Genomic DNA, 106467 nt, shown 5'->3' with positions numbered 1-106467 from the left:
CCGCCGCGCCCCCCCGCGCCCCCCCCCCCCGCCCCCCCCCCCCCCGCCCCCCCCCCCCCCCCCCCCCCCCCCCCCCCCCCCCCCCCACGCCGGGGTCAGGACCGGCCCCACCCCGGCGGGAGCGGCGGGATGATCACCTCGCGGGTCATGTCGGCGGGGTCAGGCTGGGCCTTCGACGGCTGCGGCGGCGGCTGCTGCGGCTGCGGCTGCGGCCGGCCGGCGGGCTCCTGCGGCGGCCGGCCCGCCTGCGGGACCGGGGGCAGCGGCGTCGGGCCGCTGGTGACCGCGCCCCACGACAGGGACGGCGGCGGGGTGGGCTCGGGGCCACCGGTCGACCACTGCGCCTGCGGCTGACCGGGCGGTGGGGACCCCTCCGCCCCGTGCTGCGCGGGCGCGGCGTACTGCGGCGGCGCGGCGTGCTGCAGGGGTGCGGCGTACTGCTGGGTCGCGGAGCCGGGCCGGGCGGCGGGCTGGTCCGCCGGGCGCTGCGGGTCCGGTGCGTGTTGCGGCGCCGACGCCGCCCCGCTCGCCCGCACCCGGCGGACGGCGTAGAGGGCGAGCAGCGCGACCCCGACGAGGGCGAGGGCGCGGCCGAGCCAGATCATCCCGCTGGAGGCGTTGTCCTCCTGGCCGAGCAGGGCGAGCAGGCCGTGCCAGACCGTCTCCAGCCCCCGCCCGCGGCCGCTGGAGGACTCCGTGTCGTAGTCCCAGGCGGCGACCGTCGCCCCGGCGACCAGGGCGAGCACGCCCAGGACCCCGATCAGCTTGGTCAGGCTCTTCGGGTTCACCGGGGCCTCCTGTCGGGCGCGCGGACGTCGGCGCGCACAACGTAGCCGCGGCGGTTCCCTCGCGGTCCGGACGGCGACGTGGGCCCGGTGCCCTCGCCCCGGGTGCACCGCCCGGCTCAGCCCATCGTCTTCTGACCGTCGATGGACTCCCGGAGGATGTCGGCGTGGCCGGCGTGCTGCGCGGTCTCGGCGATGACGTGCAGGAACACCCGCCGGGCCGACCACCGGGCGTCGCGCTCGAACCAGGGGGCCTCGGGCAGCGCATGGTCGGCGTCCAGGTCGGGCAGGGTGGCGATGACGTCGTCGGTGTGCCGGGCGATCGCCTCGTAGTCGGCCAGCACGCTCGCCAGCGTCTCCCCGGGCTCCAGGTGCCAGTGCCGGGTCGAGGCATCGGGGCCCCAGTTGCGGCGCATCGCCTCGGCCCCGCCCTCGGCGAACCGGACCCATCCCGCCTCCTGGGCCGCCACGTGCTTGACCAGCCCGGCCAGGTTGAGCGCGCTGGCGGTCGGCCGCCGCAGCGCCTGCTCGTCGGTCAGGTCGCGGACGGTGAACCGCAGGAAGGACCGGTGTCGGCGCAGCGACTCGATCAGGTCGGCCCGCTCGCGGGTGAGGGTGGTCGAAGCGGCCATGGGAGCGCCTCCGTCGTCCTCCGGTGGGGTCCGTGCCGACGCTAGGGCCATGGGGCGCCGGATGTAACGGATCGGCATCCGCCGATGACCACGGTGCGGGAGAACCGTCATACCCGTGACCCGGCGTGCAGGGCACAGACACAGTCCCGGAGGTCGTCATGACTTCGACCCTTCCCAGCCTCGACCAGCTCGACCACGAGATCGCGGTGGCCTACATCGCGCTCGGCGTCGCTCGCAGCTCGTGGAACCGGTGCCCCAGCGGGGAGAACGCCCTCGCGGTCGACGAGGCCGAGGGCTGCGTGAACCGTCTGCTCGACGAGCGGTTTGCGGCGCAGCAGTGATCGCGCGTGGGGGAGAGGCGCCGGCGTAGCGGCCGCCGGCAGCGGCGTCGGCGGCCGCTGTGGAGTGACCGCGGCAGCCGGGTGGGTGTCACCTGTTCCGGTGGTCGTCGCGGTCCGTGAGCGTGAGCTGTCCACAGGTCCGCCCAGCTCACCCCCGCGGGGCAGGCCTGCGTGCCTACAGTCCCGGCGTTCCGAGAACGGGGAGTGCCGACGGGGGTGGGCGTGCCGACTGCGACCAGCGCGCTGGAGGTCGTCGACGGCGAGGTGCGCGAGCTCATCCGCCGGCGCGGGCTGGACCCGCTGGTCGACCCGGTGCCGGTGCGCACGCTGGTGCGCGACGTGGTCGCCGACTACTCCGAGCGGTCGCTGACCTCGGCGCTGCCGCCGATCGGCGACGCGGAGTCCGTCGTCCGCGACGTGCTGGACCGGGTGGCCGGCTTCGGCCCGCTGCAGCGCTACCTCGACGACCCGGAGGTCGAGGAGATCTGGGTCAACGAGCCGGGCCGGGTGTTCGTCGCCCGCCGCGGCCGCAGCGAGCTGACCACGACGATCCTCGGCGCCGGCGAGCTGGCCGACCTGGTCGAGCGGATGCTGCGCACCTCGGGGCGCCGGCTGGACATGTCGACCCCGTTCGTCGACGCGATGCTGCCCGACGGCTCGCGGCTGCACGTCGTCATCCCGGACATCACCCGCCGACACATGGCGGTGAACATCCGCAAGTTCGTGCTGCAGGCGCACTCGCTCGACGAGCTGGTGGCGCTGGGCACCCTCACCGCGCACGCCGCGCGGTTCCTGGAGGCCGCGGTCGCCGCCGGGCTCAACGTGCTCGTCTCCGGCGGCACCCAGGCCGGGAAGACGACGCTGCTGAACTGCCTGTGCGCGGCCATCCCGGCCCGGGAGCGGGTGATCACCTGCGAGGAGGTCTTCGAGCTCCGGGTGCCGCTGCCCGACGTCGTCTCCATGCAGACCCGGCAGCCCAACCTGGAGGGCGCGGGGGAGATCCCGCTGCGCCGGCTGGTCAAGGAGGCGCTGCGGATGCGGCCCTCGCGGATCGTCGTCGGCGAGGTCCGGCAGGAGGAGTGCCTCGACCTGCTGATCGCGCTCAACTCCGGCCTGCCCGGCATGTGCACGCTGCACGCCAACGGGGCCCGCGAGGCCGTGACGAAGATGTGCACCCTCCCGCTGCTGGCGGGCGAGAACATCAGCTCCGGCTTCGTGGTGCCGACCGTGGCCGCCAGCGTGGACCTGGTGGTGCACGTCGGCACGGACGCCGACGGCCGGCGGCGGGTGCGGGAGGTCGTCGCGCTGCCCGGCCGCACCGAGGACGGCGTCGTCGAGCTGGCCGACGTCTTCACGTCCCGGGACGGCCGGCTGGTGCGGGCCGGCGGCCACCCGCCGCACGCCGAGCGCTTCGCCGCCGCCGGGTTCGACCTCGCCGCCCTGCTCGACGACTCCGGGCGGCGGGAGCGGTGACCGGCGCGCTCCTGGGACTGCTGCTCGGCGTGGGTCTGCTGCTGATCTGGCGCAGCGGCCCGCGGGCGCCGCAGCGCCGGACCGGCCCCCGGCCCGCGGGCCGCCGCCGACAGCAGCTCGCCGCGGCCGGGCTGACCGGCATCAACCCCGCGCAGCTGGCCGCCCTGCAGGTCGGGCTGGGGCTGGCGGCGCTCGTGCTCGTCCTGCTGACCACCGGCACGGTCACGGTGAGCCTGGCCTTCGGGGTCTTCGGCGCCGCGCTGCCCGCGGTGCAGGTCCGCCGGCTGGCCCAGCGCCGCCGGGCCGACCTGCGCGAGGTCTGGCCGGAGGTCGTGGACAACCTCGCCTCCGCCGTGCGCGCCGGGCTGTCGCTGCCCGAGGCGCTGGCGGCGCTGGCGGTCCGCGGCCCCGAGGTGGTGCGCCCGCCGTTCGCCCGGTTCGCCGCCGAGTACCGCGGCAGCGGCCGGTTCGGCGAGGGCCTGGACCGCCTCAAGGACGACCTCGCCGACCCCGTCGGCGACCGGATCGTGGAGACTCTGCGGGTCGCGCGCGAGGTGGGCGGCAGCGACCTCGGGCGGGTCCTGCGCACGCTGGCCACCTTCCTGCGCGAGGACGCCCGCGCCCGGGCGGAGCTGGAGACCCGGCAGGGCTGGGTGGTCCAGGCCGCGCGGCTGGCGGTCGCCGCGCCGTGGGTGGTGCTGCTGCTCCTGGCCACCCAGTCCACGACGCTGTCGGCCTACGACTCGGCGGCCGGCACGGCGCTGCTCGTCGGCGGCGGCGTGGTCTGCCTGGTCGCCTACCGGCTGATGCTGCGGATCGGGCGCCTGCCGCAGGACGTGCGGGTGCTGCAGTGAGCGGCCCGCTCGTCGGCATGCTTCTCGGGCTGGCCGCGGCCGGCGGCGTGCTGCTCGTCGTCACGTACGCGCCGCCGTTCCGCTCCGTGCGGCTGGTCGACCGGCTGGCGCCGTACCTGCACGACACGCCGCCGCCGTCCCGGCTGCTCGGGACGGCGACCGAGCCGGGCCTGCTCGGCGCCGCCCGCCGGCTGTTCGGCCCGGCGGTCACCGACGGCGCCCGCGTCGTCGACCGGGTGCTCGGCGGGCGGGCCGCCGTCCGCCGCCGGCTGGACGCCCTGGGCTCGGACGGCACGGTCGAGGACTTCCGCGTCGAGCAGGTCGTCTGGGGCGGGCTCGGCCTGCTCGCGGCGGCGGCTGTCGGCGGCCTGGGCACGCTGGCCGCCGGCGGGGTCGACGTGCTGTCGGTCGTGCTGCTCTGCGTGGCCGGCCTGGTCGGCGGCCTGCTGGGCCGCGACTGGTGGCTGACCCGGCAGGTGCACCGCCGCGAGGAGCTGCTGCTGGCCGAGTTCCCGGTCGTCGCCGAGCTGCTGGCGCTGGCGGTCACGGCGGGGGAGGGGCCGGCGGCGGCGATCGACCGCGTCACCCGCTTGTCGGGCGGCGAGCTGGCGCGCGAGCTCGGTGGCGCCCTCGGCCGGGCCCGCGCCGGCGTCCCGCTGACGGAGGCGCTGCAGCAGCTCGCCGACCGCACGTCGCTGGACCCGCTGGCCCGGTTCGTCGACGGCCTCCTCGTCGCGATCGAGCGCGGCACCCCGCTGGCCGAGGTGCTGCGCGCCCAGGCCGCCGACGTCCGGGAGGCGGGCAAGCGCCGGCTGCTCGAGGCCGGCGGGCGCAAGGAGATCGCGATGATGGTCCCGGTCGTGTTCCTCGTGCTGCCGGTGACGGTCCTCTTCGCCCTCTTCCCCGGCCTGATCAGCATCGTCTCGCTGGCCTCGTGAGCGCCGCGACCGACCGAGAGGACCGCGCATGCGCCTCGTGACCCTGTTGCTCGCCGCGTGGGCGGCCCTCGCCGCCCGCGTCCGTGGCGACGATCCCGAGCGGGGCGACGTCCCCGGCTGGGTGATGATCACCGTGATGACGGCGGCGCTCGTGCTGGCCATCCTCGTGCCGTTCCGGGACGCGATCGTGACCGCGGTGCAGAACGCGCTGGACTCCGTCACGAGCGGTGGCTGAGCCGCCGGTCCGGGAGGACGACGAGCGCGGCGGCGCCGTCGTCGAGTTCGTGCTCGTCTCGGTGCTGGTCGTCGTGCTGCTGCTGGCGGTGCTGCAGGTCGCGGTCTACGTGCACGTGCGCAACGTCGTGACCGCCGGCGCCCAGGAGGGCGCGCGGTACGCGGCGAATGCCGACGTCGTGGTGGCCGACGGCGGCGGGCGGACGGCGGAGATCGTCGCGGCGGCGACGTCGGAGCGGACGGCCGCCGGGCTGTCCTGCACCGCCGCCGAGGAGGTCGACCCCACCGGCCTAACCCTCGTGGTCGTGCGCTGCACGGGCGCGGTGCCCACGCTGCTGGCCGGGCTGGGCGACCTGCTGCCGCTGGACGTCACCGGGCGCGCCGTCCGGGAGGGCGCGTGAGGTGGGTCCGCGCCCGGCTGGGCGACGGCGAGCGGGGGGCGGCGCTGGTCGAGTTCGTCTTCATCGCGATCGTCGTGTTCGTGCCGCTGGTCTACCTGGTGGCCGGGTTCTCCTCGGTGCAGCGCGGGGTGTTCGCCGCGACGGCGGCGGCGCGGGAGGCCGGCCGGGCGCTGGGCACGGCGCCGGACGTCGTCACCGGCCTGGCACGGGCGGAGCGGGCCGTCGAGCTCGCCGTGCAGGACCAGGCGGTGGAGACCACCGACGTCCGGCTGGCCTACGCGCCCGCCGGCTCGGGCTGCGACGCGGCCGGCAGCTACACGCCGACGCTGGCCCCGGGCGAGGAGTTCAGCGTGTGCGTGACGGTGACCGTGCGGATCCCGCTGCTGCCGGAGTTCATCGACGCCAACACGGCCACCGGCCAGTTCGTCGTCGAGCGCGACCGCTACGTCGACGGCTGACCCGGCCGAGCGTGTGCGCTCACGCCGCGGGATCGGCCGCGGAACGCCGCGTGGGCGCACACGCTCGAGGCAGCGGTCAGCTGTCGGCGGCGGGGTCCTCGAACTCGACGGTCACCTCGTCGACGCCCAGGGACTGCGCCAGCGCGGTGAGCATGTCCCGGGTGCCGTCCTCGGCGCGCTCGAGCAGGTCGCTGTCGTCGGCCGCCGACTCCAGCCGGTCCTCGGCCAGCGAGAACAGGGCGCTCTCGTCGGTCGGGTCGTCGCCGAGGGCGTCCCCGACCCGGTCGACCAGGCCGCGGTCGCGGTCGAGCACCCGGCTCTCGTCCGGGTCGATCCGGGCCTCGCCCAGCTCCGGCGCGGGCAGCGTGATCGTCGCCGCCGTCCCGTCCTCCGACAGCTCCACCGACTCCGGGCCCAGGCCGGCGAAGTCCACGTAGGCGTCCACCGTCCCGGTGGCCAGGAACTGCACCCGCTCGCCGCTGATCACCGAGGGCACCCACGGGGTGTCGGACTCGACGTCCACGACGACCTGGAAGGTGCCGGTCGCCGCGTGGTACTCGTCGAGGTCGGCGAGCTGCACCAGCAGCGGGGTCGTGCTGCGGTCCACGGTCTCCTGGGCGAACGGGTTGCCCCAGTCGGCGAGCTCGCCGACGGCGAGGACGCCCAGGCCCACGATGCCGACCGCTGCGCCGGCCTTGACCAGCCCGCGGCGGCTGCGGCGGCGCCGGCGGAGCGGCGCGGCGGTGGTGTCGTTCTCCCGGTGCTCGAGCAGGACGGCCATGCGCAAGGACTCCTCGCGTCGCGGGGGGGATCCCCCGGGCCTCGGCCTCGCGGGAGTGCCCCGTACAGCGCGGTGCGCGCGGACCTCATTCCGCCGCTACGAGAAATCTTCGGGGTGTCAGGGCACGTAGACGCCCGCGACCTCGACGACCTGGCCGCCGGAGACGGTCAGCCGCACGTAGGCGTGCTCGCCGGGGGCGTCGGACACGGCGTCGGTGCCGGCCAGCGCCGCCACCGAGGGGACGGCGACGTGCTCGGCGGTCCACGGGTCGACGTAGGACGCCGCGGCGCCGGGCCGCACGGGCAGCGCGCTGACCTCGTCGTCGACGTCGCGGGCGTAGTAGGCGCTGCACTGCTCCCAGCCGTTGTCGTGCACGCCGTCGGCGGCGCAGGCCGCCGACGCCTCGGCGCCCTCGAACCACTCGACGAGGTCGACGTAGACGCGGTCGGCGGTGACGGCGCGCAGCACGCCGACGTGCTCGCCGTCGGCGAGGTCGGCGTCCACCACCGGGCGGCTGGTCAGCACGCCCAGCCGGTCGGCCAGCACGAACGCCGAGCCGGTCCAGGTGTAGGTGACGCTGGCCCAGTGGCCGGGGCAGCAGGTCGGGTCGGCGCCGGCGGCGGCCGGGCCGGCCAGGGTGAGGGTGCGGTCGCCGGGGGAGACCTTCGCGCCCTGGAAGGCGATGCCCTCGCCGAGCACGCCCAGCGCCGCCGGCTCGCCGCGCGAGACGTCGAAGACGACCAGGCCCTGGCCGGGCTCGGAGGCGGCGCTCGGGCAGGCCACCAGGGCCAGCACGTCGGCGGTGCCGTCGCCGGTGACGTCGGCGGTGGAGGTGGGGACGGCGGCGTCGTCCCAGCCCGCGGCCGGCAGGCCGTCGGCCACCCACTCCGCGCGGGTGGCGCAGCCGGCCGCGGCGTAGGAGAGCGCCTTCCAGTCCGGCGAGACGTCGGGGGCGGCGTGCCCGGGGGCCTCGGTCGCCGTGCCGCCCGTCGCGCAGCCGGCGAGCGCGGCGCCGCCGGCCAGCAGGAGCGCGGGGAGACGCGAGGCGCGGCGGCTGGGCATCGGGCTGCTCCGGGAGTCGGGCGGGCACGTGCCCGCACTCCCTGGATCGGCCTGCGACGGGCGGGGCTTGAGTGGTGGATGTGACGGATGTGACGACCGGTCGTCGTCAGGACTGCACGAGCCGGGGCGGCTGACGCGACACGCAGACGATCCCGTCCGACACGCCGGGGTGCGGGCATGGCCCGCGAGGGGAGCCGGTAAGGCCCGGCGGCATGACGACGGTTCCCGAGAACTGGCGGGTCGCCCTCGACGGCCTGCCGCTGGAGTCCCGGCTCAAGGCGCTGCTCTCCTACGAGCTGGCCTCCGACCGCGTGGCCGGCGAACCGGTCGAGGTCGCCTCGGCGACGCTGCGGGCGGTCGCGGCGGCCGAGGGCCTCGACGACCACCAGCCGTGGATCGACGCCGCGGCCCGCCGGATCAGCGCGGGCGTGCGGAGCTGGTGAGCGCGGCGGGGCGGCCGGCCCGCCACCGCCGCGGCAGCACCGGCCGCAGCACCTCCACGACCGCCCAGGTCAGCACCGTGGTCGCCCCCGTCGCCAGGACGACGCCGCCCATCTCCCCGGTCGCGCCGGCGGCCACCTGCACGGTCGTGTAGGCCACCGCGCCCACGAGGTTCGACGCCACCAGCGCCGCCCGCCAGCCCAGCCCCGGCCGCAGCAGCCGCCAGACGACGAGGTCGGCGACCTGCGCCGCCGCGAACGCCGCCGGCCCGGCCAGCGAGGCCCCCGCCCCCTGCTCGGCCAGCACCACCGTGCCGACGGCGACCACGCCCAGCACCCACAGCAGCCCGCCCGCCCGGTCGACGCCGTCGCGCACGCCCAGCGCCAGCCCGAGCAGCACCTCGCTGGCGAGGGCGGTGAGCCCGAAGCCGACCGCGATGCCGGCCGGGTGGTCGGCATCGGCCCGGTCCATGGTGGCGACCAGCGCGAGGAAGACCGCGGTCAGCAGGACGGCGAGCAGCGGCCGCCGCCGGGCGGCCGCCGGCGGGGGCGCGTACCCGGCGGGTGCCGCCCCGGACGGCGGGGCGTACGGGCCCGGCGCGGGGGCGGGGGGACCGGAGCGGGGCGGGCCGTACCGTCCCGCGGCCGGCTGCGGCGGGCCGTACCGCGCCGGGGCCGGCTGCGGCGGGCCGTACCGCGCCGCGGGCTGCTGCGGCGGGCCGAACCGGGCGGGGCCGGCCGGCACGGGCGCGGGACCCGGGACCGGCGCCGGAGCGGGACGCAGCAGCGGCGTGGGGGAGCGCGGCGGCGGGGCCGGGACGGCCGGCGGCGGGGCCGGGACGGCCGGCGGCGGGGCCGGGACGGCCGGCGGCGGGGCCGGGACGGCCGGTGGGGCGCCGTGCGCGGCGGGGGAGCCCGCGGCCCGCCGCGCCTCGGCGGCGAGCTGCCCGGCGGTCGGCGTGCGCCGGGCCGGGTCCCGGGCCAGCGCCCGCCGCAGCGCGGCATCCAGCGCCGGCGGCACGTCGGACCGCCGCGCCCACAGCGGCGGCGGCTCGGTGTGCAGGTGCGCGTGGTAGGCGGCGGGCAGGCCGGTGCTGGGGAAGGCCCGCATGCCGGTGAGGCACTCGTAGAGCACGCAGGCCAGCGCGTAGACGTCCACCCGCGGGTCGACGTCGCGGCCGGTGACGAACCGCTCGGGGGCCATGTACTCGTAGGAGCCGATCGCCGTCCCGGTCTGGGTGATCCCCGCGCCGTCCCGGGCCGACCGGGCGATGCCGAAGTCGACCAGGTAGACGAACGGCTCGGCCGGCGGGCCGGTCAGCAGCACGTTGGAGGGCTTGACGTCGCGGTGCACCAGCCCGTCGGCGTGCGCGGCGTCCAGCGCCTCGGCGACCTGCCCCACCACCGACAGCGCGATCGGCACGGGCAGCGGGCCCCAGCGGGCCAGCCGGCTGGCCAGGTCCTCGCCCTCGACCAGCCGCATGTCCAGGAACAGCCGGCCGTCGATCTCGCCGTAGCGGTGGATCGGCACCACGTGCGGGCCGCGCAGCCGGGCGGTCAGCCGCGCCTCGCGCTGGAAGCGGGCCCGGTAGCCCTCGTCGGCGGCCAGGTGCGGCGCGAGCAGCTTGAGCGCGACGACCCGCTCGTGCTCGGTGTCCCAGGCCCGGTGCACCTCGCCCATGCCGCCGCGTCCCAGCGGTCCGAGGAGCCGGTAGGGACCGAAGGTTCCGCCCTGCACCTCGCCCCCCGGTTCCGCCGACCTGGCCCGAGGGTCCCACAGCCGCCTGTCAGCGGGGCAGCGCGCCGACCTCCCGGGCCGGCGCCGCGCCGCGCGCCAGGGGGGTCGGCGGGGCCGCGGGCGAGGGGGTCGTGGTCGTTGCGGCGGAACGGGGAGCCGGCGGCCACCCGGCACGATGGGGACGTGCTGCGCCGGCTGCTCCGGACGGCGCTGGCGCTCGCGCTCGTGTGTGCTGTCCTCGTGGGTCTGCTGTGGGCGTTCCAGCGCCGGCTCGTCTACCTGCCCGACGACGGCCCGGTGCCCGCGGCCGCCGACGTCGTCCCGGGCGCCCGCGACGTCGAGCTGACCACCGCGGACGGGCTGCGGCTGGGCGCCTGGTTCGTGCCCGGCGCCGTCCCCGACGCCCCCGCGGTCCTGGTCGCCGCGGGCAACGGCGGGAACCGGGAGCACCGCGCGCCACTGGCCCGGGCCCTGGCGGCGCGGGGGCTGGCCGTCCTGCTGTTCGACTACCGCGGCTACGGCGGCAACGCCGGCAGCCCCAGCGAGGAGGGGCTGGCGCTCGACGTCCGGGCGGCGCGGGCCTGGCTGGTCGCAGAGGCCGGCGTGCCGCAGGAGCGACTGGTCTACCTGGGCGAGAGCCTCGGCTGCGCCGTCGTCGCCGAGCTCGCGCTCGAGCACCCGCCCGCGGGCCTGGTGCTGCGCTCGCCATTCGTCGACCTCGCGGCCGTCGGCAGCGAGCACTACCCGTTCCTGCCGGTGCGGCTGCTGCTGCGCGACCGCTTCCCGGTCGCCGAGCGGGTCGCCCGCATCGCGGTGCCGACCACCGTGGTGCTCGGCACCGCGGACACGATCGTGCCGCCGGCGCAGAGCCGCGCCGTCGCCGCGGCCGCCGGCCGGCTGCACGCCCTGGTCGAGGTCCCCGGCGCCGGCCACAACGACCTCGTGCTGCTCGACGGCGCGGAGCTCGTCGGGGCCGTCGCCGAGCTCGCGCCCGGCTGACCGCTCCTGGCGACCGGCCGGGATGACCAGCCGCCCGGACGGCCGCCCGGCCGGCCCGAGCGGGGTCGCTCGGTGACGGGAACCGGCACCGAGCGACCCCGACGGGCCGGTCAGCCGCCGCGCTTCACCTCCGCCTCGACGATGCCGCGCAGCGCGATCGTCAGGGCGGCGTTGCCGCCGTCGCCGGACTCGAGCGCCTGCCGGGCGTCCGCGGACAGCAGGCCGGGGTCCACGTCGTCGAGCCAGGTCACGTCGCCGCCGGTGCGCCGGCCGACCTGCAGGGCGGACTCCCCCCGGCGCAGCACGTACTCCTCGCCGTCGAGCTGGATGGTCATGTCGTCGGTCATGGGCGCCTCCCTACCCCGGACCGGTCGCCGGACATGCCCGCCACGATGGGCCCATGGACGACGAGTGCTGCGAGGTCGTGGTCACCGCCGCGGACGCCGACTGGCTGGCCGGCCTCACCCGGGACCTGGTGGAGCGACGGCTGGCCGCCTGCGGGCACCAGCTGGCCGCGATCCGGTCGGTGTACCGGTGGGAGGGGGCGGTGCACGACGAGCCGGAGGCCCGCGTCGCGCTGCACACCCGGCGCGCGCTGGTGCCCGAGGTCGTGGCGCAGGTGACCGCCGTCCACCCCTACGACGTGCCCTGCGTCATCGCCCTGCCGCTGGTCGGCGGCAACCCCGCGTACCTGGCCTGGGTCCGGGCGGAGACGGTCGCGCCCACCCCTGCGGGGGAGGCCGGCTGAAGAGCGGACGGTTCCGTGCCGAAAACCGGGGGGTGCCGGGATCCAGCGGAGGGTCCCGCCCGGTGTGCCAGGGGGTGCCCGTGTTCCCGTCCGACCTGCTCGGAGCCACGGCTGACGTCTGCGCTCCCCACCGGCTGCCCGCCGTGGCGGCCGTCCTCGGTGCCGTCCCGGTCCCGACGGTGCTGCTGGACCCGGACGGCATCGTCCTGTGCGCCAACGAGGCATGGGCGGCCGCGGTCGCGCAGCTCGACGACCCCGGGCGGGCGGCGGGGGTGGGGGCCGACTACTTCGCGATGTCGGCGGACCTCACCGAGGTCCCCGGCGCCCGTGCGGTGGTCGACCGCCTCCGGGCACTGGCCAGGGGAGAGGGGACGACGGTCCGGCACGAGTACGAGCTCCGCTGCGCGCAGGGCAGCCGCTGGTACCAGTTGGAGGCCACCCGGGTCGACGCCCGCGGACACCTCGTGGTCACCCACTCCGACGTGACCGGCGCGGTGCTCGCACGGCGGGAGACCGACTGGGTGAGCCGCCACGACCTGCTCACCGCGCTGCCCAACCGGTCCGGGATGCACGAGCTGGTCGACGCGGCGCTGCGGGCACCCGGCCGCGGGCCGGTCTCGCTGCTGCTGCTGGACGTCGACGGCTTCACCGACGTCAACGACTCCCTGGGCCACCAGGCCGGCGACGAGCTGCTGCGCCAGGTGGCAGCCCGCCTCTCCCGGTGCGGCCGGGCGACCGACCGCGTCGGTCGGCTCGGCGGCGACGAGTTCCTGCTCCTGTCCCCGGACTGCCCCCCGGACGGCGCGGCCCTGCTGGCCGACCGCTGCCGGTCGGCGCTGGCCGAGCCGTTCGCGGTCGCCGGGCGCACGGTGCGGCTGGGCGCCAGCGTCGGCATCGCCACCGCGCCGGCCGGCGCGGCCGCGGCCGGGGCGACCTGCCTCGTCCGCGACGCCGACCTGGCGCTGGCCGCCGCCAAGGCCGGGGGCCGCAACAGCGTCCACGTCTTCGCGCCGGAGCTGCGGGCGGCCGCGCAGCGGAAGGTGGCCCTGGCCGAGGAGCTGCGCGACGCCATCGACGGCGGCCGGCTGACGCTGCACTACCAGCCGGTCGTCCACCTGCCCAGCGGCGAGGTCTCCGGCGTCGAGGCCCTCGTCCGCTGGCACCACCCCGAGCGCGGGCTGCTCGGCCCGGGGGAGTTCCTCCCGGTGGCCGAGGCCCACGACCTGCTCACCCCGCTGACCCGGTGGGTGCTGCGCACCGTCGCCGCGCAGGGCGTCGCCTGGGCCGCGGCGGGCGTCCCGCTGCTGGTGGGCGCGAACGTCAGCGCCGGGCACTGCGCCTCCGGTGAGCTGGTGGACGACGTGCAGCGGGCGCTGGACGAGACCGGGTTGCCGCCGTCCCGGCTGGTGGTCGAGCTGACCGAGACCTCGGTCGCCGCGGACCCGGCGTCGGCGGCCGCCCAGTTCGCCGAGCTGTGCCGCCGCGGCGTCGAGGTGGCCATCGACGACTTCGGCAGCGGCTTCTCCTCGCTCGGGCAGCTGGTGACGATCCCGGCCGGCCTGCTGAAGATCGACCGCTCGCTGGTGGCCTTCCCCGCGCAGCGGCCGGCGCAGTCCACCGCCGCGATCGCGGCCGTCGTCGCGCTGGCCCGCGCCTGCGGGATGCGGGCGCTGGCCGAGGGCGTGGAGACCGCCGAGCAGCTCGCCCTCGTCACCGAGCTGGGCTGCACCTTCGCGCAGGGCTTCCACATCGCGCGACCGATGCCGGCCGCCGAGGTGCTGCCCTGGGTCGCCGCCCGCCGGGGTGCGGCGGTGCCGGCCGGCCGCTGACCCCGGACGCCGGCCGACCGCGGTCCGCGTCCCCTCCGCGGAGGCGCACTACCCTCGGGAGACGTGGCTGCTGACTTCTCCGTCGTCCTGGACGAGCTCGACACGACCCTGAAGTCGATCGAGGCCGTGCTCGACGTCGACCGGCTGCGCCGCGAGGTGGCCGAGCTCGAGCAGCAGGCCGCGGCCCCCGACCTGTGGAACGACGTCGAGGCCGCGCAGGCGCTGACCTCCAAGCTCTCCTACATGCAGGGCGACCTGCGCCGGGTGGAGGAGCTGCGCAGCCGGCTGGACGACGTCGGGCTGCTGCACGAGATGGCCGCCGAGGAGGGCGACGAGGCGACCACGGCCGAGGCCGAGCGGGAGCTGGAGAGCCTGCGCAAGATCATCGACGAGCTCGAGGTCCGCACCCTGCTGTCGGGCGAGTACGACGCCCGCGAGGCCCTGGTGACCATCCGGTCGGAGGCCGGCGGGGTGGACGCCGCGGACTTCGCCGAGATGCTCATGCGGATGTACCTGCGCTGGGCGGAGCGGCACAAGTACCCGGTCGAGGTGCTCGACATCAGCTACGCCGAGGAGGCCGGCATCAAGTCGGCCACCTTCTCGGTGAAGGTGCCCTACGCCTACGGCACCCTGTCGGTGGAGCAGGGCACCCACCGGCTGGTGCGCATCTCGCCGTTCGACAACCAGGGCCGCCGGCAGACCTCGTTCGCCGGCGTCGAGGTGCTGCCGGTCGTCGAGCAGACCGACCACGTCGACATCCCCGAGACCGACATCCGCATCGACGTCTTCCGGTCCTCCGGGCCCGGCGGGCAGAGCGTGAACACCACCGACTCCGCCGTCCGGATCACCCACCTGCCGACCGGCATCGTCGTCTCCTGCCAGAACGAGAAGAGCCAGATCCAGAACCGCGCCGCGGCGCTGCGCGTGCTGCAGGCGCGGCTGCTGGCGGTGCGCCAGGCCGAGCAGCGCGCCGAGATGGACGCGCTCAAGGGCGAGGGCAGCAGCTGGGGCAACCAGATGCGCTCCTACGTGCTGCACCCGTACCAGATGGTCAAGGACCTGCGGACCGAGCAGGAGACCGGCAACACCGCCGCCGTCCTCGACGGCGACATCGACGGCTTCATCGAGGCCGGCATCCGGTGGCGCAAGCAGCAGGAGACCGTCCCCGCGTCCTGACCGGCCGGGGCCTTCCTCACATCGCCGAGCGCCGGTGACGACGGTGCGTGAGCGCTGTCCAGGCACTCCTCTCCCGCCCGTCACGGTCTGCTCAGAACGCCTCGGAGCGTTGCCGCGCGAACGGGCGATCACGGGGCCCGGGGCAGGTACCGTGGCCCCTCGTGATCGAATTGCAACACGTCACCAAGCTGTACCCGGCCAGCTCCCGGCCGGCCCTCGATGACGTGTCCACCGAGATCGACAAGGGGGAGTTCGTCTTCCTCATCGGGTCGTCCGGTTCGGGCAAGTCGACCTTCCTCCGGCTGCTGCTGAAGGAGGACGACCCGACCAAGGGCACGGTCATCGTGAACGGCAAGGCGCTGAACACGATGAGCAAGTGGAACGTGCCGAAGCTGCGCCGCACGATGGGCTGCGTCTTCCAGGACTTCCGCCTGCTGCGCAACCGCACCGTGGAGCAGAACGTCGCCTTCGCCCTCGAGGTGATCAACAAGCCGCAGCGCACGATCAAGCGCGTGGTCCCCGAGGTGCTGGAGATGGTCGGGCTCGAGGGCAAGGCCAACCGGCTGCCCGGCGAGCTCTCCGGTGGTGAGCAGCAGCGGGTCGCGATCGCCCGCGCGTTCGTCAACCGGCCGCTGGTGCTGCTCGCCGACGAGCCGACCGGCAACCTGGACCCGGAGACCAGCGAGGGGATCATGCTGCTGCTGGAGCGGATCAACCGCACCGGCACCACGGTGATCATGGCGACGCACGACTACCACATCGTCGACTCGATGCGGCGGCGCGTGATCGAGCTCAACGGCGGCGTCATCACCCGCGACCAGTCGCGCGGCGTCTACGGGGTCGGCCGCTGACGCGGCCCCCGCACACTCCGACGGGACTCAGGACAGGAATCCATGCGCGTCAACTTCGTGCTCTCCGAGGTGGCCACCGGGCTGCGTCGCAACGTCACCATGACGGTCGCGATGATCCTGACGACGGCCATCTCCCTCGGCCTCATGGGCACCGGGCTGCTCATCGCCGGGATGATCTCCGACATGAAGGAGATCTACTACGACAAGGTGCAGGTCTCCATCTTCCTGGCCGACGACGTCACCGACGAGCAGCGCTCGGCCGTCGAGGCCCAGCTCCAGCAGCTCGAGACCGACGGCGAGGTCCAGAGCTTCCTGTACGAGTCCAAGGAGGACGCGTACGAGCGGTTCCAGCAGCAGTTCAGCCAGCAGCCCGAGCTGGTGCAGAACACCCCGCCGGACGCGCTGCCGGAGAGCTTCCGCGTCGAGCTGGTCAACCCCGAGCGCTACGAGGTCATCGCCGCGGCCTTCCCCGACGGGGAGAACGGCGTCGACCAGGTGCGCGACGAGGGTGACTTCCTCGACCGGCTGTTCAGCCTGCTCAACGGCGCCCGCAACGCGACGATCGCCGTGGCGGTGGTCCAGGCGCTGGCGGCGCTGCTGCTGATCTCCAACACGATCCAGCTGGCGGCGTTCAACCGGCGCAACGAGACCAACATCATGCGGCTGGTCGGCGCCTCCCGCTGGTACACCCAGCTGCCGTTCATCCTCGAGGCCGCGCTGGCCGGGCTGATCGGTGCGCTGCTGGCGATCGGCGGCCTGGTGCTCACCAAGCTGCTGTTCGTCGACAAGACCCTCGCCGGGCCGATCAAGGCGGGCATCATCCCGCCGGTCGACTGGAGCGCGATCGCGTTCATCAGCCCGATCATCGCCGCGGCCGGCGTCGGCCTGGCCGCGATCGCCGCCTACGTGACCCTGCGCCTGTACGTCCGGCTGTAGCGCCCACCCCGCTCGACGAGATCTGCACACTCGTCGCCATCAGCGCCCGATGGTGACGAGTGTGCAGATCTCGTCGTGTGCCGGGCGCGGATAACCTGTCCCCATGCCGCGGGAACAGGGGCGCAAGTTCATCGCCCAGAACAAGAAGGCGCGGCACGACTACTCGATCCTCGACACGTTCGAGGTGGGCCTGGTGCTCACCGGCACCGAGGTGAAGAGCCTCCGTGCCGGCCGTGCCTCGCTGGTCGACGGCTTCGCCAGCATCGACGACGGCGAGGTCTGGCTGCAGCACGTGCACATCCCCGAGTACACGCAGGGCACGTGGACCAACCACGCCCCGCGCCGCAAGCGCAAGGTGCTCATGCACCGCGCCGAGATCGACAAGCTGATCGGCAAGACCAAGGAGGGCGGGCTCACGCTCGTCCCGCTGGACATGTACTTCAAGGACGGCAAGGTCAAGGCCACCCTGGCGCTGGCCCGGGGCAAGAAGAGCTACGACAAGCGCCACGACCTCGCCGAGCGGGACTCCCGCCGGGAGATCCAGAAGGCGTTCGGCCGGTACGTGAAGGGCCGCCGCTGACCGACGGCGGGGCGCCCGCCGCCCCGCGGCGGTGCCGCGGTACGGCCGCCGGTGCCGCGGCACGGCACGGCAGGGACGACGGCGCGGCGGCACCCGGCCGCTCCGGGGGGCCGCACGCTCCGGCGGGCCGCACGCCCCGGGGGACCGGCCGCGCCGGGGGCCGCACGCACCGGTGCCGGCCGGCCGCCATACGGTGACCGGCATGCACGGAGTGGCCTACGACCGGTTCGGTGACCTCGACGTCCTGGCGCTGCGCGACGACCTGCCCGACCCGCCGGTCGGCCCGGACACCGTCCTGGTGCGGGTGCACGCCGCCGGCGTCAACCCGGTCGACATGGGCATCCGCGCCGGCAACCTGCGGTCGTTCTTCCCGCACCGGTTCCCGATCGTGCCGGGGTGGGACGTCGCCGGCGTCGTCGAGGCGGCCGGCCCCGCGGTCGTCGACTTCGCGCCGGGCGACGAGGTGTTCGGCTACGTCCGCCGCGACGACGTCCAGTGGGGCACCCAGGCGGAGTTCGTGCCGGCCCCGCAGCGCTGCCTGGCGCACAAGCCGGCGGCGCTGTCGTTCGCCGAGGCCGGCGCGCTGCCGCTGGCGGGGCTCACCGCCTACCAGGCGCTGACCGAGGCGCTGGAGGTCGGCGAGGGCGACCGGGTGGTGGTGCACCGCGCCGCGGGCGGCGTCGGGTTCAACGCCGTCCAGATCGCCGTCGCGCTCGGCGCGCACGTGATCGGCACCGCCAGCCCGCGCAACCACGGCTTCCTCCGCGACGCCGGGGTGGCCGAGTGCGTCGACTACTCCGCGGGCCCGGTCAGCGCGCATCTGTCCGAGCCGGTCGACGCCGTCCTCGACCTCGTCGGTGGGGACGCGCTCGCCGACGCCCCGCGGCAGCTGCGCGAGGGCGGCCGGCTGGCCAGCGTCGTCGACCCGGGCGTGCGCGACCTGGGCGGGCGGTACGTCTTCGTCCGGCCCGACCGGCACGACCTGGAGGAGCTCGGCCGGATGGCCGACGCCGGTCAGCTGCGGGTGCCGATCGCGAAGGCCTTCCCGCTGGAGCAGGTGGCCGAGGCCCAGCGGCTGGTCGCCGAGGGGCACGTGCGCGGCAAGGTCGTCGTCACCGTCCGGTGACGGACACCCACCCCCTCGACCTCCCCGCGCGGTCGGCGCTGACCGGGCCGCACGCACACCTGGCCGAGCGCCGCGGGCGGGTGCTGCGCTACCCCGCCGACGTGTCGTTCTTCATCGGCATGCCGGCGCGGCCGACGCCGCGGGACTGGGCCGACGCCGCCGCGCTGGTCGGCCCCGGAGGCCACGTGCAGCTGGCCGGCCTCACGACATCGCCGCCTGCGGGGTGGGAGCGGGCGTTCGAGGGCGCCGGCGTCCAGCTGGTGGACGACGGGGTGGACGCCGTCCCCGACCCCGGCGCCGTCCCGCTCACCGCCGGCGACGTCCCCGAGATGCTCGCGCTGGTCGAGCGCACCCGTCCGGGGCCGTTCCTGCCCCGGACGGTCGAGCTGGGCACCTACCTCGGCCTGCGGGACGACGACGGCGCGCTGGTCGCCATGGCCGGCGAGCGGCTGCGCCCGCCGGGCTGGACCGAGATCAGCGCCGTGTGCACCGACCCCGCCGCCCGCGGCCGCGGCCTGGCGACCCGGCTGGTCCGCGCGCTGGTGCACGGCATCCGCGCGCGGAGGGAGACCGCCTTCCTGCAGTGCGCGGCGGACAACGTCCCCGCCGTCCGGCTGTACGGGGCGCTGGGCTTCCGCCTGCGCCGCGAGGTCGACTTCGCGGCGGCCCGGGTGCCGGGCGCGAACTAGGGTCGGGCCCCGTGGTGGCACCCCCGGTCGACGACGCCGACGTCCCCCGCTACTGGCGGGACCTGGGCCTGCCCGGGCTGGTCGATGTGCACGTGCACTTCCTGCCCGAGCGGGTGCAGGCCAAGGTGTGGGCCTACTTCGGGCAGGCGGAGCAGCACTACGGCACGCCCTGGCCGATCACCTACGCCGGGCCGGTGGACGAGCGGCTGGCGGTGCTCGACCGGCTCGGCGTCCGCGCCTTCTCCACGCTGCCCTACCCGCACAAGCCGGGCATGGCCGCCTGGCTCAACGACTGGTCGGCCGACTTCGCCGACGCCCACCCGCAGGTGCTGCGGTCGGCGACCTTCTACCCCGAGCCCGAGGCGCCGGCCTACGTCGCCGAGGCGCTCGACCGCGGCGCGCGGGTGTTCAAGGTGCACGTGCAGGTCGGCGGCTTCGACCCGCGCGACCCGCTGCTGGACCCGGTGTGGGGGCGGCTGGCCGACACCGGCACGCCGGTGGTCATCCACTGCGGCTCCGGGCCGCTGGCCGGCGAGCACACCGGCCCCGAGCCGATGGAGGGCCTGCTCGACCGGCACCCGCGGCTCCAGCTGGTCATCGCGCACCTCGGCATGCCCGAGTACCGCGAGTTCCTCGACCTGGCCGAGCGGTTCGAGCGGGTGCACCTGGACACCACGATGTTCGCCACCGACTTCACCGAGCGGCTGATGCCCTTCGACCCCGACGACCTGCCGCGGCTGGCCGCGCTGCGGGACCGGGTGCTGCTCGGCAGCGACTTCCCGGCCATCCCGTACCCCTACGCCCACCAGCTGGCCGCGCTGCACCGGCTGGGCCTGGGGGAGGAGTGGCTGCGCGCCGTCCTGTGGCACAACGGCGCGCGGCTGTTCACGATCGCCGGGTGACCCCCGCCGTCCGCTTCACCGCCGCCGTCCTCGGCACCCCCGACCCGCGCGGCCTGGCCCTCTTCTACCGGCAGCTGCTGGGCTGGCCGATCCGCGACGACACCGACCAGTGGGCGACGCTGCGCCCCGGCGGCGGTCCCGGGCTGTCGTTCCAGCTCGAGCGCGACCACGTGCCGCCGGTGTGGCCGCCGGAGCCGGGGACCCAGCAGATGCAGACGCACCTGGACTTCGAGGTCGACGACCTGGCCGCGGCCTGCGCTCACGCCGAGTCGCTCGGCGCCCGCCGGCTGGGCGGCCACACCGACGAGAACGAGGACGTCGCGGTCTACGCCGACCCGGCCGGCCACCCGTTCTGCCTGTTCGTGTCGTTCTCCTGACCGCCGGGCCGCCGTGGCCGGCCGGCCGCGGGTCAGCCGGTCGGCGGCTGGTAGCTCGCCTCCACCTGCCCCACCGCGTCCACCTCTTCGGGGCTCATGAGGACGACGGTCCGCACGCCGGCCACCCCGCTGGCGTTCACCGTGAGGGCGACGGCCGCTGCGGTCCTCGCGTCGGGGAGCTCGACGATCGTGTAGACGTCGTCGCTGCCGAAGGCGAAGTCGAAGGTCTCCAGCCGGCCGCCCAGGTCGGTGACCATCTTCTCGACGGCCGCGCGCCGGGCGGTGCCGCCCGCGGACAGGATCGCCTTGGCGCCCTGCGGCGCGTAGTTGGCGATGTACAGGAATCGCGGCATCGCGGTCTCCGAGGGTCGGCCCCCGTGCCCGGGCGATGCTCCGACGACCTCGACGGGCCCGCAATGCCGGTCCGCGCGACCCGGCGGGCGACGGCGTGGCGGCGACGGACGGTCGAGCGTCGGATATCGCTCGCGACGACGACCGCTCCGGCCTACCGTCGGCGCCCGTGCCGGATCTCCCCGAGGGCCTCGCCGTCCGCCCGCTGACGCTCGAGGACGCGCCGGCCGCGGCCGCGCTGCTGGCCGCCGCCGAGCGGCTGGACGACACCGGCGAGCACGAGGACGCCGACGACCTGGTCGAGTGGTGGGGCGGCGAGCTGGTCGACCTCGGCCGCGACGGCGTCGCGGTGTGCGCACCCGACGGCCGGCTGGTCGGCTGGGCGACCGCGATCGCCTCCCGCGGCGTCCGCGAGGCGTTCCGGGTCTGGCTGGAGGGCCGCGTGCACCCCGACCGGCGCGGGCGGGGGATCGGCGGCCGGCTGCTGGACTGGCAGGTCCGCCGCGGCGGCGAGCACCACGCCCAGCTCGAGCCGCTCGCGCCGGCGCGGCTGGCGGCCTACGTGCACCCGACGATGCCGGCGCTGGAGCGGCTGGTCCGCGACCGCGGCTTCGAGGCCGAGCGGTTCTACGCGGTGATGCGCCGCCCGCTCACCGAACTGCCCGAGGCGCGCCCCGCCGCCGGGGTGCGGCTGGCGCCCTTCACCTGGGACCGGGACGACGAGGTGCGCCGGGCGCACAACGCCGCGTTCACCGAGCACCACGGGTCGGTCGAGCGCGACGCCGTCGCCTGGCGGAACTGGTTCACCGGGCAGCGGGCGTTCCGGCCGGACCTGTCGGTGCTCGCCCTGGACGGCAACGCGGTCGTCGGCTACGTGCTGGCCTACGTGTACGACGCCGACACGCAGGCGACCGGCGTCCGGGAGACCCGGCTGGGCCAGATCGGCGTCCTGCCGGCCGCCCGGGGCCGCGGGGTGGCGACCGCGACCATCGCCGCGGCGCTGCGCGCGGCCGCCGAGGCCGGCTGCGCGCGGGCCTCGCTCGACGTCGACACCGAGAACACCACCGGCGCGTTCGGCCTCTACGAGCGGGTCGGCTTCCGCACCGACCGCACGTGGACCTCCTGGGCCCTGCCGCTGCCGCCGGTCCGGCGGTGACCGGCCCGGTCACGCTGCGCCCGGCGGACGACGGCGACCTGGCCCTCGTCGAGCGGGCCGAGCGCGCCTACATGGCCGACGTCGAGCCGGCCCGGCTCGCGGCGTGGACCGCGGCGCTGGACCGCAACCGGGCGCTGTGGCGCTCGCTGCTGCCCCGGACCACCGTGCTGGAGGTCGCCGGTCGGCCCGCCGGGTTCGTCACCTGGATGCCCGAGGGGGACGCCGCCGTGGTCACCACGGTGCAGGTGCTGCCGCACGCCCGGCGCCGCGGCCTGGGCCGGCGGCTGCTCGACGGCGTCGCCCGGGACGCGGCGGCGGCCGGCTGCGCGGAGCTCCGCCTCGGCGTGCACCGCGACAACCCCGCCCGCGGCCTGTACCCGGCCGCGGGCTTCACGCCGGCCGGGGAGGACGGCGAGTACCTGCTCCACCGCCGGGCGCTGCACGCCGCTCAGTAGGGTGCCGCGCATGGTCAGCGTCGATCACCCCGCGCCCGAGTCCGCCGCCGTCGATCCCGCCCTGGCCGGCCGGGCGCACCGGGCGATCGAGCCCCTGCACAACCACCTCTACTTCGCCCCTGAGCAGGACGAGCACCTCACCGCGGCCGGGCTCCGGCCGGGCCGCATGTGCTACTTCGCCGGCCGCGCGGCGGCCATGGGCGCCGCCGGCCCCGGCGTGGTGACGGCGACCTTCTCCAACTTCTCGCCGGCGATCGTGGCCCGGCACGTCCCGCGGGCCTGGACCCTGGCGAGCCCCGAGCGGGTCGTGGCCGCCCGCCTCGCCGCCGCGCGCGCCTCGCTGACCCGGCTGCTCGGCGACGCCGCCACCGGCCCGGAGGTCGAGGAGCTGGCCGGGCTGCTGCGCGAGGCGTGCTCCGCGCTGACCCCCGAGGGGCGCCCGCTCTACGCCGGCCACGCCGACCAGCCGTGGCCCGACGAGCCGCTGCTGCAGGTGTGGCACGGCGCGACGCTGCTGCGCGAGCACCGCGGCGACGGGCACGTCGCCGTCCTGGTCCGGCGCGGCCTGTCGGGGATCGAGGCGCTGCAGACCCACAGCGCCACCGGCCGGGGCTTCACCCCGGCGGCCGCGCAGGCCCTGCGCGGCTGGACGGACGACGAGTGGGCGGCCGCCGCCGGGCGCCTGGCCGACCGCGGGCTGGTGGTCGACGGCGAGCTGACCGAGGCCGGGCAGCGGCTCCGCGCGGAGCTGGAGGCCGAGACCGACGCGCTCGCCCTCGAGGCGTGGGAGCACCTGGGTGCCGAGCGGACGGCGCGGGTCGTCGAGCTGGGCAAGCCGTTGTCGGCCCGGCTCGCCGGCGCCGGCGCCTACCCGGCCGGCGTCTTCGGGAAGTGACAGCGCGCCTCTCCGGCGCGGACGACGACGGGCCGACGGCGGACCTGGTCCGGGCCCGCCGCGGCGGCGAGCTCAGCGCCCTCGACCGGCTGCTGCTGCACAGCCCGCCGGTCGCCGAGGGCTGGAACGCGCTGCTCGGCGCGCTGCGGTCGGGCACCACCCTCGCCGCCGACCTCCGGGAGCTGGTGGTGCTGCGGGTCGCCGTGCTCAACGACGCGGCGTTCGAGTGGGCCGCCCACGAGCCGATCGCGCGGCGCGCCGGGCTGACCGAGCTGCACCTGCGCGTGCTGCGCCGGCCCGACGCGGGGGCACAGGCGGTGTGGACGCCGGTGCAGGCCGCCGTCCTCGCGTTCACCGACGCCTCGACCCGGCAGGTCGCCGTGCCCGACGAGGTCTTCGCCGCCGTCCGCGCGCACCTGGACGACCGGCAGGTCGTCGAGCTGACCGCGCTGGTCGCGGGCTACGCCATGGTGTCGCGCTTCCTCGTGGCGCTGCGGGTGCCGCCGCCGGAGGGCGAGGTCCCCGGCTGACCAGGCCGGGTCGGGTGTCCTGCGCCACACTCGATCACGGAGGTGGGGCACCGTGACGGCGACCGAGAACAGGCCCGGAAGTGTGCAGCGGACCGACGTGGACGCGGCCTTCCGCGGCAGTGCGACGTACCGCAGTCTGGGCGAGCAGCAGCTGAGCCCGGCCGAGGAGCGCTTCGAGAGGGGGCGCCGCACCGTCGGCCTCTTCCTCGCCCCGGTCGTCAGCGTGGTCTTCGCCCTGCTGCCGCTGGACCTGCCCAACGACCAGCAGCTGCTCGCGGCGGTGCTGCTCGGGGTCATCGTCCTGTGGGTCACCGAGCCGGTGCCGATCCCCGTCGGCGGCCTGATCGGCGTCGCCGCGATCGTCGTCCTCGGCGTGGTGCCGGCCGACGACGCGCTGTCGCCGTTCGGCTCGACGACGGTGTTCACCTTCATCGGCGCGTTCATCCTGGCCGCGGCGATGCTCAAGCACGGCGTCGCCCGCCGGTTCGCGATGTTCATCCTGTCGCTGCGGTGGGTCGGCACCTCGACCGCGCGGGTGGTCATCGCCTTCGGCCTGATCACCGCGCTGCTGTCGGCGTTCGTCTCGAACACCGCGACCGTCGCCATGCTGCTGCCGACGGCGCTGGGCATCCTCACCGTCATCGCCAAGCTCCTGCAGGACAAGGAGCTGGTGAAGCCGGACTTCGACCCGCTGCGGCTGCGGGTCGGCACCGCGCTCATGCTGATGCTCGCGTACGGCGCGAGCGTCGGTGGCCTCATCACGCCCGTGGGCACGCCGCCGAACCTGATCGGCCGCGGGCTGATCGAGGAGGCGACCGGCGAGCGGATCGGCTTCCTCGAGTGGATGCTCATGGCGCTGCCGATCTGCGCGCTCATGTTCGTGGCGCTGACCATCGTGCTGCTGCTGCTGAACCGGCCCGAGATCAAGCGCATCGAGGGCGTGGCCGAGTACATCGCGGCGGAGCGGGCCCAGATCGGGCCGTTCTCGAAGGCGGAGCGCAACACGATCATCGCCTTCGTCATCACCGTGGCGCTGTGGATCTTCCCCGGCGTCGTCGCGCTGGTGGCCGGCACGGAGTCGGACTTCTACACGACGATCAGCGACCGGCTCGACGAGGGCGTCGTCGCCGTCCTCGGCGCCTCGCTGCTGTTCCTGCTGCCCACGGACTGGGGCAAGCGGGAGTTCACGCTCAACTGGTCCGACGCCGCCAAGATCGACTGGGGCACGATCCTGCTCTTCGGCACCGGGATCATCTTCGGCTCGCTGCTGGCCGACACCGGCCTGGCCGAGACGATCGGCAACAGCTCCGCCGACTGGCTGGGCCTGACCAGCACATTCGCGATCACGGTCTTCGCGGTGATCCTGGCGATCATCATCTCGGAGACGACGAGCAACACCGCCTCGGCGGCGGTCGTGGTGCCGATCATCATCCCGGTCGCGGTGGCCGCGGGGATCGACCCGTTCGTGCCCGCGCTCGCGGCCACGTTCGCGGCGTCGTTCGGGTTCATGCTGCCGGTGTCGACGCCGCAGAACGCGATCGTCTACGGCTCCGGCGTCGTGCCGATCACCAAGATGATCCGGTCGGGGATCAGCTTCGACGTCCTCGGAGCGCTGCTGATCGTGGTGCTGCTGCCCCCGCTGATCTCCCTGGTCCTGCGCTGATCGCCGGCTGAACAGCGGGTGACGGGGGAGTGATCTCCGTCGTCCCCGGGGTGCGCCGCGCCGTCGGCGTGTCACGATGGACGACGGCCCGCACGACGCCGGCCACCGACCCGGGAGGAGGACGCGATGCGCAGCGAGCCGCCCAGTCCCAGTCCCGAGGTCCTCCCCGCCTGACGCCCCGCGGCCGCGCGTGGAGGACCGCCGCTGCGTCCTCCACCCAGCGCCCCGGGAGTCCCGTCATGGTCGAACGTCGCCTCGCGCCCCTCACCGCCCTCAGCACGCTGCGCCGCCCGCGTCCCGAGGTGGTCCGCCGCCCCGCCGCCGTCCCCGCGCAGCCCGAGCCGCCCGCCGACCGGCCGTCGCGGATCGTCGACAACGCCGTCTACGCCGGCGGCCGCCGGGTGGCCACCCCCGACACCGCCGCCGACAGCCACGAGTGGCTGACCGAGGGCTTCGACGACCGGATGGTCTGGCTGGGCCTGTACCGGCCCGAGCCCGGCGAGCTCGGGGAGCTGGCCGAGCAGTACGACCTGCCCGAGCTCGCCGTCGAGGACGCCATCCAGGCCCACCAGCGGCCCAAGTTCGAGCGCTACGGCGACACGCTGTTCGTCGTCCTGAAGGCGGCGCGCTACCTGGACGCCGCGGAGGAGGTGGAGTTCGGCGAGCTGCACCTGTTCCTCGGCCGGGACTTCGCGATCACCGTCCGGCACAGCGAGTCGCCGGACCTGTCCCGGGTCCGGCGACGGCTGGAGAGCGAGCCGGCGCTGCTGGCCAAGGGGCCCGAGGCGGTGCTGTACGCGATCCTCGACGCCGTCGTCGACGGGTACGCGCCGGTGGTGGCGGGCCTGTCCAACGACATCGACGAGATCGAGACCGAGGTCTTCCGCGGCGACCCCGGCGTCTCCCGGCGCATCTACGAGCTGTCGCAGGAGGTGCTGGAGTTCCAGCGGGCCGCGGCGCCGCTGACCGGCATCCTCGCGGCGATCACCGCCGGGTTCGACAAGTACGGCGTCGACGAGGACCTGCGCAGCTACCTGCGCGACGTCGCCGACCACGTCACCCAGGTGATCGAGCGGGTGGAGGGCTTCCGGCTGCAGCTGCGCGACATCCTCACCGTGAACGCGACCCTGGTGGCGCAGCGGCAGAACGAGGAGATCCGCGAGCTGACCGAGGCCTCGATCGCCCAGGGCGAGGAGGTCAAGAAGATCTCGGCCTGGGCCGCCATCCTGTTCGCCCCGACCCTGGTCGGCACGGTCTACGGCATGAACTTCGACGCGATCCCCGAGCTGCACTGGCACCTGGGCTATCCCTTCGCGCTGGTGCTGATGCTCGGGGTGAGCCTGACGCTGTACGCCGTCTTCAAGCGCCGCGACTGGATCTGACCGCCGGCGGCGCGCGGCTCGGGCCCCGGCGCCTCGGGCTCGTGCGGTGTTCCTCGTGCTCTCGCGGTGCTGGAGCACCGCAGGAGCGGGCACGACACCGCAGGAGTGCCGCGCCGACGGGTTCTCCGGGTCGAGCTCGCGCCTCGCGGGCCCTGCAGCACCGGCGACGCGCGAGGAACACCCGCAGAGGGGGGCCGCGACCGGGTCGGGCTCCGGGCCCGGCAGGAGCCGCGGCGCGTGGCGGGGAACAACCGCCTGGACGGTGCCGTTACCCTGCTTGCACAACTACACAGGGGGTGATTGGTCTCGACTGCGGTCGGATGACCAGGGGAAGCGAGCCGAGGAAGGCAACGATGAGCTCGTTAACCATGCGTTGCAAACAACACAAGCGCCGACTCCAGTCAGCGCGAGTTCGCCCTCGCTGCCTGATCAGCTAGGTCGACTCTGTCAGCCCGGGTTCGTCACCGGCCCGGATCCTGGCATCAGCTAGGTGACTGACCCTCCGCTCCGGTCGCGGGAGCGGCGGGGACACCAAACAGCGACTGGGCCCGTCACACCGACCTGTTCGTGGGATCGGTGGGGTCGAGCAGAGACGCAGCGGACTGCGCTCGGAGAAGCCCTGGTGATGCGTCGTAGGACGCGGGTTCGATTCCCGCCACCTCCACCCACCCACCCCTGGGGTCCTGGTGAGAGCCAGGGCCCGCTGTTGGCGAAGAGCCGGGGTCACCGCAGGCAGCGGTGGCCCCGGCTCTCGGCGTCTCCGCAGTCGTCCGGCCCGTCAGGGCGCGAACGCGAGCACGTCGCGGGCGACCTGCCGGCTGGAGGCGGCGCGCACGTGCCCCGCCCCGGGATACCAGGTCAGCCGGCAGTCGGGGATCAGCTCCGCGGTCTCCCGGACGACCTCCCGGGTGAAGAACTGGTCGCGGTCGCCGCAGATCAGCAGGACCGGCGCGGTGATCCGGGGCAGGACGGCGCGGGAGTCGAAGGTCAGTTCGGACTCGAGCTCGACCACGAGGTCCTCGGTCGGGGTCGCGGAGAGCGCGGACCTGGCCACCAGCGGCCCGAGCAGTCGCCGGACCGCCCGCCAGCGGTCGCCCGGCAGCACGTACTCGGCGAACGCGGCGCCGGCCCCGGTCCGGTCGCCCCGCAGCAGGGCGTCGGCCAGCCGGCGGTCGACCGCCTTGCCCCAGGCGTTGACCTCGCAGCCGGCGACGACGAGGGCCACCCGCTCCGCGGACGACGGGTGCGCGGCGGCCAGGTGCTGGGCGACCATCCCCCCGTAGGACTCGCCGACGACGAGGTGGACCGACCCGCCGAACTCCTCGGCGACGAGCCCGGCGTAGTCGTCGGCGATGTCGGGGACGCCGTGCCCCGCAGGCATGTGCCGGCGCCGGGTGACCAGCCAGACCGTGTAGCCGGCCGAGACGAGCGGCGCGGACCAGCGCAGCGTGGCGCGGCGCACCAGGCCGGACGGGACGGAGCTCCCCGGCCCACCCGGGAGCATCAGCAGCGTCCGCGGCCCGTCCCCCCAGGTCAGGTACTCCATCCCGTTGGGGAAGGTGCCGGCCCGCGGCTCCCCGCGGGGCGTGGTCCGGACAGCCATGGCATCACCCTCGGTGGCCCGGAACGGTGTGGGCGGCTCCACCGCCTCGGACGGCACCCTGGCGCGCACCGCCGCCGGTGCTGAGGGGCGAAGGACCCGGGAACGACAGCGGGCCCCCGTCCACCACCGGCTCCCGGGCCTTCCGGGCCCGGCCGACGACCGCCCCGCGTGACGTGCGTGGGCCGGCTCCAGCCCTCATCCCGGCGGGTCCAGCCGGAGCCGCCCGCCGGAGCGCTGGTCCAGTGCCCGGTCGAGCGTGCCGCGTGCGGTGAGGCCGAGGAGGCGCGGGACGTCGGCGGTGAGCCGGCTCTGCTGGTCGGACGGCGCGCGGAGCCGGGTCGTGAGACAGCCACCCGCGAAGAGGTCGTAGCGGGTGGTCGTCGACCGGTCGGCCCCGGTGGTCACCCGTTGGTAGCTCCGGATGCCCGGCCCGTCCGAGGGGATCTCGTCGGCGCCGCTCGGCGCGCACTCCGCCGACAGCGTGGCCACCAGTGCCGCCTCACCTGCCCGGTCGTGGTCGAACGTCACGACGGACTCGCCGTCGACGACCGTCACGTGGCCGAGCGTCCAGCCGGCCGGTAGCGACTGCACGCACACCACGCGGGAGGCGGTGGGCACCGACTGGGCGAGGAGCCACTGCGGCTGGGCGTCGGTGCAGGAGAGCGAGTGGACGTAGATGTCCCCCGAGCGGGGCAGCGGGTCGGCCCGGCCACCGATGACCACCTCGTAGGCGAGCACCAGCACGAAGGCCGTCGCCGCGAGGAGCAGCAGCCGGCGGGCGGTCCAGCGTTGTACCGGGATCGACCGAGGGGGCCGAGGGAGGAGCCGCACGAACTCGGCGTGCAGGTCGCGGCCCTCCACACGCATCATGCGGCGCAGCTGGGAGGGGAGCGCCAAGCCGCGGGCGGCTGCGAACCCCTCGCTGATCTCCTCGACGCTGAACTCCTGGAGAGCACGCCGGTACACCCGCTCCGTGTCGCTGCGCAGCGCCAGGCACAACATCATGTTCGCCAGGTCGACGGCTTGCCGCCACGGGCTCGGCCGGGCTTCGGCGAAGGCCACGTCGATCACCAGCAGGCGGCCGTCCCGCACCAGCAGGTTGGCCGGCTTGACGTCCCGGTGGGCCAGCCCGCCGTCCCACAGCTTGCGGATGATCTGCATCCCGTCGTCGATGATCCGGTCGTCGACAGCGGCCTGGCCGAGCTCCACCGCACCGTCGAGGAACTCGGTGACCAGCAGGTACTCCCGCTCCGGGGTGATCTCCACGAACCCGTACGGAGTGGGGCTCGGCAGGCCGGCCCGATGCATGAGGAAGAGGGCGTAGTCCTCCTGCTGGACCAGGCGGCGCACGGTGTGGAAGGGCTTCTCGTCCTCCAGCTGTCCGTACAGCAGCTCCCGCCCGAGCTTGTACCAGCGGTCGGCCTGCAGGTGGCTCTTCGCGTACAGCTTCCCGAACAGGACCCGGGGCGGATCGCCCGGGACGCCGATCCGCAGCGGGGTGGAGCCGGCCGAGCCGGAGAGACCGAACGGCCTGACGTCGCCGACGACCAGGCCCATCTGGTCCTGCAGGGCTCGGCGGATCGCCTCGCCGCGGGGGCCGCCGACGTCGAGGTGGGCCGTGCGACCCCGCCGGTAGCTGACCGGGAACACCTCGTTGGGCGCGAACCACCGGAAGGCCAGCAGCGGGACGGTCACGCCCAGGACGGTCCCGACGAGGACGTCGGAGGGGGCGTCCACGCCGAGCGCCACCCGGCTCAGCCCCACGAGCGTCACCACGGCGCTCGCGATCCACTTGCCGCGATTGCGCCACCGGCCCTCGGGCACCAGCGAGTACAACATGATCACCAGGCCGGCGGTGAACAGCGCCATCGGGAGGGACGGCATGGCCGAGCCGGTCCAGTCCGTCCGGGACGCCACACCGAACGGCCGCGGTCGCCGGGCCGCCTCGGCGAGCCAGATCCCGGCCAGGAACTGCAGCACCGTCACCACGCCCAGCGCGATGATCAGGTGCCGGAAGCGGCGCAGGGCGAGCAGGGCGAGCAGCAGCGCCGGCCCCACGAGGTCCAACACCGTCCAGGAACTGGCCCAGGCCAGGGCGCGGAAGGTGTCGACCCCTGCCGGGCCGTCCGCCTGCTGCAGCCACCGGGCGACGGCCTGGTCGGCGACGGTCACGTCGACCGCGATGCCGCGCAGCCCCCGGGCGAAGACGAGCACCGTGAGCGCGACGAGCACGACAGCCGCGACCAGCCATCCGACGCCGCTGGTCTGCAGGTGGTGCGGCAGCGCCGGAGGCTCTCCGGACGGCCGGCGGCGGAGCTGTGTCCTCCCCCGGAGCACCGGGACGGCCCCGCGCACCGCGCGCTCGGCGGGAAGGTCCATCGCCGCTCCCCTCGGGCACCGATCGCCCGGGCGTCAGCACCATCCTGGGGCGCGCCACCGACTGTCAAGGCGTGCTCGTCCGGTCCGCCGGCTGACGTCCGGCCCGTAGGGGACGTCGACGGGGTCCCCGGCCGCGGCGTCTTCCCGGCGCCGCGTGAGCCGGCCGGCTCAGGCCTGCCGGCAGAACTGCAGGAGCAGCCTCTGGATCCAGGGGGCGATGCCCACGGGGTTTCGGCGTCCGCCGCGAGGAGCATCACAGGGAGCACGGCCCGCCTCCTACCGGCATCCCGCCTCGTGGCTGACCAGTGGCGACACGCCGCTCGCGGGCGTGACACCCCGCCGCACCGTCGGCACATGACGACGACCACACCCCATCGGGGCTGCGGGAAATGGCGGACCGCTCGATTTCCCCGGAGGGTGGGAGTGATGGGCTGAGCGCGTTCCGTGTTCGGCCCCGCGCGTCCGCAGACCGCGGACCGAGTCCCCGCACACGGATCGGAGGGCGCCCCCCGGGGTGCAGCACCTGCTTGTGACGACGTCCCACCCGGAGCGGGCGACCCCGCTCGACCAGGAGCCGACCGGCCCCGACACCGACCAGCACCCGGCGATCGCCGAGCCGCCGCCCGTGGCCGACGAGCGGGGCTCGCTCGACCGCGTGGTCTTCAGCGTGGCCGCGGTCCTCGCCGTCGCCTTCGTGGCCTGGGGCTTCCTCAGCCCCGTCGGGCTGGGCTCGGCCAGCGGGTCCGCGCTGACCTGGATCGAGGAGAACCTCGGCTGGCTGTTCGTGACCCTGGCGTCGGCGTTCGTCGTCTACGTGCTGTGGCTGGCGGCCAGCCGGTACGGCCGGATCCCGCTCGGCCGCGACGACGAGGCGCCGGAGTTCCGGACGGTCTCCTGGATCGCGATGATGTTCAGCGCCGGCATGGGCATCGGCCTGATGTTCTACGGCGTCGCCGAGCCGCTCGCGCACTACGTCTCCCCGCCGCCCCGCTCGGTCGAGGCCGAGACCCCCGAGGCGGTCCAGACGGCGATGGCCACCACGCTGTTCCACTGGACGCTGCACCCGTGGGCGATCTACGCCGTGGTGGGCCTCGCGATCGCCTACGGCACCTTCCGCCGCGGCCGCAAGCAGCTGATCAGCGCCGCGTTCGAGCCGCTGTTCGGCCGGCGCCGCACCGAGGGCCCGGCCGGCCGGGTCATCGACGTCCTCGCCATCTTCGCCACGCTCTTCGGCTCGGCCGCCTCGCTGGGCCTGGGCGCGCTGCAGATCGGCAGCGGGGTGGAGATCCTCGGCTGGGCGGGGTCGGTCGGCAACGGCGTGCTGGTCGGCATCATCGCCGTCCTCACCGCCGCGTTCGTCGCCTCCGCGGTGTCCGGCGTCGGCCGGGGCATCCAGTGGCTCTCCAACGTGAACATGGTGCTGGCGCTCGTGCTGGCCGTGTTCGTGTTCGTCGTCGGCCCGACCGTGTTCGTCCTGAACCTGGTGCCCGAGGCGGTCGGGAGCTACTTCTCCGACCTGGCCGACATGGCCGCCCGCACCGAGGCCTCCGGCGGCGACGCGATGGCCGAGTGGCTGCGCGGCTGGACGGTCTTCTACTGGGCCTGGTGGGTCTCCTGGACGCCGTTCGTCGGCCTGTTCATCGCCCGGATCAGCCGCGGCCGCACCATCCGGCAGTTCGTCACCGGCGTGCTGCTGGTGCCGAGTGCGGTGACCCTCGTGTGGTTCGTCGTCTTCGGTGGCGCCGGCATCGCCGCGCAGCGCGACGGGGCGGACGTCGCCGGGCAGGCCACCTCCGAGGGGCAGCTGTTCGGCGTCCTCGAGCAGTACCCGCTGGCCACCGCGATGACGGTGCTGGTCATGGTCCTGGTGGCGATCTTCTTCGTCTCCGGCGCCGACGCCGCCTCGATCGTCATGGGCTCGCTGTCCGAGCGCGGCACGATCAACCCCAGCCGGCGGACCGTCGTCTTCTGGGGCGTCGTGATGGGCGCGGTCGCCGCGGTGATGCTGCTGGTCGGCGGCGACGAGGCGCTCACCGGCCTGCAGAACCTGACGATCATCGCCGCGCTGCCCTTCGCCCTGGTCATGGTCGGGCTGGCGGTGTCGCTGGCCAAGGACGTGCGCTCCGACCCGATGGTGCTGCGCCGCACCTACGCCACCGAGGCGGTCGAGCAGGCCGTCGTCGAGGGCATCACCCGGCACGGCGAGGACTTCGTGCTCGTCGTGGAGGCGGCCACGGTCGCCGACGACGAGGCGGACGACGGGGACGGCCGGGCGGCGGCCGTCCCGCCGGTGCAGTTCGTCGACAACAGAGCGGGCCGGGTCCCGGTGACCGAGGAGACCCGCGCCGGCGTCGTCGGGAGGTCCTCGGTGCCGGGGACGCCCCGGGGGTGAGCCCGGCCCGGGAGCTGCTGCGCGAGCCCTGGGTGCAGCGGGGGGTGCGCGCGGCGCTGGCGGCCGCCCTGGCCTGGCAGGTGGCCACCCTGCTGCCGCCGCCGATGTCGCAGTACGCCTACTACGCCCCGCTCGGTGCGGTCATCGCCGTGCACCCGACGGTCGCCGACTCCGCCGCGGCGGCCTGGCGCACCGTGGTCGCGATCCTGCTGGGGTTCGGCCTGGCGGTCGTGGTGCACGAGCTGACCCGGTCGATCCCCAACGCGATCACCATCGCGCTGATCGTGGCGCTGGCGGTCGTCGTCGAGCAGTGGCGGGCGCTGCGCGAGCACGCCAGCTGGGTGAGCTTCGCCGCCGTCCTCATGCTCACCGTCGGGACGGCGGCCGACCCGGCGCGGTACGCCCTCGCCTACGCCGGGCTCACGCTGGTGGGAGCGGCGATCGGGGTGTTCGTGACCACCGTGCTGTTCCCGCCGCTGCAGCTCACCGCGGCCGTGCGCAGCATCGGGACGACCCGCGGGCTGCTCGCCCGGCACCTGCGCGACCTCGCCGACGGACTGCGGCGCGGCGCCGTGCCCACCACCGACGAGTGGGTGCGCCGCGGGGACGAGTTGGAGGCGGCGCTGGACCGGCTGCGGGCCGCCGAGGGCCTGGTCGAGCGGGCCCGGCGGGCCAACCCGCGGGCCCGGCGCTGGGGCGGCAGCGCGGCGAGCATCCGGGAGCAGTCCCGCGCGCTGGACCGCGTCGCGGTCCTCGTCGACGACCTCACCATGCTGGTCGTGGAGTTCCAGCCGCACCGGCACGGCGGCGACGGCCTGGACGACCGCATCGACGGCGGGACCGGGCGCCTGCTGGCCGAGGCCCTGGAGAGCCTGGCCCACGTCGTCTGCGTCCCCTACGCGACCGGCGACGACGACCGCACCCCGGACGGGCGCGCCGCCGCCATCCGGTCGGCCGAGGAGGCACTGGAGCGACTGGCCACGCTGCTGCGCACGACCCACGTGCCCGACGACGACGCGTTCTTCGCCCTCGGCGCGGTGACCGTCGGGATGCGCCGCTCGCTGGACACCTTGCGGGACCAGCCGGTGCAGCCGGGCGCCTGACCGGGCGCCGGTGCCTCCGGCGGCGGGGCGGTCCGGCTCCTGCCATCCTCGTCCCATCGGCTGATGCGGGCCGGTGCGCCGTGCGCGCGCGGTCCGGTGGTTCCTGACCGGGGAGGTCGCATGGGGACGACGGAGGAGCGGACGCCGGGGGAGACCGGTGAGGAGCGCCGGCGCGGGGCCTTCAGCTCCCGGCGGGTCTTCATCCTCGCGGCGATCGGGTCGGCGGTCGGGCTCGGCAACATCTGGCGGTTCCCCTACGTCGCCTACGACAACGGTGGCGGCGCCTTCGTCGTGCCCTACCTCGTGGCGCTGCTGACCGCCGGCCTGCCGTTCCTGCTGCTCGACTACGCGCTCGGGCACCGCCACCGCGGCTCGGCGCCCCTCTCCTTCGCCCGGCTCCGCCGCGGCACCGAGGGCCTCGGCTGGTGGCAGGTGGCCATCTGCTTCGTCATCGCCGTCTACTACGCGGCCGTCCTGGCCTGGGCGGTGCGCTACACCTTCTTCTCGCTCGACCAGGCGTGGGGCGCCGACCCCGAGGGCTTCTTCTTCGGCGAGTTCCTGCAGGCCGGTGACGTCGGGGTCAGCAGCGACGTGGTGCCCGGGGTGCTGTGGCCGCTCGCGCTCGTCTGGCTCGCCGTCCTGCTGGTCCTCGCCCTCGGCGTCCAGAAGGGGATCGGGCTCACCTCCCTGGTCTTCATCCCGGTGCTGGTGCTGGCCTTCGCCGCGCTCGTCGTGCAGGCGCTGACCCTGTCCGGCGCCGGGGACGGGCTCGACGCGCTGTTCACGCCGGACTGGTCGGCGCTCGGCGACCCCTCGGTCTGGGCCGCCGCCTACGGCCAGATCTTCTTCTCGCTGTCCGTCGGCTTCGGGATCATGATCACGTACGCCTCGTATGTGCGCCGCCGCGAGGACATGGTCGGCTCCGGTCTGGTCGTGGGCTTCGCCAACTCCAGCTTCGAGCTCCTGGCCGGCATCGGCGTCTTCGCCGCCCTCGGCTTCATGGCCCAGGCGAGCGGGGTCGCGGTGGACGAGGTCGCGAGCGACGGGATCGGCCTGGCCTTCATCGCCTTCCCGACGATCATCAGCGAGGCCCCGGGCGGTGCCCTCATCGGCGTGCTCTTCTTCGGGTCGCTGGTGATCGCGGGCATCACCTCGCTGATCAGCGTGATCGAGGTGGTCATCTCCGCGGTCCGCGACAAGTTCGACACCGGCCGCCTCACCGCCACCCTCGCGGTCGTCGTCCCGCTGGCGCTGCTGAGCCTCGTCCTGTTCAGCACGACGAGCGGCATCTACGTGCTCGACGTCGTCGACCACTTCGTCAACCAGTACGGGATCCTCGTGGTCGCGCTGATCAGCATGCTGGTCGTGTCGTGGTGGCTGCGGGCGCTGCTGCCCCTGGGCGAGCACCTCAACGTGCACGGCCGGCCGCGGGTCGGCCTCGGCTGGCGGGTGCTGACCAGCCTCGTGGCCCCGGCGGGCCTGGCCGTCGTCCTCGTGCTCGCCCTGCAGGACGACCTCGAGGCGCCGTACGAGGGCTACCCCACCTGGCTGCTGCTGACCTTCGGCTGGGGGATGGTCGTGGCGTTGCCGGTGGTCGGCTTCCTCCTCGCCCGGCTCCGGTGGCGGCCGGGGACCCACCTGGACGGCCCGCCGCCGGGGTCGGATCCGGCGGCGCCGCTGGAGGCGACGGCCGCTGGGTCGCCGTCTGACGAGGGAGGACGCCGGTGAGCGCGAGCGCGGTCGTGATGATGCTGATCGCGATGGCCGTGATCTGGGGCGGCCTCGCGTTGGCCGTGGTCAACCTCGTGCGCCACGGGGCCGTCGAGGAACGCGCCGAGAACCGGCGACCGGACCGCTGACCCACCCGTCCCGGCGGGGCAGCCCCCACCACGCGGTCAGGCCGCCGACGACCGCCCACAGCGCCGGGATCGCCAGGCCGGTGACCGGGCCGAAGACGTCGACCTCGCTGGGGTGCACCCGGACGGCGACGGCGCCGGCCCGGTCGGGCAGGAAGACGGCCACCCGCTGCAGCACCGGCAGCAGCTCCAGCAGCGGGGAACGCTTCGGCGTGGGAACCGGACGGTCGTCCGTCGGCGGGCCGACGTCCACTCCGGCATCGTCGTGCTCTGCCCACCGAGCACCTCGACGCCGTCGACGCCGACTGACCCCGGCTGACCCCGGCGGTCGCGGTGGCCTCGTCGGGCGCGCACCATTGCCGACCATGCGGAGAGAGGTCGACGTCCGCACCGAGACGGTGATCGCCCGGCCGGTGGCGGAGGTGGCCGCCTACGCGGCGGACCCGTCCCGGGCGACCGAGTGGTACGCGAACATCGACTCGGTCGAGTGGCGGACGGAGCCGCCGGTCGGTGTGGGCTCCCGCATGGACTTCGTCGCCCGGTTCCTCGGGCGCCGCATGGCCTACACCTACGAGGTCACGGACCTGGTGCCGGGCGAGCGCCTGGTCATGCGGACGGCGCAGGGGCCCTTCCCGATGGAGACCACCTACACCTGGGAGGCCGTGGACGACGGCCACACCCGGATGACGCTGCGCAACCGTGGCCGGCCGCGGGGCTTCTCCCGGTGGGTGGCGCCGGTGATGGCGTCCGCCGTCCGCCGGGCCAACCGCGCGGATCTCGTCCGCCTCCGCGCGCTGCTCGAGCGCAGCTGACGGCTGACGGCGGGCGCGGCTAGTCCGGACGGGCCGCCGGGGAGGTCCAGCCGGCGCGGTGCAGCCGCTCCGCGCCGTCGAGGAGCAGGTCGAGCGCGAACTCGAACTCGAACTGCTCGTCGCAGCCGCCGCCGACCCGGCCGAGGTCGCCGGCCGTGGCGGCCACCGCGATCTCCAGCACGTGCGGGAACCGCCGGGCGAACTCCCGCGCCATCGCGTCCTGCTCCTCCGGCGTCGGCGGCCGCTCGGGCGGCGGCTCCTCGAACAGCTCGGGGCTGAAGCCCCAGATCCGGTTGCCCAGCGCGTGCATGACGTGGTGGGTCAGGTCGGGGGAGAGGCCCCCGGCGCGGAACCCGCCGGCGACGGCGTCCATGTGCCCGAGCACGGCCGGCGTCCGGCGGGTGCTGCCCTCGATGGCCCGCCGCGCCCAGGGGTGGCGCAGCACCGCGCGGCGCGCGGACAGCACGCGCTCGCGCACGGCCTCCTTCCAGCCCAGCGCCGGGTCCGGCGGCTCGATCTCGCCGAGGACGGCGTCGACCATGCCGGCGACCAGCTCGTCCTTGTCGGCGACGTGCTTGTACAGCGCCATCGGGACGACGCCCAGGCGCTGCGCCAGGCCCCGCATGCTCACCGCGCCGATGCCCGCCTCGTCGGCCAGCGCCACGGCGGCGCGCAGCACCCGGTCGCGGTCCAGCCGCTCCCGTCGCGGTGCGCTCATCGCCGTCCCCCGGTCCGCCGCTTGACAGGCGTACATCGTACACCTAGCGTGCCGGCGCAGAGGTGTACGCCGTACACCTACGAGTGAGGAGGAGCCCGATGGAGCGGACGAGACGGGCGGCGGGTGCCGCCGGGGTGCTGTTCCTGCTCACCCACGTGACCTCGGTCCCGGCGGCGCTGGTGTACGCGTCGGTGCTCGCCCCCGGCGGTGCCCTGGACGCCGCCGACCGGACGGCGGTGCTGGTGGCCGCCCTCCTCGAGGTCGTCCTCGCCCTCGGTGTCGTCGGTACCGCCGTGGTGCTCTTCCCGCTGGTCCGGCGGCAGCACGAGGGGACCGCGCTGGGCTACGTGGCGCTGCGGACCCTGGAGGCCGGCGTCATCCTCGTCGGCGTCGTCACCGTCCTCGCCGTGGTGACGCTGCAGGGGGACGACCCGGCGCTCGCCGGAGTGCGCGACGGGCTGGTCGCGGTGCACGACTGGACGTTCCTCGTCGGGCCCGGTCTGGTCTGCGGCGCGAACACGGTGCTGCTGGCCTCCCTGCTGTACCGCTCGGGCCAGGTGCCGCGGTTCATCCCGCTGCTCGGCCTGGTCGGCGGCCCGCTGGTCGCCGCCGCCAACGCCGGGAAGCTGCTGGGGCTCTACGACTCGATCTCCGGTGCGGCCGGCGTGGTCGTCGTCCCGATCTTCGCCTGGGAGGTCTGCCTCGCCGTGTACCTCATCGCCCGCGGGGTGCGGACGCCGGCCGCCGACCCGGTCCCGCCCGCGGCACCGGTCCCGGTCGCGGCCGCCGCCGGCGCCCGGTAGGCATCCCCGTGTGCCGATGACGACGTTCGACGCCCCCGCCGGCCCGCTGCCCGGGTACCTCGCCGAGCCGGAGGGGCCGGGCCCCTGGCCGGGCGTCGTCGTCGTGCACGACGCCCTCGGCCTCAGCGCGGACATCCGGCGGATCACCGACCGGTTCGCCGCGAACGGGTACCTCGCCCTCGCCCCGGGGCTGTTCCGGCGCGGCAACCGGCTGCGCTGCGTCGTCACCACGCTGCGGTCGCTGCACCAGGGCCGCGGGCCGGCCGTGGACGACGTCCTCGCCGCGGCCGCGCACCTGCGCGCCGACCCCCGCTGCACCGGGAAGGTCGGCTCGGTCGGGTTCTGCATGGGCGGCGGCTTCGCGCTGCTCACCGCGCCCAGCGGCAGCTTCGACGCCGCGGCACCGAACTACGGCATCTGGCCCGCCGACCGCGATGCGCTGGCCCGCGCGTGCCCCACCGTCGCCAGCTACGGCGCGCAGGACCGCCTGCTGAAGGGCGCGGCGGCGCAGCTGGAGGAGCGGCTGACCGCCGGTGGCGTCCCGCACGACGTGGTGGAGTACCCCGGCGTCGGCCACTCGTTCATGAACGAGTGGTCGACGCCGGGGCCGCTGCGGTTCGTCGAGCGCACCGCCGGGCTGGCCTACTCCCGCCCCGAGGCGGAGGACGCCTGGCGCCGGATCCTCGCCTTCTTCGGCGAGCACCTGCGCTGACCGCCCCCGGGCGGGGCGGGCTCAGCGCGTGCCGTTGCCCCCGCGGGCGGCGCCGGCCGTCGGCCGCCCGTCCCGGGTCGCCAGGTCCATGACCGAGCTGCCGGCGGCCAGGCGGTAGGCCTCGGCCAGCATCCGCAGCAGCTCCGCCTTCTCCGTGGCCTTCAGCGCCGCTTTCATGTTGTTCTCCGCCTGGTCCCGGATGGCGTTGAACAGCGCTTCCTGTGCCGCGCGCTTCGCCTCGTTCTGCATCGTGGGCCTCCCTCGGGCTGCGCCGGCCCCCTGCCCCCGATGCCGTCCCCGGGCCGACTGTCGTGGTCGGGAGTCTGCTACCCAGCCGGGCGACCAGCCAGTCCAGCCGTGCGGAGGGGCTCAGGACGGCGGCGGCGAGTGGTGCTCGTGCTGCACCAGCCACCGGTCGCCGTCCCGCCGCAGGCCCACGGTCAGCCGGATCGGGAAGCCCTCGCCCCCCGCCGGGCCCACGGTGATGTCGCCGTAGGCGTAGGCGACGTCCTCGCCGGCGACCACGCTCAGCCGGGAGACGTCGAACTGCCCGCGGCCCTGCGCCGACCAGAACAGCTCCCAGCTGGCCCGGTAGGCCGCCGGGCCGCGCACGGTGGCCGGCGGGATCACGTCGAACAGGACGACGTCCGCGGCGTGCGCCGCCACCGCCCGGTCGGCGTCCGCCTCGCGCACCGCCTCCGCCCAGTCCGCCAGCGCCGCCCGCACCTCGTCCTCGCGTCCCATGCCGGTGCAGACGGATGTGAACGGCGGGAGTCATCGAGCCCCACGCCTCCCTCGGAAGGGGCAGGTCGTGTTTCGCGGCTGGAGGACGGCGGTGCGGCTGCCGATGCCCGGGTATCCGACGAGGGGAGCCGGTCATGGACACGGCATGCAGGGCAGTGGCGCGGGCGGGCACGACGGCGGCGACGGCGTCCCTGGACTCCGAGCAGCCCTGGCCGCTGCTGCTGGTCGCCGGCTGGCTGACCACCGCCAGCGACTGCGCGCTGACCGCCGGGCTGGTGGCCGACCTGGACGGTGAGCTCGTCTGACCCGGACGGGTCACCCGCCGGGCGCCGGTCGACCCCGCTCCGCGATCATGACCCGGTGACGACGCCGCCGACGCCTGCCCGTCCGGCGGGGCGCGGGGGCGGACGGCGGCCCGGCCCCGTGCAGCGCGCCGACGAGGTGCTCGCGTGGGCGCCCAGCGGCCGCAACGCCGTCCCGCTGATCGTCGTCCTGGTCAACCTCGCCAACCTCGTCGGCGTCGGCACCGTCGCCCTGCTGCTGCTCGGGGTCGGCGAGGACACCGCCGCCGGCCGCGCGGCGGTGCTGTGGGCCGCGCTGGCCTACCTGGTGGTCGCGTTCCCGGCGGGCACCTGGGCCGGGCTGCGCCACCAGCGGGTCACCACCTCGTGGCTGCTGGCCGGCCGCGAGCCGACCCGCGAGGAGGCGGCCCGCGCGCTGCGGCTGCCGGTCGACGCCGCCCTGGTCGCCGCCACGGTCTGGCTGATCGGCTCCGTCCTGCTCGGCACGGTCGCCGCGGTCGCCTATCCCGACTCCCGGGTCGGCATCCGCATCGCCGTGGCGGTGCTGCTCGGCGGGGTGGTCACCGCCGGTGTCACCTACCTGCTCGTGGCCCGCGCCGCCCGGGCGGTCACCGCCCGCGCGCTGGCCGCCCACCCGCCGACCGGCCGGCTGGCGCTCGGCGTCCGGCCCCGCCTGCTGCTCACCTGGGGGATCACCAGCGGGGTGCCGCTGATCGGCGTCGTGCTGCTGTTCCTGGACCCGACCAACCCCGACGGTCCGGGCGCGGCGGCGGTGGTGTTCCTCGTCGTCGTCGCGCTGCTGGTCGGGCTGCTGGCCACCCTGCTCAGCGCCCGCGCCGTCGGTGCGCCGCTGCGCGACCTGCGCCAGGCGGTGCAGCGGGTGGGCAGCGGCGACCACTCGGTGCGCGTCGTCGTCGACGACGCCGGCGAGATCGGCCTGCTTCAGGCAGGGGTCAACGCGATGGCCGCCGGGCTGGCCGAGCGCGAGCGGCTGCGCGACCTGTTCGGCCGGCACGTGGGGACGACGGTCGCCCAGCGCGCGCTCACCGACGGCGTCTCCCTCGGCGGGGAGGTGCGCACGGTCGCGGCGCTGTTCGTCGACATCGCCGGCTCCACCGCGCTGGTGCGCCGCACCGGGCCCGAGGAGATGGTCGGGCTGCTCAACCGGTTCTTCGCCGTCGTCGTCGACACCATCGAGGACGAGGGCGGGCTGGTGAACAAGTTCGAGGGCGACGCGGCGCTGTGCGTCTTCGGCGCACCCGCCGAGCACCCCGACCCGGCCGCGGCGGCGCTGCGCGCGGCCCGGCGGATCTGCGACGCCGTCCGCGCGGCGGGCGAGGTCGACGTGGGCGTCGGCGTCGCCTGCGGCCCGGTCTGGGCCGGTCAGGTCGGCGCGGCCAGCCGGCTGGAGTACACGGTGATCGGCGACCCGGTGAACGAGGCCGCCCGGCTGACCGAGCTGGCCAAGGACCACCCCGGGCGGGCGGTGGCCAGCGAGGCGACGGTGTCCGCCGCGGGCAGCGACGAGCGGGCGCACTGGACCGCAGACCGGGCGGTCGAGCTGCGCGGCCGCGGCGAGCCGACGCGCACCTGGGTGCGCCGCACCGCCTGACGCCCCTGGCCCGCTCCCCGTCAGACGCGGACACTCCGGCACCAGTGAACAGCTCGGGCCCCCCGGAGCTACAGGTGCAGCATGAGGCAGGAGCCGCGCTCAGACGGTGACCTGCTGGCGGCCGTCGCCGACCGGGACCGCCAGGCACTGCACGAGCTCTACGACCGGCACGCGCCGTGGCTGCGCGCGCGGCTGTCCCGCCGCTGCGGCGACGACGGCGTGGTCGAGGAGGTCGTGCAGGACACCTTCCTCGCCGTCTGGCGCACCCCGACCGGCTACCGCGGCACCGGCGACGTCGCCGCCTGGCTGTGGGGCATCGGCATCCGCCGGCTGCTCGCCGCGGTCCGGCCGCGGCGGCCGCTGCCGCTGCGCCTGCTCGTCCCGCCGCCCGCGCCCTCGGCCGAGGACGAGGTGCTGCTCGGCGTCGAGCACGGCGACCTAGCCGCCGCGGTCGACGGGCTCTCCCCGGAGCTGCGGGCCGTCGTCCGCGCGGTGGTGCTGGACGGGCTGACCAGCCGCGAGGCCGCCCGGCTGCTCGGGGTGCCCGCGGGCACCGTCCGGACCCGGATGGCCCGGGCCCGCACGCAGATGCAGGAGGCGCTCGCATGAGCTGGCACGTCGACGCGGGAACGGCGGCGGGGTACCGGGCCGGGGCCCTGACCGAGGCCGCCGCGGCGTCGGTCGAGGCGCACCTGCTGCAGTGCGCCGGCTGCCGGGGGGACCTCGCGGCGACCGCGCCGGAGGCCGAGCGGGCCGCCCACGAGCGCACCTGGGCCGCCCTCGGTGCGGCGCTCGACGCCGAACCGGCCTCCGCCGCCGAGCGGGTGCTGGGCCGCCTCCTTCCACCGCACGTGCTCCGCCTGCTCGTCGCCGCACCGGCCGTGCGGCGCGCCTGGTGGGCGGCCGGGACGGCGCTGCTCGCCCTCGCGCTGGCCGCCTCCTACCTGGGCAGCGGCACCTTCGGGACGGCGCTGTTCGTCGTCACCGCCCCGCTGCTGCCGCTGGCCGGGGTCGCGCTGGCCTACGGCGCGGTCGACGACCTGGCCGGCGAGGTGGCCGGCACCGCCCCGTATCCCCGCTTCCGGCTGCTGGTGCTGCGCACGGCGGCGGTCGCGGCGGTCACCCTGCCGGTCACCGGCCTGCTGTCCCTCGCCCTGCCCGGCGGCGTCCGCCCGGCGACGCTGTGGCTGGCGCCCGCGCTCGCCCTGTGCACCCTGACCCTCGCGCTGTCGGCCCGCGCCGATCCCCGCCGCGTCGCCGCCGTCCTGACCCTGCTGTGGCTGGCCGCCTGCTGGCACGTCCTGCGCCCGGCGCGGGGCGCCCCGGACGTCGACGCGGTGCTGGCCCGCTCGCTCGCCTTCCGTCCGGCCGGCCAGGCGGCGCTGCTGTGCGTCGCCGTCCTGGCGCTGTTCGTCGCCGTCACCCGCCGCACCACCTTCGAGGACAGGAGCAGGAGATGACCCTCCCCGTCGCGCTCGCCGGCGTCGGCAAGCGCTATCGCGGCACGACCGCCCTGGACGACGTCACCCTGGACCTCGCCCCGGGGGTGACCGGGCTGCTGGGCCCCAACGGCGCCGGCAAGACGACGCTGCTGCGCATCGTCGCCACGGCGCTGGCCCCCAGCAGCGGCTCCGTGCGGGTGCTCGGGCACGACCCCGCCGACCCCGCCGGGCGGCTGGCGATCCGCCGGCGGCTCGGCTACCTGCCGCAGGACTCCGGCGTGTACACCGGCTTCACGGCGTTCGCGTTCGTCGACTACGTCGCCGTCCTCAAGGAGATGACCGACCGCGCCGCCCGGCACGCCGAGGTGCGCCGGGTGCTCGACGCCGTCGGCCTCGGCGACCGCGCGCACTCCCGGATCCGCGCCCTGTCCGGCGGCATGCGGCGCCGCGTGGGGCTCGCGCAGGCGCTGCTCGGGCGGCCCGATCTGCTGGTCCTCGACGAGCCGACGGTGGGCCTGGACCCCGAGCAGCGGCTGCGCTTCCGCGAGGTCCTCGCCGGGCTGCCGTCCGACGCGACCGTGCTGCTGTCCACCCACCTGACCGAGGACGTCGCCGCGCTGTGCCCGCGCGTCGTCGTGCTCGAGCGCGGCCGGGTGCTGTTCGACGGGCCCACCGCGGAGCTGACCCGGCTCGCCGACGGGCGGGTCTGGGACGCCGACACCGCCGACCCGCTGGCTGCCGTCTCCTGGCGGACCTCGGACGGCCGGTACCGCCACGTGGGCTCCCCGCCCACCGGGGCGGACCTCGTCCCGGCCGGGCCCGAGCACGGCTACCTGCTGCTCACCAGCCTGCCGACGAGCGAGGAGATGGCGTCATGACCGCCACCACCGCGAACACCACCCTGTCGGCGACCGTGGTCGGCCGGGGCACGCTCTCCGCCCTGACCCGCGCGGAGGTCCGCTACACCGCCCGCAGCCCGCTGCTGTGGCTGGGGGCACTGGGATACGCCGCGATCTCCTGGATCCCGTTCCTGGACGGCACCGCGCCCAGCGGGTCCACCGCCGCCGACGACCACATGGTCCGCGACTACGGCGTCGTCGCCCTCGCCTTCACCGCCTTCCTCGTCGCGGCCTGGGCGGCGCTGCGCGAGCGGCCCGCCACCACGGCGGAGATGTTCGCCAACACCCCGGCGCGCCGGTGGGACCGCACCGCCGGGCTGCTGGCGGCCGCCGTCGTCCCGTTCACCGCGGCCCTCGTCGTCTCGGTCGCCCAGGGGCTGCTGGTGTGGAACGCCGGCGGCATCCGGATCGGCCAGGAGCGGTGGACGGCGGAGCTCGTGCCGACCCCGCTCGAGCTGCTCGGCGCCCCGCTGTTCGCGGCCTGCTCGTTCGTCGCCGGCGTGGCCGTGGCGCGCCTCGTGCGGTCGCGGGTCCTGGCGACGGTGGTCGGCGTCCTGGGCACCGTGGTGCTGTTCGGCGCCTTCTGGCTGTACCTGTACTCGCCCTTCGGGCTCGTCGGGGTGTGGCGGCCGGCGCTGTCGATGACCGACCTGGGGACGGCGCCCTCCGCCGACGAGCTGGCCTCGTACACCGCGGTGGCGGTCCCCGACCAGTACTCCGACGAGTACTTCGGGCTCGACCGGCACCTCGGCCTCTACGGCGGCCACCTGGTGTACGTCGTGGGGCTCGGGCTCCTGCTGTCCGCGCTGGCCCTGGCGCGCAGCGGTCGCGACCGGCGGACCCGCCGGATCGCCGCGGCCGGCGCGGTGCTCGCCGCGTGCGGGATCGGCGTGGCGCTGCTGGTGGACCCCGGCGCGCGGGAGTGGCTGGGGGAGCTGTGACCGCGGGCGCCCCGTCCTGGTCGTTGCTGCTGCGGGCCGCCCACGGGACGGTCGCCTGGCCGGCCGTCCTGGGCGGCGCGGCGATGGCGGTGGCCGTCGGGGCGCTGCTCGTGGTCCTGCCGGCGACGGCCGACGGGGTCCTGCCGGTGCTGGCCGTCGCGGTGCTGGCCGGTGCCCTGGGCGCCGCCGCCGACGACGTCACCGCGGACGTCACCGCGGCGTCGCCGGTGACCGCCCGCCGCCGGTGGGCGGCACGGGTGGCGCTGACGGTGCCGGTCTCGGCGCTGGGGCTGGCGGGGGTCCTCGGCGTCGCGGCCGCCGCCGGGGCCGCGCCGGGGTGGGACCTGGTCGCGCTGTGGGCGGTGCTCGGCGCCCTCGCGCTCGCGGCGGGGGCGGTGGGCCACCGGGCCGGCGCCCCCGGCGCGGTCGCGGCGACGACGCTGCTGGGCGCGGGCCTGGTCCTGCACGCCATGCTGCCCGCGGCAGTGCTCGAGGCCGCGCCGTGGGACTCGACGGGCGAGCGGGTGGTCCTCGGGCTGGCCGCGGCCGCGGCGGGGCTGGCCTGGGGCACCCGGGACCCGGGCGCCCGGTGGGTCAGAGGTGCGCGCGGACGACGACCAGCTCGTCCTCCGGCTGCAGCGTCCCGATGAGCGGGTCGTCGAAGCGCAGCGTCCGGCCGCCGCGGGTCACCGACAGCACGATGTCGGTCAGCTGCCGCGGCCCGAGCCCCACCTCGCCGGACTTCACCGTCCGCTGGTGCAGGTCCAGCCCCTGCCCGCCGGTGACCAGGTCCTCGACCACGTTGACCACCCGCGGGTGGTCGGTCGACAGCCCGAGCAGCCGGCCGGAGGTGGCCGAGGTGGTGATGACCGTGTCGGCGCCGGACTGGCGCAGCAGGTTGGCGTTCTCCTCCTCGCGCACGCTGGTGGTGATCGGCACCGTCGGGTTGAGCTGGCGCACGGTGAGCGTGATGAGGACGGCGGCGTCGTCGCGGTTGGCGGCCACGATGACGGCCCGGGCGCGCTCGACGGCGGCCCGCTTGAGCACCTCGCGGCGGCCGGCGTCACCGACGATCCCGGTGAGCCCGGTCGTCGTCGCCTCCTCGACCAGCCGCTCGTCGGTGTCGACGACGACGATCTGCTCGGCCGGCGTGCCGTTGGCCCGCAGCGCGCGGATGGCGCTGCGGCCCTTGGTGCCGTAGCCGCAGACGATGACGTGCTGGCGCACGCGGGACCTCCACCGGCGGATGCGGAACTCCTCCCGCGAGCGCGCGGTCAGCGCCTCGAGGGTGGTCCCGATGAGGACGATCAGGAACATGATCCGCAGCGGCGTGATCACGATGATGTTGACCAGGCGGGCGCCCTCGGTCACGGGCGTGATGTCGCCGTACCCGGTCGTGGAGAGCGTGACGGTCGCGTAGTAGAAGGAGTCGAGCAGGGTGAGCCCGCGCTCGTCGCCGTCGCGGTAGGAGTCGCCGTCCAGCCACACGATGAGGACGACGACGACCAGGACCGCGGCGGCCAGCAGCACGCGCCGCCACACCTGGCGCACCGGGGACTCCTCGATGTGGGCGAGGACGACCCCGGTGTGCGGGTCGTCGGCGTCTCCCCGGTGGACCATCACGCCGCGGAACGATAGTGAGCCGACCGGCCACGGTCCCGCGCGCCGCACCCGTCCGGGGGAGGAAGGCCCCCGGACGGGGCGCGGATCACCCGGCGGCGGCCGCCCGCTCCCGGGCCGCGAGCTCCCGCTTGAGCACCTTGCCGGCGGCCGACACCGGGATGGCGTCGACGAACACCACGTCGCGCAGCCGCTTGTACGGCGTCACCCGCTCGTTGACCGCGGCCATCACCGACTCCCGGGTCAGCGCGGCGCCGGCGTCGTCGTCCCGGCGGACGACGTAGGCGACCGGCAGCTCGCCGGCCTCCTCGTCCGGCCGTCCGACGACCGCGGCCCCGCCCACCCCCGGGACGGCGAACAGGTGCTCCTCGAGCTCGCGAGGGAACACGTTGTAGCCCTTGTAGAGCAGCATGTCCTTGGTGCGGTCGACGATCGCCAGGTAGCCGTCCTCGTCGACCACGCCCACGTCGCCGGTGTGGAACCAGCCGTCGGCGTCGATCGACTCGGCGGTGGCCTGCGGCCGCTTCCAGTAGCCGCGCATCACCTGGGGCCCGCGGATGCACACCTCACCGCGCTCGCCGGGGGGCAGGGCGTCGCCGCCGCCGAGCGGGCGGATCGAGATCTCGGTGTCGAAGACGGGCACGCCGACGGTGCCGGCCTTGCGGGTGCCGGAGCGGAACGCCGGGTTGCCGGTGGCCTGCATGGTCACCTCGGTCAGCCCGTAGCCCTCGCCGATGACGGCGTCGGGCAGCAGCGCCTTCAGCCGCTCGATGAGCGACACGGGCAGCGGCGCGGCGCCGCTGGAGACGCCGCGCACCTGCGACAGGTCGGCGTCGTCGATGCCGGGCACCTGCAGCAGCGCGACGAACACCGGCGGCGCGCCGCCGATCGCGGTCACCCGGTGGCGGACGGCGTCCTCGAGGTAGCGGACGGGGTCGAAGCGCATGTGCACGACCGCCGTCGTCCCGGCCATGACGAGGCCGTTGAGGTAGCCGATGACGCCCATGGCGTGGAACCACGGGGTCAGGTTGATCATCCGGGCCTCGCCCAGCCGGGTCGGGTGCTCCTCGGGGCCGAGCACCTGGCGCAGCGTGACGTCGCCGGCCTCGTCGAGTTCCGGCACCGAGCCGCTCACCCAGCAGGCCGACTGCAGCACGTTGGTGACCACGTTGCGGTGGGTCAGCTCGACGCCCTTGCTCACCCCGGTGGTGCCGCCGGTGTAGGCGAGGTGGGCGAGGTCGGCGGCCGGGTCGACCGCGGCGTCGAGGTGCCGGTCGGTGGGGTCGGCGGCGAGCAGGTCGGCGAGGTCGACGTCGCCGGGCTCGAGGCCCGCCAGTCGCGCGGAGAAGTCGGGTGTGTGCGCCGGGCCGGTGACCACGACGGTCTGCACCGGCGTGCTGGCCAGGGCGCCGCGGACGAAGGGCAGCACCTGGTCCCAGGTGATCAGCACGCGCGCGCCGGCGTCGGTGAGCTGGGCGGCGAGGTCGGCGGCCGGCAGCAGCGGGTTGGTGGGGGAGAAGGTGGCGCCGGCGAGCAGCACCCCGTAGTAGACGGCCGGGTACTGCCGGCAGTTGGGCGCGTGCACCGCGACGACGTCGCCGCGGCCGATGCCGTGATCGGCCAGCCAGTTGGCCACCGCGTGCGCCCGGCGGCCGAGCTCGGCGTAGGTCAGCACGGCGTCGTCCTCGATGAAGGCGGGCCGGTCGCCCCACCGGCGTGTGGCCGCGCGCAGCACCGAGCCCACCGGGACCGTCGGGTAGTCCAGGGACCGGGGCAGCCCGGGCGGCCAGGACACGGCGGTGGCGGTCGGTGCGCTCATGGGGTTCCTCTCGTCGGGGACCCACAGCGTGGCTCAGGTCACACGGGGTGTCGAGACGGTCCGTTCCGGTCACCATGTCGCGATGAGCGGATCGGGCCGCGCCCTGGTGCTGGGCGGCGGGGGCATCACGGGGATCGCCTGGGAGATCGGCGTGCTGGCCGGGCTGGCCGAGGCGGGGGTGGACCTGACCGGGGCCGACCTGGTCGTCGGCACGTCGGCGGGCTCGGTGGTGGGCGCGCAGGTCACCAGCGGCGCCGGCATCGAGGAGCTGTATGCGCGGCAGCTGGAGCCGCCGTCGTCGGAGCGGGTGGCGCGGATGACCCGCGCTGCGCTGGCCCGCTACGCGTGGGCGATGCTGCGCAGCCGCGGCCGGGACGAGGAGTTCCGCCGCCGGGTGGGGGCGCTGGCGATGGCCGCGGCGGACGCCGGGCTGACGCCCACCGAGGAGGAGCGGCTGTCCGTCATCGGCTCGCGGCTGGTGAGCAGCGAGTGGCCGGACCGGCGGTTGCTCGTCACCGGGGTGGACGCGCGCACCGGGGAGTTCCGGGTGTTCGACCGCGACTCCGGCGTGCCGCTGGTGCGGGCGGTCGCGGCCAGCTGCGCGGTGCCGGGGGTGTACCCGCCGGTGACCGTCGACGGCGCCCGGTACGTCGACGGCGGCATGCGCTCGGCGGCCAACGCGGACCTGGCGGAGGGGCACGAGCGGGTGGTGGTGCTGGCCCCGATCCCGCGCGGCGTCGGCCCGCTGGCCAGCGTGGACGCGCAGGTCACCGGGATGGTCGCGCGGGTCGCCGTCGTCAGCCCCGACGAGGCGAGCCGGCGGGCGATCGGCCGCAACGTGCTCGACCCGGCCGCCCGCCGTCCGTCGGCCGAGGCCGGCCGCGCCCAGGCCGCCGCCGTCGCCGACCGGGTCCGCGAGGCCTGGCTGGGCTGAGCGGAGGGGGGGGGGGGGGGGGGGGGGGGGGGGGGGGGGGGGGGGGGGGGGCGGGGGGCGGGGGGGGGCGGGGGGGCGGCGGGGGGGGGCGGGCCGCCCCCGCGCCCGGGCTCACCAGTCGCGCAGGTACTCCAGGGCCGCCTCCTCGTCGACGCCCTCGATCGCGGTGCCGGCGTAGTGCCACAGCGTGCCCAGCGGGTCGATCACCCAGCTGCCGTCGCGCTGGACGACGACCACGTGCAGGTCGCGGACCGACAGCAGCTCGCCCTCCTCCTCGAAGCACTCGTCGGCGTCCTCGGTGGGGCACGTGGCGTCGAACTCGACGTCGTCGCCCTCGGAGGTGTAGCCGTAGACGCTGACCAGCGAGACCGCGGCCCGCCCGTCGCCGAGGTCGGCCACCCGGGTGCTCACGTCGAGGTCGGCCCAGAAGCCGTCGACGTCCACCTCGTCGCGCAGCACCTCCACGATCGCGTCCTGGTAGACGGCGAACACGCCACCGGCCTGGTCGGCGGCCTGCCGGACGGCGGGCACGAGCCCCTCGGTGCCGAGCGTGGTCACCAGCGTCTGCACGGCGTCCTCGGGCGAGCGGCCGCCGACGCCCGACGGCACGTCGCCGCCGAGCCGGGAGAAGTCGCCCGGGGGCAGGCCCTGCGAGCGCACCAGCTGCTCGGCGGCGGTGAACAACGGGCTGACGTACCAGCCCTCGCCGTTGTCGACCACCATCACGAACGGCGGGAACTCCTCGCCGTCGACGTCGACGGGCTGGGTCAGGTCGACCGTCCCCTCCCCGCTCTCGATCTCGGCGCCCTCCTCGGCCAGGGTGCGCCGGAGGCCGCCGTCCACCTCGTCGGCGGCGACCCGCCAGGTGAGCCGGCCGCCGACGACGTCCACCCGGGCGACGTGCTCGTCCAGCATCGTGACCTGGGTGCGCAGCCCGTCGACCTCGACGTCGAGGCCGGCGCGACGGCGGTCCAGGCCCCCGGCCCGGCCGACACCATCGACGACCACCCGACGAGCGCCGTCAGCACGAGGCACGCCGCGGCGGCCAGCGCGAACGCGACCGACCGGGCGGCGCGGGCGGGCTCCGAGCGGCCGCGGGCGGTGAGGGCGACGACGAGGCCGCAGGCGGGCAGCAGCGCCAGCGGGACGGCGGCCCAGGCCGGCACGAACGCGCGGACCACGCCCGCGCCGACCAGGGCGACGGCGTCGAAGCCGGAGACCGTGGAGCCCGGGCCGGTGCCGGTCCACGGGGCGGCGAACGAGCCGACGAGCGCAAGCCCGACGGCCAGCCAGCCCACGCTCGGCCACCGTCGCGCCATCGACCACTCCCCCGGTTCCGGTACCGAACCGACCGGTCCGACTGCGACATCGAACGGCTCGCGGGGGGCCGCGGACAACGGCTCCGACCAGGTCGTTGTGCATCCGTTCCCGCACCGCGGGGTCACCGCCGCCGGGCCGTCGACGAGGCGACACGGCACCGCCCGGCGCCCGACGGCGCCCGTGCCCGCGGGGCGAGCCGGGCCACGACCAGGGTCCGCGGGTCGCTGAACCAGGGGAAACCCCGATGTCCCTGTCGGAGGCTGAGGGGACACTGGGTGCGTGGTCGACCCGGCGCTGCACTTCCTGGGCCACTCGACGGTGCGCGTCGAGCTGGCCGGCCGGGTCGTGCTCACCGACCCCGTGCTCACCGCGCGGGCCGGCGTGCTGCGGCGGGTCTCGCCGCTGCCGGAGCCGGCCACCTGGGCCGGCGTCGACCTGGTGCTGCTCAGCCACCAGCACGGCGACCACCTGCACCTGCCCTCGCTGCGGCTGCTCGACCCCGGAGTCCGGATCGTCGCCCCGCGCGGCGCCGGCGCCTGGCTGCGCGCCCGCGGCTTCGCCCGCGTCGACGAGCTCGGGCCCGGGGAGTCGCTGACCGACGGCGAGCTGCGGGTCACCGCCGTCCCCGCCGTGCACAGCGGGCACCGCTGGGGCCCGCGGCTGACCCACGGCCCCGAGGCCCCCGCCGTCGGGCACCTGCTCGAGGGCGGCGGGCAGACGGTCTACGTCAGCGGCGACACCGACCTGTTCGCCGGCATGCACCGGCTCGGCGAGCGGGGCGTCGACGTGGCGCTGCTGCCGGTGTGGGGCTGGGGGCCCTCGCTGGGCCCGGGCCACCTGGACCCGCTGCGCGCGGCCGAGGCGGTGGCCCGGGTGCGCCCGCGGATCGCCGTCCCGGTGCACTGGGGCACCCTCGCCGTTCCCGGCAGCACCGTCGTCCCGCCGGTGCGCGCCCGGATGCGCCGGATGCTGGCCGAGCCGCCGCGCGCCTTCGCCGAGGCCGTCGCCGCCCGCGGCCTGGACACCCTGGTCGTGCACACCGAGCCCGGCGACCCCGTGCTGCTCCCCGCCGCGGACGCCGCATGAGCGCGCTCGCCTCGAGCTGGACCGACGGCTCGTCCCTGGGCTACCCGGTCGTGTTCGGCGGGGTGCTGCTCGGCTCGATCGTGCCGGTGGTCCCCACGGGCGCGGTGGTCGGCGCCGCGGCCGCGCTCGCGACCACCTCCCAGGGGCTGGACCTGCCGCTGGTCCTGCTGCTGGCCACCCTCGGCGCCTGGACCGGCGACGTCGTCACCTTCGCCGTCTGCCGCTCCGGCGGCCCGGCCGCCGTCCGCTGGGTCGCCCGCGGGCAGCACGCCGACCGGATCAGCGAGGTCCGCGAGCAGTTCCGCCGGCACGGCTGGCAGATCATCGTCGTCGGCCGGCTGCTCCCGGCCGGGCGGATCCCGGTCCTGCTCGCCGCCGGCGCCCTGGCCTACCCGTGGCGGCGGCTGCTGCCGGCCAGCATGCTCGCCGCCCTGCTGTGGGCGGTCTCCTACGCGCTGCTCGGCGTGGCGAGCGGCGGCGTCTTCGACTCCCCGCTGGTCGCCACGCTGATCGCCACGGTGCTGGTGCTGCTGGTCGGCGCCGTCCTCAACCTGGTGAGCGCCGCCCGGCGACGGGCGGCGCACCGGGACGAGCCCGGGGACGACGGGGCGGACGACGGCGGGGTGGACGACGGCGGGGTGGACGACGGCGGGGCGGACGACGGCGCGCGGCTGCCCGCCCCCCGGGAACCCGGGTCCGCCGAGCCGACCGCCTGCGGGCCCGCCCGCGAGCGCACCGGTCCGGCATGACCCGGCCCCCGGAGCGCGGGCGGGTCCTGCAGCGCGGCCGCACCCCCGCGCGCGTCCTGCTCACCTGGCTGCTGGCCACCGTCGCGCTGGTGCTGCTCGACGACGCCCTCAGCCGGTTCGACCTCGGCTCCTGGTGGCAGCCGCCGCTGGTCGCGCTGCTGCTCGGCCTGCTCACCGGCGTGGTGTGGCCGCTGGTCATGCGGGTGGCGCTGCCGATCGCCTTCTTCACCCTGGGCCTGGGCAGCTTCCTGCTGCTGGGCGCGGCGGTGCTCGGGCTGTCGTTCCTCGTCCCGGGCGTGGTCGTCGAGACGGTCGGCACCGGCGTGCTCGTCGTCGTCGGCATGGCCGCGGTCTCCGGCCTGGTCAGCAGCGCGCTCGCGCTCGACGAGGACGAGCTGTTCTTCCGCCGCGCGCGCCGGCGGGCGGAACGGGCCGGCCGCGCCGGCGACCAGCCGCCCGGTGTGCTGTTCCTGCAGATCGACGCCCTGGCGCACGAGACCGCCCGCCGCGCCGTCCGGGACGGCTCCATGCCCAACGTCGCGGCGCTGCTGCGCTCGGGCAGCCACGCGATGACCTCCTGGCACACCGACTGGAGCTCGCAGACCGGCGCCGCGGTCAGCGGCATCCTGTTCGGCAGCAACCACGACGTCTTCGGCTTCCGCTGGTACGAGAAGGACCGCGACCGGCTGGTCCGCGTCTCCCACCCCGAGGACGCCGCGCTCGTGGAGAGCCGGCTCTCCGACGGCCGCGGCCTGCTCGCCGGCGACGGCGCCAGCCGCGGCAACCTGTTCACCGGCGACGCGCCGCACGTCAGCCTCACGATGAGCTCGCTGGCACACGTCGTCCCCGCCGGCGCCCGGCGCAGCCGCGCGCTGGAGCGGGTCGGCTCCGGCTACTACGCCTACTTCGCCAACCCGGTGAACGCGCTGCGCACCATCGCGGTGTCGGCCGTCGACATCGGCCGCGAGCTGGTCGCCGCCGCCCGCGAGCGCCGCGACGACGTCCGGCCGCGGGTGTCCCGCGGCGGGCTGTGGCCGCTCATGCGGCCGGGCACCACGGTGATCAGCCGGGACGTCGTCGTCTTCGCGCTGCTCGAGGACATGCTGGCCGGCCGCCCGGTCGCCTACGCCGACTTCCTCGGCTACGACGAGGCCGGCCACCACGCGGGCCTCGAACGCGCGGACACCCTCGCGGTGCTGCGCACCATCGACCAGCAGATCGGCCGGCTGCACCGGGCCGCCGCGCTCGCGCCGCGGGAGTACCACGTGGTCTGCCTCTCCGACCACGGCCTCACCCAGGGCGAGGCGTTCGCCGCGCGGTTCGGGGAGACCGTGGAGTCGCTGGTCGGCCGGCTCTGCGGGGCCGACCCGGACCCGGGCACCGTCTGCAGCGGCCCGGCGAGCAGCCGCGACCCCGCCGACGGCGGCTGGCAGTTCGGTGCCGCGCTGGCCGAGGGCGCCGGGCCGGTCGCCCGCCGGCTGCGCGCCCGCGTGCAGGCCGCCGACCCGCACGAGCACCCGCTGCCGGCCGGCCGCGAGGGCGCCGTCCCGCGGGTGGCGCCCGGCGTCGTCGTCACCGTCTCCGGCCACACCGCCTCGGTGTCCTTCGCCGACCTGCCGGGCCGGGTGCCGCTGGAGGAGATCGAGCAGCACTGGCCGGCGCTGCTGCCCGGCCTGGTCGACCACCCCGGCATCGGGTTCGTGCTCGTCGCCTCCGCCGAGCAGGGGCCGGTCGTGCTCGGCCGGGACGGCGTCCACCGGCTGGCGACCGGCGAGGTGATCGGCGCCGACCCGCTGGCGCCGTACGGCGAGCACGCGGCCGCGCTGGTCGCCCGGGTGTCGGCGTTCCCGCACTGCCCGGACGTCGTCGTCAACAGCGCGTGGGACCCGGTCACCGACGAGGCCTCGCCGTTCGAGCCGCACGTCGGGTCGCACGGCGGGCTCGGCGGCCCGCAGCAGCGCGGCTTCCTCGTGTACCCGCGCTCGTTCGCCCCGCCCGGCGAGGTGGTCGGCGCCGAGCAGCTGCACCGGGTCTTCCGCGGCTGGCTCACCGACCTCGGCCACCCCGAGCCCACCGGCGAGGGCGCGGCCGTCGGCGAGGCCAGCGCCACCGCCCGCGGCACCCGCGGCGGGGTCGGCGAGCGGGCGGTGACCAACCGGTGAACAGCCCGCCACCGCCCTGGCGGGCCGCCCCCACAGCCCCGACAGTGAGCCGATGAGACCCGACGCGCGCGCCTGGTTCGAGAGCCGCACCTCGTCGGCCGCCTCGCTGGCCGAGATCGACGCCGCCGCGCTGCTGCGCGCCAAGCGGCGCGGCGGGCACCGGATCAGCGTCGTGCTGCCGGCCCGCGACGAGGAGGCCACCGTCGGGCGGCTGGTCACCGACATCGTCGACCGGTGGATGCGCCGGGTGCCGCTCGTCGACGAGCTGCTCGTCGTCGACTCCGACTCCACCGACGCCACCGCCGCCGTCGCGCGGGCGGCCGGCGCGGACGTCGTCTCCACCGCCGAGGTGCTGCCCGCCCACGGCAGCCGGCCGGGCAAGGGCGAGGCCCTGTGGAAGTCGCTGGCCGCCACCACCGGCGACCTGCTCGTCTTCCACGATGCCGACCTGCTCGGCGGCGTCTCCCACTACGTGCCCGCGCTGCTCGGCCCGCTGCTGAGCGACCCGGACGTCGGCTACGTGAAGGGCTGCTACACCCGGCCGCTGAGCGTGGACGGGGTGACCAGCCCGTCCGGCGGCGGCCGGGTGACCGAGCTGACCGCGCGGCCCCTGCTCAACGCCTGGTGGCCGGAGCTGGCCGGCGTCGTCCAGCCGCTGTCGGGCGAGTACGCCGGGCGCCGCGAGTTCCTCGAGCAGGTGCCGTTCTCCTCCGGCTACGGCGTCGAGGTCGGGCTACTGCTCGACCTGCTCGAGCTCGTCGGCCTGCCCGGGCTGGCGCAGGTCGACCTGGGCGTGCGCCGGCACACCTCGCAGACCCAGGACGCGCTGAGCCGGATGGCCGGCCAGGTCGTCTCCGCGGTGCTGGCCCGCGCCGGGCATGGCCGCCCGGTCAGCGGGCTGCTCACCCAGTTCCGGCACGACGAGGACGGCTTCACCCCCGTCAGCAGCCCGGTCGCCGTCGACGAGCGGCCGCCGATGGCGACCGTGCCCGAGTACCACGCCCTGCGGGCCGCGATCGGCTGACGAGCCGCCGGGCGCGGTTGCCGGGGCGGCCGCGGGGGCAGTGGTCGGCGCATGGCCCAGTCCCCGATCGCCGTCCTCGACGTCGACGGCACGCTCGTCGACACCAACTACCAGCACGCCCTCGCCTGGTACCGGGCGTTCCGCTCGCTGGGCGAGACCTTCCCGATCTGGCGGATCCACCGGCTGATCGGCATGGGCGGCGACCAGCTGGTGGCCGCGATCGGCGGCGACGAGCTCGAGGAGCGGATCGGCGAGCAGGCCCGCGAGCGCTGGGTCGAGGAGGCCGACCCCCTCATGCAGGAGGCGGCGCTGCTGCCCGGCGCCCGCGAGCTGCTGCTGGCGGTCAAGGAGCGCGGCCACCGGCTGGTGCTGGCCAGCTCGGGCAAGCCGCACCACGTGGACCTGGCGCTGGACCTGCTCGAGGCCCGCGACATCGCCGACGCGTGGACCACCAGCGAGGACGTCGAGAACACCAAGCCGGCGCCCGACCTGCTGCAGGTGGCGCTGACCAAGCTCGGCGCCCCCGAGGACGCGGCCGCCGTGCTGGTCGGCGACTCCGTGTGGGACGTCGAGGCGGCGAAGAAGGCCGGGATGCCCGCGCTGGTCGTGCGCTCCGGCGGCTTCGGGGACGACGAGCTGCGCGACGCCGGCGCGGTGGCGATCTTCGACACCCCCGGCGACCTGGCCGCCGCCGTGCACGACACCCCGCTGGCCTGACCGCGCCCCGCTCCCTGAGGACGGCGGTCGCGGGTCAGCCGTGGACGAGCAGGCCGCGCACCGTCTCGCCGGCCGCCTGGTCGCGGTAGCCCTGCGCGAGCTCGTCGAGGGCGTACCGCCGGGTGATCAGCCGGTCGAGCTCCAGCCGGCCCTCCTCGTGCATCCGCAGCAGCCGCGGGATGTCGGTGAACGGGTTGCAGTTGCCGAACAGGGTGCCCTGCACGCGCTGCTCGAACGCCGTCGTCACCTGGCCGTTCAGGGTGACCATGCCGTCGGCCGGCCGGTCGGCCAGCGCGGTGAGCACCAGCGTGCCGCCCTTGCCGACGCACCGGCTGGCGGCCGCGTGCACCTCGGCCGACATCTTGCCGACGGTCACCACGACGACGTCGGCGCCGGTGCCCCGCGAGAGCTCGCGGGCCAGGCCGGCCGCCTCGCGCGCGTCGGCGACGGTGTGCGTCGCGCCGACCGACTCCGCGAACGACCGCTTGAGCTCCACCGGGTCCACGCCGATCACGTGCAGCGCCCCGGCGTGCACCGCGCCCTGCACCGCGTTGACGCCCACCCCGCCCAGGCCGACGACGACCACCGTGTCACCCGGCCGGACCCCGCCGGCGTAGACCGCCGACCCCCAGCCGGTGGGCACGCTGCAGGCGAGCAGCGCGGCGGTGTCCAGCGGCACCCACGGGTCGATGCGCACGCAGGAGAACTCGCTGAGCACGGTGTGCCGGGCGAACGCGCCGACCATGCAGAACCCGCCGAGCTCGCGGCCGTCGTCCAGCCGGAAGGGGAAGGTCCCGGTGGGCAGCTGCCCGGTGGCGATCGTCGCCCCCGCGTCGCAGATGCTCGACCGGCCGGTGGCGCAGTAGCGGCAGTGCCCGCAGGCGGGCAGGAAGCTGGTGACGACGTGGTCGCCGGGCGCGACGCGGGTGACCCCCGAGCCGACCGCCCGGACGACGGCGGAGCCCTCGTGCCCGCCGACGATCGGGTAGGAGCCGCCGGGGTTGGCGTGCCGCATGTGCTCGTCGGAGTGGCACAGCCCGACGAAGGCCATCTCGACCAGGACCTCGCCCGGCCCGGGGTCGACCACCTCGAGGTCGACGACCCGGTACTCCGTGCCCGGCTCGAACAGCACCGCTCCTGTGGTCCGCACCGGCCCCGGCTCCCCTTCCCCTGCTGCGACGACCGGCCCAGCTTCCCCGGGGCGGAGGTCCCGCCGGCCACCGGGGTCCTCCGACCCGGCGGACCGGCGCCGACAGGAGGACGATGAGGGGCGTGTCAGCCCCGCACCCCAGCGCACCCCCGGCCGCGTCCGGCGGCGGCCCCGAGCCGGCCGCCTGCCCCGGCTGCGGGGCGGTGCTCGCCCCCGCGGCGGGCCAGTCCGGCCCGGCCGGTGCCGCCGCGGCCTGCCGGAGGCTGTTCGAGGAGACGCTCCGTGGGTTCCGTGAGGAGGCCGCGACCGACGCCCGCGCCGCCGCGACCGTGGCGCTCGCCGAGACCGCCTACGCCGCCCAGCACCCGGACCCGGCCGACCCCGGTGCCGTGCACGGCGCGCTGGACACGCTGGTCCGGCGGCTGGGCGACGACCCCAACCCCGACCCCTCCCCGCAGCGGCCGACGACGTGGCAGATGACCCCGGCCGACATCGCGGCCGACCTCGACGTGATCGGTGTGGAGACCCTCGTGGAGACGTGGGCCCGCACCGTCGCGGAGGACTGGAGCCGGGCGACCCGCTCCTGACGCCCGCCCGGGCCGGGACTACGGAGCGTTGTTACGGTCTTAGCCGTGAGTGAGGGGGGCGACCGCCGGGCGCGGAAGAAGGCGGCGACCCGTGCGCTGGTGCTGGAGACGGCGCAGCGGCTGTTCGCCGAGCGCGGGTTCCAGGCGGTGACGATCGCCGACATCGCGACGACCGCCGACGTCGCCGTGCAGACGGTCTTCAACCACTTCGCGACGAAGGAGGAGCTCTTCTTCACCGGCCGGACGCCGTGGGTGGACGCGCCGGCCGAGGCCGTCCGGTCCCGGCCGCCGGGGGTGCGCCCCCTGGCCGCGCTGCGGGCCGCGCTGATCGCCGAGGTGGAGACGCACATCGCCGGGCTCGCCGAGCCGGCCCACCGCGGGATGGTCACCACCATGGCGGCGTCCCCGGCCCTGCAGGCCTACGAGCGAGAGCTCGTGGACGTCGGCCGGGCCCAGCTGCACGCGGCGCTCGTCGAGGCGTGGTCGGACGCCGACGACGCGCACCGGCCGCCCAACGTCCACCTCACCGCCGCGCTGGTCGCGGCGACGTGGACGGCGGCCACGCGGACCGTCGCCGCCGAGGCCCGCGAGCCGATGCCCGAGCCGCCGGACGTCCCGGAGCGGACGGCGGCGGCCGTCGCCCTCATCGAGCAGGTGCTGTGCAGTCTGGAGACGGCGCTGCGCACGAGCGCGGCGGTCGACCCGCGGGACTGAGCGGGCCCAGACGGCCGCGGGCTCAGACGGCCGCGGTCTCCCGGTCGGGGGCGACCAGGGGCAGCAGCACGTCGTCGATGACCCGCTCGAGCCGGTCGGGGGTCATCGCGCCGTCCCCGGCGGAGGTGTAGCGCTGCCAGGCGAACGCCTCGAGGACCGAGCCCAGCAGCGCCAGCCGGGCCTCGGGCACGTCCTCGCCGCGGGACGCGGCGCGCTCGCCGAGGGTGGTGACCGCGGTGCCGAGCGGGCGCACCAGCGCTGTGTCCAGGCCGGCGCGGAGCTCGTCGTCGTGCCGGGCCGCGCCGACCAGGCTGGCCGCGGCGCGCTCCTCGCGGTCCAGCGGCCGGTGCCACCGGTCGACCAGGGAGGCCAGGTCGCCGCGCAGCGTCCCGGTGTCCTCGGGCTGGTCGACCAGCGCGAACCGGCTGACCGCGTGCCGGGCCAGCGCCGACATGGTCGGCCAGCGGCGGTAGATGCCCGCCTTCCCGGCCCGCGCGCGGGCGGCCACGCGGTCGCTGTTGAGCCGACCCCAGCCCTCCTCCGCGAGGATGTCGACGGCGACCGACAGCAACTGCTCCGACAACTCGGAGCTCAGCGGTCTCCCCGGGGTCCCACTCACACCGCGCTCCCGTCCCTGGTCGTGCGCACCCGCGCGCCATCCTGGCCGCTGACTGGAACGACCACAAGGACGGAAGCTTTACACAGTCAGGTTTGGCTCACCAGACCCGGTCACGCCCCCGCGGCGCTCTGCACCGGGACCCGCAGCGTGTCGTCGGAGCCGGCGAGCTCGGCCCACCGGTCGGCCCACTCCGCGCCGCCCGCTCCCGGCTCGGCCGCGGCCCGCAGCGCGGCGACGTCCAGCGCGGCCGTGTCGGCGTCCTCCAGCCGGCCGAGCCCGGCGTCGGTCAGCGCCTGCGTGGCCTCCTCGTCGGTGACCTCGCCCAGGGCGACGACCACCCGGCTCAGGTCGTCGACGTCCACGACCCGCACCTCCGGGCGCTCGTCGGCGCCCCCCACCACCTCGACGATCACGACGACCTCCTGCGTCCTCGGCGCGGGCTACACGTGCCAGGGGAACCGGGAGAAGTCCGGGTCGCGCTTCTCCAGGAACGCGTCCCGGCCCTCCACGGCCTCCTCGGCCATGTAGGCCAGCCGGGTGGTCTCCCCGGCGAACAGCTGCTGACCGACCAGCCCGTCGTCGATCAGGTTGAACGAGTACTTGAGCATCCGCTGGGCGGTCGGGCTCTTGGCGACGATCCGCCGTCCCCAGTCCAGCGCTGTGCGCTCCAGCTCGGCGTGCGGCACGACCCGGTTGACCATGCCCATCGCGTGGGCGTCGGCGGCGCTGTACTCCTCGCCGAGGAAGAAGACCTCGCGGGCGAACTTCTGCCCGACCTGCCGGGCCAGGTAGGCCGAGCCGAAGCCGCCGTCGAAGCTGCCGACGTCGGCGTCGGTCTGCTTGAACCGCGCGTGCTCGGCGCTGGCCAGGGTGAGGTCGCTGACCACGTGCAGGCTGTGCCCGCCGCCGGCCGCCCACCCGGGGACGACGCAGATGACGACCTTGGGCATGAAGCGGATCAGCCGCTGCGCCTCCAGCACGTGCAGCCGCCCGCTCGACCCCGCCGAGTGCTCGTAGCCGTAGCGACCGCGCACCCGCTGGTCGCCGCCGGAGCAGAACGCCCAGCCGCCGTCCTTCGGGCTGGGGCCGTTGCCGGTGAGCAGCACGCAGCCGACGTCGGTGGACAGCCGGGCGTGCTCCAGGACGGCGATCAGCTCGTCGACGGTCTGCGGCCGGAAGGCGTTGCGCACCTCGGGCCGGTCGAACGCGATGCGGACGACGCCGGCGTCCACGGCCCGGTGGTAGGTGAGGTCGGTGAGGTCGAACCCCTCGACCGGGCGCCACGCCTCGGCGTCGAAGATCTCCGAGACGTCGTCGCGCGCGCTCATGACCGGCACGGTAGTGCCGCCGGGTGCGGCCGCCGCCGCCGGTCCGCCGCCGCGGTCACCCGCCGAGCAGCCCGCCGACGCCGCCGGTCACGCCGCCCACGACCTCGCCCACGCCCTGCGTGACCCCGCCGACCGGGTCGCCGCCGGTCAGCCCGCCGACCACCGAGCCGGCGCCGTCGGTCACGCCGCCCACGGCCTCGCCCGCGCTTTCGCCGACGCCGCCGACCGTGTCCTGCACCGGCGCCGGGAGCGCCGGCGCGGCGGGGGCCGGCGCCGGGGCCGGAGCCGGGGCGGGCGCCGGGGCCGGCGCCGGGAGGGGCGTGCCGGTGCCGGTGCCCGGGCTGCCGGTGCCGGGGGTGGATGTGCCGGGGGCCGAGCTCCCGGTGCCGGGCGTGCCGGTGCCCGTGCCGGGGGCGGCGCCCGGAGCCGGGGCGGGGGCCGCGCCGGGCGCGGGCGCGCCGGGCAGCGCGCCGGCGCCGCCGGCCGGCACGAAGTCGAAGCCGCCGAGGAAGCCCTGCAGCCGGCTGCCGGCCACGCCGATGCCCTGGACCTGCGCGGCGGAGTAGCCGCCGCTGGTCGTGGTGGTGAACGGCCAGCCCTCGAGGCCGGGGGCGCCGAAGAGCGGGGAGAGCCGGCCGAAGCCCCCGGGCGCCGAGACGTCCGGGCCGCCGGCGACCGCGCCGCTGCCGCCGCCCGCGCCGCCGCCGCTGGCCGCGACGTCGTCGACCTCGGCCGCGCCGGAGCCGGCGGTGGCCAGGATCGGGGCGGCGACCAGGCCCGCCACCGCGGCGGTCATGAGCACCCGCCAGGTGCGGCGCTCGGCGGCCGCGTCGGCGGTCCGCGCGGACGCGGAGCGGTCGCTGGAACGGGACGACGGAGTGCGTCCGGCCTCATCGGACGCGCGGCGGCGGCTGCTCACGGGGCCCCCTCTACCCAACTCGGACCGTGTCACACATCACTGTCACATGTGGCAACGACGACGTCCGCGCCGGGATACGGGCCGGTCCGCGCCCCGGCGTACCGTCCGGCGGGTGGCCGACCGCCCGGTGCTGCGCGTCGGCACCCTCAACCTGGCCTCGGGCCGCGGCCCGTCCGGCGCCGTCCTGCCCGCCGAGCGGATCCGCGCCGCCGTGGCCGCGCTGGACGTCGACGTGCTGGCGGTGCAGGAGACCGACACGGGGCAGCCGCGGTCCGGCGGCACGGACCAGCCGGCGCTGGTCGCGGCGGCGCTCGGCGCGCCCGACTGGCGGGCGGCGGCCACGGTGGCGGGCACGCCGAGCCCCGTCCGCAGCTGGCGGCCGGTCGACCCGCCGGTCCTCCGCGGCCCGGGCGACCCGGTGACGGGCCCGCGCTACGGGATCGCGCTCCTCAGCTGCCGGCCGGTGCTCGGCTGGTCGGTGCTGGGCCTGGGTGGCGGGCGGGCGCGGCTGCCGGTGCGGGCGCCGGACCCGCGCACCGGCCGGCCGCGGTGGTGGTGGGTGCCCGACGAGCCGCGGGTCGCCGTCGCCGCGCGGCTGGCCGGGCTGACCGTCGTCGGCACGCACCTGTCCTTCTCCCCGCCGACCGCGGTGCGCCAGCTGCGCGCGCTGCGCCGCTGGGTGGCGTCGCTGCCCGGGCCGGTCGTGCTGGCCGGCGACCTGAACCTGCCCGGCGGGCTGCCCGCGCGGCTGCTCGGCGGCGTCCCGCTGGTCCGCGCGGCGACCTTCCCCGCCGGCTCGCCGCGGATCCAGCTCGACCACCTGGTGGCGCTGGGCGCCGAGCCCGCGGGCCCCGGGGCGGCCGCGGCGCTGGACCTCGGCGACCACCGCGCGCTGGTGGCCCCGGTGCGCGGGGGCGCCTAGAGCAGCGGCAGCAGGCGGGGCAGCGAGGCGGCCAGGCCCGGGTGCAGCGGGACCCGCTCGAGCCCGGCCAGCGGGATCCAGCCGACCGCGGTGCTCTCGCCGTCCAGCCGCAGCCGCGCCGGGTCGATCGGGCGTGCCGGGGTGGCCAGCACGGTGGTGTAGGCCCAGCCGCCGTGGTCGTCGACGGAGCGGGCCCCGAGGACGACGTCGTCGCCGGTCAGGCCGAGCTCCTCGTGCACCTCGCGCAGCGCGCCGTGCTCGGGGGCCTCGTCGAGGTGCAGCGCGCCGCCGGGGGTGCCCCAGGTGCCGCCGTGGTGCGACCACTCGGCGCGGTGCTGCAGCAGCAGCTCGAGTCCGTCCCCGCCGTCCCGGTGCAGCAGCAGCCCGGCCGCGCCGGCCCGCCCCCAGTGGCGGTGGCCGAGGTCGCACGTCGTCCAGCCGTCGGTCGGGGAGAACACGCCCCCAGTGAACCCCACGGAGGCGCTGGCAGGATCGGACCGGTGAGCACCGTCCAGCTGCGCCGCTACCGCCTCGAGCCCGGGCGCCTGCCCGAGTTCCTCGCCTGGTTCCCCACGGTCCTGCCCGTCCGCGAGCAGTTCGGGTTCCGTGTCGTCTTCGCCTACGCCGACCACGCGGAGAACACCTTCACCTGGGCGGTCGCGCACGACGGCGACGAGGCCGCGTTCACCGCGGCGGTGCAGGCCTACGACGCCTCGGCGGAGAAGGCGGCCGCGTTCGAGACCTTCCCGCGGGTGATCACCGAGCAGGTCAACGGCTTCGTCGAGGACGTCCTGGCCCGGCGGGCATGAGGGTCGCGGTCTTCACCGGCTCGCAGAGCGGGCCGGAGTCGCACCGCGCCGCGGCCGCCGCGCTGGCCGGCGACCTGGCCCGCGCCGGGGTGGGCGTCGTCTACGGCGGCGGGCACGTGGGCCTCATGGGCGTGGTCGCGGACGCCGCGCTGGCCGCCGGCGGCGAGGTGGTCGGGGTCATCCCGCAGCACCTGGTCGACGACGAGCTCGCCCACCCGGGGCTGCCGCGGCTGGAGGTCGTGGCCTCGATGCACGAGCGCAAGGCCCGGATGGCCGAGCTGGCCGACGCGTTCGTCGCGCTGCCCGGCGCCGCGGGCACGCTCGAGGAGCTGTTCGAGGCCTGGACCTGGGGGATGCTCGGCCTGCACGCCAAACCCACGGTGCTGGTCGACGTGGACGGCTTCTGGCAGCCGCTGCTCGCCCAGCTGCGCCGGATGGCCGACGACGGCTACCTCGACCGCCGCCGCCTGGACGCGCTGGGCGTGGTGACCGACGCCGCCGGGCTGCTGGCCTTCGTCGAGAGCTACGAGCACCCGCCGCGCAAGTGGACGCCGACGCCGTCCTGACCCCTCGACGAGATCTGCACACTCGCCGCCATCAGCGCCTGATGGCGACGAGTCTGCAGATCTCGCCCGGGAACCGGGCGTAACGCCGTCGCAAAGGACCGGTGGTGCACTGGGCCGATGCGGATCGTGCGCGACACCCGGGTGGTGCACGGGCACGTGCGGGCGTTCCTGCGCGCCGGCAGCGGCCCGCCGCTGCTGCTGATCCACGGCATCGGGAACAACGCGCAGACCTGGGCGGAGGTGCTCGGCCCGCTCGCCGAGCAGCACACCGTGATCGCCCCGGACCTGCTCGGCCACGGCGACTCCGACAAGCCGCGCGGGGACTACTCCATCGCCGGCTACGCCAACGGCATGCGCGACCTGCTGTCGGTGCTCGACGTCGAGCAGGTGACCGTCGTCGGGCACTCGCTGGGCGGCGGGGTGGCACTCCAGTTCGCCTACCAGTTCCCCGAGCGCTGCCAGCGGCTGGTGCTCGTGGGCAGCGGCGGGCTGGGCCCGGAGCTGTCGGCGTCCCTGCGGGCGGCCACCCTGCCCGGCGCCGAGCTCGTGCTGACCGGGCTGGCCGGGATCTCCGGCGCCCTGCGCGCCGGGCTGCGGGTCGTCGAGGGCGTCGGGCGGGTGGCCGGCTGGAAGCAGGCGCGCGACCTCGCCGAGGCCGGGGAGGCGCTGCTCGCGCTGAAGGACGCCGAGGCCCGCCGGGCGTTCCTGCGGACCCTGCGCAGCGTCGTCGACGCCCGCGGCCAGGCGGTGACGGCGCTGGACCGGCTCTACCTGGCCGACGCGATCCCGATGCTGGTGATCTGGGGCAGCCGCGACCCGATTGTGCCGACCAGCCACGCCGACGCCGTGCGCGCCCTGGTGCCCTCCGCGCGGGTCGAGGTGTTCGAGGGCGCCGGGCACTGGCCGCACGTGGACGACCCCGAGCGCTTCTGCCGGGTGGTGGCCGAGTTCCTCCGCGACACCGTGCCCGCGGCGCACGACCGGGACAGCTGGCGCGCCCTGCTCGCCCAGCCCCGCTGACCCCGTCGACGAGATCTGCACACTCGTCGGCGTCAGGTCCTGAGGGCGACGAGTGTGCAGATCTCGCGCGCAGTACCTAGCGTCCCGGCGGTGGAGACCTGGGACGTCGTGGTCGTCGGCGGGGGGCCCGCCGGGTCCGCGGCGGCGCTGGCCGCGCGGCGGGCCGGGCTCACCGCGCTGGTGCTCGACCGCGCCGACTTCCCCCGCGACAAGGTCTGCGGCGACGGCATCGCCGCCGAGGCGCTCGACGTGCTCGCCGTCCTCGGCGCCGACCCGGCCGCGCTCGTCGCCGGGTACCCGGCGGTGCCGCGGCTGTCGCTGCGGGCGCCGCGCGGCGCGGTCGTCGAGCGGGACACCGCCCGGCCCTCGCACGTCGTCCCGCGGGAGGTGCTGGACGCCCGGGTCCTGGCCGCGGCGCGCGCCGCGGGGGCGGGGTTCCGGCGGCACCGGGTCCGGACGGTCGCCGTGGAGGAGGACGGCGTGGTGGTCGACGGCGTCCTGCGGGCCGGCGTGCTGGTCGGGGCGGACGGCGCGGAGTCCGTCGTCCGCCGGGCGCTGGGTGTCCCCCGCACCCCCGACGACCGGATCGCCGTCGCCATCCGCGGCTACGCGCCGGAGCCGCCGCTGCGCCCCGGCACGCAGTTGCTGGTCACCACCGAGCAGCGCTGGCCGGCCTACGCCTGGTCGTTCCCGCTGGGCGACGGGCGGGCCAACGTCGGCTACGGCGAGCTGGTCTCCGGCGGCGCCGGCCGGGAGGCGCTGGTGGCCGGGCTGCACCGGCTGCTGCCCGGGGTCGAGCCGGCCGGGCTGCGGGCGCACCGGCTGCCGCTGTCGACCGGCCGGCCCCGCCAGCCCGACGGCCGGGTGCTGCTGGCCGGGGACGCGGCGTCGCTGATCAACCCGCTGACCGGCGAGGGGATCTTCTACGCGGTGCTCTCCGGCGCGCTGGCCGGCGCGGCGGCGACCGCGGGGTCCGGCGCCGGGGCGGCGTACCGGACGGCGCTGCGGCGGCGGCTGGGCGGGCACCTGCGGGCGACGTCGGCGGCCTCGCAGCTGTCCCGCTGGCCGCGGCTGATGGACGCCGCCGTCCGCGGGGCGGCGGCCGATCCGCGGGTGTTCGACGACGTCGTCGCGCTCGGCCTCGCCGACGGCCGGCTGACCGCGCGGACCCTCGCCGCCGCGGTCCGCCACCTCCGCCCCTGACCGCCGCGACGGCCATTCCGGCGAGCGACCAGGCGGGGCGGCGTGGACGCGGCCGCGGCCGGTCGGGCGGCCGGCACGCGGAGGGGCCCCCGTGCAGGGGACGCCGGATGCCGCGGCCGGAGGTGTTCCGGTGCGGGCGGGCCGCTGGCACAGTGTCGCGGTCGCCGGGAGAGGCCCGGGACTCTGGAGGGAACATCTGATGGTCGACGCGAGCTGGCTGCCCGACCCGAGCGGGTCGCACGAGCTGCGCTACTGGAACGGCAGCGCCTGGACCGAGCACGTCTCGGACCAGGGGACGACGGGCATCGACGTGCCGACCAGGGAGCTGCCGCTGCCCGGCGAGGCGGCGCCGCCTCCGCCCCCGCCGCCCGGGGACGCGAACGTCCAGTACTACGGCGCCAACGACGCCGGCTTCGGGTCGCCGGACCCGGCGCAGGGCCAGCCGCAGGCGTTCGCCCAGTCCGGGGGGCAGCCGGCGGGCCAGCAGTACGCCCCGCCCCCGTCCGGCCCGGCGCCCCACGGCCAGCAGCCGCCCGCCGGGCAGCCGCAGGCGCCCGCGGGCAAGGTGAGCTGGAAGGACCGGCTCAAGCAGGCCGCCGACCAGGGCAAGGCGCTGGCCGAGCAGGGCAAGGCCAAGATCGCCGAGCAGTCCGCCAAGCGCACCGAGCAGTGGGCGAACGACCCGAACACGCTGTGGTTCGGCGAGAGCAAGGGCGGGGCCACCGGCGCGGCCGGGGTCTCCAAGGCGCGCTACCGGATCACCAGGGACCGCATCTGGATCGAGAGCGGCCTGCTGGGCACCCGCACCGAGAGCGTGCCGCTGTGGGCGGTCCGCGACATGGACATCCGGCAGGCGGTCTGGCAGCGCGGCAAGGACGTCGGCGACGTCGTCCTCAACCTCGACGACCCGGCCTACGGCGTGCAGCAGGACGCCTTCAACCTGACCGGCACCCCCGAGCACGGGACGACGTCGGGCCAGGTGGTGCTCGACAACATCGAGAACCCGCACCAGGTGTTCGACCTGCTCTCCCCGCTGGTCAGCGAGGCGCGGCACAAGAAGACGATGGAGCGGCAGTCGCAGTACGTGCACGTCAACCCGGCGATGGGGGCGGTGTTCGGGGCGCCGCAGGCTCCGGCGCCCGCCCCGCAGGCCGAGGCGAAGCCGGACCTGGTGGAGCAGCTGCGCAGGCTCGGCGAGCTGCGCGACGCCGGCATCCTCACCGAGGAGGAGTTCGCGGCGCAGAAGGCCAAGCTGCTCGGCTGAGGCTCGCCGCCGCTGCGCTCCCACGGCCCGTTCCGCACACCGGGACGGGCCGTGGGCGTTCAGCGGTCCGGCACCACCGCCCGGCGGCGCAGCAGCGCGACGAGCTCGGCGGACAGGCCGGCCGCCCGCAGGGGCGCCAGCGGGTCGCCGTGCCGCGCGCGCAGCGTGGCCAGCGCGGTCTCCATCGCGACGGCGGAGAAGTCCTGCCCGATCGCGGTGCGGGTGAAGGTGTTCCGGTCCACGCCGTGCGCGGCGAGGATCGCGCCCATCAGCGGCTGCAGCCGGCGGCCGATCGCCGCGATGTTGGCGCCGGTCAGCGCGTAGTCGGCGACGATCTCCTCGTCGTCGGCGCCGAGGGCGAGCAGGAACGCCGCGGCCAGCACGCCGGTGCGGTCCTTGCCCGCCGAGCAGTGGAACGCCGCGGCGCCCGGCGTCACGGCGAGCACCGCCAGGGCCGTGACGATGTTCCCGGCCGCCGAGGAGAACAGGTCGGCGTACATGCCGCCCATGCCCACCGGGTCCCGCGGGTCGACGCCGGCGCCGGGGCCGGCGGTCGGGCGCAGCCCGGGCATCAGCGGCAGGTGGTGGTAGGCCACCGGCAGCTCGCCGAAGACCCCGCGGCCGGTGGTGCGGACCTCACCGGGGGTGCGCAGGTCGATCACCGCGGCGAGGCCCTCCTCGATCAGCGCCTCGGCGTCCTCCCGCGGGGTCAGCGACAGGTCGTCGGCGCGGATGGCGACCCCGCGGCGGACGACGCCGCCCGCGGCCGGGATGCCGCCCAGGTCGCGCAGGTTCGCGGGGGCGGAGAGCGCCGGGGCGTCGGTCATGCCTCAGTCGTACTCGCGGTGTCTGTGGGGTGCGTCACACTGCGGGGTGTCCCGCCCGCACCGGCCGGAGGAGGTCCCGTGGACGTCACCCAGAGGTTGCTCGCCGTTCAGGAGATCCGCACCCTGGTGGCCCGCCGGGTGCGCTGCCTGGACACCAAGGACTGGGACGGCTTCGCCGCCTGCCACACCGACGACGCCGTCGCGCACCCCTCCGAGTTCGCCGACCGGACGACGACGCCCCCGCTGGTCGGCGCCGAGGCGATCACCGAGCGCGTCCGCGGGCACCTCGGCGCGCGGACGACCGTGCACCAGCTGCACGAGCCGGAGATCGAGGTGCTCTCGGACGACGCCGCGACGGGCGTCTGGCCGCTGATGGACGTCCTCTCCTGGGAGCAGGACGGCCGCTGGCACGTCCTGCGCGGGTACGGCCACTACCGGCAGACCTACCGCCGCGTCGACGGGCGGTGGCTGATCGCCGAGCACCGGCTGACCCACCTGACCGTCGAGAGCGGCGGCGAGCCCCGGCGCGACTGACGGGGCGGCCGGCCCGGCGGCTCGTCAGCGGCCGGCGCGGCGGCGCCGCGGGGCCGCGGAGCGGGGCGGCGCCGCGCGCATGTGGTCGCGCACGGGGCCCAGCAGGCCGGCCAGCGCCACGACGTCCTCGCGGGAGAGCGGCGCCAGGAGCAGGTCGCTGACGACGGCGACGTGGCCGGGCAGCACCTCGGCGAGCAGCGCCCGGCCGGCGTCGGTGATGGTGACGGTGACGCCGCGCTCGTCGTCGGCCGAGGGCGCCCGGACCACCAGGCCGGCCTGCTCGAGCAGGCCCGCCTGGTAGGTGAGGCCGCTGCGGCTGTAGACGACGCCGTCGGCGAGGTCGGTCATGCGGGCGCTGCCGGTCGGCGAGTCCAGGCCCAGCGTGGCCAGCAGCTGGAACTGCACGTAGCTGAGCCCGCCGGCCTCCCGCAACTGCTGCTCCACCGCGTGCCGGAGCAGCCCGGCGACCTCCATGAGCGCGAAGTAGGCCCCGAGCTGGACGCGGTCGAGCGACGGCTCCGGCATGCGCGGAGTCTACTTGCTTCGAATCCGAAGCAGGTCTACCGTCCTCCGCAGGTGCTTCGGATTCGAAGCACGCACCGGCACACGAGAGCGAGCCCCGCCATGAAGGCAGTGCGTTTCCACCAGTTCGGCGCCCCGGAGGTCCTGCGCTACGAGGACGTCGAGCTGCCCGTCCCCGGTTCGGGCGAGGTGCGCGTCCGCGTCGCCGCGACGACGTTCAACGGCGTCGACGCGAACATCCGCGCGGGCGACATGCAGGGCCCGATCCCCGTGGCCCTGCCGCACACGCCCGGCATCGAGGTCGCCGGCACGGTCGACGCGGTGGGCCACGGCGTCGCGGGCCCCGCGGTCGGCACGGCGGTCGTCGGGTTCCTGCCGATGGCCGCCGCCGGCGCCTCGGCGGAGTACGTGGTCGCCCCGGCCGAGGTGCTCACCAGGGCGCCGGCGACGATCCCGCTGGCCGACGCCGCCGCGCTGCCGATGGTGGCGCTCACCGCGCGGCAGGCGCTGTTCGACTCCGGCGGGCTGACGGCCGGGCAGCGGGTGCTGGTCAACGGCGCGGGCGGGGCGGTCGGCGGCCACGCCGTCCAGCTGGCGAAGCGGGCCGGCGCCCACGTCGTCGCCACGGCGAGCCCGGACAGCGCCGAGCACGTGCGGTCGCTGGGCGCCGACGAGGTCGTCGACCACACCGCGACCGAGGTGACGGCGGCCGTCGGCGAGCCGGTCGACCTCGTGCTGAACCTGGCGCCGATCACCCCGGAGCAGCTGGCCGCGCTGGTGGGCCTCGTGCGACCGGGCGGCGCCCTGGTCAACACGACGGTGTGGATGCCGGCCCCCAGCGACGAGGAGCGCGGCGTGCGCGGCATCGACCTGTTCGTCCGCAGCGACGCCGGGCAGCTGGCCGAGCTCGTGTCGTTGGTCGACCGCGGGGAGCTGCGCGTCGACGTCGCGCAGCGGGTGCCGCTGGCGGAGCTGCCCGAGGTGCACGCCCGAGCCGCGGAGGGGGCGCTGACCGGCAAGGTCGTCGTCCTCGCCCCCGCCGCCTGACGGCGCGGCCGGACCGGTGCGAGCGGAGGGCGTGGGATTCGAACCCACGATGGGTTTGACCCCATAGCGGTTTTCAAGACCGCCGCCATCGGCCACTAGGCGAGCCCTCCTGGCCCGTCGAGGTTATCGCCCGGCCGCCGCGATCCGCGGCGGCCGGACGGCCCCGCCGCGGCGCGGCCCCGCCCGGCGCCCCGCGCCGGGGCTAAGTGGCACTCCTGCCCGGGGCGGAGTGGCGGTTCTGCCCGGGGCGATGTGGCGCCGATGCCCGGAGGGGGCGCGACACGCGGCGGGCGGACGGCGCAGCGTGGGCGCCCGCCGGGCACGGGTCCCCGTGGCATGCTGCGGCGACCGCCCGCACGACCGCCAGGAGTACCCGTGCCCACCCCCTACGCCAGCGTCGGCGGCGACAAGACGGACCTGGCGCAGCACGCCCGCGACGTGCGCTCCGGCCGGCTGGCCCTGGCCCCGACGGCCGAGGGTGTGGCCTTCGCCCTGGACGTCGACCCGAGCGGCGCGCTGCTGGGCGTCACCTGGGCCGAGGGGGCTGCGGACAGCGCCGTGCCGGGCTTCTGGTCGGCGCCGGTCACGACCGTCGTCTGCCGCGACCTGCTGCCCGACCGCGAGGACTTCTGGCGCTCGCGGCTGGTCGCCGAGGTCCCCGGCGCGCGGGAGCCGGTGGTCGCCACGGTGGTCGACCTGGCGCACGCCGGGCCGGGCGCCTACCGCCGCGGGCGCACCACCCGGCTGCGGCTGTCGCTGGCGGCCGAGCGGGTGACGGCGGGCGAGGGCGCCCCCGGGCTGTCCTGCCCGCCCGACCGGGCCGCGGCCGAGGTGACCGGCGTCGTCCGGGCGGCGGGCCGGCGGACGTCGGGCCGCACCGGCCGGTCCTTCGCGGTGCTGACGGTCGAGACCGCCGGGCTGGCCCTCGACGTGTGCGCGGCCCCCGAGGTGCTCGCCGACCTCCCCGCCGAGGGGACGACGGTCACCGCGACCGGCCGACTCACCGGCGTCTTCGCCGGCACGCTCGGCGAGCTCGCCCCGGAGCTCTCCCCCGACGCCGAGCCGCCGCTGGTGGTCACCGCCCGCCCCGCGGTCGTGCCCCGCGCCCCGGTGCCGCTGTACGTGCCCGGCGGCGTCGACGACTGGCCGGCCACCACCCCGCTGGTCGAGCTGGCCGGCGCGCCGGTGCTCGCGACGCTGGTGCACACCGCCGGCGCGACCGACGCCGGGGTGGTCGCCTGCTGCGCCGACGGCAACGGGCGCTGGCAGCTGCGCCGCTTCCCCCCGGGCGCGGTCGTGCCCGACGTGGTGGTGGACCTCGGCGGGCACCCGCAGCAGTGCGTCGTCCACCGGGGCGGGGCGGCCGTCGTCGTCGGCCGGGAGCTGCTGGTGCTGGACGCCGGCCTGCAGCTGCTGCACCGGGCGACGTTCCCGCCGGAGGGCGCCCTGCAGCTGGTGGCCGGCCCGGGCACCGTGCACGCGCTGGTCACCGAGGCCGCCGGCCCCGGCGACGCCCCCGACGACGCCGGCCGGCGCGCCGCCGCGCAGGGCGCGACGGTGCACCGCTACAAGGTGCACCGCCTGGAGCTGTCCCGGCTCGGCGACCCCACCGTCAACCCGTGGCAGAAGACCGACCTGCCGGTCAGCGGCGTCTACCCGCAGACGTCCCCCACCGAGGTGCCGGGCTGGGTCGAGCCGACCCCGGCCGACACCCGGGGCGAGGGCTTCTGGTTCGCCGTCCCCGGGCGCGACGCCTGGGACCGGCCGGCCCAGCACCACCTCACCGTGACCGCCGAGGGGGCGCTGGCCCTGCAGAGCGACCCCGGCGGGCCGCCGTGGGCCACCGCCCGGCTGCGGCACGGCGAGCTGCTGCTCACCGGGGACGCCGCCGGGCCCGGCGTCGACGGCGTGCGCGCGCCGGTGTCCGGGCCGGTGTCCACCCGGTTGCTGGCCGCCGCGGTGCCCGCCGCGGTCGCCGTCCGGCTCGACGGGCAGGGCACCGTGCTCTCCGAGCTGCGCGCCGGCGCCTGGGCGCAGGTGGCCGCCGCGCCCGGCACCGTGGCCGCCAGCTCGGCGGCCGACCCGCGGACCGGCGCCCGCTGGTACGGGCTGTCCGGCGGCGAGCACCCCGGCGTCCTCGGCGTCGTCCGGGACGAGGGGGTGCTGCGGCCGGTGCTGCAGACCCGGGAGCCGTTCGCCGTGGTGGCGGTCGCCGACGACACGGCGGTGGTCGCGGCCTCGACCCCCGGCTCGCCGGCGCTCGACCCGCGCGACGGCCGGCTGCTGCCGCCCGGCTCCCCGGGCGTCCCCCTGACCACCCTCGTCTCCGTGGGGACGGCGTCATGACCGAACCGACCTGGACCACCAGCCGGCTGCGCGCGCCGGTGCCCGACGGCTGGTCGGTGCGCGAGTCCTGGACGCTGCTGGCCCCCGACGGGCAGGCGAACGTCGTCGTCTCGCGCGAGCCGCTGCCGCCGGGCGTCGGCGCCGAGCAGTACTGCCAGGGGCAGGGCGAGCGGCTGGGGTCGGAGTTCCCGCAGTACCAGCAGCACGTGCTCACGGTGCTGCCGCTCGCGTCGGGCCCGGCCTACGCCCGGCTGTTCTCCTGGGCGCCGCCGGCCGGCGGACGGGTGGTGCAGGTGCAGCTGTACGCCACCGGCGAGGGCGCGGGCTTCACGGCGACCGCCACGACGCCGGCGCCGTCGTTCGACGCGGTGGCCGAGGTGCTGGACCGGGTGCTCCGGTCGCTGCAGTTCGACCCGGGGACGGCGCCCGCGGCACAGCCCGCCCCGGCGCCCCCGGCCCCGGCCGCCGAGGAGCCACCGGCCCCGCCCGTCGAGGCGCCCCCGGCCCCGCCGGCCGGCTCGACCTCGGCCACGGTGCTGGCCCAGCTCCCGCCGCGGCCCCCGGCGCCCCGCCCCGGCACCGGCCGCGAGGCCTGACGGGCCCGTCAGCCCAGCTCGCGACCGGCCGGTCGGGGCGCGCGGGCGGCGTCATCGGGGGCCGGGCCCTCGGGGACGTCCGCCTCCCGCGACACCGGCGTCCCGACCACGCCGTGCAGGTGGCAGGCGGCGACGTGCCCGGGCGCGGAGCCGACCGGCTGCAGGACCGGGTCGACGTCCGGGCACGGCTCGAACGCCGACGGGCAGCGGGTCCGGAACCGGCAGCCGCTGGGCACCGCCGCCGGGGAGGGGACGTCGCCGCGCAGCACGATCCGCCGGCGCGAGCGCTCCAGCGCCGGGTGCGGCACCGGCACCGCCGACAGCAGCGCCTGCGTGTAGGGCATCTGCGGGTCGCTGCCGACCGCCTCCGCCGGGCCGACCTCGACCACCCGGCCCAGGTACATGACCGCGATCCGGTCGGCGACGTGCCGGACGGCGGACAGGTCGTGCGAGATGAACAGCAGGGTCAGCCCGAGCTGGCGCTGCAGCCGGCGCAGCAGGTTGAGCACCTGCGCCTGCACGCTGACGTCGAGGGAGGCGATCGCCTCGTCGCAGACCAGGAAGTCCGGCTCGCCGGCCAGCGCGCGGGCGATGCCGACCCGCTGCCGCTGCCCGCCGGAGAACTCGTGCGGATAGCGGCCGGCGACCGTCGGGTCGAGGCCGACCAGCTCGAGCAGCTCGGCGACGCGGGCGGCCCGCTCGCGGCGGCCCTCGCGCAGCCGGTGCACCTCCAGCGGCTCGGACACCGTCTGCCCGACGGTGCGCCGCGGGTCGAGGGAGGCGAAGGGGTCCTGGAACACCATGCCGGCGCGGCGGCGCAGGTCGCGCAGGCCGCGGCGGTCCAGCGCGGTGACGTCGGTGCCGTCGAAGGTGACGGTGCCCGCGGTGGGCTCGACCAGCCGCAGCAGCGCGTTGCCGAGCGTGGACTTGCCGCAGCCGGACTCGCCGACCAGGCCCAGCGTCTCGCCGCGGCGGATGTCGAGGTCCACGCCGTCCACCGCGCGGACGGCGCCGGTGACCCGCCGCAGCGCGCCCCCCGAGCGGATCGGGAAGTGCACCTGCAGCCCGCGGGCCGACAGCAGCACGTCGTCCATCAGCCCTCCCCGCACCACGTGGCCGCCCGGTGCGGCAGGCCGGCGCCGCCGCCCACCCGGACCAGCGGCGGCTGCTCGGTCTCGCAGCGGGCGTCGCCGCGCACCGGGCAGCGCGGCCAGAACACGCAGCCGGCCGGCAGCTCCGTGGGCGGCGGCGGGACGCCGGGGATGGTGGCCAGATCCGGGCGCCGGCCGCCGTCCAGCGGCGCGGCGAGGTCGGGCAGCGCGCCCAGCAGCCCGCGGGTGTAGGGGTGGGCCGGCCGCTCGAGGACGTCGTCCACCGTGCCGTCCTCCACGCAGCGGCCGCCGTACATGACCAGCACCCGGTCGGCGATGCCGGCGACGACGCCGAGGTCGTGGGTGATCCAGACGACGCCGGTGCCGTGCTCGGCCTGCAGCCGCTCGACCAGGTCGATGATCTGCGCCTGCACGGTGACGTCGAGGGCGGTGGTGGCCTCGTCGGCGACCAGCAGCGCCGGCGAGTTGCTCAGCGCGATCGCGATCATCACCCGCTGCCGCATGCCGCCCGACAGCTCGTGCGGGTATCGGTCGACCGCCCGCGCCGGGTCGGGCAGCCCCACCTCGGCCAGCAGCTCCACCGCCCGCGCCCGGGCCGCCGGCTTGGACAGCCCCTGGTGCGCGCGGATGCCCTCGACCAGCTGCCGGCCGACGGTGAGCACCGGGTTGAGCGAGGTCATCGGGTCCTGGAAGACCATGCCCATGCCGGGGCCGCGGACCTGCCGCAGCCGGTCCGGCGACATCGCCAGCAGGTCCTCGCCCTGCAGCAGCGCCCGGCCGGTCACCGTCGCCGACCGCGGGGGCAGCAGCCCCATGAGGGCGAGCACCGAGACGCTCTTGCCGCTGCCGGACTCCCCCACGACGGCCACCGTCTCGCCGGGGCCGACGGTGTAGTCCAGGCCGTTGACCACGTGCGCCGTCCCGCGCGGGGTCCGCAGCCGCACCCGCAGGTCCTCGACCTCCAGCACGGGCGCGCTCACCGGCCGCCGCCGACCATGAGCGTCCGCTGCCGCGGGTCGAGCACGTCGCGCAGGCCGTCGCCGAGCAGGTTGAAGCACAGCACCGTCAGCACGATCGCCAGCCCCGGGAAGACCGTGTACCACCAGGCCTGCTCGATGAAGCCGCGGCCGTCGGCCAGCATCAGCCCCCACGACGGGTTCGGCGGCCGCGGCCCGAGGCCCAGGAACGACAGCGCCGCCTCGGCCAGCACGGCGAACCCGAGGCTGACCGAGGTCTGCACGATGATCGGCGGCGCGGCGTTGGGCAGCACGTGGCGGGTGAGCAGCCGCAGGTCCGACGCGCCGACCGACCGCGAGGCGCGCACGTACACCTCCTCGCGGACGCCCAGCACGCTGGCCCGGGTCACGCGGGCGAAGATCGGCACGTAGACGATGCCGATCGCCAGGATCGCGTTGCCCGTGCCCTCGCCGCGGATGGCGACGATCGCGATCGCCAGCAGCACCGCGGGGAACGCGAAGAGCACGTCCATCAGCCGCATGAGGACGTCGTCCACCCACCGGCCGTAGAAGCCGGCGAGCAGACCGATCAGCGTGCCCGCCACGAGCGCGACCGCGACGGACAGGAACCCGACGCGCAGCGAGGTGCCGGCGCCCAGGATCACCCGGCTGAACACGTCGCGGCCGAACTCGTCGGTGCCGAAGGGGTGGTCCCAGCTGGGCGGCTGCAGGGCGATCGACTGGTCCTGGTCGTTGGGCCCGTCCGGCGCGATGGTCTCGTCGAAGACGGCGACCAGCACGATCAGCAGGAGGACGACGGCCGAGGCCGCCGCCGTCGGGTTGCGGGCCAGCAGGCCCAGCGTCTCCCGCCAGCGCGGGGTGGCCGGGCGGGACGGCGGCAGCTCGGCGGGCGGCGGCTCGGCCGGGTTCGCCCCGGGGGTCGGCAGCGCGGTCATCGGCGGGCGATCCTCGGGTCGATCCGGCTGTAGAGCAGGTCCACCAGCAGGTTGATGACGAGGAAGACGAGCGCGAACAGCAGCACCGCTCCCTGCAGCACCGGGAAGTCGCGGTCGCGGACCGCCTGCAGCGCCAGCTGCCCGAGCCCCGGCCACGCGAAGACGATCTCGACGACGACGACGCCGGAGAGCAGGTAGGCCAGCTGCACGCCGGTGACGGTGACCAGCGGCAGCAGCGCGTTGCGCAGCACGTGCCAGCCGAGCACCGAGCGCCTGCCCAGCCCCTTGGCCTGCGCCGTCCGCACGTGGTCGGAGCCCAGCGCCTCGAGCATGCTCGACCGGACGAACCGGGTCAGCACCGAGCCGGAGACGACGCCGGTGGCCACGGCGGGCAGGACCAGCCGCTGCAGCCAGCCCAGCGGGTCCTCGGTGAGCGGCACGTAGCCGCCGGAGGGGAACCAGCCGAGCGTCCCGGCGAAGACCAGGATCAGCATGATCGACAGCCAGAAGTCCGGCACGGAGATGCCGAACTGGCTGACCACGGTGGCGAACCGGTCGACGACCGACCGCGGGTGCAGGGCGGACAGCATGCCCAGCGGCAGCGCGATGAGCAGCGCCACGAACAGCGCGGCGAACGCCAGGGTCAGCGTGGCCGGCAGCCGCTCGGCGATCTGCGAGGTCACCGTCTGGCCGCTGCGGAAGCTGACGCCCAGGTCCCCGGTCAGCGCCTTGCCCGCCCAGCGGAGGTACTGCTCGACCAGCGGCAGGTCCAGGCCGTTGCGGGCGCGCAGCGCGTCGTAGGTCTCCTGCGAGTACCGGGTACCCAGCGCCCGCCGGACGGGGTCGCCCCGGACCAGGTGGATCAGCGAGAACACCAGGATGCTGACCCCGACCAGGACGACGAGCGCCTGGCCGACCCGCCGGAGCAGGTAGCCGCTCAGGGCAGCTCCACGTTCTCGAAGTTGATCGCCGCGTCGGCCCGGATCTCGTAGCCGGACAACCCCGGCGCCCAGGCCTGCACGACGTCGGGGTTGAACAGGTACAGGTAGGAGACGTCGTCGACGATGATGCGCGCGGCCTGGTCGTACAGGTCCTTGCGGGTGGCCTGGTCGGGCTCGGTGGCGGCGCGGGTCAGCAGGTCGTCGACCTGCGGGTTGCTGTAGCCCTGGTAGTTGCTGGTGCCGGTGGACAGGTGCTGCTGCTCGTAGAAGTCGGCCGGGTCGATGTTGCCGATCCAGCTGAACAGGAACGAGTCCATGTCGCCCTGGGCCTCGCGGTCCAGCCACGTGGCGAGGTCCTCCTCCTCGATCTCCACGTTCACGCCGATCGGCTCCAGCTGGGCGGCGATGACCTGGGCGGCGGCCACGGACTCGGCGTCCTCGTCGGTGACCATCAGGCCCAGCGTGATCGGCGTGGGCACGCCGGACTGCTCGATCAGCGCCTGCGCGGCGGCCTGGTCCGGGTCGAACGGCGCGTAGTCGAGGAAGTAGGCGCTGCCCTCGGGGATCGCGGTCTGGTTGGGCTGGGCGGCGCCGAACCGGGCGGCCTGGGCGACCTCCTCGCGGTCGACGGCGGTCGCGATCGCCTGCCTGACCAGCGGGTTGTCGAACGGCGGCCGGTCGTAGTTCATCGACATGTAGTAGTACTCGACGCTGGTGGCCGAGCCGAGCTCCACCTCGTCGTCGTCCTGCAGGTCCTCGATGTTCTGCGGCGGCACGTTGTCGGTCCACTGCACCTCGCCGTTGCGCAGCGCGGTCAGCGCCGCCGACGGCTCGGTGATGTAGCGGAACTCGACGCCGTCGATGCTCGGCGCGTCGCCCCAGTAGTCGTCGAACGTGGTGAGCACGGTGCTGTTGGCGTCGGAGCTGTCGAGCCGGAAGGGGCCGGTGCCGTTGGCCTCGGTCTGCAGGTCGAACTCGTCGGCGGCGCCCTCCGAGACGACCGCCATGCCCTTGAAGGCGCCGATCTGCTCGAGCAGGTTGGGCGTCGGGCGGTTCAGGCTGATGACGACGGTGCGCGGGTCGGGCGCGGTGATGTCGGCGACCGACTCGAACCGGTAGGCGTTGGACAGCTCCTCGTCGATGATCCGGCGGTAGCTGTAGACGACGTCGGCGGAGTCGAACTCGCTGCCGTCGTGGAAGGTGACCCCGTCGCGCAGGGTGAAGGTCCAGGTGAGCTGGTCGGGGCTGGTCTCCCAGGACTCGGCCAGGCTGGGCTCCATCGTCAGGTCCTGCGCGTTCGGGACGACGAGGGTGTCGTAGACGTTCTCCAGCACCTGGAAGCTCGCGTACGCCGTGGTGGCGTGCGGGTCGAACTGGTCGGGCTCGGCGCTGACCGCCGCCACGAGCACGTTGTCGCCGCCCCCTCCGCCGCCCCCGCCGGTGTCGACGTCGTCGCCGCCGCCGCAACTGGCGAGCACCAGGGTGCCGGCGGCGATCAGGGGCAGCAGTCGGGTCGTGCGCACGGGGACCTCCGGGCGGCTCGGCGACGTCGTCCGTCCCCGACAGTGCTCCTGGTGCCCGGCGCCCGCAGGTCGGGAACGGGATCGTTCCGTCTCCGTTACATCTCGCCCAGCGTGGCCCGGCGCAGCTGCTCCGGGTCGCACTTGGGCACCCGCTCCATGGTGAGCAGGCCGTTGACCTCCTGGTAGGTGTCGGTCAGCTGGGTCCAGCAGGCTCCGGCCAGCGCGCTGCTCGCGTGCACCGCCGCCCACTGCGCCCGGTAGCGCGCGAGCAGGTCCTCGGGGGAGGTGGCGTCGGCGTAGCCCCAGGCCTCGGTGCGGTCGCCGGCGTCGCCGTCCGGCCGGCTGCGCAGCGCCCGCGCGTCCACGGAGATGCCGCCGAACTCCGACAGGACGACGGCGCGGCCGTCGGTCCCGGCCCGGTCCAGGTCGGTGAGGTACCCGTCGGGCCGGCGGCCGGTGGCGGCCCGCTCCAGCGCCTCGCGGGTGCCGTAGCGCGCGGCGAGCACGGCGGGGTCCTGCTCGTAGTCGTGGATGCCCAGGACCTCCCCGCCGAGGGCCTCCCAGCCGTCGTTGGCCGACACGGGGCGGGTGCCGTCGAGGGCGTCGGCGGTGGCCGCCAGCGCGCGGACGAGGGCGCGCTGGCGCGGGTCGGCCGCGGCCTCCTGCACGCCCCACGACTCGTTGAGCGGCACCCAGGCGACCACGCTGGGGTGCCCCCGGTGGGCCTGCACCACCTCGGCCCACTCGCGCAGCAGCCGGGCCGCGGCGGTCGGGCCGGGGCGGTGCGGCGAGGGCATCTCGGCCCAGACCAGCAGGCCCATCCGGTCGGCGAGGGCGAGATAGCGCGGGTCCTCGGTCTTCTGGTGCTTGCGCGCCCCGGTGAAGCCGAGCGCGCGGGTCAGCTCGAGGTCGCGCCGCAGCGCGCCGACGTCGGGCGGGGTGGCGCCGGTGTCGGGCCAGTAGCCCTGGTCGAGCACCAGGCGCAGCGGCACCGGGCGGTCGTTGACCAGCAGCCGGCCGTCGTCGACGCCCACCGAGCGCAGCGCGGTGTAGCTCGCGACCTCGTCGAGCACCTCGCCGCTGCCGGAGACCAGGGCGAGCTCGGCGTCGAGCAGCGTCGGGTCCGGGCCCGGCTCCCACAGCAGCGAGTACCGGTCGTCGAAGCCGCCGTCGCCGACCGGGATGCGGCGCTCGACCACGGCGCCGTCCACCCGGACGGCGTCGTCGGCCAGCAGCCGGTCCCCCGCGCGCAGCCGCAGGTGCAGCCGGGCGCCGGAGACGGGCGCCGACAGCTCGACCCGGACGTCGACGCGCAGGCCGCGCGGGTCGCCGCGCCACTGCACGTCGGCGATCGACACGGGGCCGACGTGCTCGAGCCAGGGCGTGCGCCAGATGCCGGTGGTGCGCGGGTACCAGATGGAGTGCGGCTCGTCCCGCCAGTCCTGCTTGCCCCGCGGCGCCTCGAGGTCGTGCGGGTCGTCGTCGGCGCGGACGACCAGGTCGGCGCCGTCGCCCAGGGCGTCGGTGACGTCGACGGAGAACGGCGTGTAGCCGCCCTCGTGGGAGGCGACGTGGACCCCGCCGACCCACACGTCGCAGACCCGGTCGACGGCGGAGAAGTGCAGCACGGTGCGGCGGTCGCCGCCGGCGGCCGGCAGCGGGCGGCGGTACCAGACCCGGTCCAGCGGCCCGGCGTCCCCCACGGCGGCGGCCGGGGTCTCCGGGGCGTAGGGCACCCGGATCGTGCGGTCGAAGTCGACCCCGCCGGGGCGCTGCCGGCGGTCGGGGTCGGCCGCGAACTGCCACTCGCCCTCCAGCGAGGTCCACGGCCGGCGCAGCAGCGGTCGGGGGTGCTCGGTGGGGTCCGCCGTGTCCATCCGCCCACCTCACCGGAGTCGGCCGCGGCGCGCAGCACGGCGGCCGCCGCCCCCGGGGAGGGGACGGCGGCCGCCGCGGGTGGTGCGAGGGGTTACTCGGCCGCGCGCCGGCGCCGGCCGGCGAGGACCAGGCCGCCGCCGACCGCGAGGGCGGCGAGGCCGCCGATCGCCGGGACGGCGATGTCGGCGCCGGTGTAGGCGAGGCCGCCCGAGCCGGTCGGGCCGCCGACGGTGATGGCCTGCGTCAGGTAGCGCGGGTTGCCGTCGGCGTCGACGCCGGCCGCCACCAGGGTGTGGCTGCCCGCGGCCAGGCCGGCCGGCAGCTTGCCGGTGAAGGTGAAGGCGCCGTTCGCGTCGGCCTCGACGGTGCCCAGCACGGTCGGGGACGAGTAGACGAGCACGGTCACGGTGGAGAAGGGCGCGTAGCCCGAGCCCGACACCGTGATGGTCTGCCCCTGGGTCACCGAGCCGGTGGAGAAACCCGAGGTCCCGAGCGCGCCGTTCGAGGTGGGGACGGTGGCCGGGAAGGGGATCGCGCCGGTCATGACGGCGTCGGAGCCCTCGCCGGCGTTGCCCTGGCTGTCCACGGCGAAGACGACGACGCTGTAGTCGACGCCGGACTGCACGCCGGTGACGACGCAGCTGAGGACGTCGGCCGCGGTCTCACAGACCTCGCCGCCCATCTCGCCGGTCCCCATGCCGATGACGTAGCCGGCGACCGGGAAGGTGCCCGCGACGGTCGGGGCGGTCCAGGTGACGCGGACCGAGGGGGACGTCGTCGTCACGGCGACGTCCCCCGGGGCGCCGACCGGCGCGTACGGCACGCCGGAGACCGCGGAGGTCGCGGCGCCGGCGCCGCCCTCCTGGCTGACCCCGCGGACCTTGACGTCGTACGTCGAGCCGTTGGTCAGGCCCGTGAGGGTGAAGGTCCGGTCCGCGCTGTACTCGACCTGCGTCGTGGTGACCGGGGTCCAGGCGCCGTTGCCCAGCTGGTACTCCCAGCTGTCGGCGTCCGTGCCGTTCGGGTCGGTGGCCCAGGTGGGCGTGAACCGGACGCCGAGGCTGCCGTTGCCGCCCTCGGCGGTCAGGCCGGTCGGCGCCAGCGGCGCGAGCACCGGCGCGACGACCTCGCACGGCGAGACGACGGCCGACACGAAGCCGGTGCCGAACCACTCGCCGACGGCCCCGGTCAGGCCGGCGTCCGAGGGCTGGAAGGAGGTCACGCCGCCGCCGGCGCCGCCGCCCACGCCGGCGCCGTCGCCGCCCGCCGCGCTGATGGACAGGCCGCCGGGCCCGGTCACCGTGGTCGCGCCGCCACCGCCGCCGTCGCCGCCGATCACGGTGTCGTCGCCGTCGACGACGTCGGCGCCGTCCCCGCCCTGCGCCCCGGTGCCGCCGGTACCGCCGGCGCCGCCGCCGTCCACGGGGTCACCGGCCCCGCCGGCGCCGCCGACGGAGAAGGTGTACGTGCCGGCGGGGGCGGCGGTCGTGCCGGTCACCTCGTCGGCGTAGGTGACGTCGGCGGCGGAGTCCGTCTCGGTGCTGTAGCCGCCCTCGCCACCGACGACGAGCCAGTCGATGTCGCAGTAGCCGGCGGGGACGTCGAACTCGCCGTCGGCCCAGGCCCAGGTGTCGTCGGCGCTGTCGGCGTCGGAGGTGAAGTAGAGGTAGGGCAGCTCCTCGGGGGCCGCCGAGGCGACGCCGCCGAGGCTGAGCACGGTGGTGGACATGGCGATCGCGCCGACGGCCGCGAGGCCGAGCGCGCGCCGGGACGGTGGTGCGAGGTGCACGGGAACTCCCCGGGGTGGGCCCGGTTCGCGCCGGGCTCGCTGACCCGGTGCCCCGGGCGTCGCGCAGACGGGACCACGCGGGCACCCCGCGACACGCCCCGCCACACGGCCCGGAACGCGTGGGGCGCCGCGTGACCGGATCGAGACCCGGCGGACGAAAGCGCAGGTCAGCGACAGGGGAAAACGTGCCGGAACTCGACGAACCGGCTCCCGCCGGTTGTCGGGATCAGTTCAGTCCGTTCGCGTTCCGCGCCCGGACGACGTCCTCCCTCGCCGTGGCGCGTCCTCCCCCACCGCAGCGCGTCCTCCCTCACGGTCCGCGGTGAGGGAGGACACGCCATGATCAGGTGAGCTGATCGTGGCAGGGGCGGATCGGGGCCGGCTCAGCGCAGCTTCGCCCCCGAGATCGTCCGCGCGATGACCAGCCGCTGGATCTCCGACGTCCCCTCGAAGATCGTGTAGATCTTGGCGTCGCGGGCCATCCGCTCGACCGGGTAGTCGCGGGTGTAGCCGTTGCCGCCGAGGATCTGCATCGCCTTCTCGGTCACCCGGACGGCGGTCTCGCCGGCGACGAGCTTGGACATCGAGCCCTCGGCGGCGGTGAACCGCTCGCCGACCCGCGCCATCCACGCCGCCCGCCAGACCAGCAGCCGGGCGGCGTCGATCGACGTCTTCATGTCGGCGAGCATGAAGGCGACGGCCTGGTTCTCGACGATCGGCCGGCCGAACTGCACCCGCTGGCCGGCGTACTCCAGCGCGTACTCGTAGGCCGCCCGGGCCACGCCGACCGCCTGGGCCCCGACGGCGGGGCGGGTGCGCTCGAACGTCGCCATCGACGGCTGCGTGCGGCCGGTGCGGGCCCCCTCGCGGGCACGGGCGAGCCGCTCGTCGAGCCGCTCCCGGCCGCCGAGCAGGCAGTCGGCGGGCACGCGGCAGTCCTCCAGCACGACCTCGGCGGTGTGCGAGGCGCGGATGCCGTGCTTGAGGAACTTCTGCCCCTGCGAGAGCCCCGGCGTGCCCGGCGGGACGACGAAGCTGGCGTGCCCGCGGGCCCCGAGCCCGGGGTCGACGACCGCGTTGACCACGTGCACGTCGGCGATGCCGCCGTTGGTCGCCCACGTCTTGGTGCCGTTGAGCACCCACTCCCCGGTCGCCTCGTCCAGGACGGCGCGGGTGCGCATCGCGCCGACGTCGGACCCGGCGTCGGGCTCCGAGGAGCAGAACGCGGCGACCTTCGGCTCGGCCTCCGTGCCGAACATCGCCGGGATCCACGTGCCGACCTGCTCGTCGGTGCCGTTGGCCCGCACCGACGCCGCGGCCAGCGTCGTGCCGACGATGGCCAGCCCGATCCCGGCGTCACCCCAGAAGAGCTCCTCCATGGTGAGCGGGATGCCGAGGCCCGACTCGTCGAACCACTGGGTGGCGAAGAAGTCCAGCGAGTAGAGCCCGATCTTCGCGGCCTCCTGGAGCACCGGCCACGGGAAGGCCTCCCGCTCGTCGTACTCGGCCGCCGCGGGGCGGACGACGTCGGCGGCGAACTGGTGCACCCACTTCTGCAGCTCGACCTGGTCCGGGGTGAGGTCGAAGGACACGGGCATGCGGGAGGTCTCCTCGGTCGGGGTGGCTCAGAGCGGGCGGACGGTGCCGAACAGGTGCTCGGTGCCGGCCCGCGCGTTGCGGACGGCGACGTCCCAGCCGCCGTCGCGCGGCGCGGTGGCCAGGGTGACCGTCGAGGGGAGGAACAGCGGCTTGCGGAAGCCGACGTCCACCGCGACGGCGTCGGGCAGCCGGCCGGACAGCGCCGCCACGGCGCGCGCCTTGACCCACATGCCGTGCGCGATGGCGCGCTTGAAGCCGAACGCCTTGGCGGCCAGCCCGGAGAGGTGGATCGGGTTCACGTCGCCGGAGACGGCGGCGTAGCGGCGGCCGGCGTCGTCGGGCACCCGCCAGGTGATGGCGCCGGGCGGCAGCTCGGCCACCTCGACGTCCACGTCGGCCGCGGGCGCGCCCTCGGGGGCCGCGGCGCCGCGGGCGAGGTAGGTCGACCGGCCGCGCCACACCTCCGCGCCGCCGGCCGAGACCGAGGCGCACAGGTCCACCGTCGCGCCGCTGCGGTGCCGGGCGAACCGCTCGGCCCGGACCTCCAGGTCGAGCTCCTCCCCCAGGCCGACCGGACGCAGCTGCTCCACCCGGTTGCGCATGTGCACCAGCCCGGGCAGGGCCAGCGGGAACGAGCGGTCGCTCATCAGCGCCACCTGCAGCGGGAACGTCAGGACGTGCGGGAAGGTCACCGGCAGCGCGTCGGCCAGCGGGAACCGGCACACCCGGGCGTAGGCGGCGACCTGGGCGGGGTCGACAGCGACCCCGCGGCGGGCCAGCCGGGTGTCCGGCAGGTCGCCGCCGCGGCCGCGGGCGGTCAGCGCGGCCCGGGCGAACAGCGCCGCCATGTTCGGCGGCGCGTCGAGGACGGTCGGCTCGGGGGACGACACGGCCGTCACGCGCCCAGCATCGACTGGCCGCAGACCCGCACGACCTGGCCGTTGACGCCGGCGCTGCCCGGCTGGGCGAGCCAGGCGATCGTCTCGGCGACGTCCACCGGCAGGCCGCCCTGCTGCAGCGAGTTGATCCGCGAGCCGACCTCCCGGGTGCCGAACGGCATCTTCGCGGTCATCTCGGTGACGATGAAGCCGGGCGCCACGGCGTTGATCGTGGCGCCGCGCTCGGCGAACGCCGGGGCCCACGCCCGGACCATGCCGATGATCCCGGCCTTGCTCGCCGCGTAGTTGGTCTGGCCGCGGTTGCCGGCGATGCCCGACTGCGAGCTGACGCAGACGACCCGGGCGTCGGGGCGGAGCAGCCCGTCGGCGGCCAGCAGCGCCTCGGTGATGTCCAGCTGGGCCTGGAGGTTGACCGCCATGACCGTGTTCCACCGGTCGGCGTCCATGTTGACCAGCAGCTTGTCGCGGGTGATCCCGGCGTTGTGGACGACGACGTCGACCCCGCCGTGCCGCTCGCGCAGGTGCTCCACGAGCCGGGCCGGCGCGTCGGCGGCGGTGATGTCGAGCTGGAACGCCGTCCCGCCGATCTCGTTGGCGACCTCGGCCAGCGACTGCCCGGCCGCCGGGACGTCGACGGCGACGACGTGCGCGCCGTCGCGGGCCAGCACGCGGGCGATCGCCGCGCCGATGCCGCGGGCCGCGCCGGTGACGACGGCGACCTCGCCGGCGAGCGGCCGCTCGGCGTCGCCGTCGGCGGGCACGTCGGCCGCGGCGAGGGTGAGCACCTGCCCGTCGACGTAGGCCGACCGGCCGGAGAGGAAGAACCGCACCGGCGAGGCGGCCGACGCCTCGGCGCCCTCGGGCACGAAGACCAGGTTCGCCGTCGACCCGTTCAGCAGCTCCTTGCCGATCGACCGGACCAGGCCGTCGAGGGCCTGCCGGGCCGCGGCGGTGGCCGGGGTGTCGGCCGCCGCCGGCGGGTCGGCCAGGACCAGCACGCGGCCGGACGGGCGCAGCCGCTTCACGGCCGGGGCGAGGAAGGCGTGCGCGCCGGCCAGCTGGCCGGGGCCGGTCAGGCCGGTCGCGTCGAGCAGCACGGCGGCCGGCTTCTCGCCGTCCGGGTCCACCGCGTCCAGCAGGGGGACGCCGGCGTCGGCCAGCACCCGGGTGAGGGTGTCGCGGAGCCGGCCGGCGCCGGCCGAGCCGAGCACCACCGGCCCGGACAGCAGCGGCTCCCCCGGCTCGTAGCGGCGCAGCACGGCCGGCCGGGGCAGGCCCAGCTGCTTGGTGATCGTCGTGCCGACGCCGGAGTTGGCGAAGTCGCGGTACCAGTCGCTCACGGGAGGTCGTCCTTCCGGGGACGGGGCGACGTGGCACTCCTGCACCGTGCAGAAGTGCCACGTTGCACGTGGAACGTCGGGGAGGTGGGGTCAGGACTCGAGGATCGCGACGACGCCCTGGCCGCCGGCCGCGCAGATCGAGATCAGCCCGCGCTTGCCGGGGCCGGCCTCGTGCAGCGTCTTGGCCAGGCTCGCGACGATCCGGCCGCCGGTCGCGGCGAACGGGTGCCCGGCCGCCAGCGACGAGCCGTGCACGTTGAGCCTCGACCGGTCGATCGCGCCCAGCGGGGCGTCCAGGCCCAGCCGCTCCTTGCAGAAGCTCGGGTCCTCCCAGGCCTTCATCGTGGCCAGCACGGTGGAGGCGAACGCCTCGTGGATCTCGTAGAAGTCGAAGTCCTGCAGCGTCAGCCCCTGGCGGGCCAGCATCACCGGCACCGCGTAGGCCGGCGCCATGAGCAGGCCCTCGCCGCCGTGCACGTAGTCGACCGCCGCGGTCTGGGCGTCCACCAGGTGGGCCAGCACGGGCAGCCCGCGCTCGGCGGCCCACTCGTCGGAGGCCAGCAGGACGGCGGAGGCGCCGTCGGTCAGCGGCGTCGAGTTGCCCGCCGTCATGGTCGCGTCCGGCCCGTCGCCGAACACCGGCTTCAGCTTCGCGAGCTTCTCCATCGAGGAGTCCGGCCGCAGGTTCTGGTCGCGGGTGAGCCCCAGGTAGGGGGTGACCAGGTCGTCGAAGAAGCCGCGGTCGTAGGCGGCGGCCAGGTTCCGGTGCGAGCGGACGGTGAGCTCGTCCTGCTCCTCCCGCCCGATCTCCCACTCCTTGGCGGTGATCGCCGCGTGGTCGCCCATCGCCAGGCCCGTGCGCGGCTCGGCGTTGCGCGGGATCTCCGGCGCCAGCTGGCCGGGGCGCAGGCCGCGCAGGGCCTTGAGCCGGTCGCCGAGCGTCTTGGCCGAGTTCAGCGCGATGAGCACCCGCCGCAGGTCCTCGTTGACCGCCAGGGGCGCGTCGGAGGTGGTGTCGGTGCCGCCGGCGATGCCGGACTCGATCTGGCCCAGGGCGATCTTGTTGGCGACGAGGATCGCGGCCTCCAGCCCGGTGCCGCACGCTTGCTGGACGTCGTAGGCCGGCGTGGCGGCCGACAGCCGCGAGCCGAGCACGGCCTCGCGGGTGAGGTTGAAGTCGCGGCTGTGCTTGAGGACGGCGCCGGCGACCACCTCGCCCACCTGCTGGCCCTGCAGGCCGAAGCGCGCGACCAGGCCGTCGAGGGTCGCGGTGAGCATGTCCTGGTTGGACGCCTGCGCGTACGTGGAGTTGGACCGGGCGAACGGGATCCGGTTGCCGCCGACGATCGCGGCCTTGCGAGTGCTCGCCATGGGGACCTCCGGGGTCGAGGGTGGTCTCGCGTTGCTAGGTACTCAGAGTACCCAGTACCTTGGGTTACATGAAAGCCGAGGCGGTGAGAGGCACGTCGCAGCAGAAGATCGCCCAGAGCGGCGGGCGCCGCGAGTCGGGCGCCGGCGCCACCGCCATGCGCGACCGGCGCGACTCGCGCTGGGACGAGCACCGGCGGGCCCGCCGCGAGCAGCTGGTCGACGCCACGCTGGCCGCCGTCGCCCGGCACGGCGCCGGCGTCGGCATGGACGAGATCGCCGCCGCGGCCGGCACCAGCAAGACCGTCGTCTACCGGCACTTCGCCGACCGCGGCGAGCTGTACGTCGCGGTCTGCAACCGGGTCGCCGGGCAGCTGACCGCGAAGCTGCGGGAGGCCATGGCCAGCAGCAGCGACCCGCGGGCGATGGTCAGCGCCGCGATCGAGACCTACCTGGCGTTCCTCGAGGCCGACCCCGAGCTCTACCGGTTCGTCGTCCGGCACCCGCTGCTCGACCGCCCCGTCGACGCCGACCCGATCACCACGCTGTCCGACCTCGTCGGCGGGCAGGCCGCCGCCCTCGTGGCCGCCGCGCTGACCGCCGCCGGCCGCGACCCGGCGCCCGCGCAGCCCTGGGGCCACGGGCTGGTCGGCCTGGTCCGCGCGGCCGCCGACTGGTGGCTGGCCGCCGACCGCCCCATGCTCCGGGCGGATCTCGCCGCCCACCTCACCGAACTCGCCTGGGCCGGCCTCGCCGGCGTGCTCCCGGGCACCCGTCCCGCCGACCCGCGCCCCGCCGTCCCCGAGGCCCTCGTCATCGATCACCAGGAGGACCAGTGACCCAGTCCCTGCCCCGCACCGTCGACCCGGCCAGCCTGCAGGAGGTGCTCGACGGACGCTGGTCGCACGTGCGCCGCGACGCCCGCGAGCAGCTCGGCGACCCCGAGTACGCGCCCGTCTACGGCGAGACGATGCAGCAGGCCCGCGACCGGATCACCCGGCTGGCCGGCAAGCTGGCCGGCACCGGGCGGGTCGGCCTGGGCTTCCCCAAGCAGTACGGCGGGGAGGCCGACGCCGGCGGCTCGGTCACCTCGATCGAGATGCTCGCCTTCGGCGACCTGTCGCTGATGGTCAAGGCCGGAGTCCAGTGGGGGCTGTTCGGCGGCGCCGTGCAGCTGCTCGGCACCGAGCGGCACCACGACGCGTACCTGCGCGACATCATGAGCTTCGACCTGCCCGGCTGCTTCGCGATGACCGAGACCGGGCACGGCTCCGACGTCCAGCAGCTGCGCACCACCTGCACGTACGACCCCGAGACGCAGACCTTCGACCTGCACACCCCGCACGAGGCCGCGCGCAAGGACTACATCGGCAACGCGGCGAAGGACGGCCGGATGGCCGTCGTCTTCGCCCAGCTGGTCACCCGCGGCGAGAACCACGGGGTGCACGCCTGGCTGGTGCCGATCCGCGACGCCGAGGGCAACCCGGTGCCGGGCGTGACCATCGGGGACGACGGCCCGAAGGCCGGCCTGCTCGGCGTGGACAACGGGCGGCTGAGCTTCGACCACGTGACCGTCCCGCGCGACATGCTGCTGGACCGGTACGGGCAGGTGGCCGCCGACGGCACCTACACCTCGGCGATCGAGAACGAGACGCGCCGCTTCTTCACGATGCTCGGCACGCTGGTCCGCGGCCGGGTCAGCGTCGGCGGCTCGGCCGGGTCGGCGACCAAGATGGCGCTGGACATCGCCGTCCGCTACGGCGAGGTGCGCCGCCAGTTCGCCGCGCCGGGCCGCGACCGCGAGATCGTGATCAACGACTACCTGGTGCATCAGCGCAAGCTGCTGCCGGCGCTGGCCACCTCCTACGCGCTGCACTTCGCGCAGGAGGAGCTGGTCGGCACCATGCACGACGTGCAGACCGCGGTGCACGAGCACGGCGAGGAGGTCGACGAGGCCGCGCAGCGCGAGCTGGAGTCCCGCGCCGCCGGGCTCAAGGTCGCCAACACCTGGCACGCCACCCGCACCATCCAGATGTGCCGCGAGGCCCTGGGCGGCGCCGGGTACCTGGCCGAGAACCGGCTGCCGCAGCTCAAGGCCGACACCGACGTCTTCAGCACGTTCGAGGGCGACAACACGGTGCTGCTGCAACTGGTGGCCAAGGGCCTGCTGACCGGCTACCGCGACACCTTCGGCTCGTTGGACGGCTGGGGCAAGGTGTCGTTCTTCGCCGACCTGGTGCGCGAGACGGTCCTGGAGCGGACGGCGGCCCGCGGGCTCATCGCCCGGCTGGTCGACGCGGTGCCCGGCCGGGACGACGACGTCCCGCTGCTGGACCGCGGCTGGCAGCTGAAGATGTTCGAGTTCCGCGAGAAGCACACCCTCGAGGGCGCGATCCGGCGGCTGCGGAAGAACTCCGAGACCGAGGGCATGGAGCCCTTCGACATGTTCAACGACGTGCAGGACCACGTGCTGCGCACCGCGCAGACGCACATCGACCGGATCGTGCTCGAGGCCTTCGTCGCCGGCGTCGAGCGGGCCACCGACCCCGACGCGCAGGCGCTGCTGTCGGCGGTCTGCGACCTGTACGCGCTGACCACCATCGAGGCGGACAAGGGCTGGTTCCTCGAGCACGGGCAGCTCACCCCGTCGCGGTCGAAGGCGCTGACCGCGACGGTGAACCAGCTGCTCAAGGAGCTGCGGCCGCACCTGGTCACGCTGGTCGACGGCTTCGCCATCCCGGCGGCGTGGAAGAACGCGGCCGTGCTCGAGGAGGAGGCCGGCCGGCAGGAGGCCATGGCCGCCCGCGACGCCGAGCTGCGCGCCGCCACCGGCAGCACGCCGCCCGGCGACACTGCGACCTCGGTCGACGTCCCGCCCGGCCAGTGAGAAGGACCCCCCTGCCCCCCGACGCTCGCGCGCTCGCGCCGGGACCCTGCCGGGGGGGCCACGCTCAGGGCTGGATGTTCTGGTTGCCGCGGAAGGTGTTGTCCGGGTCGAACCGGCGCTTCACCTGCTGCAACCGCAGGTAGTTGGCCTCGCCGTAGGCCGCCCGGATCCGGTCCTGCCCCTCGGCGCCGATGAAGTTCAGGTACGTGCCGCCGTTGGTGTAGCGGGCGACGTCGCGGCGGAAGGCGCGCACCCACTCCACGTTGGCGGCGTCCTCGGCCGGGTCGGCCCAGGTGGCGAACGGGTGGGTCACCCACCGGGCCGAGCGGTGGCTCAGCGGGGTCGCGTCGTCCGGCACCCGGGCGATCGCCCCGCCCCACGCGACCATGAGCTGCTGGGTCAGCGGGGAGACCCGGTCGGAGCCGTACTTGACGAAGATCTCGACGGCGTCGTCGGGCATGGCGTCGTGGTAGTCCCCGCTCCAGTACTGCCGCAGCCCGGGCGGGTCGTCGATGAGGCACTGGAAGTCGGCGTACGGCATCGCCCCGACCAGGTCGGCCTCCGGCCGCAGGTCCCGGAAGCGCTGGGCCGCCTCGAGCCCCTCCTCGACGTCCCCGGCCCACATCAGGGCGACCGCGGCCACCGTGCGGCCCTGCAGGTGCAGGGGCACGAAGGGCTCCGGCGGCCCGGTGAGGAACACCAGGGCGGTGCCGAAGCGCTCGTCCGCGGTCTCCATGACGTCGCGGTAGGCCAGCGCCACGTCGCGGCCGGCGCTGCCCGGCCACAGCAGCAGCCCGGCGAGGACGGTCGGGCCGAGCGGGTGCAGGTCGAAGGTGAAGGACGTCGCCACCCCGAAGTTGCCGCCGCCGCCGTGCAGCGCCCAGAACAGCTCCGGCTCCTCCGTGGCGCTGGCGGTGACCCGCTCCCCGGACGCCGTCACCAGGTCGACCGACCGCAGGTTGTCGCAGCTCAGGCCGTGCAGCCGCTCCAGCCAGCCCGAGCCGCCGCCGAGGGTCAGCCCGGCCACGCCGGTCGTGGACACCCGCCCGCCCGTGGTGGCCAGCCCGTGCTCCTGGGTGGCCCGGTCGAACCGGCCCCAGGTGACGCCGGCGCCGACGGTCGCCGTCCGCGCCTCCGGGTCGACCCGGACCTCCTCCATCGGACGGACGTCGATCACCAGGCCGCCGTCGTTGACGCTGAAGCCGGCCACCGAGTGGCCGCCCGCCCGGACGGCGACCGCCAGCCCCTCCGCCCGCGCGAGGCGCAGGGCGTCGGCGACGTCGTCGGCCGTCGCGCACCGGGCGATCACCGCAGGCCGCCGGTCGATCCCCGCGTTGAACAGCGTGCGCAGCTCGTCGTAGCGCCCGTCGGTCGGTCGGATGAGTTCCATCGTGGGTCCCCTCGGGTCTCCTCCCCCGCTCCGGACGGCGGCACGCTCCTCCCCCCGCCGGGCGAGCCACCAGGGCAGGAGTGCCCGACTGCGCCGGGCGGGTGGGGAGGATGACGGGGTGAGCACCCTGGCCGCCGCCGCGGAGACCCTGCGGGTGCCGCAGGCGGTCGACCTGGCCGCGATCGTCGTCGGGGCGCTGACCGGCGGGCTGCTCGCCGCCCGGGAGGGCTTCGCCGTCTCCGGCGTCCTGCTGCTGGCCGTCAGCGGCGGGCTGGGCGGCGGGCTGATCCGCGACGTGCTGCTGGCCGAGGGGCCGCCGGTCGCGCTGACCAACGAGGCCTACCTGCCCACCGTGGCGATCACCGCGATGGTCACGTTCTTCTTCTCCGGCTGGCTGGCGCGGCTGACCGGCCTGCTCGTCGTCCTCGACGCGGTCACGCTCGGCTTCTTCACCGTGATCGGCGCGCAGAAGGCGCAGCTCGCCGGCCTGCCCAGCGCCTCGGTGGTGTTCATCGGCACGCTGACGGCGGTCGGCGGCGCGGTGATCCGCGACATGCTGCTGGCCCAGCGGGCCGACATCGTCCAGCCCGGCCCGTACAACGCCGTCGCCGCGCTGATCGGGGCGGCCGCGCTCACCGTCCTCGCCGGCCCGGCCGGGCTGCCGCCGATCACCGTCGCCGTCCTGGTCATCGTCCTGGTGGCGGCGCTGCGGGTGCTGTCGGTGTGGCGCGGCTGGGAGGCGCCGGTCGCGGTGGACCTGCCGCACCGGGCCCGCACCCACCTGGGCCGCATCCGCTGGCGGCGGCGGGGAGGGCCGGGACGCGGGCGCCGCGGCGCTCGGTGAGGATGGGCCGCATGCCCGACCGCGCGCACGACCTCGTCGTCTACGGGGCCTCCGGCTTCGTGGGCGAGCTGCTGGCCGCCTATCTCGCCCGCACCGCACCGGCGGACCTGCGGATCGCCCTCGCCGGCCGGTCGGCCGACCGGCTGGCCGCCGTCCGCTCCCGGCTGCCGGAGGCCGCGCGCGACTGGCCGCTGGTGGCCGCCGACTCGACCGACCCCGCGGCCCTGGCCGCGCTCGCCGAGGGCACCCGGGTGCTGGCGACGACGGTCGGGCCCTACGCCCGCTACGGCCTGCCCGTCGTCGAGGCCTGCGCCCGCGCCGGCACGCACTACGCCGACCTCACCGGCGAGGTGCTGTTCCACCGCGACGCCATCGACCGCGCCGACGCCCCGGCCCGCGAGACCGGCGCGCGGATCGTGCACTCCTGCGGCTACGACTCCATCCCGTCGGACCTGTCGGTGTCCCTGCTGGCCGAGCGGGCGCGGGCCGACGGCGCGGGCGGCCTGACCGACGTCCGGCTGGTGGCCGCCGCCCGGGGTGGGTTCAGCGGCGGCACCATCGACTCGATGCGGGCCCAGGTCGAGGCGGTCGGCCGGGACCGGTCGCTGCGCCGGGTGGTCGGCGACCCGTACGCGCTGAGCCCCGACCGGGCCGCCGAGCCGGACACGCGGCAGCCCCCGGCTGCCGCGCCCCCGGCCCGCGGCGCCGACGGCCGCTGGACCGCGCCGTTCGTCATGGCCTCGTACAACACCCGGGTCGTGCGGCGCAGCAACGCGCTGCAGGACTGGGCGTACGGGCGGGGACTGCGCTACGGCGAGGTGATGACCACCGGCCGCGGCGTCACGGGCGCGGCGACGGCGGTCGGGATGACGGCGGGGCTGGCCGGTGCGCTGGCCGCGATGTCCTTCGGGCCGACCCGCGCGCTGCTGGACCGGGTGCTGCCGGCGCCGGGCACCGGGCCCGACGAGGCCGCCCGCGAGCGCGGCTGGTTCCGCATGGTGGTGGACGCGCGGACCGAGTCCGGCCGCCGCTACCGGGCGACCGCGGCCGGGACGGGCGACCCTGGCTACGCGGCGACGGCGGTGATGCTCGGCGAGAGCGCGCTGGCCCTCGCCCTGGACGGCGACCGGCTGCCCGACCGGGCCGGCTCGCTCACCCCGGCCACCGCGCTGGGCGGCGTCCTGGTCGACCGCCTCCGCGCGGCGGGTCACACGTACGAGGTCACCGCGGACTGAGCGGCGTCCCCCTCGGCGGCGTCCCACCCTCACCGGGACTCGTCCTGAGCGGCGTCCCCCTCGGCGGCGTCCCACCCTCACCGGGACTCGTCCTCCCTCACCGCAGCGCGTCCTGCCTCACCGTCCACCGTGAGGGAGGACGCGCCACGATCAGGGGACCTGATCCCAGCTCAACCCAGGCGGAGGGCCAGCAGGGCGACGTCGTCCTCGGCGTCGGGCAGGAACAGCCGCTGCAGCACCCGGTCGCACAGCTGCTCCAGCGGCAAGTCGGCGGCCTCCTCGAGGACGGCGACCAGCTGCGCGGTGCCGGTGTCCAGGTCCCGGTCGCGGCGCTCGACCAGGCCGTCGGTGTGCAGCAGCACGGTGCTGCCGGCCTCCAGAACCTCGGCCCGGTCGGTCCGCGGCGTCGTCGGGTCCACGCCGAGCAGCAGCTCGCCGGGCAGGTCGAGCAGGCGCACCCGGCCGTCCGGGGAGACGACCAGCGGCGGCGGGTGCCCGGCGTCGGACCAGCGCAGCAGCACCTGCCCCTCGGGCAGGTCGGCCGGGTGCTCCAGCCGGGCCACCAGCGCCGTCGCCATGACCTCGGGCGCCAGCCCGGCGAGGGCGCGGTCCAGCCGGGTCAGCACCTGCGCCGGGGAGGCGCCGCTGGAGTGGCTGATGCCCCGCAGCAGGCTGCGGACCTGGCCCATCGCGGCGGCGGCGTGCCGGTCGTGGCCGACGACGTCGCCGATCGCGAGCACCGTCGTCCCGTCCTCCTGGCGGAAGGCGTCGTACCAGTCGCCGCCGATCTCGGCGCCGGCCGCGGCGGGCACGTAGCGCACCACGATCCGGCAGCCGGGCACCTCCGGCGGGGCGGTGAGCATGCTGTGCTGCAGGGCGTCGGCGAGGTCGCGCTGCTGGGCGTAGAGCCGCGCCGAGTGCAGCGCCAGCCCCGCCCGGCGGCCCACCTCGACCGCCGCCGCCACCTCCGCGCCGGTGTGCGGGCCGCGCTCGGGGCCGTTGAACAGGCCGAGCGCGCCGATGGTCCGCCCGCGGGCGGTCAGCGGGACGACGACGCCGCCCTCCAGCTCCAGCCGCTCCAGCGCCGCCCGCGCCGCCTCGTCCGGCAGCGCCCGCCGGATCCGCTCGGCGTCGATGTGCGGCAGCACCAGCGGCCGGCCGGTGCGGGTGACGATCCGCGCGGTCGCCTCGTCCGACATCACCGCGACCATCGCGTGCACGTAGTCGGCCAGGTGGCCGGTGCGGGCCCGGTCCCGGTGCGCCGAGGCGAGCTCCTCCATGCGGCCCTGCCCGTCGGTGACCACCAGCCAGCACCAGTCGCCCAGCGTCGGCACGACGATCTCGGCCAGCCGGTCGACCTGCCGGGAGATGTCCACGTCGCCGGAGAGCACCTGGCCGACGTCGGCCAGCAGCTGCAGCCGCCGGTTGGCCGCGTCCCGCTCGGCGTCGGCCCGCATCCGGGAGACGCTGAGCGCGATCTGCGCCGCGAGGCCCTCGAGCAGCTCGACGTCGGTCGGGGTGAACGCGTGCGGGGTCTCCCAGACGACGACGAAGCTGCCGAGCAGCCGCCCCTCGACCCGCAGCGGCAGCGAGGCCAGCGCCTCGGTGCCCAGGACGTCGTTGATCTCGGTCAGCCGCGGGAAGCGCGCCTCGGCGGCGCCGCGGTCGGCGAACAGCAGCCGCTCGCCGGTGCGGGCCGAGCGGCCGGTGGGCAGGTCGTCGTCGGTGGGCAGGACGACGCCCTCGGTGGGCAGCTGCACGTCCGCCGCGACGGCGACGGTGTCGACCAGCCGGCGGGTCAGGTGCAGCCGCAGGGCGCCGTCGCCCTCCCGGACGGTGAGGCCGCTGGCCGAGGCGCCGAGCACGGCGGCGCCGCGCAGGGCGACCTCGACCAGGTCGGGGATCGCGGTGACGTTGGCCATCTGGGCGGCCACCTCGGCGACCGCGGCGGCCCGCTGGACGGCGGCCATCCGCCGCTCGGCCTCCGCGCGCGCCTCGGTGACGTCGACGATCGTGCCGATCATCCGGATCCGGTGGCCGCGGACGTCGCGGACCACCCGGCCGCGGGACACCGTCCAGCGCACCGACCCGTCGGTGCGCAGCACCCGCGACTCCAGCGCGTACTCGCCGGTGCCGGCGTCCGCCCGCTCCATCGCCTCGCGGACCGCGGCGACGTCGTCGGGGTGCACCCGGGAGATCAGCACGTCCTCGAGGTCGGCGTCGGACAGGGCGCTGTCCAGGCCGAACACCGCCGCGCACCGCTCGTCCCACGACACCCCGCCGGTGCGCAGGTCGCGCTCCCAGATCCCGATCCCGCTGGCCTCGAGCGCGACCTCCAGCCGGGCGGACGTGGTGCCGATCGCCGAGCGGGCGGCGGAGAGCTCCAGCTCGGCGACGACCGAGGCGGCCAGCTGCTGGAGCAGGGCGGCGTCGTCGTCGGTCCATCCGCGGGCCGTCTCGTCGTAGACCGCGAGGACGCCGACGACCAGCCCGGACGCCGACACCAGCGGCACGCCCAGGTAGGCGGCCACCTCGCCGGAGGTGACCGCGGGCAGGTGCGCCACGCGCGGGTCGGCGGCGGCCTCGCTGACCACGAGCGGCTGCGCGCGGCGGACGGTCAGCGCCGACAGCTCCCCGGTGAGCTGCGCCCGCCCGCCGACGACGCCCGGCGGCAGGCCGTGGCCGCCGACGACGGTGTCGTGGTCGGTGAAGAGGGTGACCTTGGCGTGCCCGGCGCCCAGCAGCCGCGCGGCCAGGCCGGAGAGCCGGTCGAACGCCGCCGGCCCCGGGACCTCGAGGAACAGCCGCCGCGCGGCGGCGATCCGGTGCGGGTCGAGCAGCGGATCGGGGGGTCCGGGGACATCGAGGGACGCCGGGCCGGCCACGGCTCCTCCTCGGTGCGCCCGCCGCGGCCGCCCCCCGGCCGCGAGTCGCACCATGCTGACACGCTCCTCTGGACCCGGACCGTCCGACATGCACCCGGCCCTCCCCCGCTGGGGGTGGCCATCCGGTCACGGTGTCAACCCGGGCGGCGCCCCGCCCGATGTGACCCCCATGACGGCGATCCGCACCCGCAGCAGCGTGCTGCCCGACTGCCGTCCCCTGCTGGCCGACCCCGACGACCTCACGCTGGTGTTCCAGCCGATAGTCGACCTGGCCGGAGCGCGGGTGGCCGGTTACGAGGCCCTCGCCCGGTTCCCCGGCACCGCCTCGCCCGCGGTCTGGTTCGCCGCCGCGCACGACGCCGGCATCGGCCCGGAGCTGGAGGCCCTGGCGCTGCACAAGGCGCTGGCCGCGCGCGCCGACCTGCCGCCCGACACGTTCCTCACCGTCAACGTCAGCCCGCACCTGCTCTCCTCGCCGGTGGTCCGGGCGGCGCTGCACTCGGTCCCGGACCTGCGGCGGGTGGTCGTCGAGCTCACCGAGCACGCCGTCGTCGACGACGTCGCGGCGCTGCGCCGCCAGGTCGACGTCCTGCGGGCACGGGGCGCCCTCATCGCCCTCGACGACGCCGGCAGCGGCTACTCGGGTCTGCAGGTGCTGACCACGGTGCGCCCGCAGCTGGTGAAGCTCGACCGCTCGCTGGTCAGCGACGTGGACGGCGACCCTGCGCGGCTGGCCCTGGCCGAGATGGTGGGCGACTTCGCCGGCCGGATCGACGCCTGGCTGCTGGCCGAGGGCATCGAGACGCAGGCCGAGCTCGCCGCCTTCGCCCGGCTGGGCACCCCGCTGGCCCAGGGCTGGCTGCTGGGCCGCCCGGCGCCGGAGTTCCGGCCGCTGGCACCGGAGGTGGCGGGGCTGGTCCGCGCACACACCGCCCGCGCCCGGCTGGGCGACAGCGTGGCCGGACTGGTGCGACCCGTGCGCCAGGTGACCGTGGACGACGCGGGGCCCGCCGTCCCGCCCGCCGTCCTGGTCGCCGACGACGGCGAGCCGCGCGCGCTGCGGCTGGGCGACCCGCGGACCGGTGAGGGTTACACCGCGCCCGTCTCCCTGCGGGTCCCGCCCGACGCCGACACCCGGCAGACCCTGCAGCGGGCCCTCACCCGGCCGCCCGCCCAGCGCTTCGACCCCGTCGTCTGCACCGACGCGACCGGCGCCGTCGTCGGCCTGCTCCGGGTCGACGACCTGGCCGCGGCCGTCGCCCGGCCCTGACCGACCGAGCCCCCGCCCCTCGGCTCCGGGGCCGGCACGCCCCGGACCAGCACGCCACCCGCCACCCTGGAGGACCCCGTGAAGACCTTCGCCTGCGGCGACATCATCCCCGGCTGCGGCGCCACGTTCACCGCCGCCGACGAGGAGGGCATCCTGGCGCAGACCCGCCGGCACGCCGTCGAGGCGCACGGCATGGCCGAGCCCGGCACCGACAGCGACGGCCCGGTGCGCGCCCACATCCGCGACGCCGCCTGAGCCGGCGGAGTTCCGTCGGCGTGATGACGACGGAACTCCTCCGGCTCACGCCGAGGCGTCGGTCAGCAGGGCGCGCTGCTCGTCGGTCAGCCGCAGGTCGAGCATCGGCAGCAGGTCGGCCAGCTGCTCGACCGAGCGGCCGCTGGCGATCGGCGCCGTGACGGTCGGCTGGTCGGCCAGCCAGCGCAGCGCCACCGCGGCCTGGGTGACGCCGTGCGCGTCCGCGACCTGCCGCAGCCCGTCCAGCACCCGGTCGCCGCGCTCCCCCACGTACGCGGCCGCGCCCCTCGCGCGCGGCGAGTCGACCCGATCCCCCGCCCGGTACTTGCCGGTGAGGAAGCCCTTGGCCAGCCCGAAGTAGGGGAAGCAGCCCAGGTCCGCGGCGGCGACGACGTCGCGCAGGTCGTCCTCGTACCCCGCCCGCTCCACCAGGTTGTAGTGCGGCTGCAGCGCCACGTAGCCGGTGGCCCCGATCCGCTTGGCGGTGTCCAGCGCCTCGGTCAGCCGCGCCGCGGAGTGGTTCGACGCCGCGGCGTACCGGACCTTGCCGGCCTGCACGAGGTCCTCGAACGCCTGCAGCGTCTCCTCCAGCGGCGTGCTCTCGTCGTCGTAGTGGGCGTAGTAGACGTCGATCCGGTCGGTGCGCAGGTTGGTCAGCGACCGCTCGGCCGCGGCGCGGATCTCCGCCGCCGACAGCGGGTGCTCCTTGCGGCCGGGCGAGGCCTTGGTCGCCACCACGACCCGGTCGCGGCGCCCGTCGTCGGCCAGCCAGGCGCCGAGGATCTGCTCGGAGCGGCCGTCGCCGTACATCTCGGCGGTGTCGACCATCGGCGCCTGGGTGCTGGGCACCGCGTCGACGAAGCGGTCGAGCAGGGCGCGCGACGTCGGCTCGTCCGCCGTCCACCCGAAGACGTTGGCACCGAGGCACAGATCGCTGACGACGAGGTCGGTCCGGGGGAGCTGAGGCACCTCCCCACCGTAGGTCGGGGGGCCCGGCCGCGCGCTGGGACTGCTGTGACCTGCGGGGCGGCGCCACCCCCACAGTGGCGGGATTCCGGGGTGACATGGCAACGTGCGCCCCCGGTCCGCCACTCCCGGCCCGCCCGGCGAGGAGACGGAACCGTCCGTACCGACGGGCGCCGGCCACCGGCGCCGTTCCACCACCATCCGAGAGGACCCTTCGTGAACAAGGCCGAACTCGTCTCCGCCATCGCCAAGCGCGCCGACGTCCCCTCCTCGACCGTCGACTCGGTGCTCGCCGGGCTCCAGGAGGAGCTGGTCGACGCGATCACCCGCGGCGAGAAGGTCGCCGTCTCCGGCCTGCTGACCGTCGAGCGCACCCAGCGCTCCGCCCGCACGGGCCGCAACCCGCAGACCGGCGAGTCGATCGAGATCCCGGCCGCCAACACGGTCAAGGTGACCGCCGGCTCGAACCTGAAGAAGGCCGCGAGCAACGTCCCGGTCTGACGACCGTGATCGGCCGGTTGCTCGGCCACGATCAGGTGACCTGATCATGCTGCGTCCTCCCTCACCGTGTGCGGTGAGGGAGGACGCGCTGCAGTGAGGGAGGACGACGGCGTGACGGGACTGGCGGTGGACACCGACCCCGCCGAGGTGGGCCTCGACCCCGCCCGGCTGACCCGGCTGGACCGCCGGCTGGCGCGGTTCGTCGACGAGGGCCGGATGCCCGGCTTCCTCGTGACGGTGGCCCGGCACGGCCGGCTGGCCCACGTGGGCCGGTACGGGCACCGGGACGTCGAGCGCGGCCTGCCGGTCACCGACGACACCCGCTGGCGCATCTACTCGATGACCAAGCCGGTCACCTCGGTCGCGGCGATGGCGCTGTACGAGGAGGGCGCCTTCCAGCTGACCGACCCGATCAGCCGCTGGCTGCCGGAGTTCGCCGACACCCGCGTGTACGTGGCCGGCTCGGCCGCCAGGCCGGTGACCGCGCCGCTGATGGAGCCGATCCGGGTGTGGCACCTGCTCACCCACACCTCGGGCCTGACCTACGGCTTCCACGAGGCGCACCCGGTCGACGCGATGTACCGCGCCGCCGAGCACGGCTTCGGCACGCCCGCGGGCGCGGACTCCGCCGAGGTCTGCCGGCAGTGGGCGGAGCTGCCGCTGGTCTTCCAGCCCGGGACCGAGTGGAACTACGGCGTCTCCACCGACGTCCTCGGCCGGCTGGTCGAGCTCTGGGGCGGCGCGCCGTTGGACGAGGTGTTCGCCGAGCGGGTGTTCGGCCCGCTGGGCATGACGCAGACGTCGTTCGGGCTGCGGGAGGACGACGACCCGGACTCGCTGGCCCGCCTCTACGGCGCCGTCCCCGGGGAGCCGGACGACGGCCCCTCGACGACGTACGCCCCGCTGGACGCGGCCGGGGCCGCGGCGCACCGCCGTCCGGCGTTCCTCTCCGGCGGCGGCGGGCTGGTCTCCACCGCCGGCGACTACCTGCGCTTCGTCGAGTGCCTGCGCCGCGGCGGGGCGTACGACGGCGGCCGGGTGCTGGGCGCGCGGACGCTGGCGCACATGGTCCGCAACCACCTGCCCGGCGGGCAGGACCTGGAGACCTTCGGCCGCCCGCTGTACGCCGAGACGCCGCTGCGCGGGGTGGGCTTCGGGCTGGGCTTCTCGATGGTGATCGACCCGGTCCGCTACGGCGCGGTCGCCAGCCCCGGCGAGTACAGCTGGGGCGGGGCGGCGTCCACGACGTTCTTCGTGGACCCGGTCGAGGACCTGACGGTCACCTTCTACACGCAGCTGCTGCCCTCGAGCACGCTGCCGGTCCGCCCGTACCTGCGCTCACTGGTCCACCAGGCGCTGGCCTGAGGAAGGACCCCCCTGCCCCCCACCACTCGCACGCTCGTGGTGGGCCCCTGCAGGGGGGCCGACGCCCTCCGGCCTACAGGTAGCGGCGGTAGACGACGGTGGCGACCATCGCCGGCTTGGTGCCGCCCTCGACCTCGATCGTCACGTCGATGTTCACCTGGACGCCGCCGTCGAACGGGGTGGCCGACGCGAGCGTCGCACCGGCCCGCACCCGGGCGCCCACCGGCACCGGCGAGGGGAAGCGCACCTTCTCGGTGCCGTAGTTGACCCCCATCCGGAAGCCCTGCATGTCGACGATCTCGGGCAGCAGCGACGGCACCAGCGACAGCGTCAGGTAGCCGTGCGCGATCGGCCCGCCGAAGGGGCTCTCCTTCTTCGCCCGCTCGGGGTCGACGTGGATCCACTGGTGGTCCCCGGTCGCGTCGGCGAACGTGTTCACCTGCTCCTGGGTGATCGTGACCCAGTCGCTGTAGCCCATGTGCTGGCCGACGAGACCCTGCACGCCCTCGATGCCCTCGACAACCGTCTGCGCCATCTGTCCTGTCCCCTCGAAGCCGGTCTGGTTGGCTGACTCCACCACACCGGCTCCGGCGAGGGAGGAACGGGTTGCTCCGCATCGGCGCGCTCGACGTGCCCGACGGCCACCTGGTCGTCATGGCGATCGTCAACCGCACCCCCGACTCGTTCTACGACCGCGGCGCCACCTACGAGCTGGCGCGCGCGGTGGAGCGGGTCGACCAGGTGGTCGCCGAGGGCGCGGACATGGTGGACGTCGGCGGGGTCAAGGCCGCGCCCGGCGAGGAGGTGGACGCCGCCGAGGAGATCCGCCGCACCGTCGACCTGGTCGCCGCCATCCGGGAGGCGCACCCGGCCCTGCCCATCTCGATCGACACCTGGCGGGCCGAGGTCGCCCGCGAGGTGCTGGCCGCCGGCGCCGACGTCGTCAACGACGCCTGGGGCGGGGTCGACCCGGAGCTGGCCGCCGTCGCCGCCGAGGCCGGCGCGGGGATCGTCTGCACGCACGCCGGCGGCCTGCCGCCGCGCACCCGCCCGCACCGGATCGCCTACGACGACGTCGTCGCCGACGTCGTCACCCGGACGACGGCGCTGGCCGAGGCCGCCGTCGCTGCCGGCGTCGACCGGGAGCGGGTGCTGATCGACCCCGGGCACGACTTCGGCAAGAACACCCGGCACTCGCTGGAGGCCACCCGCCGGCTCGGCGAGCTGGTCGACACGGGCTGGCCGGTGCTGGTCGCGCTGTCCAACAAGGACTTCGTCGGCGAGACCCTCGACGTCGTCCTCGAGCAGCGGCTGACCGGCACGCTGGCGGCCACCGCCGTCAGCGCGTGGCTGGGCGCTCGGGTGTTCCGCGCGCACGACGTGGCGCCCACCCGGCAGACGCTGGACATGGTCGCGTCCATCCGCGGCGACCGGCCGCCCGCCCGCACGGTCCGCGGCCTCGCCTGAGCACCTCTGAGACGGACCGGTCCCGCTTCCTGCCCGAGGCGGGCCGGGCCAGCATCGGCCTGCACTGTCGGAGTCGACGACGGAGGTGGGAGATGAGCGGACGGGTCGTGCACTTCGAGATCCCCTTCGACGACGGGGACCGCGCGCGGGCCTTCTACAAGGAGGCCTTCGGCTGGCAGGTGCAGGAGATGCCGGAGATGGGTTACACGCTGGTCATGACCGGCCCGAGCGGCGAGCAGGGGCCGAGCGAGCCCGGGTTCGTCAACGGCGGCATGCTCGCCCGCGAGCTGGCCGCCACGCCGGGGCCGGTGGTCGTGGTCGACGTGGAGAGCATCGACGTCGCGCTCGAGCGGATCGGCGAGCTGGGTGGCTCCACCGTCACGGGGAAGGTGCCGGTGGGTGACATGGGGTTCGCCGCCTACGTCCGCGACCCGGAGGGCAACGTCGTCGGCCTGTGGGAGACCGCGGCCCCGGCGGCCTGACCCGCGCCGGTCCGGGCCACGATCAGCCTCCCTGATCGTGGCGCGTCCTCCCTCACCGCACACCGTGAGGGAGGACGCCGCACGATCAGGTCACCTGATCCCGGCGGGACGGTGGCCGGCGGGCCGTCCTAGGTTGCCGGGCATGGCCGCCACCGGGTTCCACACCGCCGACGAGCTCAACGCCCTCCTCCCCGGCACGCTGCCGGGCCTGCTGGGGCTCACCGTCACCGCGCACGAGCCGGGGCGGCTGGAGGCGGCCCTCGACGTCCGCCCGGAGCTGCTGGCACCCAACGGCTACCTGCACGCCGCGAGCGTGATCGGGCTGGCCGACACCGCGTGCGGGCTGGCCACCCGCGCGCTGCTGCCCGAGGGCTCGACGGGCTTCACCACCATCGAGCTGAAGTCCAACTTCCTCGGCACGCTGCGGGAGGGCCGGCTGTCGTGCGTGGCGACCAACGCCCACGCCGGGCGGACGACGCAGGTCTGGGACGCCGTGGTCTCCGGCGGCGGCCGGTCGGTGGCGCTGTTCCGCTGCACCCAGTCGGTCCTCTGGCCCCGCTGAAGGACGCCGGGGGAACCCGGTGGCGCCGGGGATCGTCTGCGGTGTGAGACTGGCGCCACACCTGCACCGAGGAGGAGGCCACGTGGCCCTGAGCAGCCCGTATCCCGACGTCGAGATCCCGGACGTGTCCGTGCCGGAGTTCGTCCTGGCAGCAGGCCGGGAGCGGCCCGACGCGCCCGCGCTGATCGACGGGCTCAAGGGCGACACCATCACGCACGGTCAGCTCGCCGCCTACGTCGACCGGGTGGCGGCCAACCTGCACGCGCGCGGACTGCGCAAGGGCGACGTCGTCGCCGTCTTCTGCCCGAACACCCCGTGGTTCCCCGTGGTGTTCCACGGCATCGCCGCGGCCGGCTGCGTGATGTCGCCGATCAACTCGCTGTACACGCCCGAGGAGATCGCCTTCCAGCTGAAGGACTCGGGCGCGAAGGTCCTCATCACGATCTCGCTGTTCATGGACCGCGCCGGCGCCGCGGTCGAGAAGTCCCCGGTCGACGAGGTGATCGTCCTCGACGGCATGGAGGGCCACGCCGGGATGCTGGACCTGCTCGGCGGCGAGGCGCCGTCGGTGCAGGTCGACATCGACCCAGCGAACGACCTGGTGGCCCTGCCCTACTCCAGCGGCACCACCGGCCTGCCCAAGGGCGTCATGCTCACCCACCGCAACCTGGTGGCCAACGTGGCCCAGTGCCGGCCGCTGATCGCGCTGGGCGCCGACGAGCGGATCATCGCCGTCCTGCCGTTCTTCCACATCTACGGCCTGACCGTGCTGATGAACCAGGGCCTGGCCTGGGGCGGCGCGGTGGTGACCCTGCCGCGCTTCGACCTCGAGGACTTCCTGCGCACCATCCAGGACCAGAAGATCACCCGGGCGTTCGTCGCCCCGCCGATCCTGCTCGCGCTGGCCAAGCACCCGCTGGTCGACCAGTACGACCTGTCGTCGCTGACGTCGATCCTCTCCGGGGCCGCGCCGCTCGACGAGGGCCTGGCCAACGCCGCCCAGGAGCGGCTGCGCAAGGGCGACCCGAACGGCGTCACCGTGGCCCAGGGCTACGGCATGACCGAGCTGTCGCCGGTCTCGCACACCACGCCCGACCTCGGCCAGGAGCCGCCCGGCGTCAGCAGCGAGGTGCCGAAGGGCTCGGTGGGCTACGCGATCCCGAACACCGAGTGCCGGCTGGTCGACCCTGCCACCGGGCAGGACGCCGGCCCCGGCGAGAGCGGCGAGCTGTGGGTGCGCGGGCCGCAGGTGATGAAGGGCTACCTCAACAACGAGGAGGCCACCCGCAGCACCCTGGACGACGACGGCTGGCTGCACACCGGTGACGTCGCCGTGGTCGACGAGGCCGGCCGCTACACCGTCGTCGACCGGGTCAAGGAGCTCATCAAGTACAAGGGCTACCAGGTGGCGCCGGCCGAGCTCGAGGCCGTGCTCATCGGCCACCCGGAGATCGCCGACGCGGCGGTCATCGGCGTCAAGGAGGAGGAGAGCGGCGAGGAGCTGCCCAAGGCGTTCGTCGTCCGGTCGCCCGGCTCGGAGCTGTCCGAGGAGGCGGTCATGGCCTACATGACCGAGCGGGTGGCCCCGCACAAGAAGATCCGGTTCGTCGAGTTCATCGAGCAGGTGCCGAAGTCGGCTGCCGGCAAGATCCTCCGCAAGGACCTCAAGGCCCGGGCGTAGGACCGATCGCCGCGGGGGTCGCCGGTCCGGCGGCCCCCGTGGCGCGGCCGGACCGCCCTCGCGGGCTCACCCGCGCACCAGTTCCACGGTGCGCCGGTGGCGGTCCTCGCCGAGGCGCAGCGCCAGGCGCAGCCGCCACGAGCCGTCGCGCACGGCGGTCATCCGCTCGGCCGGCGACGCCGCGTCGAGGAACCACGGCACCACCGCCCGCGCCCGCCCCGTGCCGGCGCGGAACCGCCGCTCGCAGACCAGCGGCGAGGCACGCCAGCCGTGGTCGTGCGCCGGCACCTCGACGGCGTCGAGCCGGTCGGCCAGCGCCGCGCAGGCCAGCGCCAGGGCGGGCGCGCCGGCGCTCACGTCGTGCGCGAAGGTCGGCAGCGCGGCCCGCACCTCCTCGGCGGCCGCGCGGACGGCGTCGTCGGCCAGGCGGCCCGCCGCGGCCCCCACGCCGGCGAGCACGAGCCGGGTCAGGTCCCGAACGGCGCGCTGCCGCCCGCGGTCGCAGGGGTCGTCCAGCGCGATGCCGGTCAGGGCGTCGGCCAGCACTCGGGCGCCGCTGCGCAGGGCACGGACCTCGATCGGGCAGGCGGCGGCCGCGGCCGGGCCGCGCGTCGGCCGGGCGGGCGCGGCGGCGGCGGGGCGGGGCGGCAGGGGCGCGCGGTCGAGCACCACGTCCGGCGCGGTGGGGCGGGCGGTCAGCGTCGTCGTCATGGCGCAGACGGTGGCCCGGCCCGCTGGTGGGCCGCTTGCAGCGCGGTTGCAGGGTCGCCGGGAACCGTTCAGGTCGTCGTCCGGGGCCGGGGCGCCCCGGC

Annotated in this window: 108 protein-coding genes, 1 tRNA gene and 1 other RNA gene; 69 read left to right on the top strand and 41 right to left on the bottom strand. The window is 76.0% G+C overall.

Annotation, left to right across the window (positions count from 1 at the left end; translation table 11 throughout):
- Positions 1-95 precede the first annotated feature (95 nt).
- A complete protein-coding gene (locus ACI79F_RS13405; RefSeq protein WP_456547682.1) occupies positions 96-788 on the bottom strand; it encodes a hypothetical protein in 693 nt (230 codons plus the stop codon).
- A gap of 116 nt (positions 789-904) precedes the next feature.
- Positions 905-1417 carry a DinB family protein gene (locus ACI79F_RS13400; protein ID WP_456547681.1) on the bottom strand — a complete coding sequence of 171 codons (513 nt, stop codon included), beginning with the start codon at positions 1415-1417 and terminating at the stop codon, positions 905-907.
- 158 nt (positions 1418-1575) lie between these two features.
- On the opposite strand from ACI79F_RS13400, the gene ACI79F_RS13395 reads away from it, so the two are divergent.
- From ACI79F_RS13395 to ACI79F_RS13365, 7 genes are all read left to right on the top strand, one after another.
- Complete coding sequence (locus ACI79F_RS13395) at positions 1576-1758, top strand: hypothetical protein (RefSeq protein ID WP_456547680.1); 183 nt, start codon at positions 1576-1578, stop codon at positions 1756-1758.
- Positions 1759-1980: 222 nt separating this feature from the next.
- Entirely contained in the window at positions 1981-3231 is a 1251-nt protein-coding gene (locus tag ACI79F_RS13390; RefSeq protein ID WP_456547679.1) for a CpaF family protein, read from the top strand.
- Entirely contained in the window at positions 3228-4085 is an 858-nt protein-coding gene (locus tag ACI79F_RS13385; RefSeq protein ID WP_456547678.1) for a type II secretion system F family protein, read from the top strand. The genes ACI79F_RS13390 and ACI79F_RS13385 overlap by 4 nt, the downstream gene beginning before the upstream one ends.
- The gene (locus ACI79F_RS13380) at positions 4082-5023 is read left to right on the top strand and encodes a type II secretion system F family protein (RefSeq protein ID WP_456547677.1); all 942 of its coding nucleotides are present in this window, start codon (positions 4082-4084) and stop codon (positions 5021-5023) included. The genes ACI79F_RS13385 and ACI79F_RS13380 overlap by 4 nt, the downstream gene beginning before the upstream one ends.
- A 28-nt stretch (positions 5024-5051) precedes the next feature.
- On the top strand, positions 5052-5258 hold the full coding sequence (locus ACI79F_RS13375) for a hypothetical protein (protein WP_456547676.1): 207 nt from the start codon (positions 5052-5054) through the stop codon (positions 5256-5258).
- The gene (locus tag ACI79F_RS13370) at positions 5251-5658 is read left to right on the top strand and encodes a TadE/TadG family type IV pilus assembly protein (RefSeq protein ID WP_456547675.1); all 408 of its coding nucleotides are present in this window, start codon (positions 5251-5253) and stop codon (positions 5656-5658) included. Before ACI79F_RS13375 ends, ACI79F_RS13370 begins: the two co-directional genes overlap by 8 nt.
- Positions 5655-6116, top strand: a complete 462-nt coding sequence (locus ACI79F_RS13365; RefSeq protein ID WP_456547674.1) for a hypothetical protein — start codon at positions 5655-5657, stop codon at positions 6114-6116. Before ACI79F_RS13370 ends, ACI79F_RS13365 begins: the two co-directional genes overlap by 4 nt.
- A 76-nt stretch (positions 6117-6192) precedes the next feature.
- Here ACI79F_RS13365 and ACI79F_RS13360 read toward each other — a convergent pair whose 3' ends face one another.
- Entirely contained in the window at positions 6193-6897 is a 705-nt protein-coding gene (locus tag ACI79F_RS13360) for a DUF4230 domain-containing protein (RefSeq protein ID WP_456547673.1), read from the bottom strand.
- Between the two features lie 117 nt (positions 6898-7014).
- On the bottom strand, positions 7015-7959 hold the full coding sequence (locus tag ACI79F_RS13355) for a hypothetical protein (protein WP_456547672.1): 945 nt from the start codon (positions 7957-7959) through the stop codon (positions 7015-7017).
- Between the two features lie 212 nt (positions 7960-8171).
- Between ACI79F_RS13355 and ACI79F_RS13350 the strand changes: the two genes are divergently transcribed.
- Positions 8172-8402, top strand: a complete 231-nt coding sequence (locus ACI79F_RS13350; protein ID WP_456547671.1) for a hypothetical protein — start codon at positions 8172-8174, stop codon at positions 8400-8402.
- Here ACI79F_RS13350 and ACI79F_RS13345 read toward each other — a convergent pair.
- Positions 8377-10137: a protein kinase domain-containing protein gene (locus tag ACI79F_RS13345; protein WP_456547670.1), complete on the bottom strand. Its 1761-nt coding sequence runs from the start codon at positions 10135-10137 to the stop codon at positions 8377-8379. The two genes, ACI79F_RS13350 and ACI79F_RS13345, sit on opposite strands and share 26 nt — an antisense overlap.
- 183 nt (positions 10138-10320) lie before the next feature.
- Here ACI79F_RS13345 and ACI79F_RS13340 point away from each other — a divergent pair, with 183 nt between their 5' ends.
- Complete coding sequence (locus tag ACI79F_RS13340) at positions 10321-11136, top strand: alpha/beta hydrolase (protein ID WP_456547669.1); 816 nt, start codon at positions 10321-10323, stop codon at positions 11134-11136.
- Positions 11137-11246: 110 nt separating this feature from the next.
- Here ACI79F_RS13340 and ACI79F_RS13335 read toward each other — a convergent pair whose 3' ends face one another.
- Complete coding sequence (locus ACI79F_RS13335) at positions 11247-11483, bottom strand: hypothetical protein (protein ID WP_456546725.1); 237 nt, start codon at positions 11481-11483, stop codon at positions 11247-11249.
- Between the two features lie 53 nt (positions 11484-11536).
- Here ACI79F_RS13335 and cutA point away from each other — a divergent pair, with 53 nt between their 5' ends.
- The 10 genes from cutA to ACI79F_RS13285 all read left to right on the top strand — a co-directional run bounded on the left by cutA (position 11537) and on the right by ACI79F_RS13285 (position 20350).
- The gene (cutA, locus tag ACI79F_RS13330) at positions 11537-11884 is read left to right on the top strand and encodes a divalent-cation tolerance protein CutA (RefSeq protein ID WP_456546726.1); all 348 of its coding nucleotides are present in this window, start codon (positions 11537-11539) and stop codon (positions 11882-11884) included.
- Between the two features lie 80 nt (positions 11885-11964).
- Positions 11965-13713: a putative bifunctional diguanylate cyclase/phosphodiesterase gene (locus ACI79F_RS13325; protein ID WP_456546727.1), complete on the top strand. Its 1749-nt coding sequence runs from the start codon at positions 11965-11967 to the stop codon at positions 13711-13713.
- Between the two features lie 63 nt (positions 13714-13776).
- Positions 13777-14889 (top strand): peptide chain release factor 2, encoded by a 1113-nt coding sequence (gene prfB, locus ACI79F_RS13320; protein ID WP_456546728.1) that lies wholly within the window; start codon positions 13777-13779, stop codon positions 14887-14889.
- A gap of 161 nt (positions 14890-15050) precedes the next feature.
- A complete protein-coding gene (ftsE, locus tag ACI79F_RS13315; RefSeq protein ID WP_456546729.1) occupies positions 15051-15740 on the top strand; it encodes a cell division ATP-binding protein FtsE in 690 nt (229 codons plus the stop codon).
- A 42-nt stretch (positions 15741-15782) separates the two neighbouring features.
- Positions 15783-16676: a permease-like cell division protein FtsX gene (gene ftsX / locus ACI79F_RS13310; protein WP_456546730.1), complete on the top strand. Its 894-nt coding sequence runs from the start codon at positions 15783-15785 to the stop codon at positions 16674-16676.
- A gap of 103 nt (positions 16677-16779) precedes the next feature.
- Entirely contained in the window at positions 16780-17256 is a 477-nt protein-coding gene (gene smpB / locus ACI79F_RS13305) for an SsrA-binding protein SmpB (protein ID WP_456546731.1), read from the top strand.
- A 202-nt stretch (positions 17257-17458) separates the two neighbouring features.
- Positions 17459-18382 carry an NADP-dependent oxidoreductase gene (locus tag ACI79F_RS13300; protein WP_456546732.1) on the top strand — a complete coding sequence of 308 codons (924 nt, stop codon included), beginning with the start codon at positions 17459-17461 and terminating at the stop codon, positions 18380-18382.
- Positions 18379-19071, top strand: a complete 693-nt coding sequence (locus ACI79F_RS13295; RefSeq protein ID WP_456546733.1) for a GNAT family N-acetyltransferase — start codon at positions 18379-18381, stop codon at positions 19069-19071. The genes ACI79F_RS13300 and ACI79F_RS13295 overlap by 4 nt, the downstream gene beginning before the upstream one ends.
- Before the next feature lie 11 nt (positions 19072-19082).
- Positions 19083-19973 carry an amidohydrolase family protein gene (locus tag ACI79F_RS13290; RefSeq protein ID WP_456546734.1) on the top strand — a complete coding sequence of 297 codons (891 nt, stop codon included), beginning with the start codon at positions 19083-19085 and terminating at the stop codon, positions 19971-19973.
- The gene (locus ACI79F_RS13285; RefSeq protein ID WP_456546735.1) at positions 19970-20350 is read left to right on the top strand and encodes a VOC family protein; all 381 of its coding nucleotides are present in this window, start codon (positions 19970-19972) and stop codon (positions 20348-20350) included. The genes ACI79F_RS13290 and ACI79F_RS13285 overlap by 4 nt, the downstream gene beginning before the upstream one ends.
- A 32-nt stretch (positions 20351-20382) precedes the next feature.
- Here ACI79F_RS13285 and ACI79F_RS13280 read toward each other — a convergent pair whose 3' ends face one another.
- A complete protein-coding gene (locus ACI79F_RS13280) occupies positions 20383-20703 on the bottom strand; it encodes a GYD domain-containing protein (RefSeq protein WP_456546736.1) in 321 nt (106 codons plus the stop codon).
- Between the two features lie 167 nt (positions 20704-20870).
- Here ACI79F_RS13280 and ACI79F_RS13275 point away from each other — a divergent pair, with 167 nt between their 5' ends.
- From ACI79F_RS13275 to ssrA, 7 genes are all read left to right on the top strand, one after another.
- Complete coding sequence (locus ACI79F_RS13275) at positions 20871-21857, top strand: GNAT family N-acetyltransferase (protein ID WP_456546737.1); 987 nt, start codon at positions 20871-20873, stop codon at positions 21855-21857.
- Positions 21854-22312, top strand: coding sequence for a GNAT family N-acetyltransferase (locus tag ACI79F_RS13270; RefSeq protein WP_456546738.1), 459 nt, complete (start codon positions 21854-21856; stop codon positions 22310-22312). Before ACI79F_RS13275 ends, ACI79F_RS13270 begins: the two co-directional genes overlap by 4 nt.
- A 10-nt stretch (positions 22313-22322) precedes the next feature.
- The gene (locus tag ACI79F_RS13265) at positions 22323-23207 is read left to right on the top strand and encodes an SCO6745 family protein (RefSeq protein WP_456546739.1); all 885 of its coding nucleotides are present in this window, start codon (positions 22323-22325) and stop codon (positions 23205-23207) included.
- The gene (locus ACI79F_RS13260; RefSeq protein WP_456546740.1) at positions 23204-23737 is read left to right on the top strand and encodes a carboxymuconolactone decarboxylase family protein; all 534 of its coding nucleotides are present in this window, start codon (positions 23204-23206) and stop codon (positions 23735-23737) included. The genes ACI79F_RS13265 and ACI79F_RS13260 overlap by 4 nt, the downstream gene beginning before the upstream one ends.
- Before the next feature lie 52 nt (positions 23738-23789).
- On the top strand, positions 23790-25400 hold the full coding sequence (locus ACI79F_RS13255) for an SLC13 family permease (RefSeq protein ID WP_456546741.1): 1611 nt from the start codon (positions 23790-23792) through the stop codon (positions 25398-25400).
- A 239-nt stretch (positions 25401-25639) separates the two neighbouring features.
- Complete coding sequence (locus ACI79F_RS13250; RefSeq protein WP_456546742.1) at positions 25640-26782, top strand: magnesium and cobalt transport protein CorA; 1143 nt, start codon at positions 25640-25642, stop codon at positions 26780-26782.
- 292 nt (positions 26783-27074) lie between these two features.
- Positions 27075-27449, top strand: a transfer-messenger RNA (tmRNA) gene (gene ssrA / locus ACI79F_RS13245).
- A 111-nt stretch (positions 27450-27560) separates the two neighbouring features.
- On the opposite strand, the gene ACI79F_RS13240 is transcribed toward ssrA, so the two are convergent.
- Positions 27561-28385 (bottom strand): alpha/beta fold hydrolase, encoded by an 825-nt coding sequence (locus tag ACI79F_RS13240; RefSeq protein WP_456546743.1) that lies wholly within the window; start codon positions 28383-28385, stop codon positions 27561-27563.
- Between the two features lie 195 nt (positions 28386-28580).
- A complete protein-coding gene (locus tag ACI79F_RS13235; RefSeq protein WP_456546744.1) occupies positions 28581-30764 on the bottom strand; it encodes a phosphatase PAP2 family protein in 2184 nt (727 codons plus the stop codon).
- 529 nt (positions 30765-31293) lie between these two features.
- On the opposite strand from ACI79F_RS13235, the gene ACI79F_RS13230 reads away from it, so the two are divergent.
- The 3 genes from ACI79F_RS13230 to ACI79F_RS13220 all read left to right on the top strand — a co-directional run bounded on the left by ACI79F_RS13230 (position 31294) and on the right by ACI79F_RS13220 (position 35987).
- On the top strand, positions 31294-33156 hold the full coding sequence (locus ACI79F_RS13230; protein WP_456546745.1) for a BCCT family transporter: 1863 nt from the start codon (positions 31294-31296) through the stop codon (positions 33154-33156).
- Positions 33153-34259 carry an FUSC family protein gene (locus ACI79F_RS13225; protein WP_456546746.1) on the top strand — a complete coding sequence of 369 codons (1107 nt, stop codon included), beginning with the start codon at positions 33153-33155 and terminating at the stop codon, positions 34257-34259. The genes ACI79F_RS13230 and ACI79F_RS13225 overlap by 4 nt, the downstream gene beginning before the upstream one ends.
- 120 nt (positions 34260-34379) lie before the next feature.
- A complete protein-coding gene (locus tag ACI79F_RS13220) occupies positions 34380-35987 on the top strand; it encodes a sodium-dependent transporter (protein ID WP_456546747.1) in 1608 nt (535 codons plus the stop codon).
- 69 nt (positions 35988-36056) lie between these two features.
- Here ACI79F_RS13220 and ACI79F_RS13215 read toward each other — a convergent pair whose 3' ends face one another.
- Positions 36057-36368 carry a hypothetical protein gene (locus ACI79F_RS13215; protein WP_456546748.1) on the bottom strand — a complete coding sequence of 104 codons (312 nt, stop codon included), beginning with the start codon at positions 36366-36368 and terminating at the stop codon, positions 36057-36059.
- 112 nt (positions 36369-36480) lie between these two features.
- Here ACI79F_RS13215 and ACI79F_RS13210 point away from each other — a divergent pair, with 112 nt between their 5' ends.
- Positions 36481-36927 (top strand): SRPBCC family protein, encoded by a 447-nt coding sequence (locus ACI79F_RS13210; protein WP_456546749.1) that lies wholly within the window; start codon positions 36481-36483, stop codon positions 36925-36927.
- A gap of 19 nt (positions 36928-36946) precedes the next feature.
- Here ACI79F_RS13210 and ACI79F_RS13205 read toward each other — a convergent pair whose 3' ends face one another.
- Positions 36947-37645 carry a TetR/AcrR family transcriptional regulator gene (locus ACI79F_RS13205; protein ID WP_456546750.1) on the bottom strand — a complete coding sequence of 233 codons (699 nt, stop codon included), beginning with the start codon at positions 37643-37645 and terminating at the stop codon, positions 36947-36949.
- A 98-nt stretch (positions 37646-37743) separates the two neighbouring features.
- Here ACI79F_RS13205 and ACI79F_RS13200 point away from each other — a divergent pair, with 98 nt between their 5' ends.
- Both ACI79F_RS13200 and ACI79F_RS13195 read left to right on the top strand, forming a co-directional pair.
- On the top strand, positions 37744-38448 hold the full coding sequence (locus ACI79F_RS13200) for a DUF4386 domain-containing protein (protein ID WP_456546751.1): 705 nt from the start codon (positions 37744-37746) through the stop codon (positions 38446-38448).
- Positions 38449-38464: 16 nt separating this feature from the next.
- Positions 38465-39160 (top strand): dienelactone hydrolase family protein, encoded by a 696-nt coding sequence (locus tag ACI79F_RS13195; protein WP_456546752.1) that lies wholly within the window; start codon positions 38465-38467, stop codon positions 39158-39160.
- Between the two features lie 21 nt (positions 39161-39181).
- On the opposite strand, the gene ACI79F_RS13190 is transcribed toward ACI79F_RS13195, so the two are convergent.
- Both ACI79F_RS13190 and ACI79F_RS13185 read right to left on the bottom strand, forming a co-directional pair.
- Positions 39182-39409 carry a hypothetical protein gene (locus ACI79F_RS13190; RefSeq protein WP_456546753.1) on the bottom strand — a complete coding sequence of 76 codons (228 nt, stop codon included), beginning with the start codon at positions 39407-39409 and terminating at the stop codon, positions 39182-39184.
- A gap of 120 nt (positions 39410-39529) precedes the next feature.
- A complete protein-coding gene (locus tag ACI79F_RS13185) occupies positions 39530-39904 on the bottom strand; it encodes a YybH family protein (protein WP_456546754.1) in 375 nt (124 codons plus the stop codon).
- 134 nt (positions 39905-40038) lie between these two features.
- Here ACI79F_RS13185 and ACI79F_RS13180 point away from each other — a divergent pair, with 134 nt between their 5' ends.
- The 7 genes from ACI79F_RS13180 (at position 40039) to ACI79F_RS13150 (ending at position 45750) form a co-directional block, all read left to right on the top strand.
- Positions 40039-40209, top strand: coding sequence for a hypothetical protein (locus tag ACI79F_RS13180; protein WP_456546755.1), 171 nt, complete (start codon positions 40039-40041; stop codon positions 40207-40209).
- Positions 40210-40327: 118 nt separating this feature from the next.
- The gene (locus ACI79F_RS13175; protein WP_456546756.1) at positions 40328-41818 is read left to right on the top strand and encodes an adenylate/guanylate cyclase domain-containing protein; all 1491 of its coding nucleotides are present in this window, start codon (positions 40328-40330) and stop codon (positions 41816-41818) included.
- Positions 41819-41899: 81 nt separating this feature from the next.
- Complete coding sequence (locus ACI79F_RS13170) at positions 41900-42427, top strand: RNA polymerase sigma factor (protein ID WP_456546757.1); 528 nt, start codon at positions 41900-41902, stop codon at positions 42425-42427.
- Positions 42424-43278: a zf-HC2 domain-containing protein gene (locus ACI79F_RS13165; protein ID WP_456546758.1), complete on the top strand. Its 855-nt coding sequence runs from the start codon at positions 42424-42426 to the stop codon at positions 43276-43278. The genes ACI79F_RS13170 and ACI79F_RS13165 overlap by 4 nt, the downstream gene beginning before the upstream one ends.
- On the top strand, positions 43275-44138 hold the full coding sequence (locus tag ACI79F_RS13160; protein WP_456546759.1) for an ABC transporter ATP-binding protein: 864 nt from the start codon (positions 43275-43277) through the stop codon (positions 44136-44138). Before ACI79F_RS13165 ends, ACI79F_RS13160 begins: the two co-directional genes overlap by 4 nt.
- On the top strand, positions 44135-45100 hold the full coding sequence (locus ACI79F_RS13155) for a hypothetical protein (protein ID WP_456546760.1): 966 nt from the start codon (positions 44135-44137) through the stop codon (positions 45098-45100). The genes ACI79F_RS13160 and ACI79F_RS13155 overlap by 4 nt, the downstream gene beginning before the upstream one ends.
- A complete protein-coding gene (locus tag ACI79F_RS13150) occupies positions 45097-45750 on the top strand; it encodes a hypothetical protein (RefSeq protein ID WP_456546761.1) in 654 nt (217 codons plus the stop codon). Before ACI79F_RS13155 ends, ACI79F_RS13150 begins: the two co-directional genes overlap by 4 nt.
- Here the strand turns inward: ACI79F_RS13150 and ACI79F_RS13145 are convergent.
- Together ACI79F_RS13145 and ACI79F_RS13140 are read right to left on the bottom strand one after the other, a co-directional pair.
- Positions 45695-46720 carry a potassium channel family protein gene (locus tag ACI79F_RS13145; protein ID WP_456546785.1) on the bottom strand — a complete coding sequence of 342 codons (1026 nt, stop codon included), beginning with the start codon at positions 46718-46720 and terminating at the stop codon, positions 45695-45697. The two genes, ACI79F_RS13150 and ACI79F_RS13145, sit on opposite strands and share 56 nt — an antisense overlap.
- 88 nt (positions 46721-46808) lie before the next feature.
- On the bottom strand, positions 46809-48539 hold the full coding sequence (locus ACI79F_RS13140) for a class I adenylate-forming enzyme family protein (protein WP_456546762.1): 1731 nt from the start codon (positions 48537-48539) through the stop codon (positions 46809-46811).
- An 82-nt stretch (positions 48540-48621) separates the two neighbouring features.
- On the opposite strand from ACI79F_RS13140, the gene ACI79F_RS13135 reads away from it, so the two are divergent.
- A complete protein-coding gene (locus tag ACI79F_RS13135; protein ID WP_456546763.1) occupies positions 48622-49473 on the top strand; it encodes a patatin-like phospholipase family protein in 852 nt (283 codons plus the stop codon).
- Between the two features lie 111 nt (positions 49474-49584).
- On the opposite strand, the gene ACI79F_RS13130 is transcribed toward ACI79F_RS13135, so the two are convergent.
- The gene (locus ACI79F_RS13130; RefSeq protein WP_456546026.1) at positions 49585-50481 is read right to left on the bottom strand and encodes a hypothetical protein; all 897 of its coding nucleotides are present in this window, start codon (positions 50479-50481) and stop codon (positions 49585-49587) included.
- A 591-nt stretch (positions 50482-51072) separates the two neighbouring features.
- On the opposite strand from ACI79F_RS13130, the gene ACI79F_RS13125 reads away from it, so the two are divergent.
- From ACI79F_RS13125 to ACI79F_RS13105, 5 genes are read left to right on the top strand one after another with little or no spacing between them, the layout of a single operon-like run.
- Positions 51073-51879 (top strand): MBL fold metallo-hydrolase, encoded by an 807-nt coding sequence (locus ACI79F_RS13125; RefSeq protein WP_456546027.1) that lies wholly within the window; start codon positions 51073-51075, stop codon positions 51877-51879.
- Entirely contained in the window at positions 51876-52628 is a 753-nt protein-coding gene (locus ACI79F_RS13120; protein WP_456546028.1) for a DedA family protein, read from the top strand. Before ACI79F_RS13125 ends, ACI79F_RS13120 begins: the two co-directional genes overlap by 4 nt.
- Entirely contained in the window at positions 52625-54790 is a 2166-nt protein-coding gene (locus ACI79F_RS13115) for a phage holin family protein (protein ID WP_456546029.1), read from the top strand. Before ACI79F_RS13120 ends, ACI79F_RS13115 begins: the two co-directional genes overlap by 4 nt.
- A 52-nt stretch (positions 54791-54842) precedes the next feature.
- Positions 54843-55814, top strand: a complete 972-nt coding sequence (locus ACI79F_RS13110; RefSeq protein ID WP_456546030.1) for a glucosyl-3-phosphoglycerate synthase — start codon at positions 54843-54845, stop codon at positions 55812-55814.
- 51 nt (positions 55815-55865) lie between these two features.
- Positions 55866-56531 (top strand): HAD family hydrolase, encoded by a 666-nt coding sequence (locus ACI79F_RS13105; RefSeq protein ID WP_456546031.1) that lies wholly within the window; start codon positions 55866-55868, stop codon positions 56529-56531.
- Between the two features lie 34 nt (positions 56532-56565).
- Here ACI79F_RS13105 and ACI79F_RS13100 read toward each other — a convergent pair whose 3' ends face one another.
- Entirely contained in the window at positions 56566-57681 is a 1116-nt protein-coding gene (locus ACI79F_RS13100; protein ID WP_456546032.1) for an NDMA-dependent alcohol dehydrogenase, read from the bottom strand.
- 122 nt (positions 57682-57803) lie between these two features.
- Here ACI79F_RS13100 and ACI79F_RS13095 point away from each other — a divergent pair, with 122 nt between their 5' ends.
- A complete protein-coding gene (locus tag ACI79F_RS13095) occupies positions 57804-58268 on the top strand; it encodes a DUF5946 family protein (protein ID WP_456546033.1) in 465 nt (154 codons plus the stop codon).
- Positions 58269-58313: 45 nt separating this feature from the next.
- Positions 58314-58982 (top strand): TetR/AcrR family transcriptional regulator, encoded by a 669-nt coding sequence (locus tag ACI79F_RS13090; RefSeq protein WP_456546034.1) that lies wholly within the window; start codon positions 58314-58316, stop codon positions 58980-58982.
- A gap of 22 nt (positions 58983-59004) precedes the next feature.
- On the opposite strand, the gene ACI79F_RS13085 is transcribed toward ACI79F_RS13090, so the two are convergent.
- From ACI79F_RS13085 to ACI79F_RS13070, 4 genes are all read right to left on the bottom strand, one after another.
- A complete protein-coding gene (locus ACI79F_RS13085) occupies positions 59005-59565 on the bottom strand; it encodes a TetR-like C-terminal domain-containing protein (RefSeq protein WP_456546035.1) in 561 nt (186 codons plus the stop codon).
- A 146-nt stretch (positions 59566-59711) separates the two neighbouring features.
- Positions 59712-60014, bottom strand: a complete 303-nt coding sequence (locus ACI79F_RS13080) for a hypothetical protein (RefSeq protein ID WP_456546036.1) — start codon at positions 60012-60014, stop codon at positions 59712-59714.
- A gap of 27 nt (positions 60015-60041) precedes the next feature.
- Positions 60042-60929, bottom strand: a complete 888-nt coding sequence (locus ACI79F_RS13075) for a 1,4-dihydroxy-2-naphthoyl-CoA synthase (RefSeq protein WP_456546037.1) — start codon at positions 60927-60929, stop codon at positions 60042-60044.
- A 55-nt stretch (positions 60930-60984) separates the two neighbouring features.
- Positions 60985-61848 carry a hypothetical protein gene (locus ACI79F_RS13070; protein WP_456546038.1) on the bottom strand — a complete coding sequence of 288 codons (864 nt, stop codon included), beginning with the start codon at positions 61846-61848 and terminating at the stop codon, positions 60985-60987.
- Between the two features lie 112 nt (positions 61849-61960).
- Here ACI79F_RS13070 and ACI79F_RS13065 point away from each other — a divergent pair, with 112 nt between their 5' ends.
- Positions 61961-62770: an endonuclease/exonuclease/phosphatase family protein gene (locus tag ACI79F_RS13065; protein ID WP_456546039.1), complete on the top strand. Its 810-nt coding sequence runs from the start codon at positions 61961-61963 to the stop codon at positions 62768-62770.
- On the opposite strand, the gene ACI79F_RS13060 is transcribed toward ACI79F_RS13065, so the two are convergent.
- Entirely contained in the window at positions 62767-63228 is a 462-nt protein-coding gene (locus ACI79F_RS13060; RefSeq protein WP_456546040.1) for an NUDIX domain-containing protein, read from the bottom strand. The two genes, ACI79F_RS13065 and ACI79F_RS13060, sit on opposite strands and share 4 nt — an antisense overlap.
- A 42-nt stretch (positions 63229-63270) precedes the next feature.
- On the opposite strand from ACI79F_RS13060, the gene ACI79F_RS13055 reads away from it, so the two are divergent.
- The 5 genes from ACI79F_RS13055 (at position 63271) to ACI79F_RS13035 (ending at position 67632) form a co-directional block, all read left to right on the top strand.
- Positions 63271-63579, top strand: a complete 309-nt coding sequence (locus ACI79F_RS13055; protein ID WP_456546041.1) for a hypothetical protein — start codon at positions 63271-63273, stop codon at positions 63577-63579.
- Positions 63576-64145, top strand: coding sequence for an LOG family protein (locus tag ACI79F_RS13050; protein WP_456546042.1), 570 nt, complete (start codon positions 63576-63578; stop codon positions 64143-64145). Before ACI79F_RS13055 ends, ACI79F_RS13050 begins: the two co-directional genes overlap by 4 nt.
- Positions 64146-64262: 117 nt before the next feature.
- Positions 64263-65165, top strand: coding sequence for an alpha/beta fold hydrolase (locus ACI79F_RS13045; protein WP_456546043.1), 903 nt, complete (start codon positions 64263-64265; stop codon positions 65163-65165).
- Positions 65166-65255: 90 nt separating this feature from the next.
- Complete coding sequence (locus ACI79F_RS13040) at positions 65256-66368, top strand: NAD(P)/FAD-dependent oxidoreductase (protein WP_456546044.1); 1113 nt, start codon at positions 65256-65258, stop codon at positions 66366-66368.
- Positions 66369-66567: 199 nt separating this feature from the next.
- The gene (locus tag ACI79F_RS13035; protein WP_456546045.1) at positions 66568-67632 is read left to right on the top strand and encodes a PH domain-containing protein; all 1065 of its coding nucleotides are present in this window, start codon (positions 66568-66570) and stop codon (positions 67630-67632) included.
- Between the two features lie 59 nt (positions 67633-67691).
- Here the strand turns inward: ACI79F_RS13035 and ACI79F_RS13030 are convergent, their stop codons facing one another.
- The gene (locus ACI79F_RS13030) at positions 67692-68459 is read right to left on the bottom strand and encodes a tyrosine-protein phosphatase (protein WP_456546046.1); all 768 of its coding nucleotides are present in this window, start codon (positions 68457-68459) and stop codon (positions 67692-67694) included.
- Positions 68460-68537: 78 nt separating this feature from the next.
- On the opposite strand from ACI79F_RS13030, the gene ACI79F_RS13025 reads away from it, so the two are divergent.
- Positions 68538-68993, top strand: coding sequence for a nuclear transport factor 2 family protein (locus ACI79F_RS13025; protein ID WP_456546047.1), 456 nt, complete (start codon positions 68538-68540; stop codon positions 68991-68993).
- A 24-nt stretch (positions 68994-69017) separates the two neighbouring features.
- On the opposite strand, the gene ACI79F_RS13020 is transcribed toward ACI79F_RS13025, so the two are convergent.
- Positions 69018-69518, bottom strand: a complete 501-nt coding sequence (locus ACI79F_RS13020) for a MarR family winged helix-turn-helix transcriptional regulator (RefSeq protein ID WP_456546048.1) — start codon at positions 69516-69518, stop codon at positions 69018-69020.
- Positions 69519-69617: 99 nt separating this feature from the next.
- Here ACI79F_RS13020 and ACI79F_RS13015 point away from each other — a divergent pair, with 99 nt between their 5' ends.
- On the top strand, positions 69618-70562 hold the full coding sequence (locus ACI79F_RS13015) for an NADP-dependent oxidoreductase (RefSeq protein WP_456546049.1): 945 nt from the start codon (positions 69618-69620) through the stop codon (positions 70560-70562).
- Between the two features lie 23 nt (positions 70563-70585).
- Here ACI79F_RS13015 and ACI79F_RS13010 read toward each other — a convergent pair.
- A tRNA-Ser gene (locus ACI79F_RS13010) sits at positions 70586-70672 on the bottom strand.
- A 265-nt stretch (positions 70673-70937) separates the two neighbouring features.
- Here ACI79F_RS13010 and ACI79F_RS13005 point away from each other — a divergent pair.
- Both ACI79F_RS13005 and ACI79F_RS13000 read left to right on the top strand, forming a co-directional pair.
- Positions 70938-72908, top strand: a complete 1971-nt coding sequence (locus ACI79F_RS13005) for a hypothetical protein (RefSeq protein WP_456546050.1) — start codon at positions 70938-70940, stop codon at positions 72906-72908.
- Entirely contained in the window at positions 72905-73504 is a 600-nt protein-coding gene (locus ACI79F_RS13000) for a DcrB-related protein (RefSeq protein ID WP_456546051.1), read from the top strand. Before ACI79F_RS13005 ends, ACI79F_RS13000 begins: the two co-directional genes overlap by 4 nt.
- Before the next feature lie 8 nt (positions 73505-73512).
- Here ACI79F_RS13000 and ACI79F_RS12995 read toward each other — a convergent pair whose 3' ends face one another.
- The 11 genes from ACI79F_RS12995 to ACI79F_RS12945 all read right to left on the bottom strand — a co-directional run bounded on the left by ACI79F_RS12995 (position 73513) and on the right by ACI79F_RS12945 (position 87868).
- Positions 73513-74598: an ABC transporter ATP-binding protein gene (locus ACI79F_RS12995; protein ID WP_456546052.1), complete on the bottom strand. Its 1086-nt coding sequence runs from the start codon at positions 74596-74598 to the stop codon at positions 73513-73515.
- Positions 74598-75596, bottom strand: coding sequence for an ABC transporter ATP-binding protein (locus ACI79F_RS12990; protein WP_456546053.1), 999 nt, complete (start codon positions 75594-75596; stop codon positions 74598-74600). Before ACI79F_RS12990 ends, ACI79F_RS12995 begins: the two co-directional genes overlap by 1 nt.
- Complete coding sequence (locus ACI79F_RS12985; RefSeq protein WP_456546054.1) at positions 75593-76528, bottom strand: ABC transporter permease; 936 nt, start codon at positions 76526-76528, stop codon at positions 75593-75595. Before ACI79F_RS12985 ends, ACI79F_RS12990 begins: the two co-directional genes overlap by 4 nt.
- On the bottom strand, positions 76525-77457 hold the full coding sequence (locus ACI79F_RS12980) for an ABC transporter permease (protein WP_456578913.1): 933 nt from the start codon (positions 77455-77457) through the stop codon (positions 76525-76527). Before ACI79F_RS12980 ends, ACI79F_RS12985 begins: the two co-directional genes overlap by 4 nt.
- A gap of 8 nt (positions 77458-77465) precedes the next feature.
- The gene (locus ACI79F_RS12975; protein WP_456546055.1) at positions 77466-78992 is read right to left on the bottom strand and encodes an ABC transporter substrate-binding protein; all 1527 of its coding nucleotides are present in this window, start codon (positions 78990-78992) and stop codon (positions 77466-77468) included.
- 95 nt (positions 78993-79087) lie between these two features.
- Positions 79088-80869: a glycoside hydrolase family 2 protein gene (locus tag ACI79F_RS12970; RefSeq protein ID WP_456546056.1), complete on the bottom strand. Its 1782-nt coding sequence runs from the start codon at positions 80867-80869 to the stop codon at positions 79088-79090.
- Positions 80870-80961: 92 nt separating this feature from the next.
- Positions 80962-82659 (bottom strand): fibronectin type III domain-containing protein, encoded by a 1698-nt coding sequence (locus ACI79F_RS12965; RefSeq protein ID WP_456546057.1) that lies wholly within the window; start codon positions 82657-82659, stop codon positions 80962-80964.
- Positions 82660-83042: 383 nt separating this feature from the next.
- A complete protein-coding gene (locus ACI79F_RS12960) occupies positions 83043-84257 on the bottom strand; it encodes an acyl-CoA dehydrogenase family protein (RefSeq protein ID WP_456546058.1) in 1215 nt (404 codons plus the stop codon).
- A 27-nt stretch (positions 84258-84284) separates the two neighbouring features.
- Complete coding sequence (locus ACI79F_RS12955) at positions 84285-85157, bottom strand: MaoC family dehydratase (RefSeq protein WP_456546059.1); 873 nt, start codon at positions 85155-85157, stop codon at positions 84285-84287.
- Positions 85154-86497 carry a 3-oxoacyl-ACP reductase gene (locus ACI79F_RS12950; RefSeq protein ID WP_456546060.1) on the bottom strand — a complete coding sequence of 448 codons (1344 nt, stop codon included), beginning with the start codon at positions 86495-86497 and terminating at the stop codon, positions 85154-85156. The genes ACI79F_RS12955 and ACI79F_RS12950 overlap by 4 nt, the downstream gene beginning before the upstream one ends.
- Positions 86498-86587: 90 nt before the next feature.
- Positions 86588-87868, bottom strand: a complete 1281-nt coding sequence (locus ACI79F_RS12945) for an acetyl-CoA C-acetyltransferase (protein ID WP_456546061.1) — start codon at positions 87866-87868, stop codon at positions 86588-86590.
- Positions 87869-87951: 83 nt separating this feature from the next.
- On the opposite strand from ACI79F_RS12945, the gene ACI79F_RS12940 reads away from it, so the two are divergent.
- Both ACI79F_RS12940 and ACI79F_RS12935 read left to right on the top strand, forming a co-directional pair.
- Positions 87952-88704 carry a TetR family transcriptional regulator gene (locus tag ACI79F_RS12940; protein ID WP_456546062.1) on the top strand — a complete coding sequence of 251 codons (753 nt, stop codon included), beginning with the start codon at positions 87952-87954 and terminating at the stop codon, positions 88702-88704.
- The gene (locus ACI79F_RS12935; protein ID WP_456546063.1) at positions 88701-90752 is read left to right on the top strand and encodes an acyl-CoA dehydrogenase family protein; all 2052 of its coding nucleotides are present in this window, start codon (positions 88701-88703) and stop codon (positions 90750-90752) included. Before ACI79F_RS12940 ends, ACI79F_RS12935 begins: the two co-directional genes overlap by 4 nt.
- A 64-nt stretch (positions 90753-90816) precedes the next feature.
- Here ACI79F_RS12935 and ACI79F_RS12930 read toward each other — a convergent pair whose 3' ends face one another.
- Entirely contained in the window at positions 90817-92142 is a 1326-nt protein-coding gene (locus ACI79F_RS12930) for an FAD-binding oxidoreductase (RefSeq protein WP_456546064.1), read from the bottom strand.
- A gap of 118 nt (positions 92143-92260) precedes the next feature.
- On the opposite strand from ACI79F_RS12930, the gene ACI79F_RS12925 reads away from it, so the two are divergent.
- A complete protein-coding gene (locus tag ACI79F_RS12925; RefSeq protein WP_456546065.1) occupies positions 92261-92986 on the top strand; it encodes a trimeric intracellular cation channel family protein in 726 nt (241 codons plus the stop codon).
- An 11-nt stretch (positions 92987-92997) separates the two neighbouring features.
- Positions 92998-94221 (top strand): saccharopine dehydrogenase family protein, encoded by a 1224-nt coding sequence (locus tag ACI79F_RS12920; RefSeq protein ID WP_456546066.1) that lies wholly within the window; start codon positions 92998-93000, stop codon positions 94219-94221.
- 170 nt (positions 94222-94391) lie between these two features.
- On the opposite strand, the gene ACI79F_RS12915 is transcribed toward ACI79F_RS12920, so the two are convergent.
- A complete protein-coding gene (locus ACI79F_RS12915; protein WP_456546067.1) occupies positions 94392-97106 on the bottom strand; it encodes a SpoIIE family protein phosphatase in 2715 nt (904 codons plus the stop codon).
- Between the two features lie 169 nt (positions 97107-97275).
- On the opposite strand from ACI79F_RS12915, the gene ACI79F_RS12910 reads away from it, so the two are divergent.
- Positions 97276-98376: an EAL domain-containing protein gene (locus tag ACI79F_RS12910; RefSeq protein WP_456546068.1), complete on the top strand. Its 1101-nt coding sequence runs from the start codon at positions 97276-97278 to the stop codon at positions 98374-98376.
- A gap of 78 nt (positions 98377-98454) precedes the next feature.
- Positions 98455-98631 carry a DUF1059 domain-containing protein gene (locus tag ACI79F_RS12905; RefSeq protein ID WP_456546069.1) on the top strand — a complete coding sequence of 59 codons (177 nt, stop codon included), beginning with the start codon at positions 98455-98457 and terminating at the stop codon, positions 98629-98631.
- Positions 98632-98676: 45 nt separating this feature from the next.
- Here the strand turns inward: ACI79F_RS12905 and ACI79F_RS12900 are convergent, their stop codons facing one another.
- On the bottom strand, positions 98677-99600 hold the full coding sequence (locus ACI79F_RS12900) for an aldo/keto reductase (RefSeq protein WP_456546070.1): 924 nt from the start codon (positions 99598-99600) through the stop codon (positions 98677-98679).
- Between the two features lie 213 nt (positions 99601-99813).
- Here ACI79F_RS12900 and ACI79F_RS12895 point away from each other — a divergent pair, with 213 nt between their 5' ends.
- Both ACI79F_RS12895 and ACI79F_RS12890 read left to right on the top strand, forming a co-directional pair.
- Complete coding sequence (locus ACI79F_RS12895; protein ID WP_456546071.1) at positions 99814-100098, top strand: HU family DNA-binding protein; 285 nt, start codon at positions 99814-99816, stop codon at positions 100096-100098.
- A 111-nt stretch (positions 100099-100209) separates the two neighbouring features.
- Positions 100210-101463, top strand: coding sequence for a serine hydrolase domain-containing protein (locus ACI79F_RS12890; protein WP_456546072.1), 1254 nt, complete (start codon positions 100210-100212; stop codon positions 101461-101463).
- Between the two features lie 73 nt (positions 101464-101536).
- Here the strand turns inward: ACI79F_RS12890 and ACI79F_RS12885 are convergent, their stop codons facing one another.
- The gene (locus ACI79F_RS12885; RefSeq protein ID WP_456546073.1) at positions 101537-101998 is read right to left on the bottom strand and encodes a MaoC family dehydratase; all 462 of its coding nucleotides are present in this window, start codon (positions 101996-101998) and stop codon (positions 101537-101539) included.
- A 71-nt stretch (positions 101999-102069) separates the two neighbouring features.
- Between ACI79F_RS12885 and folP the strand changes: the two genes are divergently transcribed.
- The 4 genes from folP to ACI79F_RS12865 all read left to right on the top strand — a co-directional run bounded on the left by folP (position 102070) and on the right by ACI79F_RS12865 (position 105655).
- Positions 102070-102930, top strand: coding sequence for a dihydropteroate synthase (gene folP / locus ACI79F_RS12880; RefSeq protein WP_456546074.1), 861 nt, complete (start codon positions 102070-102072; stop codon positions 102928-102930).
- 92 nt (positions 102931-103022) lie between these two features.
- Positions 103023-103412 carry a VOC family protein gene (locus tag ACI79F_RS12875; RefSeq protein WP_456546075.1) on the top strand — a complete coding sequence of 130 codons (390 nt, stop codon included), beginning with the start codon at positions 103023-103025 and terminating at the stop codon, positions 103410-103412.
- Positions 103413-103554: 142 nt separating this feature from the next.
- Positions 103555-103974, top strand: a complete 420-nt coding sequence (locus ACI79F_RS12870) for a PaaI family thioesterase (protein WP_456546076.1) — start codon at positions 103555-103557, stop codon at positions 103972-103974.
- 82 nt (positions 103975-104056) lie between these two features.
- The gene (locus tag ACI79F_RS12865) at positions 104057-105655 is read left to right on the top strand and encodes a 4-coumarate--CoA ligase family protein (protein WP_456546077.1); all 1599 of its coding nucleotides are present in this window, start codon (positions 104057-104059) and stop codon (positions 105653-105655) included.
- 66 nt (positions 105656-105721) lie between these two features.
- Here ACI79F_RS12865 and ACI79F_RS12860 read toward each other — a convergent pair whose 3' ends face one another.
- On the bottom strand, positions 105722-106366 hold the full coding sequence (locus ACI79F_RS12860; protein WP_456546078.1) for a hypothetical protein: 645 nt from the start codon (positions 106364-106366) through the stop codon (positions 105722-105724).
- Positions 106367-106467 lie beyond the last annotated feature (101 nt).

The sequence above is a fragment of the Blastococcus sp. SYSU D00868 genome, from assembly GCF_054050575.1.
Note: the sequence above shows the minus strand (reverse complement) of the source record. Positions and strands in the feature narration are given on the sequence as shown.

Excerpts from the sequence above, each read along its gene's own strand:
- ACI79F_RS13220 (WP_456546747.1), top strand. The coding sequence starts at position 34,380 with ATGGGGACGACGGAGGAGCGGACGCCGGGGGAGACCGGTGAGGAGCGC.
- cutA (WP_456546726.1), top strand. The coding sequence starts at position 11,537 with ATGGACGACGAGTGCTGCGAGGTCGTGGTCACCGCCGCGGACGCCGAC.
- ACI79F_RS12870 (WP_456546076.1), top strand. The coding sequence starts at position 103,555 with ATGGCCGCCACCGGGTTCCACACCGCCGACGAGCTCAACGCCCTCCTC.
- ACI79F_RS13180 (WP_456546755.1), top strand. The coding sequence starts at position 40,039 with ATGGACACGGCATGCAGGGCAGTGGCGCGGGCGGGCACGACGGCGGCG.
- smpB (WP_456546731.1), top strand. The coding sequence starts at position 16,780 with ATGCCGCGGGAACAGGGGCGCAAGTTCATCGCCCAGAACAAGAAGGCG.
- ACI79F_RS12970 (WP_456546056.1), bottom strand. The coding sequence starts at position 80,869 with ATGGACACGGCGGACCCCACCGAGCACCCCCGACCGCTGCTGCGCCGG.
- ACI79F_RS13145 (WP_456546785.1), bottom strand. The coding sequence starts at position 46,720 with ATGGTCCACCGGGGAGACGCCGACGACCCGCACACCGGGGTCGTCCTC.
- ACI79F_RS12945 (WP_456546061.1), bottom strand. The coding sequence starts at position 87,868 with ATGGCGAGCACTCGCAAGGCCGCGATCGTCGGCGGCAACCGGATCCCG.
- ACI79F_RS12875 (WP_456546075.1), top strand. The coding sequence starts at position 103,023 with ATGAGCGGACGGGTCGTGCACTTCGAGATCCCCTTCGACGACGGGGAC.
- ACI79F_RS13350 (WP_456547671.1), top strand. The coding sequence starts at position 8,172 with ATGACGACGGTTCCCGAGAACTGGCGGGTCGCCCTCGACGGCCTGCCG.
- ACI79F_RS13280 (WP_456546736.1), bottom strand. The coding sequence starts at position 20,703 with ATGCCGCGATTCCTGTACATCGCCAACTACGCGCCGCAGGGCGCCAAG.
- ACI79F_RS13375 (WP_456547676.1), top strand. The coding sequence starts at position 5,052 with ATGCGCCTCGTGACCCTGTTGCTCGCCGCGTGGGCGGCCCTCGCCGCC.
- ACI79F_RS13000 (WP_456546051.1), top strand. The coding sequence starts at position 72,905 with ATGACCGAACCGACCTGGACCACCAGCCGGCTGCGCGCGCCGGTGCCC.
- ACI79F_RS13185 (WP_456546754.1), bottom strand. The coding sequence starts at position 39,904 with ATGGGACGCGAGGACGAGGTGCGGGCGGCGCTGGCGGACTGGGCGGAG.
- ACI79F_RS12960 (WP_456546058.1), bottom strand. The coding sequence starts at position 84,257 with ATGCCCGTGTCCTTCGACCTCACCCCGGACCAGGTCGAGCTGCAGAAG.
- ACI79F_RS13155 (WP_456546760.1), top strand. The coding sequence starts at position 44,135 with ATGACCGCCACCACCGCGAACACCACCCTGTCGGCGACCGTGGTCGGC.
- ACI79F_RS13035 (WP_456546045.1), top strand. The coding sequence starts at position 66,568 with ATGGTCGACGCGAGCTGGCTGCCCGACCCGAGCGGGTCGCACGAGCTG.
- ACI79F_RS13120 (WP_456546028.1), top strand. The coding sequence starts at position 51,876 with ATGAGCGCGCTCGCCTCGAGCTGGACCGACGGCTCGTCCCTGGGCTAC.
- ACI79F_RS13190 (WP_456546753.1), bottom strand. The coding sequence starts at position 39,409 with ATGCAGAACGAGGCGAAGCGCGCGGCACAGGAAGCGCTGTTCAACGCC.
- ACI79F_RS12985 (WP_456546054.1), bottom strand. The coding sequence starts at position 76,528 with ATGACCGCGCTGCCGACCCCCGGGGCGAACCCGGCCGAGCCGCCGCCC.
- ACI79F_RS13205 (WP_456546750.1), bottom strand. The coding sequence starts at position 37,645 with ATGAGCGCACCGCGACGGGAGCGGCTGGACCGCGACCGGGTGCTGCGC.
- ACI79F_RS13110 (WP_456546030.1), top strand. The coding sequence starts at position 54,843 with ATGAGACCCGACGCGCGCGCCTGGTTCGAGAGCCGCACCTCGTCGGCC.
- ftsX (WP_456546730.1), top strand. The coding sequence starts at position 15,783 with ATGCGCGTCAACTTCGTGCTCTCCGAGGTGGCCACCGGGCTGCGTCGC.
- ACI79F_RS13240 (WP_456546743.1), bottom strand. The coding sequence starts at position 28,385 with ATGGCTGTCCGGACCACGCCCCGCGGGGAGCCGCGGGCCGGCACCTTC.
- ACI79F_RS13075 (WP_456546037.1), bottom strand. The coding sequence starts at position 60,929 with ATGAGCGCGCGCGACGACGTCTCGGAGATCTTCGACGCCGAGGCGTGG.
- ACI79F_RS13400 (WP_456547681.1), bottom strand. The coding sequence starts at position 1,417 with ATGGCCGCTTCGACCACCCTCACCCGCGAGCGGGCCGACCTGATCGAG.
- ACI79F_RS12885 (WP_456546073.1), bottom strand. The coding sequence starts at position 101,998 with ATGGCGCAGACGGTTGTCGAGGGCATCGAGGGCGTGCAGGGTCTCGTC.
- ACI79F_RS13160 (WP_456546759.1), top strand. The coding sequence starts at position 43,275 with ATGACCCTCCCCGTCGCGCTCGCCGGCGTCGGCAAGCGCTATCGCGGC.
- ACI79F_RS13300 (WP_456546732.1), top strand. The coding sequence starts at position 17,459 with ATGCACGGAGTGGCCTACGACCGGTTCGGTGACCTCGACGTCCTGGCG.
- ACI79F_RS13200 (WP_456546751.1), top strand. The coding sequence starts at position 37,744 with ATGGAGCGGACGAGACGGGCGGCGGGTGCCGCCGGGGTGCTGTTCCTG.
- ACI79F_RS13020 (WP_456546048.1), bottom strand. The coding sequence starts at position 69,518 with ATGCCGGAGCCGTCGCTCGACCGCGTCCAGCTCGGGGCCTACTTCGCG.
- ACI79F_RS13105 (WP_456546031.1), top strand. The coding sequence starts at position 55,866 with ATGGCCCAGTCCCCGATCGCCGTCCTCGACGTCGACGGCACGCTCGTC.
- ACI79F_RS13015 (WP_456546049.1), top strand. The coding sequence starts at position 69,618 with ATGAAGGCAGTGCGTTTCCACCAGTTCGGCGCCCCGGAGGTCCTGCGC.
- ACI79F_RS12920 (WP_456546066.1), top strand. The coding sequence starts at position 92,998 with ATGCCCGACCGCGCGCACGACCTCGTCGTCTACGGGGCCTCCGGCTTC.
- ACI79F_RS13395 (WP_456547680.1), top strand. The coding sequence starts at position 1,576 with ATGACTTCGACCCTTCCCAGCCTCGACCAGCTCGACCACGAGATCGCG.
- ACI79F_RS13250 (WP_456546742.1), top strand. The coding sequence starts at position 25,640 with ATGGTCGAACGTCGCCTCGCGCCCCTCACCGCCCTCAGCACGCTGCGC.
- ACI79F_RS13045 (WP_456546043.1), top strand. The coding sequence starts at position 64,263 with ATGCGGATCGTGCGCGACACCCGGGTGGTGCACGGGCACGTGCGGGCG.
- ACI79F_RS12930 (WP_456546064.1), bottom strand. The coding sequence starts at position 92,142 with ATGGAACTCATCCGACCGACCGACGGGCGCTACGACGAGCTGCGCACG.
- ACI79F_RS13115 (WP_456546029.1), top strand. The coding sequence starts at position 52,625 with ATGACCCGGCCCCCGGAGCGCGGGCGGGTCCTGCAGCGCGGCCGCACC.
- ACI79F_RS12910 (WP_456546068.1), top strand. The coding sequence starts at position 97,276 with ATGACGGCGATCCGCACCCGCAGCAGCGTGCTGCCCGACTGCCGTCCC.
- ACI79F_RS13135 (WP_456546763.1), top strand. The coding sequence starts at position 48,622 with ATGAGCGGATCGGGCCGCGCCCTGGTGCTGGGCGGCGGGGGCATCACG.
- ACI79F_RS13210 (WP_456546749.1), top strand. The coding sequence starts at position 36,481 with ATGCGGAGAGAGGTCGACGTCCGCACCGAGACGGTGATCGCCCGGCCG.
- ACI79F_RS13030 (WP_456546046.1), bottom strand. The coding sequence starts at position 68,459 with ATGACCGACGCCCCGGCGCTCTCCGCCCCCGCGAACCTGCGCGACCTG.
- ACI79F_RS13050 (WP_456546042.1), top strand. The coding sequence starts at position 63,576 with ATGAGGGTCGCGGTCTTCACCGGCTCGCAGAGCGGGCCGGAGTCGCAC.
- ACI79F_RS13360 (WP_456547673.1), bottom strand. The coding sequence starts at position 6,897 with ATGGCCGTCCTGCTCGAGCACCGGGAGAACGACACCACCGCCGCGCCG.
- ACI79F_RS12860 (WP_456546078.1), bottom strand. The coding sequence starts at position 106,366 with ATGACGACGACGCTGACCGCCCGCCCCACCGCGCCGGACGTGGTGCTC.
- ACI79F_RS12995 (WP_456546052.1), bottom strand. The coding sequence starts at position 74,598 with ATGGACGACGTGCTGCTGTCGGCCCGCGGGCTGCAGGTGCACTTCCCG.
- ACI79F_RS13335 (WP_456546725.1), bottom strand. The coding sequence starts at position 11,483 with ATGACCGACGACATGACCATCCAGCTCGACGGCGAGGAGTACGTGCTG.
- ACI79F_RS13165 (WP_456546758.1), top strand. The coding sequence starts at position 42,424 with ATGAGCTGGCACGTCGACGCGGGAACGGCGGCGGGGTACCGGGCCGGG.
- ACI79F_RS13235 (WP_456546744.1), bottom strand. The coding sequence starts at position 30,764 with ATGGACCTTCCCGCCGAGCGCGCGGTGCGCGGGGCCGTCCCGGTGCTC.
- ACI79F_RS13265 (WP_456546739.1), top strand. The coding sequence starts at position 22,323 with ATGGTCAGCGTCGATCACCCCGCGCCCGAGTCCGCCGCCGTCGATCCC.
- ACI79F_RS13140 (WP_456546762.1), bottom strand. The coding sequence starts at position 48,539 with ATGAGCGCACCGACCGCCACCGCCGTGTCCTGGCCGCCCGGGCTGCCC.
- ACI79F_RS13355 (WP_456547672.1), bottom strand. The coding sequence starts at position 7,959 with ATGCCCAGCCGCCGCGCCTCGCGTCTCCCCGCGCTCCTGCTGGCCGGC.
- ACI79F_RS13170 (WP_456546757.1), top strand. The coding sequence starts at position 41,900 with ATGAGGCAGGAGCCGCGCTCAGACGGTGACCTGCTGGCGGCCGTCGCC.
- ACI79F_RS13195 (WP_456546752.1), top strand. The coding sequence starts at position 38,465 with ATGACGACGTTCGACGCCCCCGCCGGCCCGCTGCCCGGGTACCTCGCC.